Raw genomic sequence first — 114,203 nt, 5'->3', positions numbered from 1 at the left:
GTCCGCGGCGGGTCCAGTAGCCGCAGGCCGCTTCCAGCAGGGCGGGGGCGCCGCCGACGGGCAGGGCGTCGGCGCGGTGCGCGGCGGCGGCGAGGACGGCGGACAGTTCGGGGAGCACGGGCAGGCCGTCGCCGGGCAGGGGCGGGCCGTAGCGGACGGGGCCGTGGCCCTCGTGGTCCGTCCGCCGCATGTCCGCCTCCGCGCAGTCCGTGGTGCCGGGTGCCGTCCCGTCCGGGCCGTGGTGCCTTCGGGAACCGCTGTGTGCTGTCCGCCGTTGTGTGCTGTCCACCTGTGAGGTGCGGGGGCCCGCCGGCCGTGGTCCGCCGTCCCGCGGGGCTCCGTCGTCGCCGGTGCGGTGGTGCGTGTGGTGCCCGTGGGCCGGTGTGTCCTCGGGAGGGTGTGTACCCGCCGGACGGCGCTCCATGGCCGGTGCCCGGAGTTGTCCGGGTCACATCCCCGTGGGCCGGCCTCCCGCGGACCGTCTGCGGCCGTGGACCCGGTAGGCGGCCGCGCCGCAGGCGGCGGCGATGAGCACACCGCCGGCGACGAGGGCCGGGACCGAGTCGTTGAAGGTGCCTCCCACTCCGGCCTCCACTCCGTGCTGCACGGATGCCTGGGCGCATCCGTCGCTGCCGTGCGGCTCACGGCAGGTCTGTCCGTCCGGGCAGGACCCGCCGTGGGACTGCCCGCACCGGCCGCCGTCGTCGGGGCAGGAGCCGGTGCCGGTGCACTGCCGCCCGGCTCCCTGACACGGCTCGTCCTCGTCCTCGCCTTCGCCCTCGCCGTTGGCTCCGTCCTTGCCCTCGTCCTTCTGGCACGGGGAGGGGTCCGGGCAGGCCGCGTCCGGCCGGCAGCGCGCGTCGTCCTGGCAGGCACCGGCTTCCCGGCACCGGCCGTCGTCGGCGCACGGCGTGGCGTCCCGGCAGGCCTGGGTGTCGTCGCAGGGCTCCGGCCCGGCGCACGAAGAACCGACGCCGGCGCCGTCGTCGTCCTCTTCGCCGCCGTCGCCGTCGCCCCCTTCGCTGCTGCCGCCGCCGTCGACGGTGTAGGTCGCGCTCCACGGCTTGCCGGCTGCGCCGGTGGTGCCCGGGCAGGCCCCGTCGACGGTCCACGCAGCGTCCCGGCCGGTACCGGCGGGGTCGTCCTCGGTGCCCGCGCCGGCAGGGTCGGCGGCCTCCTCGGCGCCGACGGGAGCGCCTGTGGAATCGCCGGCGGGAGCGCCTATGAGATCGCCGGCGGAATCGCCTTGGGGATCGCCGGCGGGATCCACCACGGCCGTGTCGCCGGCGGCCACGCGGGCGGTGCCCCGGTAGGCGAGGCCGGTGGTGCCGGTGACCCGGGTCAGATGCGTGGTGCCGCCCTCGAAGCCCGGTGAGGTGGCCTCGAGGGTCCGCGGCACCGAGCCGGTGACGGCGTCGCAGGTCACGGACACGGTGACGGTGCCGCCGGGCCGGACGGTGCCGGGACTGGCGTCGGCGGCGGGATCCGCGAGGGCGGCGGGCCCGGCGAGGGCGAGCGCGGCACCGGCGACGAAGGCGACGGACAGGGCACGGACGGTGCGGCGCATGGGACGTGCTCCTCGGCGGCTGCGGCGTATGGGTCGGGCGGCGGCGGTACGCCGGGGCACCGGTACGGCGGTACGGCCGTGCGGGCCACGGGTCCGGGCACGGGTCGCGCCCTCGCTGCCATCACAGCCCGCGCCGCGTCGTACCGCGCGCGGCCGCAGCCCATTCGCGGGACACGAACGGCCGGCCGGGTGACGGAGGGACGCTCCGGCGTGCGGGTGGCGGCCGGCCGTGCCGACAGGGGGCTGACGGCGGCCCACGAGGTTTTCCGTCCCCCACCCAGGTGACTCGGTAGGGGCTGACCGGATCGTCCGCTTCGTACCGCACCGGGGAGGTCCCTCCATGAGCACCAAGGTCTCCGACCACATCCTCGAACGCCTGCGCGCCTGGGGCGTGGAGCAGGTCTTCGGCTATCCGGGCGACGGAATCAACGGGCTGCTCGCCGCCTGGGGCCGCGCCGACGACCGGCCGCGGTTCATCCAGTCCCGGCACGAGGAGATGTCGGCGTTCGAGGCCGTCGGGTACGCCAAGTTCAGCGGCAGGCTCGGCGTGTGCGCGGCGACCTCGGGACCTGGCGCGATCCACCTGCTCAACGGCCTGTACGACGCCAAGCTGGACCACGTGCCGGTGCTGGCGATCGTCGGTCAGACGAACCGGACCGCGATGGGCGGCTCCTACCAGCAGGAAGTGGACCTCCACTCGCTGTACAAGGACGTCGCCTCGGAGTTCGTGGAGACGGTGACGGTGCCCGAGCAGCTGCCGAACGTGCTGGACCGGGCGATCCGTACGGCGTACGCGCGCCGCTGCCCGACCGCGCTGATCATCCCCGGTGACGTGCAGGAGCTGGACTACTCGCCACCGACGCACGAGTTCAAGATGGTGCCCTCCAGCCTGGGCATGAGCGACTACACGGCGATCCCGACGGACGAGGCGCTGCGCCGGGCGGCGGACGTCCTGAACGCGGGCGACAAGGTGGCCGTCCTGGTCGGACAGGGTGCGGCGGGCGCGGTCGCAGAGGTGCGGGAGATCGCCGAGCTGCTCGGCGCGGGTGTCGCGAAGGCGCTGCTCGGCAAGGACGTCCTCAGCGACGAGCTGCCGTACGTCACCGGGCCGATCGGCCTGCTGGGCAGCAGGCCGTCGTACGAGCTGATGCGCGACTGCGACACGCTGCTGACGATCGGTTCGTCGTTCCCGTACACGCAGTTCATGCCGGACTTCGGCAAGGCACGGGGCGTGCAGATCGATCTCGATCCGCACATGATCGGTATGCGGTACCCGTACGAGGTGAATCTCGTCGGTGACGCCCGGGCGACGCTGCAGCGGCTCATCCCGCTGCTGACGAGCGACCGCGGCGGGCGTGAGTGGTACGACACGGTGTGCGCGAACGTGCGCCGCTGGCACGAGACGATGGAGCGGCGGGCGGGTCTGTCGGCCGATCCGATCAACCCGGAGTACGTGGCCCGCGCCCTGGATCCACTGCTGCCGGACAACGCGATCGTCACCTCCGACTCCGGGTCGGTCGCCAACTGGTACGCCCGGCACATCACCATGCGGCCGGGCATGCGGGGCTCGCTGTCCGGGACGCTGGCGACGATGGGGCCGGGTGTGCCGTACGCCATCGGCGCGAAGTTCGCGCATCCGGACCGGCCGGTGTTCGCGCTGGTCGGGGACGGAGCGATGCAGATGAACGGGCTGGCGGAGATGATCACCGCCGCGAAGTACCGGGACCGCTGGTCGGATCCGCGGCTGGTGGTGGGCGTGTGGAACAACCATGACCTGAACCAGGTGACGTGGGAGATGCGGGCCATGGAGGGCGCCCCGTCCTTCCTGCCGTCGCAGGCGATCCCGGACGTGCAGTACGCCGCGTTCGCCCGTTCGCTGGGGCTGACCGGCGTCCGGGTGGAGAAGCCGGAGGAGGTGGAGGCCGGCTGGCGGGCGGCCCTGGAGGCCGACGGGCCGGCCGTGATCGAGTTCCTCACCGACCCCGCCGTACCGCCGATCCCGCCGCACGCCACCTGGGAGCAGATGGAGGCGACGGCCGCGTCGATCCTCAAGGGCGACGCCGACCGGGGTTCGGTGATGAAGCACGGGCTGAAGGCGAAGATGCAGGAGTTCCTGCCGGGCCGGAGCAGGCGGTAGCCGGGACGTGCGGGAGTGGAACGGCCGGTTTCCGGCGGCCGGAGCGGGTGTCGGTCTCCGGCCGCCGGGTACGCGGTGCGGACCTTCGACCCTCTGGAGGGAGACATGCAGCGAGGCAGTGACCGGCTGAGCGTCCACCGGGACGACGAGATGAAGCACGAGCTGAAGGACCTGCTGAGGTCCGGGCATCCGACGCGCGTCGAGGAGTGGCACGATCCGGAGCCGGCCGCGGACGACGACCCGGAGGTCTGGAGCGGGCCGGTGGGCGGTCTGGGATCGCCCGCGTCGCTGGAGCGGCTGCGGCTGGAGCTGGCGCGCAACCTGAACCGGCACGCGTTTCCCGCGAAGGCGGGGGAGCTGGCGCGGGCACTGCGCCGGAGCAACGCGCCCGGCACTCTGGTCGACGCGGTGGCGAGGCTGTCGCACCAGGACCGCTACGACAACATCCAGCACCTGGCGAAGGCGCTGGCGGGCGGCGAATGAGCCGGAGCCGGGCGGCGGAGATCGCGCGCGACGCGACCGTCGACGTCGGGGACGTCACGACACGGTTCCCGCTGTACGGGCTGCTGCCCGGCTGGTTCGTGCCGGGGCTCGCCGACCGGGCGACGCACCGGCGCACCCGCATCGAGGACACGGCGGGGACGAAGGAGTCCCTGGGGCGACGGCGCTGTGGGACGTGCGCACGGCCGTCGACAGCGACCGTGCGGTCGAGCCCGTCGAGCAGCACATCCACAGCTTTCTGGAGTCGCTGCCGATCGGCGGGCCGACCTCGCTGATGTGTCTGCACGGGCGCGGGGACCCGGACGCGTGGCGGCTGGTGCCGCGCCGGCGTCCGTTGTCGGCGGGAGGTCTGGCGGGCATCGGCGTCGCGATCGGCGCGTGCGTGCTCCTGCCGTACGGCGAGGAGCTGCTGCGCTGCCGACGGGCGGCCCGGGACAGGAAGCGGCGCGCGCGGTCGGCGAAGGCGGCTGTGCGGGCCGGGAAAGGAAGCTGAGGATCATGCGTATCGCGTTTCTGGTGGCGCCCGAGGGCGTGGAGCAGGTCGAGCTGACCGAGCCGTGGAAGGCGGCCTCGGACGCCGGGCACGAGCCGGTGCTGGTGTCGACGGATTCCGGGAAGATCCAGGCGTTCAACCATCTCGACAAGGCGGACACGTTCCCCGTGGACGAGGTGGTGGGCGAGACATCGGCCGGTTCGTTCGGTGGTCTGGTGCTGCCGGGCGGGGTGGCCAATCCGGACTTCCTGCGAATGGACGAGAAGGCCGTCGCGTTCGTGCGGGAGTTCTTCGAGCAGGGCCGCCCGGTCGCGGCGATCTGCCATGCGCCGTGGACGCTGGTGGAGGCGGACGTCGTGCGGGGACGGGTGCTGACGTCCTGGCCCAGTCTGCGGACGGACATCCGCAATGCGGGCGGCACCTGGGTGGACGAGCAGGTGAAGATCTGCGACCACGGCTCCAACCAGCTGGTGACCAGTCGCAAGCCGGACGATCTGAAGGCCTTCTGCGACGCGTTCCTGCACGTGTTCGCCGGGGAGGCCGGCTGATCCGCCGTATCGGGGGGGGGGGGGGGGGGGGGGGGGGGGGGGGTTGGGTGGGGGGGGGGGGGGGGGGGGGGGGGGGGGGGGGGGGGGGTTTTGTCTCTTGCCTTCTGCGCCATCCCCCCCCCCCCCCCCCTGCGCCCCCCGCCCCCCCCCCCCCCCCCCCCCCCCCCCCCCCCCCCCCCCCCCCCCCCCCCCCGCGCGGGTGCCGAGCGCCGCTCTCGTGCCTGACGAGCGCCGCTCGGGTGCGTGCCGGGCGCCGCTCAGGTGCCGGACGTGTCCGGGGTCGCCGCCTCGCCGCAGCCGCGCTCACGGGCGCCCTCGCGGGTGCGGCCCGCGCTCACCAGGCGGCGCGGGTTGCGGCGCAGGTATTCGCCCTCCAGCTGCGCCATGCGCTCGTTGTGGGCCCGCAGCGCGTCGTTCGAGGCGTACAGGAGGGTGTCGTGGCGCGTGCGGTGGATCGTCTCCAGCTCCTTCATGAGCTGCTGGTCGTCCAGCCTGCTGGGGTCGACTCCGGTCATGGTGGTTCCCCGCTCGTCGTATGCGTGTCTGCGGTCCGGGTACCCGCCCCGGCATGCGCTGCACCCGGGGGGCTTCCGGGAGGAATCCATGGAGCTGGCGTGCCTGCATCCACTGTACGAACATCCGGGGCCGTGGGCCTCCGCGGGCGCCGGCCCGCCCCCGCCGGACGAGGAGCGGCGGGCGGCGTCCGCGCGCGGCTACCGGGCCCGCTCCACCCGGCGTTCGTCCCAGACCGGTTCCGGGGTCTCACGGACGCGACCGTCGCTGCCGAAGACGAGGAAGCGGTCGAAGGAGCGGGCGAACCAGCGGTCGTGGGTGACCGTGAGGACCGTGCCGTCGAAGGCCTCCAGGCCCTCCTGGAGGGCCTCCGCGGACTCCAGGTCGAGGTTGTCGGTCGGCTCGTCCAGCAGCAGCGCGGTGACGCCGGCGAGTTCCAGCAGCAGGATCTGGAAGCGGGCCTGCTGGCCGCCGGAGAGCCGGTCGAAGGACTGCTCGGCCTGCTGGGTCAGCTCGTAGCGGCGCAGCCGGGACATGGCCGCTCCCCGGTCCTGGGAGTGTTCCTTCCACAGGATGTCCAGCAGGGTGCGGCCCTGGAGTTCGGGGTGGGCGTGGGTCTGCGCGAAGTGGCCGGGCACGACCCGGGCGCCCAGCTTGAACGTGCCGGTGTGGGCCACGTCCTCGCCGGCCAGCAGCCGCAGGAAGTGTGACTTGCCCGATCCGTTGGAGCCGAGGACGGCGACCCGTTCGCCGTAGAAGACCTCCAGGTCGAAGGGCTGCATCAGGCCGGTCAGCTCGAGCCCCTCGCACGTGACGGCCCGTACGCCGGTGCGGCCGCCCTTGAGACGCATGGTGATGTCCTGCTCACGGGGCGGCTCCGGGGGCGGGCCGGCCTCCTCGAACTTGCGCAGGCGGGTCTGGGCGGCCGCGTACCGGGAGGCCATCTCGTGGCTGACGGAGGCCGCCTGGCGCAGGTTCAGAACCAGCTTCTTCAGCTGGGCGTGCTTCTCGTCCCAGCGGCGGCGCAGCTCCTCGAAGCGGGCGAAGCGCTCGCGGCGGGCCTCGTGGTAGGTGGCGAAGCCGCTGCCGTGCACCCAGGCGTCGGCGCCGGCCGGGCCCGGCTCGACGGAGACGATCTTCTCGGCGGCGCGGGCGAGGAGTTCCCGGTCGTGGGAGACGAAGAGGACCGTCTTGCGGGTCTCCTTGAGCTGCTCCTCCAGCCAGCGCTTGCCGGGCACGTCGAGGTAGTTGTCCGGCTCGTCCAGCAGCAGCACCTCGTCGGTGCCGCGCAGCAGTGCCTCCAGCACGAGGCGCTTCTGCTCGCCGCCGGAGAGGGTGCGCACCTGCCGCCACTGGGCGCGCTCGTAGGGCATGCCGAGGGCCGCGGTGGTGCACATGTCCCACAGGGTCTCGGCCTCGTAACCGCGCGCCTCGGCCCAGTCGGCGAGGGCCTGTGCGTACCGCAGCTGGGCGGCCTCGTCGTCGACGGTCATGAGGGCGTGCTCGGCCTCGTCGACCGCCTTCGCCGCCTCACGGATGCGGGGCGGGGCGACGGACACGAGCAGGTCCCGGACGGTCGTCTCGTCGCGTACGGAGCCCACGAACTGGCGCATCACACCGAGGCCGCCGCTGACGGTGACGGTGCCGCCGTGCGGTTTCAGCTCGCCGGAGATCAGCCGGAGCAGGGTGGTCTTGCCCGCGCCGTTGGGGCCGACCAGGGCGACGGCGGTGCCTTCGCCGACGCGGAAGGAGACATCGCCGAGCAGCGTCCTCCCGTCGGGGAGGTGGTACTCGAGGTGCGCGGCTTCCAGATGTCCCATGGGCAGGCATTCTCCGGGGCGGCCCCGGTCCGCGGCAAACTCTTATCCCGCGGTGCCCTCGAGCGGTTCCCCCGCCGGGCCGCCCTCCCCCGCCGGTTCCACCGTGTGCCCCTCCCAGGACAGCGCCTTCCACCCGTCGGACGGGGAGCCCTCCAGGACGACCACGCCGGTGTTCCGCAGGGGGCGGGCGGCGGCGAAGTCCACGTCGACGTTGTCGGCGCGGGCGGCGGTCCACACGCGGACGGCGGCGCCGTGGCTGATCATGGCGACGGTGCGGGCGCCGCTCGCGGCGGCCTCGGCGATCACGGCGTCGTACCGGGCGAGGGCCTCCTCGCCGCTCTCCCCGCCCGGGACGCGCAGGGCGGTGTCCCCGGCCGCCCACGCGAACACGGTGCGCAGGTACAGCTCGCCCTCGGGTGAGTGGCCGGGCCGCATCTCCAGATCGCCGGCGGACACCTCGCGGATGCCGTCACGGACGATCACCTCGAGGCCGCGGGCGGCGGCGAGCGGGGCGGCCGTGAGCTGGGTGCGGGTCAGGGTGGAGGCGTAGAGGGCCTCGATGTCCTCCCCGGTGAGCACACCCGGCAGGGCGGCGGCCTGTGCCTCGCCGAGCGGGGTCAGTCCGGAGCCCGGTACGGCCGTGTCCAGCAGGTGGTCCACGTTGGCGGGGGTCTGGCCGTGGCGGACCAGGAGCAGGCGCATCCGGGGGATCTCCTCACCGCACCGGCCGGGCGCACGGCGCACGGGGACACAAGAAACGGGCACTTCAGGGTAACCGCACCCCATGAGCCCAGACCTGGACCTGACCGCCGTCCCGACCAGCCGCAACGCCCTGTGCAAGCTGCTCGACCTCGACTCCCGGGTGTTCGAGGCGGCCGCCGCCTGGCACTGGCCCGGCGCCGAGCGGGTACTGCCCCGCCTCAGCCGCAGCGCGAACCACGGGGTGCTGTGGTTCGCCACGGCCGCCGCGATGGCCGCGAGCCGCACGCCCCGGGCCCGCCGGGCCGCCGTCAGGGGGCTCGCCTCCCTCGGCCTGGCCTCGCTGACGATCAACACCCTCGGCAAGCGGTCCGTGCGCCGGGAGCGGCCGGTGCTGGACCCGGTGCCGCTGACACGGCAGCTCAAGCGGCAGCCGATCACCACCTCGTTCCCGTCCGGGCACTCCGCGTCGGCGGCCGCGTTCGCGACCGGGGTCGCGCTGGAGTCTCCGGCGTGGGGCGCGGCGGTGGCGCCGGTGGCGTTCTCGGTGGCCGCCTCCCGGGTCTACACCGGGGTGCACTTCCCGATCGACGTGCTGGCCGGTGCGGCGCTCGGGGCGGGCGCCGCCTTCCTGGTACGGCGTCTGGTGCCGACCCGGGCGGAGGTCTGGCGGACCGCGCGGCCGCGTGCCGAGGCCCCGGCGCTGGACGACGGCGACGGTCTGGTGGTGGTCGCCAACCAGGCCTCGGGCACGGCGGACCGGGTGCGCGCGCTGCACGAGGCGCTGCCGAAGGCGGAGGTCGTCGAGTGCGCGCCGGAGGAGATCCGGGACGCGCTGGCGAAGGCGGCGGCCCGGGCGCGGGTGCTCGGGGTGTGCGGCGGCGACGGCACCGTGAACGCGGCCGCGGAGGTCGCTCTGCGCCACGGCCTGCCGCTCGCGGTGCTGCCCGGCGGCACCCTGAACCATTTCGCCTACGACCTGGGCGTGGAGGACGAAGGCGATCTGGCGCGCGCGATCCGGCAGGGCGAGGCGGTCCGGGTGGACGCGGGCCGGTTCGTCACCGCCGACGGCGCGGGCGTGTTCCTGAACACGCTGAGTCTGGGCGTCTATCCGGAGCTGGTGCGCGAGCGGGAACGCTGGTCGCACCGGATCGGCGGCTGGCCGGCCGGGGTGCTCGGCGCGTTGCGGGTGCTGCGCGCGGACGAGCATCCGCTGGAGGTGGAGGTGAGCGGTGAACGGCGGCCGCTGTGGCTGCTGTTCGTCGGCAACGGCGTCTACCACCGCATGGGGCTCGCGCCCGGCCGCCGTACCGACCTGGCGGACGGCCTGCTGGACGTGCGGGTGGTGCACGGCAGCCGGCGACCCGCGCTCAGGCTGCTCGCCGCGGCCGTCGCGGGCCCGCTGACCCGCTCCCCCGCGCATGCCGCGGTGCAGGTGAACCGGCTGCGGCTGACCGGCATCGCGCCCGGTACCCCGCTCGCCTACGACGGCGAGGTCACGGCGGTGTCGGGTGAGGTGACGCTGGAGAAGCTGCCGGAGGCGCTGACGGTCTACCGTCCACTGCGCGCAACGGCTTGACGCACCGTCAGTCCATTATGCAAAACGCGTATCTCATCATCCGGCATGCGGGCGTACCGTGACGCCTACCGTCGGCCCGATGCCGCAGGGCACCGGGCCGGTACGACCGGAAGGGGTACAGCCATGCCGAAAGCGCAGGAGACCGCCGTCTACACGCACGGGCACCACGAGTCGGTGCTGCGTTCGCACACCTGGCGCACCGCCGCCAACTCCGCGGCCTACCTGCTCGGTTCGCTGAAACCCCACATGAAGATCCTGGACATCGGCTGCGGTCCGGGAACCATCACCGCCGACCTGGCGGAGCTGGTCCCGGACGGCCATGTCACCGGCGTCGACCGGGCTCCCGGAGTGCTGGAGCAGGCCCGCGCCACCGCCGCCGCGCGCGGTCTGGGCAACGTCGACTTCGCGGTCGCGGACGTCCACGCCCTGGACTTCCCGGACGACACGTTCTGCGTGGTCCACGCCCACCAGGTCCTCCAGCACGTCGGCGACCCGGTGCAGGCGCTGCGCGAGATGCGCCGGGTGACCCGGCCGGGCGGGTTCATCGCCGTACGCGACGCGGACTACGCGGCGATGACCTGGTACCCGGCGCTGCCGGGCCTGGACGACTGGCTGGACCTGTACGAGCGGGTGGCCCGGGCCAACGGCGGCGAGCCCGACGCCGGGCGCCGGCTGAAGGCGTGGGCGCTGGCGGCCGGGCTGCGGGACGTCACGGCCGGCTCCGGCACCTGGACGTTCGCCACGCCCGAGGAGCGGGCCTGGTGGAGCGGGCTGTGGGCGGACCGCACCCTCGCCTCCGCCTACGCCGACCGGGCCACCCAGGGCGGTCACGCGACCACGGAGGAGCTGGGGGCGGTGTCGCAGGCCTGGCGGGAGTGGGGCCGGCGGGAGGACGGCTGGTTCGCGGTCCTGCACGGGGAGATCCTGTGCCGCAAGGAAGCCTGATCCGGCAGGGTGAACCGGGGGGTCCGCACCGGGGAACCCGGTGAGTGCGGTCCCCGCGCCCGGCTCATTCGCGGGGAAGCAGCGGTCCGAGCGGTCCGAGGTCCAGATTCAGGTCCTCGGGCCGCAGTCCGTACCGGTCCCTGAGTTCGGCCATCCGGTCCTCCAGCAGCATCAGGGTGAGCCCGATGCGCTCCTCCTGCTCCTCGGTCAGCTCGCCGGTGTCGAAGCGGCGCACCGCCTGCCGTTCCATGAGCTGGCGCAGCAGCTCCACCACGGTCAGGACGAGTTTCACCAGGTCGCGCTCGACCGTGTCGGGCTCCAGGTCGAGCCGTCCCCGCGGGTTGCGCGTGGTCATACCGGCTCCTCGAAGGGCGAGGGGACCTGTTCGTTGACGGAGCTGATCAGCGCGTTCAAGTCGATACGGACGAGATCCACGTCCGCGATGCGCAGCGTGAGGTCGCCGGTGATGACGACTCCGCCGGCCAGCAGCCGGTCCAGCAGGTCGACGAGTGCGATCTCGCGTCGTTCCACGACGGTCATCGTCCGGCCCCCCTCATGATTCCTCGCCCGTGAACGAGTAGGCGGCCCACGGACCGGTGAGTTCCACCCGGATTCCCGGGGCCTCGTCCTTCGTGCGGTCGACCAGTTCCACGAATTCCTCGGAATGCGCCCGGGGCACCAGGTAGGCCCCGTTGAGGATGTTCTGGCCCGGCGTCGTGGACAGCGCGGAATTCTGCGGGGCGTGCAGCCGGGAATCCTCGGCGAGCCGGGAGAGCCTCTCGTTCAGGGACTGCGCGAATTTCTCGGCCCGCTGCCACTTCTCCTCGTGCGCGTGGCTGTGCTCGCGCCGCCGGCGCAGATAGTCCCGCCCGGTGGCCGGCTTCGCCGGGGCGGGGGCGGGTTCGGCCGGCTCGGGCTCCAGGTACACCTTCACGCCCCATTCCACCCGGCCGTGCAGCCGGTCCAGGGTGCGCCGGAAGTCGTCCTCGCGGGCCTCGATCATCGTGCGGACGCCGCTGTCGTCCCGGAAGACGGTCGCGAGCCGCAGCGGCAGCGGGGTGGTGACCGTGGTGAGCGCGTCGATCACGCCCTGGTGGGCGCGGGCGGTCGCGGCCAGCCAGTCCAGGTCCTCCAGGTGGGCCTTGAGGGCGGTCTCGGAGAAGTCCGCCTCCGGGACGGTGCTGACGACCGCGATGAGGTCGTGGTGGTGCAGCAGCGCCGGCGGGGCGCCCCCGATGCCGGTGAGCTGGGACTGCAGGGGCGTCCCGAAGGGGCGGCAGACGGCGTAGACGTACCGCAGTCCGGTCATGGTGCCTCCTTCGGCGCGCGGCGCGGTTCGCGCGGTTCCAGTTCCAGCTCCTCCAGTCGGGCCAGCCGCTCCCTCAGCTCGGCGTTCTCCCGGGTCAGCTCGTCCCGGCGGGCCCGGGAGGAGAGGGCCGGGTCGCTCTCCCACCAGTCGATCCCCATCTCCTTGGCCTTGTCGACCGAGGCGATGATGAGCCTCAGTTTGACGGTCAGCAGTTCGATGTCGAGCAGGTTGATCCGGATGTCACCCGCGATGACGACACCCTTGTCGAGCACGCGTTCCAGGATGTCGGCAAGGTTGGCCCCCGAGCCCTGGCCATAGGGCTCGGGGAAGCGGCCGGGCGTCGTCATCGACGGCTCCCGCGCTCGGCGTACTCCGGTTCCTCTTCCTCCTCGTACTCCTGCTCGGGCTCCTCACCCTCCTCGGGCTCACCCTCTTCCTCTTCCTCTTCCTCGCCCTCGTACTCCTCGGCCTCGTCCTCGGGCTCGGCCTCTTCCTCGGGCTCGGCCTCTTCCTCGGGCTCGCCCTCTTCCTCAGGCTCGCCCTCTTCCTCGGGCTCCTCGCCCTCTTCCTCAGGCTCGCCCTCTTCCTCGGGCTCCTCGGCCTCGCCCTCCGGAGTCTCCTCCTCCTCGGAGCCTTCGGCCTCCTTCTCCTCCTCGGCCACGGCGTCCTCGTGGCTGCGGACCACCTCGCCGTCGCGGATCTCACCACGCCAGCCGTCGTCCGCCTCGCCCTTGAGGGTGATGAAGCGGACGAAGTGCTTCAGATCCAGCCTGGCCCTGCGGCCCTGGGCGCGCCAGATGTTGCCGGTCTTCTCGAACAGCCCGCTGGGGTAGTACTCCATGACCAGCAGCACCCGGGTGAGGTTCTCCCCCAGCTCGTGGAAGGAGACGACACCCTTGACGGTGCCCTTCGCACCCTCCGACGTCCACTGGATGCGGTAGTCGGGGATCTGCTCGGTGGTGTGCGCCTTCCAGCTGCGGCTGGACCAGAAGATCTTCGCCTGCCAGTCCGAGTCGGTGTCGCTGGCCCGGCTGGCGCTCTTGACGCCCTTGGCGAAGCCGGAGAAGTCCTTGTACTGGGTCCACTGGTCGTAGGCGGTGCGCAGCGGCACGCCGACGTCGACGGACTCCATGATGACGGTGGGCTTGTTGCCCCCGCCGCTCTTTCTCTTCCCCTTGCCGCCCCCGAGGTTCTTCAGCGCACCCATCACGTTCTCCTTGGCGCGGGAGGCGCCCAGCTCCAGAGCGGAGCGCAGCGGGCCCTTGCCTTCGGCGAGCTTGCGTCCGCCGTCGAGCGCGAGCTTGGCGAAGCCCGGGCTGTTGCCCTCGGCGATGTCGTTGAGTTTGCCGGTGGTCTCGCCGAGCTTGCGGCCGAGGCCGGTGAGCATCTTCGTGGCCTGCGCGGCCAGGAACTCCTGGGCCTCCGCCTTGAGCCGGTCGGCGGCTTCGCTGTGGGCGAGGTCCGTCAGCGGGTTCGCCTTGGCCGCACCCGTGGCCTTGCCGGCCGCGGAGCCGGCGGATCCGAGGGTCTCGGTCATCGGTCATCGCCCTTCGACTGCCGGGGCCCGGAGCCCCGGGCGGCACTGCCGGTCGAGGCCGTCTTCTTCGCGGCCGACCCGGCGGCGCCGGTCTTCTTGGCCGCCGCCTTCTTGGCGGGAGCCTTCTTCGCGGGCGCCGTCTTCTTCGCCACGGCCTTCTTCGCGGGAGCCTTCTTCGCCGGGGCCTTCTTCGCCGGCTTCTCGCCGCGCGCCTCGGTGCCCCGGTCTTCGCGGTCGCCGTCCTCCCGCTCGGCGGGCTCCTCGGCTTCCTCGGCTTCCTCGGCGGACTCCTCGTAGGCGTCCTCGTCGCCCTGCTCCTCGTCGGAGCCGGTGGGCGCCGCTCCGGAGAGCTGGTCGCGCACCTGGGCGGTACGGCCGTGCAGCCGGTCGGCGAGCGTGTTCATCTGCCGCTCGACCATCGCTCCGGTGGCGGCCTTCCCGACGCCCCGCATGTCCTGGCGCAGCTGGTCGCCCATCTCCTTGAACTGCGGGTTGTTCTTCAGTTGCTGCTGCGCCAGCTCCGCGAGTGCTCTCGGGGTGAGGTTCAGCTTCTTCCCGGCCACCAGGGAACCGACCGCCAGTGCCATTTTCAGCTTCTTGGTGCGTCCGAGGAGATATCCGGCCCCTACGGCGAGGCCCAGTGCCGTTCGGTTCATCTCACGTCCCGTTGCCTGTGGTGTCGCCGGAGCGCAGGGCGATCTCCAGCCGGTCGAGCAGTTCGTCCTCGCGCCGGTCGAACTCCTCCTCAGTGATCTCGCCCGTCTCCAGCTGCTCTTCGAGGCGGGCGAGTTCGGCCCGTACGGCGGAGGGGTCGTAGTAGATCCGTTCCGCCTCGCGGAGCACCTGTCTGAGCGCCCACGCACTGCCACGCACGGGGGCGAACGGCAGCATCAGCACTTCTCCGATCAGTCCCACGGTGTTCTCCTTCCGCTCGGGCCGGGAGCGCTACTGCGCGCCGGCGTCCGCGCCCGCCGTGCTGCCCGCGGGCGCCGCGGGACCGGGCTCGACGAAGCTGTACGGCGGCAGCGGCCCGTTGACCCGCAGGTCCAGGTGGGCGTGGCTCTTGCGGACCTGCTCGACGGTGGCCAGGAAACGCTCGGCCGTGTCCCGCGGGACCAGGAACGAGACGTTCACCAGCCAGCCGGTGGACTCGGGACCCACGCTGACCGCGGCGGCGCCCGGTGCCAGCAGGCCCTGCACCTCGTTCGCGTCCTCGGCCTCCTTGGCCTTGACGGCGGCGGCGACCATCTCGCCGAGACGGATCTTGTCGTCGTAGCCGCCTCCGCCGGAGCGGCGGTTGGCCTCGGCGAGGGCACGTATCTCCGCGTTCTCGGCCATCACGAGGTGGAGGACCGCGTCCTCGACGTGGGTGGCCTTGACGTTGTACTCGACCTTGCCGTCCAGCTCCCGCAGCCGCTCCTTGTAGTGCTCCGCCCGCTCGGTGAGCACCTGGGTGACGGCATCGTCGTCGGGAGCGACGCCGCCGAAGCGCATGGGCAGGATGCAGCCGGCCGCGCCGGACTCGGCGAGCACGTTCTGGTGCGCGAGCAGGTCCCTGCGCTTGGGACGCAGGTCCTCGGGGGCGTCACTGACCACGGCGGCCAGTTCGCCGGCCGTGAGGACACGCACCGGACGGGGCGGCTCGCCCACACCTGTCATGCCCTCGGGCAGCGCGGGGTGCGACCGTGCGGTGATCCCGTAGACGTAGGTGCTCACTCCTGCTCCTCCTTCCGGCGGGCCGTGGTCTTACGAGGGCGCTGCCGGGGCTCGGCCTCGGCTTCCCCGCGGGCCTGCTTGAAGGCGTCGGATATCGTCTCCGCGGCACCGGACAGCGCGCCCTTGGACTTGCCGCGGGCACCGGACTCGGTGACCTCGCCGACGATCTCGGGCAGGCCGGGGCTCTTGCGGGGTCCGGCTTCCAGGTCGAGGCGGTTGCACGCCTCGGCGAAGCGCAGATAGGTGTCGACGCTGGCCACCACGACCCGGACGTCGATCTTCAGGATCTCGATACCGACCAGGGAGACGCGTACGAAGGCGTCGATGACGAGCCCCCGGTCGAGAACCAGCTCGAGTACGTCGTAGAGGCCGCTGCTGCCGCCTCCGCCACCGGTCTGCTGTGCCGGGACAACGGTCATACCGGCTGTTCCTCCTCGTGAGTAGTCGGTTGCACGACGGGTGCCTGGACGTCGCGGGCGGGCGGGCGGCCTAGCGGCCGCCGGGCCGGCGCGCGTCCGAGCGCCCTCGTTCGTAGCGGCGGACACGCCGGTAGCCGGTGAGCTGGCCCTCGGGGTCGAGATCGACCTCGTAGCCGGCCATCAGGCTCATCGTGTCCGGCACCCGCGCCAGCTCGAGGACCTCCACCTCCAGCGACCATCCGTCGCCGGTCTGCTCGAAGGAGGAGATGGTCTCGGGTGCGAGTCCGGTGAGTTCGGCGAACTGGTTGCGCGCCTGGCGCAGCACTTCCATGGGGGTCGGCCGCCGCGCGTCCGTCTCGTTCTCTGTGCTTTTCTGTGCCTCGTGTGAGTTCTGAGTTTCCTGTGAATCCTGTGACTGCGAAGTGTTCTTTGTGTTCGTCATGGCCACCTCTCACTGCGGGTGGCCTCTCATCCCCTTGGCCAAACATTCAGGAGCGGATCTCCGTGAGGCGGCGCCGTGCCGGGCCCAGGACACGGCCACGGGCCGGCAGGCCCGCCCACGGGTCGGTGCGGGCCTGCTCGACGGCGTCGGCGATGGTCCAGCAGCGCGCGTCGAGCCCGGAGTCGTCCAGCTGCTCCCAGGCGAGAGGCACGGCGACGGGGGCGCCGGGGCGGGCCCGGACGGTGTAGGGGGCGACGGCGGTCTGCGCCTAGGCGTTGCGCTGCACGTCGAGGTAGAGGCGGCCGGCGCGCTCGTTCTTGCGGGCGGCGGTGGTGAGCCGGTCCGGGTGCCGGGACTCGGCCGACTCGGCCACCTCGTGGGCGAACTGCCGCACCTCGTCGAAGTCGTGACGGCCGTCGAGGGGGACGACGAGATGGAGGCCGCGCGAGCCGGTCGTCATGAGGGCGGCGTGCAGGCCCAGTTCGTCCAGCAGCTCCCGCAACCACCCGGCGGCCCGGCGCACTCGGGCGAAGTCGTCGCCCGGCGGATCGAGGTCGAGGACGAGCCGGTCGGGGTGGTCGGGGCCGCCTGCGCGATCGGTGCGCGAGAGCCAGCGGTGCAGGGTGAGGCAGGCCTGGTCGGCCAGGTACAGGAGGGTGGCGGTGTCGTCGCAGACGACGTGCGTGACCGTGCCGCCCTCCTTGGCGACCTCGGCGCGGGTGATCCAGTCCGGATAGTGGTCCGGGGTGTTCTTCTGCATGAACCGCGGGCCGTCGAGGCCGTCCGGATACCTCTCCAGCATCAGCGGACGGCCCCGCAGGTGCGGCAGCAGGTACGGCGCGACGGACCGGTAGTAGTCGGCGAGATCACCCTTGGTGTACTCCTCGGCACCGCCGCCGCCCGGGAAGAGCACCTTGCCGGGCCGCTGGATCTCCACCGTGCGGCGGCCCGCCCGTATGGTCCGCGCGTCGCCCGGGCTCATCGCACGACCGCCTCCTCCACCAGCAGCTTGGCGGCCGCGGCGATGCCCGCGGCGTCGATGCCGGCGGCGTGCAACTGCTCGTCGGGCGCCGCCGATCCCGGCATGGTGCGCACCGCGAGCCGGACCAGGCGGGGCGTGGGCCGGCCGTCGCCGAACGCCTCCGCGACGGCGTCCCCGAGGCCGCCCTCCGCGTGGTGGTCCTCGACGGTGAGCAGGCAGCCGGTCTCCTCGGCGGCCCGGCGCAGGGTCTCGGCGTCGACGGGCTTGACGGAGTACAGGTCGACGACCCGCACCGGGATGCCGTCCTCGGCGAGCCGGTCGGCGGCGGCCAGCGCCTCGTGCACGGTCACCCCGGCGGCCACCACGGTCAGCCGGTCGCCCTCACCGGAGCGCAGCGTCCTGCTGCCGCCCACCGGGAACTCCTCGTCGGGGCCGTAGATCACCGGGGACTTGCCGCGGGAGGTGCGCATGTAGCGGATGCCGTCGAGGCCGGCCATGGCCGCGACCAGCCTGGCGGTCTGGTTGGCGTCGCACGGGTAGAGCACGGTCGAGCCGTGCACGGCGCGGAACATCGCCAGGTCCTCCAGGCCCATCTGCGAGGGCCCGTCCTGCCCGATGGCGACCCCGGCGTGCGAGCCGACCAGGTTGAGTCCGGAGCCGCTGATGGACGCCATGCGCACGAAGTCGTAGGCACGGCTGAAGAACGCGGCGAACGTGGAGGCGTACGGCAGCCAGCCGCGCGCGGCCATGCCGACGGCCGAGGCGACCAGCTGCTGCTCGGCGATGTAGCACTCGAAGAACCGGTCGGGGTGGGCCTTGGCGAACTCCTCGGTCCGGGTGGAGTCGCCGACCTCGCCGTCCAGCGCGACGATGTCGCCGCGGGCGCTGCCGAGCGCGGCGAGCGCCTTGCCGAAGGCGTCCCGGGTGGCCACCTCGTCCCCCTGGTCGTAGCGCGGGAGCTGGAGGACCTCGGTGGTGACCGAGCGCAGCGCGGCGGCGGCCGGCGGCTCGCTGACGCGGACGCGCACCTCGCGCGGCCCGCCGAGTTCGGCGATCGCCTCGTCGGCGTCGGGCAGCGGCTTGCCGTGCAGTCCCTCGCGGTCCTCGACAGCGCCGACACCCTTGCCCTTGAGGGTGCGGGCGAGGATCACGGTGGGCTGCCCGGTGGTGGACAGCGCCTCCCCGTACGCCCGGTCGATCTTGTCGACGTCGTGGCCGTCGATCTCGATGGTGTGCCAGTCGAAGGCCTGGAAGCGGCGGGCATAGGCGTCCAGGTCGTGGCCGTGCCGGGTGGGTCCGCGCTGCCCGAGCCGGTTGACGTCGACGATCGCGATCAGGTTGTCCAGGTTCTCGTACCCGGCGTGTTCGGCGGCCTCCCACACCGATCCCTCCGCCAGCTCACTGTCGCCGCACAGCACCCACACCCGGTACCCGGTGCGGTCCAGCCGCTTCCCGGCGAGGGCCATGCCGGCCCCGACCGGCAGGCCCTGGCCGAGGGAGCCGGTGGCCGTCTCCACCCAGGGCAGGCGCCGGGGCGTCGGATGCCCTTCGAGCCGACTACCGAGCTTGCGGAACGTGAGCAGCTCGCCGTCCTCGATGACACCGGCCGCCTTGTAGGCGGCGTACAGCAGCGGCGAGGCGTGTCCCTTGGACAGCACGAAGCGGTCGTTGGCGGGGTGTTCGGGGCGTTCGAAGTCGTAGCGCAGATGGTTCGCCAGCAGGACGGCCATCAGATCGGCCGCGGACATCGAGGACGTGGGATGCCCGGACTCCGCGGCGGCGGCCGCCCGTACGCTGTCCACGCGCAGCTGCTGTCCCAGTTCGGCGAGTTCGGCGGTGTTCATGAGTCTCCTCGGTCTCCTTGCGCAGAGTCGGATGAATGCGGACGCTCGGCGGGGTCAGGGGGGTCGCTGCGCCTGACAGGGCCGGGCGCGGGGTGCCCGCGTGCGGGACGCTCCGGCCTCCCGAAGCCGGACCCTTCACCGGGCTGCCCCTTCCCCGGTGCCCCATGCGACCTCTTCGCCGCTTCGCCCCCGGACCGGCTCCTGGCGGGCTCGCCCCCGGGCTGATTCCTCGCAGGCTCACCGCCCGGCTGATTCCTCGCGGGCTCACCGCCCGGCTGGCTCTTCGCAGGCTCACCGCCCGGCTGATTCCTCGCGGGTTCACCGCCCGGCTGGCTTCCCGCGGACTCCCGGCCCTGCCGATGCCTCGGGTGCTGGTGGTCGTGCTGCTTCTTCATGGGCTCGCCTCCTTGCTGTCGGGACCGGCGCCGGACGCCGGGGGTGTCTCCGGGGCCGCGTCCTTGTCCGACCGGTCCGGGCCGCCCGGTACCCGTGCCAGTTCCGGAGAGGCCGTGTCCAGGGGCACCGACCACGCCCGTACGAGGCCCAACTGGACGCCCTGGCGCGGCAGGACGGCGTCCAGCAGCCAGTCGGCGGCGACCCGGACCCGGTTGCCGGGCAGCGCGGCCAGGTGGTAACCGCGGGTGACCGCGCCGGCCGCCGGGCCGGACAGCGGGACGCCGAGCGGGTTGGCGGCGGCCTGGACCCCGCCCAGGTCGACGGCGAAGCCCAGGTCGCGATGGCGGTACGGGCGCCGACGCCGGCCGAGGCCGAGCGAGGCGGCCACGTTCTCCCCGGCCACCCGCCCCTGCCGCCAGGCGTGCTGGGCCGTCATCGGGGTGAACTCCCCCGGACGCCGCAGGTCCGGTACGGCGGCCGCGTCCCCGCACGCGAACACCCCCGGGCCGCCCGGCAGCTGCAGAAACGGGTCGACGATCAGCCGGCCCCGCTCCAGCGGCTGCCCGACGGCCTCCACCAGGGGATCGGGCCGTACGCCCACGCACCACACCAGCGTCCGGGAGGCGACGAACTCCCCGTCGGTGAGCAGCACCCCGTCACGGGTGGCCTCCTTCACCGAGGTCCCCATCCGCACGTCCACGCCCCGCGCCCGCAGCACCCGGTCGGCCGTGCGGGACATCCGCTCGTCCATCTCCGGCAGCACGCGCGACGCCACGTCCAGCAGGATCCAGCGGGGCCGCCGGCCGCCGGGCAGCCGGCTCCGGCGCGCCAGCCGGTCGGTGAGCATCTGCAGGTGAGAGGCCACCTCGGTACCGGTGTAGCCGGCGCCCACCACGACGAAGGTGCAGCGGGCGGCACTCGTGCCCGGGTCGTCGTCCGCCGCAGCGAGTTCCACCTGCCGGATCACGTGGTCACGCAGGTACAGCGCCTCGGGCAGCCCACGGAACCCGTGCGCGTGCTCGACGACGCCGGGGACGGGCAGCAGCTTGTTGACGCTGCCCACGGCCAGCACCAGCCGGTCGTAGCCGAGGGTGCCCGTGCCGCCCTCGGGGTCGGTGTAGTGGACGGCGCGGCCGTCGAGGTCGACGTGGTCCGCCTCGCCGAGCACCAGCCGCACCCCGCGCAGGGTGCCGGGCAGCGACACGGTGACCCTCCGGGCCTCGAGGATGCCGGCGGCGACCTCGGGCAGCAGGGGCAGGTACAGGAAGTAGTCGGTGGGGTTCAGCAGCGTGATGTCGGCCTGGTTCCGGGTGAGACGGGCCAGCGTGCGGGCAGCCCGGTACCCGGCGAAACCGGCGCCGACGATCACGACGTGAGGTCGGCTCACGGTGCGCCTCCGGCGGTGTGGCTCGTCCGAGGCCTTCCGCGTAACCGGGGCCGGGGCACCCAAACGCCGGGCGGGTCACCCGTACGCCTGTCCCGGCACCCGGACGCCGCCCGCTCGGCGCACCGCCCGGAGCGGCGTTTCGCCCCGGTCGCCCCCGGTTACCCGGCCCCGGACCGGACCACAGCCGACCCAGCGGCCCCGCGGAGGTGCCTGCCATGCCCGAGTACGGCTATTTCCTGGCGAGCGAGGAACACAACCCCGCCTCCCTCGTCGAACAGGCCCGGATGGCGGAGCAGGCCGGCTTCCAGGCGCTGTGGATCTCCGACCACTTCCACCCGTGGAACGACGCGCAGGGCCAGAGCGCGTTCGTGTGGTCGGTGATCGGCGCGCTGTCGGAAGCGGTGTCGCTGCCCATCGAGACCGCGGTGACCTGCCCGACCGTACGGATGCACCCGGCGGTGGTGGCGCAGGCCGCGGCGACGAGCGCGGTGATGACCGAGGGCCGCTTCCGGCTCGGCGTGGGCACCGGCGAGGCGCTGAACGAGCACATCCTCGGCGACCGGTGGCCACCGCTGCACGTGCGCCTGGAGATGCTGGAGGAGTCGATCCAGGTGATGCGGAGGCTGTTCACCGGCGAGGAGGTCAGCCACCACGGCACGCACTACACCGTGGAGAACGCCCGCCTCTACACCGTCCCGGAGGAGCCGGTGCCGATCGACATCTCCGGTTTCGGCCCGAAGGCCACGGCGCTCGCCGCCCGCGTGGGCGACGGCTACATCACGATGATGCCGGAGGAGGAGATGGTCACCCGCTTCCGCAAGGGCGGCGGCGGAGCCAAGCCGGTCAGCGGCGGTACGAAGGTCTGTTACGGGACCGACCGCGAGGAGTGCGTCCGCACGGTGCACAGGCTCTGGTACAACGAGCTGCTGCCCGGCGAGATGGGCCAGGTGCTGCCCTCGCCGCGCCACTTCGAGCAGCTGCACGAGCTGGTCACCGAGGACATGGTGCGGGAGCAGTCGGTGTGCGGGGACGACGTGGACGAGCATGTGTCGGCGCTGAGGGCGTTCGCCGACGCGGGGTTCGACCGGGTGTACGTGAATCAGATCGGGGCCGACCAGCGGGGCTTCTTCGACTTCTACCGCACGAAGGTGCTGCCACAGCTCGCCTCGTGAGCCGGGCGAGCCGGAATCAAGCGTGCCCGGGCCCCGGGTGCCCCGGCCGCGTGGCTGCGTGGCCGGGGCAACCGGGGCCCGGAGGCCGGCGGCTCCCGGGCGTCAGGCCCTGTGGTGCGGGATGTCCGGGTCGATGTCCGGGCGGGGCGGGGCGCCGGAGGGCATCGGCGGGTACGGCATGCCGAGCCCGCTCGGCGGGGCGGCCGGCGGGGTGCCGCCGACGACGTGCCCCGGAGCCGACGGCCGGCTGTGTTTCGGGTGGGCTGCGCCGCGCAGCAGGTAGGCCACCGCGCCGAGGATCGCCGCGGTGATCAGCGCGGCTGCCCAGCCGGGCAGGCCGATGGCCAGGGCCAGGCCCACGGCGAGCGCCACCGCGCCGCCCGCGTAGAGGGCGGCGGCGCCGGAGGCGGCGTAGAGCATGGCGGTGCGGCGCTGCTTGCGGCTCTGCTCACGCAGTTCGTCGCGTACCGTCTCGCGTGCCACCTGTGCCAGCTCGTCGACGAGGTGCTTGTCCAGATGTTCCAGGTGATCCAAACGGTCCATACCCAGCGGGTACCCGCTGGACACAGCGGGTAACGCCCAGGCCGGTGCGCGGTCCCGGCTGCCCCAACTAGGCTCGGCCGTATGGAGATTCTGGGCGCCTCGCTGCGCATCTGCGTCGACGACCTCGAAGCCGCGGTCCCCTTCTACGAGGCTCTGGCGGGCGGCAGAGCGCTGCGCTTCGACCGCGGCGGGGTCCAGGTCGCCGCGGTCGGCTCCTTCCTGCTGATGAGCGGCCCGGAGACGGAACTGGAGATCCTGCGCAAGGTGGCGGCGACGATCGCCGTGAAGGACGTGGACGAGGCCCACCGGCTGCTGACGGAGCTGGGCGCCCGGATCATCGCGGGGCCGGTGCCGACGCCGGTGGGCCGCAATCTGCTGGCGATGCACCCGGACGGGTCGGTCTTCGAGTACGTGGACCAGCGCGGCTGAGCGCTCACAGCGGGTCCGGTCGCATCCGGAAGTCGTAGCGGGCGGGCAGGGGTCCGTCGCCGAGGCGGGCCCACAGCCGGCCGAGCGCGTCCGCGCCCTCCCGGAGGTCGGCGACCTCGAAGCCCTCCTCGAAGACGGCCCCGGCCTGCGCGGTGTGGCCCTCGGCGAGCAGCAGCTCGGCCTCGAGCAGCCGGAACCTGCCGCGCTGCCGGACTGCGGGCGGCAGCCGGTCCCACACCTCCCGTGCCCGCGCCGCGCGCCGGACGCGGAGCAGCGCTTCGAGCGTCTCCCGGCCGAGCGCGGCCACGGCGGCCGTCCAGGTCTCGCCGTCGTCGTCACCGGGGGCACCGTCCTCTCCGTTCAGGGAACCCTCGCCGTTCAGGGAACCCTCGCCGTTCAGGGCGTGGGGAAGTGCGCCGCACAGGTCGTCGAAGGCGTCCGCGTACCGTTCGGCGGCCCGCTCGTGGTGGCCGGCCTCCTGGTCGGAGACGGCCAGACAGCGCAGCAACGGCCACCGGGCGGGCGCGAGCGGGAGGGCGCGCTCCCAGCTGCGGACCGCCTGCGCGCGGTCACCGGCGTGCCACTGGGCGACCCCGAGGTGGTACTCGGTGTGCGGGGTGGCCGGCGCGGTCTCCAGCATGTCCCGCCAGTGCGGGGCGACCGGCGTCTCGCCGGGCGGCCGCAGTGGGTGCGGCCGGGGCAGGGAGCCGGTGCGCAGCAGCTCCCGCCAGGGCGTCTGCGCCTCGCCGAGGGTGGACTCGGCGAACGGTGTGCCCGGCAGCTTCCAGCCGGCGCTCAGCACTTCCAGCGCGCCCCAGCCGGAGCCGGCGGCCAGGGTCTCGCCGGGATCGGTGTCGGCGCTCGGCCGCCAGGCGGCGTACGCCTCCTCGACCCGGGCCCGGGGCAGCGCCGACGCCAGACGCTCCTCGGCTCCGCGGACGGCCTGGTGCCACTCCCCGTCGGGCGGCGCGTCGAGCGGCCCGTACGCCTCCATCCAGGACACCTCGCTCTCCGACTCCAGCCGGACGTGCTCCAGCTGGGTGGGGGCGAGCCCGGCCTGGATCTCGCAGTAGCCGCCGGTGCCGGGCTCGGTCAGCCACTCCTGCCAGCGCCGGCCGCCGGGGCCGGTGCCCCACACGAAGAGCTTGCGGCCGCGCAGCACGTCGGTGGAGGTCTGCGCGAGTCCGTGCCCGTCCACGTCCAGTGCGGCGATCCAGCGGCGGCGGCCGTCCGGGATCTCGTAGAAGTGGTCCGCTGCGTAGGCGCTGTTGAGCGGGTAGGTGTGGTCGATGCCGTCGTACGACGGGACGGGCACCCGGCGCAGCCGGCGTTCGTAGCCGAAGTGGAGGGCCTGTTCGGCGGGGACGAGGACCCGACGGTCCTCGGGGACGGCGATGTTGGACCACCAGTACGAGGGCACGGGCCGCTCGTGCGGGTTGCGGATCCGGACGCCGACGTAGAGGAAGTCGGAGCCCTCGGGCAGCCACAGGTCGATCTGGAAGGGCAGGTCGCGCAGCCGCTCCCACTCCCACAGGCGCAGCATCTCGCCGCCGTCCGGGGCGGGGACCCGGGCGGCGTGCAGCGGGGCGCAGGAGAGGGTGGTGTGGCCGGTGGCGCCGATGTTCCACTCGATGCCGCCGGAGTACCAGGCGCCGTTGAGGGCGAAGTTCGCGGGCTGGAACACCGGGTTGCGGTAGAGGAGTTCGCGTCCGGTGGGCAGGTGGAGCAGGGAGGCGATCCGGCCGCCGAGGCCGGGCAGGACGGTGGCGCGCAGCCGGTCGTTCTCGATCACCAGCGCTTCGAGGGGGCAGGGCTCGCGGGTTCGGCCGTACCCGTCACGGATCCGCACCGGCAGCAGGCTGCGCAGCGGCTCGTGATCGAGCCGGCGGAGCATGTCCCTGGGCAGCAGCTCCCGTTCCCGGTCGTCGACGCGGTGGACCTCGTCGAGCGGGCGCAGCGGGGGCAGCGGGTTGTCGGGTCCCAACTGCGCGGCGGGCAGCGTCAGTACCTCACGTCGGATCCTCGTCACGATGACCATGGAACCCGCCGCCGCGGGACTCGGCCAGGGGAGCTGCCGGTCAGGATTGCGCAAAGGCCGCCGCGACCGGGCCGGCCGGTCACGCGCCCGCCGTGAGGGCAGGGGTGCGCTCAGGCCCGGGCGGGTCGGCCGGCGTGGGTGAGGGACGACCGGCCCGCCCGGGAGTCGGAGCGTGCGGGTCCGCTACAGGCCCACGTCGCGGCCGCGGATGTCCTCCAGGGATTCCCGGCGGACGAGGAGGCGGGCGATGCCGTCGCGTACGGCGACCACGGGCGGGCGGCCGATCAGGTTGTAGGCGGAGGCCATGGAGAGGTGGTAGGCGCCGGCCACGGGTACGGCGAGCAGGTCGCCGGGGTGGACGTCGGCGGGGAGTTCGGCGTCGGCGGCCAGGATGTCGCCCGCCTCGCAGTGGCGGCCCACCACGGTCACCCGGGCCGGGTCCGCGCTGCTGTGCCGGCCGACCAGGCGAGGCGCGTACCGGACGCCGTACAGGGCGGGGCGGGGGTTGTCGCTCATACCGCCGTCCACGGCCACGAAGACGTGGTCGCCGGTGTGCTTCACGGACAGGACGCGGTACAGGGCGATTCCGGCGGGGCCCGCGATCGCGCGTCCCGGTTCGACGATCAGCCGGGGAACGGGGAGTCCGGCCGTGGCACAGGCGTCGGCGAGTTCCGTGCGGACCCTGCGGGCCAGCGCCGTGAGGTCCAGGGCCTCCTCGCCGGGACGGTAGGCGATGCCGTGGCCGCCGCCGAGGTCGAGTTCGCGCAGCACCAGAGCGTGCTGCTCGTACAGGCGGGTCATGAGGCCGACCATGCGCCGTACGGCGGCCAGGTACGGCTTGACGCTGGTGATCTGCGAGCCCAGGTGGCAGTGGAGTCCGGTGAGTTCGAGCTGCGGCTGGTCCAGGATGCGGGCGATGGCGTGCTGGGCGTAGCCGTCGGCGATCGACAGGCCGAACTTCTGGTCGTCGGTGCCGGTGCGGATCTTCTCGTGTCCGCCCGCGTTGATGCCGGGAACGACCCGGACCATGACCTTCTGGTGCCCTTCGGGGCCGACGGCGGCGGCCAGCCGGGCGATCTCCGAGGGGCTGTCGATGACGATGCGGCCCACGCCCAGCCGCAGGGCGGTGTCCAGGTCGCGCGGGGACTTGGCGTTGCCGTGCAGCACGATCCGTTCGGGCGGGAAGCCGGTGGTGACGGCGAGTTCCAGTTCGCCGGCGGAGCAGACGTCGAGGCCGAGGCCCTCCTCGTCGATCCAGTGGGCCATGGCCCGGCACAGGAACGCCTTGGCCGCGTAGAGGACTTCGGCGTCGGGGAAGGCATCGTGGTAGGTGCGGCAGCGGTCGCGGACCTCGGCCTCGTCGAGGACGTAGACGGGCGTGCCGAAGCGGTCGGCGACCTCGGCGAGCGAGACGCCGCCCACGGCGAGGCCGCCGTGCCGGGGTTCGGTGGTGGAGGCCGGCCACACCGACAGGCCGGCGACCGTGCCGGGGGCGGTGGGCTCGTGGAGCGTGGTCATCGTGGCTGCCCCTCTCAGGCGATCCGCAGCGCGGGAATCTCGGTGGTGACCGGTGTGACCGGGGCGGGAGCCGGGGCGGTGAACTGCGGGTCCACCGTGACGGTGGTGACGCCGAGCGGTGCGGTGAGCACGCGCAGGGCGGTCTCGGCGAGGCGGATCCACGCCTGGCCGGGGCCGAGCGTGGCGGTGAGCCGGCGTTCGGAGGTGAAGCCGACGGCCGTGCGCTCGCCGGGCGGTGTGCGGAAGAGCCGGGCCGCACAGCCGGAGGGTCCCGGCCGGACCGGAACGTACAGGGGTCCGGCCGGGAACCGATCGGCGGGCTCGGGGTCGTCGCCGTGCAGAAGCTCTGCCATGGGGTGCCTTCCGAAAGGGCAGGGAGCGAGTGGTCCGGGACGCCCCGGACGCGGGGAGGCGGACCGGGGCTCGCCCTCGACGTTATGCCCGCCCGCCCCCGCTTCCGGGCGGGCCCTGACGGGACGCTGACGGTGATCCGTGCGACCTTGACGGGACACTGACGCCCCGGCCGAGCACGGCGGCTTCTCGTCGGACGCCCGCCGGGCGGACGGGACCGGGATCGGCGGCGCGGCTCCCGCCCCGCAGATCCTTGATGACGTCGACGTGGTCCGTGTCGGGCGGGCCCAGGTCCAGCTGCGGCACCACCTCGGGCTGACGGACGGACGGCGGCGAGCCGGCGGCCGGACGCATCCGGCCGCCGGCTCCCGCTCGGTCCAGGTGACCCCGTCAGCCCTTGGCCACAAGGTCCTTGAGCGCGATGTTGAGTTCCAGGACGTTCACGCGGGGCTCACCCATGAAGCCGAGGGTGCGGCCCTCGGTGTGGTCCTCGACGAGCTTTCGCACCCGCGCGAGCGGCAGGCCGTTCTTCGCGGCGACCCGGTGGACCTGGAGTTCGGCGTAGGCCGGGGAGATGGCCGGGTCCAGACCGGAGCCGGAGGAGGTCACCGCGTCCGGGGGCACGTCCGAGGGCTTCACGGTGTAGCCGGGCACCGAGTTGTCCCTGACCACCGCCGCCTTGGCGGCCTCGACCTGCTTGATCAGGTCCTTGTTGGCGGCGGACAGGTTGGTCGCGCCGGACAGGATCAGCGTGTACCGGGTGTTGACCGAGTTCTCTCCCAGGCCGGCTGCGGGGCGGGGCTGGAAGTACTGGGGGCCGTAACCCTGTTGCCCGATCAGGGACGAGCCGACCACCTTGCCGTCCGCCTTGATCTCGGAGCCGTTCGCCTTGTCGTGGAACAGCCCCTGGGCGATGCCGGTGACGACCAGCGGGTAGATGACGCCCGTCACCAGGGTCAGCACGAGGAGGGCGCGCAGGCCCGCCCCGAGCAACCGGGCGGTGTTCGTGACGGAGTTGTTCATGGCGATCAGCCGATTCCGGGGATGAGGGAGATGAGCAGGTCGATGATCTTGATGCCGATGAACGGGGCGATCAGGCCGCCGATGCCGTAGATGCCGAGGTTGCGCCGCAGCATCCTGTCCGCGCTCATCGGCCGGTACCGCACGCCCTTCAGGGACAGCGGCACCAGCGCGATGATGATCAGCGCGTTGAAGACGACGGCCGACAGGATCGCGGAGTCGGGCGAGGACAGCCGCATGATGTTCAGCCTGTCCAGGCCCGGGTAGACCGCCGCGAACAGGGCCGGGATGATCGCGAAGTACTTCGCGACGTCGTTGGCGATGGAGAACGTCGTCAACGCCCCCCGCGTGATGAGGAGTTGCTTGCCGATCTCGACGATCTCGATCAGCTTGGTCGGGTCGGAGTCGAGGTCGACCATGTTGCCGGCCTCCTTCGCGGCCGACGTACCGGTGTTCATCGCCACGCCGACGTCCGCCTGGGCGAGGGCCGGGGCGTCGTTGGTGCCGTCACCGGTCATCGCGACCAGCTTGCCGCCCGCCTGCTCCCGCTTGATGAGGGCCATCTTGTCCTCGGGCGTGGCCTCGGCGAGGAAGTCGTCGACGCCCGCCTCCTCGGCGATCGCCTTCGCGGTCAACGGGTTGTCACCCGTGATCATGACCGTCTTGATGCCCATGCGGCGCAGCTCCTCGAACCGCTCCCGCATGCCCTTCTTGACGACGTCCTTCAGGTGGATCACACCCAGGACGCGGGCGCCCTGCCCGTCCGCGATCGCGACCAGCAGCGGGGTGCCGCCGGCCTCGGAGATGCGATGGGCCATGGCGTCCGCGTCCATGGCGACCGTGCCGCCCCGCTCCTCGACCCAGGAGATGACCGAGGCGGTGGCGCCCTTGCGGATCTTCCTGCCGTCGACGTCCACGCCCGACATGCGGGTCTGGGCGGTGAACTCGATCCATTCGGCTTGCCGCAGCTCGCCCTGGTGGCGTTCGCGCAGCCCGTACCTCTCCTTCGCCAGGACGACGATCGAGCGGCCCTCGGGCGTCTCGTCGGCCAGCGAGGACAGCTGGGCCGCGTCGGCGACCTCGGCCTCGGTGGCGCCCCTCACCGGCACGAACTCCGCCGCCTGGCGGTTGCCGAGGGTGATGGTGCCGGTCTTGTCGAGCAGCAGCGTGGAGACGTCACCGGCGGCCTCCACCGCACGGCCCGACATCGCCAGCACGTTGCGCTGCACCAGGCGGTCCATGCCCGCGATGCCGATCGCGGAGAGCAGCGCGCCGATGGTGGTGGGGATCAGGCAGACCAGCAGGGCGACCAGCACGACCATCGTCAGGTGGGTGCCCGCGTGGTCGGCGAACGGCGGCAGGGTCGCCACCGCGAGCAGGAAGACGATCGTCAGCGAGGCGAGCAGGATGTTCAGCGCGATCTCGTTGGGCGTCTTCTGCCGGGCCGCGCCCTCGACCAGGTTGATCATCCGGTCGATGAAGGTCTCGCCCGGCTTCGTCGTGATCTTGATGACGATCCGGTCGGAGAGGACCTTCGTACCGCCCGTGACCGCGGACCGGTCGCCGCCGGACTCGCGGATGACCGGGGCGGACTCGCCGGTGATCGCCGACTCGTCGACGGACGCGACGCCCTCGACGACGTCACCGTCGCCGGGGATGACGTCACCGGCTTCGCAGACCACGAGGTCACCGATCCGCAACGCGGTGCCGGGCACGCACTCTTGCGAACCGTCGGTGAGCAGCCGGCGGGCGACGGTGTCGGTCTTGGCCTTGCGCAGGGTGTCGGCCTGGGCCTTGCCGCGGCCCTCGGCGACCGCCTCCGCCAGGTTGGCGAAGACCACCGTCAGCCACAGCCAGGCACTGATCGTCCAGCCGAACCAGTCGGTCGGGTCCTTGAAGGAGAAGACGGTGGTCAGGACCGAGCCGATCCACACCACGAACATCACCGGCGACTTGACCATCACTCGCGGGTCGAGCTTGCGGAACGCCTCCGGCAGGGACGTGACCAGCTGCCCGGGATCGAAGAGGCCCGCTCCGACACGGCCCTCGGCGGGCTTGTGCCCGGTCGGCGCGTCCTGGTGGGGCACAAGGGTGGGAGTGGACATCGTGTCCTCGTGGTTCTCCGTTCGGGTGGTCGTCACGCCAGCCCCTCGGCGAGCGGGCCCAGCGCCAGGGCCGGGAAGTACGTGAGACCGGTGATGATCAGGATCGCGCCGACCAGCAGGCCGGTGAACAGCGGCTTCTCGGTGCGCAGGGTGCCCGCGGTGACCGGGACGGGCCGCTGCCCGGCGAGCGAGCCGGCCAGCGCCAGCACGAACACCATCGGCAGGAAGCGGCCCAGCAGCATCGCGAGTCCGGTCATGGTGTTGAACCAGTCGGTGTTCGCGTTCAGGCCCGCGAAGGCCGAACCGTTGTTGTTCGACGCGGAGGTGAAGGCGTAGAGGACTTCGGAGAAGCCGTGCGCGCCGGAGTTCAGCATCGAGTGCGGCGGGGTCGGCAGCGCCAGGGAGGCCGCGGTGAGGACCAGCACCAGCGCAGGGGTGACGAGGAGGTAGCAGGCGGCGAGTTTCATCTCCCGGCCACCGATCTTCTTGCCCAGGTACTCGGGCGTACGGCCCACCATCAGACCGGCGATGAACACCGCGATCACGGCCATGATCAGCATGCCGTAGAGGCCGGAGCCGGTGCCGCCGGGCGCGATCTCGCCCAGCATCATGCCGAGCAGGGTGATCCCGCCGCCCAGTCCGGTGAAGGAGGAGTGGAAGGAGTCCACGGCACCCGTCGACGTCAGGGTCGTGGACACCGCGAAGATCGAGGAGCCGCCGACGCCGAAGCGGACCTCCTTGCCCTCCATCGCCCCGCCCGCGGCCTGGAGCGCCGGGCCGTGGTGGGCGAACTCGGTCCACATCATCAGGGCGGTGAAGCCCAGCCAGATCGTGAACATCGTGGCGAGGATCGCGTAACCCTGCCTCACCGAACCGACCATCACGCCGAAGGTGCGGGTCATCGAGAACGGGATCACCAGGATCAGGAAGATCTCGAAGAGGTTGGTGAAGGGCGTCGGGTTCTCGAAGGGGTGGGCGGAGTTGGCGTTGAAGTAGCCGCCGCCGTTCGTGCCCAGCTCCTTGATGGCCTCCTGGGAGGCGACCGCGCCGCCGTTCCACTGCCGCGAGCCGCCCATGAACTGACCGACCTCGTGGATGCCGGAGAAGTTCTGGATCGCGCCGCGGGCGACCAGGATCACCGCCGCGACCGCGGCGATCGGCACCAGGACGCGCAGCGTGCCGCGTACCAGGTCGGTCCAGAAGTTGCCCAGTTCACCGGTGCGCGAGCGGGCGAATCCGCGCACCAGGGCCACCGCCACCGCCATGCCCACGGCGGCGGAGACGAAGTTCTGCACGGCCAGTCCGGCGGTCTGCACGACGTGCCCCATGGTCTGCTCGCCGTAGTACGACTGCCAGTTGGTGTTGGTCACGAACGAGACGGCCGTGTTGAACGACTGCGCCGGATTCACCGAGGAGAAGCCGAGCGAGCCGGGCAGGACGCCCTGGAGCCGCTGGAGCAGGTAGAGGAACAGGACGCTCACGGCCGAGAAGGCGAGGACGCCGCGCAGGTACGCGGGCCAGGTCATCTCGGTGTCGGGGTCGGCACCGATGCCCTTGTAGATCCACTTCTCCACCCGCAGGTGCTTCTCGGAGGAGTAGACCCGGGCCAGGTAGGTGCCGACGGGGATGTGGACGAGCGCCAGGGCGCCTATGAGGGCGAGCAGTTGGAGCACGCCGGCCGAAACGGGACCCATGGCGGCTCTCAGAACCTCTCCGGGAAGATCAGGGCGAGGACGAGATAGCCCAGCAGGGCGAAGGCCACGACGAGGCCGACGATGTTCTCGGCGGTCACAGCTTCGTCACCCCCCGGGCGACGAGAGCCACCAGCGCGAAACCCGCGAGCACGGTGACGACGAAGGCCAGATCGGCCATCGCGAACTCCTGGAGTGAGGTTCGGTGGAAACGGACGGTTCGAGGAAACCTCCTCGCCGGCCGGATCCGGTCACCGTTGACGGCTCTCTTACGGCGGACCGTGCGGCTTTGACGGGACTCTTACGGCCCCTGACACGTACCGGTGAGCAGGCCGCGGTGACGGCAGGTGGAGCCGAGGGGCGCGGGCTCCGGACCGGCCTCGCGGTCCTCCGGGGCAGGGGGGAGCGCACGGTGACGGCACGCGCCTCGTCACCGAGGGCGCATGTCCGAGCCGCGTCAGGGAACGGGGAACGCCGGCTTCAGCCGCCGGGCCTCATCTCGGCGGTGATCGCCCAGCGTTCGTGATCGCGCCAGGCTCCGTCGATGCAGATCATGTTCGGCGACAGACCCTCCAGCCGGAACCCGGCGCCCCGGGCGAGGGCGATGGAGGCCGTGTTCTCGGGCTGCGCGTTGATCTCCAGCCGGTGCAGGCCCAGCGGTCCGAAGGCGTACCCGATCACCAGGTCCAGGCCCTCGCGCATCAGCCCGCGCCCGGCGGCGTGCGCGAACGCTCCGTAGCCGAGGGCGCCGCACTGGAAGCCGCCCCGGACGATGTTGTTGATGTTGACGAACCCGGCGATGTCCCCGCTGTCCTTCTCGCACACCAGGAAGCCGGCCTTGGTCGGATCCTCGATCAGCCGGCCGGCGTAGGCGGCGTACGCCTCTTCGCTGTCCGGCGGGAAGAGCCACGGCCGGTGCAGGCCCTTGCTCTCCCGGACCCGCGCGGTGAACTCCGGGCCGTCCTCGGTGGTGAAGGGGCGGATGCCCACGCGGGGGCCTTCGGCGAGAAAGCGCGACGGGGTGTGCGGCATCCGGCCAGCCTACGGCGTCAGCGCAGCGCGGGCTCGTCGAGGGTCAAGGTGGCCGTGTCCGCGTCGAGTTCGGCCGCGACCCCGAAGGGGATCGTGAGCGCGCCCGCGCAGTGCCCGAACCCGAAGTCCTCCACCACCGGAACGCCGAGCGCACCGAGCCGGTCGGCCAGCAGGGGGCGCACCTCGGCGTAGTCGGGGCAGTCCTCCCAGGAGCCGAGCAGCACGCCGCGCACGCCGTCCAGCCAGCCCGCCCGCAGGAGCTGGGTGAGATACCGGTCCAGCCGGTACGTCTCCTCGCCCACGTCCTCCAGACACAGCAGTCCCCCGGCCGCCGAGGGGCGGGCGTGCGGAGCACCGCGTTCGGCGGCGAGCAGGCACAGACAGCCGCCGAGGGTGACGCCCCGGGCCCGGCCGGAGACCAGGGGCGCACCGCCGGAGGCGATGGTGCGGACCGTCTCCGGGGCGAACAACGTGGCCCGCAGATGCTCCTGGGCCCGCGCGTTCTTGACGAAGTCGAGGCCGGCGGCCATCGGACCGTGCAGCGTGGCGAGCCCGAGGCGGGTGGCGAAGGCCTCGTGCAGGGCGGTGATGTCGCTGAAGCCGACGAAGACCTTCGGCCCGGCCGCCCGCATCGCCTCCCAGTCGAGCAGGTCGACCATGCGCTGCACACCGTAGCCGCCGCGGGCGCACAGCACCGCGTCCACGGCCGGGTCGCACCAGGCGTTCTGGAGGTCGGCGGCGCGGTCGGCGTCCGTGCCGGCCAGGTAGTCGAACGCGCCGTGCCGGTCGAGGACATGGGGCCCGGTCACCGGGTCGAGGTCCCAGCCGCGCAGCACGTCGAGCCCCGCCTGCAGCCGCTCCTCGGGCACCGGACCGCTGGGGGCGACGACCGCCACCCTCGCCCCGGGGGCCAGCCGGGTCGGACGCACCAGTTCCTTCACGTCACCAACTCCACCTTCGGCACCTCCGGCGCCGGATTCAGCTCGAACACCTGAGCGTACAGGGACAGCTCCGCCTGCAGGGCGCGGACCATCGTCTCGGCCCGCCGGAATCCGTGCCCCTCCCCCGCGAAGGTGAGGTAGGCGTGCGGCACGCCCCGGCCGTCGATCCGGGCGAGGAAGCGTTCGCACTGGGCGGGCGGGCAGATGACGTCGTCCAGGCCCTGGAGCAGCAGGAAGGGCGCGGTGAGCCGGTCGGCGTGAGTGGTCGGCGACCGCTCGGCGTACCGGGCCGGCACCTCGGCGAGCGGCCCGATCAGCGACTCCAGGTAGCGGGACTCGAAGTCGTGGGTGTCCCCCGGGCCCCAGGTGGCCAGGTCCAGGACCGGGTAGATGATCGTGCCGCAGGCGTAGAGGTCGGTCGTGGTCAGGGAGGCGGCGGTGGTCCAACCGCCCGCGCTGCCGCCCCGGATCGCGAGCCGGGCGGGGTCGGCGGTGCCCTCGTCGGCGAGGGCACGGGCGACGGCCGCGCAGTCCTCGACGTCGACCACGCCCCACTGCTCGCGCAACCGCTCGCGGTAGGCCCGGCCGTATCCGGTGGAGCCGCCGTAGTCGACCTCGGCGACACCGATGCCCCGGGAGGTGAAGTAGGCGATCTCCAGGTCCAGTACGAGCGGCACCCGGCTGGTGGGACCGCCGTGCGCCCAGATGACGTACGGCGGCGACTCGCCGTCGGCCGCGGTCCGCCCGGGATGGTGCGGGGGGTAGACGTGGGCGTGCACCTCGCGGCCCTCGGGGCCGGTGAAGACCCGGATCTGCGGTTCGGGGTAGTAGGCCGGGTCGACGGGGTCGCGGTGCCGGGCGCCGATGGCGCGGGCGCGTCCGCCGCGGGTGTCCAGCTCGACCACCTCGTATGCGGTGCGCGGGCTGGCGCCGACGGCGACGACCCGTTCGCCGTGCGTCGCGAGCGTGGAAGCGAACTCGGTCCACGGCCCGGCGGCGTCGACGACCTCGCCGGACTCCGGGTCCAGTATGCCGAGCAGGGTCGAGCCCCGGCCGTGGACGACCGCGATCAGCCCGTTGTCCAGCGGCGCGAACCAGGACAGACCCAGCTTCCACAGCGGGCCGGCGAACTCCTCCTCGCGCGGGCACAGCGGGTGGCCGTCCCGGTACAGGTTCCACCAGCCGCTGCGGTCGCTCGCGTACAGCAGACGGCCGTCCGCGGACCATTCGGCCTGGGCCACGGACTCCTGCGGTCCGCCCGCCACCGTGCGGACCGTGTGCAGGACGCCGTCGGCACCGATCTCGCCGACGAGCAGCTCGGTACCGTCCCACGGCATCCGCGGATGGTCCCAGGCGAGCCAGGCGGCCCGGCGGCCGTCCGGTGAGAGCCGGGCGCCGGTGACGAAGCGGTGCCGGCCGTCGGTGAGTTCGCGGACGGCGGTGCGGTCCTCGGCGGCCGAGCCGTCCAGCGGTACGGCGGCCAGGACGCGCCGCACGTCGTCCGGACCGTCCCCGGTGAACTCCTCGAGCACGCACCACACCTCACCGCGCGCGAGGTCCACCCGGGGCTCCGCCCAGCGCAGTCCGCCGCCCACCGGTGACAGGGGGGTCAGCGGGCGGGGCTCGCCGCCGGGCTCGTACCGGTACAGCCGCTGGTCGGCGAAGTGCGTGAAGACCACCAGGGGCGTGCCGTCCCGCACCACCCCGGCCCAGGGCCGGCCGCCGTACTCGATGACCCGGCTGCGCACGTTCCACGGCGCGGGCAGCACCGACTCCTCGGTGCCGTCGGCCGTCCGGCGCACCAGCGCCCGCCGCCCGCCCTCGGCCGGCCGCGGCTCGGTCCACCACACCTCGTCACCGACGAACCCCACCCACTCGGGATGCCCGTCGTGCGCCGCGGCCAGCGCCGCGTCGATGGGCGAGGGCCAGGAACCGTACGCCGCCTTCAGCACCTCGTCCCCCATCGTCTAGGCCGTCCGCAGGAAGCGGTCGAGGACCCGTACGCCGAAGTGCAGGGCCTCCACCGGCACGCGCTCGTCCACGCCGTGGAACAGCGCCTGGTAGTCGAGTCCCTCGGGCAGCTTCAGCGGGGTGAAACCGTACCCGGTGATGCCGAGCCGGGAGAACTGCTTGGCGTCCGTGCCGCCCGACATGCAGTACGGCACGACGTGCCCCTCGGGCGCGAACTCCTGGACGGCGGCCCGCATCCTGGCATACGTGGGCGAGTCGAGAGGTGCCTGGAGGGCCACCTCGCGGTGCTCGAACTCCCAGGTCACGTCCGGGCCGGTCAGCTGGTCGAGGGTGGCGCGGAACTCCTCCTCGGCGCCCGCCAGATAGCGTCCGTCGACGAAGGCGACCGCCTCCGCGGGGATGACGTTCAGCTTGTAGCCGGCGTCCAGCATGGTCGGGTTGGCGCTGTTGCGGACGGTCGCCTCGACCAGCTTGGCGGCCGGGCCGAGCTTCTCCAGCAGCCGGTCCACGTCGCTGAGGTCGGCGTCGATGCCGTACAGGGCGGCGAGTTCGGTGAGCGCGGCCCGCACGGTCGGGGTGAGCCGGAGCGGCCACTCGTGCTCGCCGATGCGGGTGACGGCGGCGGCGAGCCGGGTCACCGCGTTCTCCTTGTTCACCTTGGAGCCGTGCCCGGCCCGGCCGCGCGCGGTGAGCTTCAGCCAGGCCGTGCCCCGCTCCCCCGCGGCGATCGGGTAGATCCGCCGGCCGGCGCCGTCGTGGAAGGTGAAGGCGCCGGACTCGCTGATGCCCTCGGTGCAGCCCTCGAACAGTTCGGGGTGGCGGTCGGCGAGGAAACCGGAGCCGTCCTCGGCGCTGGCCTCCTCGTCCGCGGTGAACGCGATGACGAGGTCCCGGCGGGGCCGTACGCCCTGCCGGGCCCAGGACCGGACGACGGCCAGGATCATCGCGTCCATGTTCTTCATGTCGACGGCGCCCCGCCCCCACACGACGCCGTCCCGGATCTCGCCGGAGAACGGGTGCACGCTCCAGTCGGCGGCCTCGGCGGGCACCACGTCCAGATGGCCGTGCACCAGCAGCGCGTCGGCGGACGGGTCGGTGCCCTCGATGCGGGCGACGACGTTGGTCCGGCCCGGTGTCCGCTCCAGCAGCAGGGGGTCGAGACCCGCCCCGGCGAGCCGCTCGGCCGCGTACTCCGCGGCGGGCCGCTCCCGGCAGTCCCCGCCGCCGCGGTTGGTGGTGTCGATCCGGATCAGACCGGAGGTGAACTCCACGACCTCGTCCAGGGCGTGCTGGTCAGCCATACTGCTCCTCCACGGCGGCAGAGACGATCGTGGTGACCGCCTTGAACGTCCTGATCCCCTCGTACATGCCGGCGCTGGTGTACGCCACCTTCCGCTCCCCGATCCGCGCGACCCCGGGGACGACGGTCGCGGCCATCGCCAGGTGCTCGGCGTCGAACTCCACGGCGAGCGTGAACGGCCCGGCCTGCACGGGTTCGTGGCGCACGGCCAGCCGTGCGGCCTCCTTGGCGGCGGCGCGGATGTCGGCCGCGGTGCGGGCCGGGGTGCGGCAGACCGCCGCGTACCGCGACACATGGTCCTTGACGGCGACCTTCAGCGCCTCGGGCGCATACCCCAGCGCGTCCTCGCAGGCCAGGTCGTCGCCGGTGACGAGCACGACGGGGACGCCGTACTCGGCGACGACGTGCGCGTTGAGCAGACCCTCGCTGGCGCGGACGTCGTTCAGCCAGACCCCGGTGATCTGGTTGGCCAGGTAGGTGTGGGCGAGGACGCCCTCCATGCCGGCGCCCGCGTGGTAGCCGATGAACGCGACGCCGTCGACGTCGCCGTGCTGCACGCCCTCCACCATGGACAGGGTCTTGTGCCGCCCGGTGATCATCTCGACCCGGTCGTCGAGCCGCTCCAGCAGCAGGTTGCGCATGCTCCAGTGGGCCTCGTTGACGAGCACCTGGTCGGCGCCGCCGTCGAAGAAGCCCTCCGCGGCGGCGTTGACGTCGGAGGTGAACATCGACCGGCACCGCTCCCACTGCGGCGTCCCCGGCAGCACGTCGGCCGGCCAGGTGACGCCGGTGGCCCCCTCCATGTCGGCACTGATGAGGATCTTCATGCTCCGTCACGTTACGCGTCGGCAAGCGGACAGGCTACGACCCCGACCTCGTGAAACGGCCCCCGCTACCGGCCGCTCTTCTGCCGGACCCAGATCTCGAAGTGCCCGCCGCCCGTGGACGTGCGGTAGGGCAGGGAGCTGGTGAGGCGGTAGCGGCCGGTGGTGCGCATCTCCTGGCGCACGGCCTCCTCGGCCGGGGGCAGGCCGCCGGAGTAGTCGAGCACCACCCCGTCGAAGTACCCCTCGCGGACGGCCGCGCGGTAGCCGGGGATGCCCGACAGGTGGCGGCCGTCGTGGGTCTTGTAGTCGATGAAGAAGAAGGACAGCCAGTCCTGGTAGGAGGTGCGGCGCTCGCGGCTGAGGTAGTACACCGGGCCCTCCTTGGGATCGCCCAGCCAGTGCTGGCCGGGGCGCACCGTGTAGGAGAGCTGCGGGACCAGGTAGCGGGTGTCGGGCCAGCTGCCGAAGTAGGCGGCGGACTGGCCGAGGCCCAGGGTGAGGGCCAGGACGCCGATGGCGATGGCCCACTGCGGGAACTTGAAGTGGGCTCCCATCAGCCGGGTCACCCCGACGCCGGCCATGGGCGCGGCGAAGAACAGCCCGAAGCCGATGTGCTTCTGCAGGGACGTCTCGGTCTGCAGATGGATCTGGTAGGCGGGCGCGAGCAGCGCGGTACCGGTGAGCAGGACGCCGAGGCAGGTGCGCCAGCGCCGGCCCGGGACGGCTCGCCGCCAGCCGGGGATCTCGCTGAGCCGGGCCGTGCGGGCGTAGGTGACCGTGCCGACGAGGGAGACGGCCAGGAGCAGGCCCGCCCAGCGGCCGGTGTCCTCGAGGATCTGCCAGGCGGGCGTGGTGCCGTGGGCGCGGGCCGTGGTGGTGCTCCGGATCGCGGTCAGATAGCCGCTGGCCAGGAGTCCGCCGACGAGCACACCGATGGTGGCCGCGGAGAAGAGCGCACCGCGCAGCAGGGCGCGGCGCACGTAGTGGTGGCGGTAGGCGGCCAGCACGTACAGCAGCACCAGGGTGGGCAGGAACAGCGCGGAGGCGTACTTGACGCCCACCGCGAGCGCGGCGACCAGGCCGACGGGCACGGCCCAGAGCCAGTGCCGGGGCGCGATGACGACGAGCAGCCAGGCGGTCAGGGCCAGCAGGCAGACGGCCATCGCGTCGTAGGTGGCGAAGTGGCCGAGGAAGAGGGTCGGCATGGAGACGGCGAACAGGGCGCTCGCGCACAGGCCGGCGCGCTCGTTGAACAGCCGCCGGGTGAGCCCGTACAGGCAGGCGGTGGCCGTCAGCATGAACAGCAGGCTCAGCGCGCGGACCCCGGCCAGCCCGAGGACGGAGTCCACGGCGGCGGCCAGCACCGGGTACAGGACGGGGGCGCCGGAGAAGTAGGTGTCGAAGCCGCCGTAGTTCGACGCCCCGTAGAAGAGGCTGCCGATCTCCACGTGCCCGGCCCACAGGTAGAGCGCCTCGTCCTCGAAGGCGGAGTTGGCGAGCCTGAGCGACAGCGCGGCCTGCACGAGCAGGATCACGGCGAGCAGCGCGCGGCCGACCATGCGGCGGCGCCGGCCGGTGTCGGCGGCCCAGCCCATCAGGGCGGGCGGCGGCAGCGTCCAGCCGGGCAGCGGCTGCTCGACGAAGGAGAAGCCGGGGTCGGCCTCCGGCGGGGGCGGCGGCAGGACCCGCAGCTGCATGGTCTGCTCGTGCACCGGCGGTGCGGCGTGGTCGTGGCCGCCGTCGTACCGGCCGTGGTCGTGGCCGCCGTCGCCGTACCAGCCGTGGTCGTAGCCGTGGCCGCCGGTGTTCCGCGCCTCGGGGGGCTGCGTGTGGGTCATCGTGGTGTCTCGTCTACTTCAGAGCGGCGAAGTCGAGGTCGTACCGGTGGTTCCGGGCGGCCTTCCTGAACGCGGCGAGCGTCTCGGGACTGCTGTCGACCCGCCAGTCCGTCTCCTTGTCGAGGTTGAACCAGATGAAGCCCACGATGTCGCCGCGGGTGGCGACGGTCTTCAGCAGTTCGGTGATCTGCGCGGTCTTGTTCGGGTTGGGCTGGGCGCCGGTCTCGGCGAGCAGGAACGGGCGCCGGGTGAAGGTGCGGATCTGCCGGAAGGTGGGTTCGAACAGGGTCTGGAAGTCCTGGGCGCCGGTGCGCGCGTAGTAGCCGACGACGCCGACCCAGTCGACGTAGCCGTCGCCGGGCCAGTACGGCTTGAGGGCCACCTGGGGCACGGGGTTGATGACGTTCGGGCTCCAGACCCAGATGACCGTGGAGACGCCCTCGTCCTGGAAGACATCGTGCACATGCCGCCAGGCCTTGACGAACTGGGCCGCGGTCGCCTTCTTGTAGCCCCACGGGTACCAGGCGCCGTTCATCTCGTGGGCGAGGCTGACGGCGACCGGCACGTTGAGGGCGCGCAGCGTGCGGGCGGTGTCGGTGATGTAGGCGTCCTGGCTGCCGTCGGCGATCTGCGCGAGGGTCGCCTTGTGCGGTTCCCAGGCGATGTACGGCAGCTGGCCGTTCTCCCAGACCGCGCGGGTCTGGTCGGTCTGGAGTTTGTCGCCCCAGCCGAGGTAGTACTCCAGCATCCTCGGGGTGCGCCCGACCTGGGAGGCGTAGGCCTGGACGGGCCCCAGGTCCTTGGGGACGCCGTCGAAGGTGGCGCCGAAGTACTTGGCCTTCGGCTGCAGCAGCGGGGTGACGTCGTACGGCTGTGCGGGCACGTAGGCCGTGCCGCCGCCCGGCATGGACGCGGCGGGCTGGGCGCCGTCGCCGCCCGCGCCGATGGGTGCCGGGCCGGTGCTCGCGCAGCCCGCGAGGCAGGCGACCACGGTCAGCAGGGCGGCCAGGAGGCGGATGGCCTTCACCGGGTTCACGCCGTGACCCCCTTCGGCTGGATCAGCACACGGGCGACGGCGACCGCGTAGAACAGGCCGGAGGCCAGCATCAGGGCGAAGTTCTCCGGGTGGGCGCCGCTCATCCGCCACACGGCGAGAGCGGGCCACAGCACAGCCGTCGGCGCGCTCCACAGCCACATCCCGCCCCAGAAGCGGCGGGTCTTGTTCTTCTTCGCACCGCTGGATCCGGTGGGCTGCCAGCCCATGGGGCGGCGGCGTACGACGTCCCAGATGGCGAAGACGTGCGCCCAGCCGTACATCACGCGGGTCGCCCAGGCCTCCAGCCGGTAGGGGTTGCGGTGCCACAGGGGGTAGACCACGGTCAGGTACAGGACGCTGGGCAGGACCATCCAGTAGTTGGTGGCCTGGAGCTGGTCGGGGTAGTGGATCAGCAGGGTCAGCGCGATGAGCGGCGTGGTGAAGGTGAGCAGGGCCGTCTCGATGTAGTAGATGAAGCCGGAGATGTAGCAGAGCCGGCTGGCGAAGCGCATGCGCACCTGCCAGAAGTCGCGCAGGCTGCCGAGCATGCTCATCGAGGCCATGCACCAGCGGTACTGCTGGTTGTAGTAGGCGCCGACGGTGTCCGGGCAGATGCCGGTGGACAGCGCGAGCGGCACGTAGCGCAGGTCCCAGCCGCGGGCGCGCAGGTCGAAGCCGGTGTGCATGTCCTCGGAGTGCTCGATGAGGCTGGTGCCGCCGATCTCGTCCAGGGCGGCGCGGCGGTAGACGGCGCAGGAGCCGACGCAGATCGAGCCGTCGCTGCGCTGCCGGGAGACCTGCACCGAGCGGTAGAACAGCTCCTGGACGGCGCCGCCGCCGCGTTCGATCCAGTTCTGCTGGTCCAGCACGCGGAAGAACTGCGGGGACTGGACGATGGCGCAGCGCGGGTCGACGTCGAGGTACGGCAGCAGTTCGTGCAGCAGGTCGGCGCGCGGGACGAAGTCGGCGTCGAGGATGAGGACGGCCTCGCCGGAGGAGTTCTCGAAGCCGTGCCGGAGGTTGCCGGCCTTCTTCATCCAGCCGCGGTTGGGGCGGACCAGATGACGGAAGCCGAAGTCGGCGGCCATGGCGGCCGCTTCCGCGCTGTCGCCGTCGTCCAGGACGAGGACGTCGACCTCGCCCGGGTAGCTGTCGGCGAGGACGCGCACATACCGCCAGGTGTTGTGGAGGACCTCGAGGGGCTCGCCGCAGACCGGCAGGAAGACGTCGACGCTCGGGTAGTGGCTCGGCTGCCAGCGGCGGACGATCCGGCGGTGTGCCCTGAGGTCGAAGCTGGGGGCGAACGCCTCCAGGCGCAGGGATATGACGAAGCCGACGACGGCGAGCAGCAGGGTGGGCGCGAACACCCAGATCCACGCGCTGTGCGTGGCGGTGTCCGTCTGGCTGAGCAGCACGCACGCGAAGCCGATGAAGGAGCTGGAGGTCAGCACCCAGGTATGGCGCTTGACGTAGCTGTACTTCTCCCGTTCGTCGGGCGGGGTGGGCAGCAGCCCCTCGGGGGCATGCGGGCGCCCGGAGCGCGGGGCACGCCGCCGCCCGCGGCTTCGTGCTTCCGCCGTACGGACGGTCACGGCTAAGGGTCCCCCTCTGCACCTTCGGGCGAATGAGCGAGGGGAATGCTATAGGAAGGAAGTTCACCGAACGCACACAGCTTCGGCAAATTCCGGTTACTCCGCACCCGTGGTGCTCGGAGCGGCGGGCGAGGGCGGGTCGGGCGGGTGGCCGTGGCGGCCACCCGGTCCCGTGGGCGCCGGTGCGCTCAGGCTCCGGTCACTTCTCGGCGGTCACTTCCCGGCGGTCACTTCCCGGCCAGGACGAACCAGCGCGCCGGCAGGTCGATGCGGGTGCCGTCGGCCAGGTTCTCGGTCTGCGGCAGGACCGTCTCGCCGTCGGCGAGTATCTTCAGGCCCGCCTCGGTGAGCAGGCGCGGGATCTCCTCGTCGTCGGCGTCGGCGGGTTTGAGCCCGTGGTGGAAGACGCGCTGGAGCTTGGGCCCCGGGCCGCCCGGCTCGGAGGCGGCGCGCTTGAGCACGTCCCGGGAGCCCGAGGTGAGTTCGACGACGAAGGCGCGGCCCTCGGCGCCGATGATCCGGGCGACGGCGGCGGCCACGACGGGGCGCGCGGCCGGTTCGCTCTGGTGGATGACGGCCCGCATGTAGACGTTGCTGTCGCCGAGCCGGTCGTGCAGGGCGCTCACGGCCTCGGCGTCGGTGAGGTCGAGCTGCTGGAACTCGACGGTGTCGCCGCTCGGGAGGCGGCGGGCGTGTTCGACGGCGGCGTGCGAGAGGTCGACGCCGACGGCGCGGGCGAACCGGGTGGCGAGGTAGCGGGTCTGGGTGCCGTTGCCGCAGCCGAGGTCGACGATGGTGCGGGCCGGGTCCGCATGCGGCAGGAGCAGCGCGGTGTGCGGTTCGGCGCTCAGGGAGGGATCGGCGTCCCAGATGGCCTCGCCCCGGGCGTCGGAGGTCTCGCTCCAGTAACTCTCCCAGGCGTTGCGGTAGTTGTCCGAGACGTTCATGCGATCTCCCCACGGTCGGTTCCGTGATCGGGATATCGCGGGAGCCCGGCGTGGGGCAAGGGGGCTGTCAGGTGATGGCCTGCTCGAACCAGACGGTCTTGCGGTGCCCGGCGGCGCTGGCTCCCCACTCCCGGGCCAGCCGGCTGACCACGCGCAGTCCGCGGCCCGACTCGTCGGAGGGCCCGGCGCCGAGCATGGCGGGCAGGGCGGGTTCGTCGTCGGTCACCTCGAACAGCAGGGCGTCGGTGCGCACCACGCGCAGTCCGATCCCGTCGCTCTCCGCATGCCGGACGGCGTTGGTGACGACCTCGCTGACCAGCAGTTCCGCCGTCTCCACCGCCTGCGGCAGACCCCACTGCAGAAGCCGTTCGCGCACCAGGCGGCGGGCCCGGGCGACCTCGCGCGGGTCGGCGTCGAGCCGCCACTCGGCGACGTGCTCGTCGGGGATGCCGTTGAGACGGGCCATGAGCAGGGCGACGTCGTCCTTGCGGCCGCCGCGGGTGTTGAGGGCACGGATGATGGTGTCGCAGGCGTCGTCCATCGAGGCGGCGGGGTGCGCCGCGGATTCGCAGAGCGCGGCGAGGCCCTCACCGATGTCGGAGCCGCGCACCTCGACCAGGCCGTCCGTGCACAGCACCAGCCGGTCGCCGGAGGCGACCTCGATGCGGGTCGCCTCGAAGGGAACGCCGCCGACGCCTATGGGGGCTCCGGTGGGCAGGTCGAGCAGTTCGCTGCTGCCGTCCGCGGCGCGGACCAGGACGGGCGGGATGTGTCCGGCGTTGGCCAGGGTCAGTTCGCCGCGGATGGGGTCGTAGACCGCGTAGAGGCAGGTGGCGAGGTAGTTGTCGCCGAGTCTGCGGGCCAGGTCGTCGAGGTTGCGCAGCAGCTGGGCGGGCGGGGTCTCCATGGTGGCCATGGTCTGCACGGCGGTGCGCAACTGGCCCATCATCGCAGCCGAGTTCAGGCCGTGGCCCATGACGTCGCCGACCACGAGGGCGGTGCGCGAGCCGGGCAGCTTGATGGTGTCGAACCAGTCGCCGCCGATCCGGCCGAGCCGGGTGCCGGGAAGATAGCGGGTGGCGACGTCGCACCCGGCCATCCGCGGGGTCACCTGCGGCAGCATGCTGTCCTGGAGGGTGTCGGCGACGTTCTCCTGGTAGGTGTACATACGGGCGTTGTCGAGCACGAGGCCCGCGCGGGCGGCGAGTTCGGCACCGGTGGTGCGGTCCATGTCGTCGAACGCCGGGCGGTCGGGGCGGCGCATCAGCACCATGAAGCCGAGGACGACGTTGCGCGCCTTGAGCGGGACGATCAGCAGGGACCGGCCGCCGATGAGCGGCCTGAGATCGCGCTTCTCGAACTCGCCGGAGATCCGTTCGGACAGCTCCTCGGTGACCCTCGGGACGACGACCGGTTCCCCGGTGACCATGCACTGGTAGAACGGGGTGTGCTCGGGGAAGGCGAAGGCCTCGCCGACGGGCACGGTGTCGTCCCAGCGGCCCGGTTCGTCGTTGTGCTCGACCCACACGCGGAACATCATGGTGCGGGCGTCCGGCGGGCCGTCCGGGAAGCCCTCGCCGGCCAGCACCGCGGCGCGCAGGTGGGTACCGGCGAAGTCCGCGAACCGGGGGACGGCGGCGCTGGTGACCTCGCGGATGGTCTCGCCGAGGTCGAGGGAGGAGCCGATGCGGGAGCTGACCTCGTTGAGGAATTCGAGCCGCTCGCGTACGGCGGCGTACTCGAGGTCCTGTTCGGCGCCGGCCGGGAGCAGGGCGGCCGCCGCCCGCTCGTGCGGTACGACGGCCTCGGTGCGGATGCGTCCCGGGCGGCGCGGCACCCCCCAGTACGGGGTCACGGGCACCCGGTCGAACTGGCTGAACTCCAGGACGGGGTAGCCCAGTTCGAGGACCTGGGAGACGATGCGGCCGCTGAGTCCCGGGCCCATGTTGGGCAGGATCTCGGGCAGGCGCCGTTCGAGTTCCTCGGAGGCGGGCAGCTCGGTGTGGCGGGCGAAGCCGGGCGAGATGCGTTCGGCGGCCTCGTCGTCGTAGCCGCGCTCCTCGCGCAGCTGGGCGGCATCGGCGGCCAGCACGAGCAGCCGGGAGGGGCCGGGGCCGACGAGCGGGTAGGCCCACCAGAGCACGTCGAGCCGCTCGTCGTCCGGCGCCTTCGGGTGCGGGAAGAGGCGGGCGCGGCCGGCCGTGGCGTAGGCGGTGTGACCGCCGAGCGAGGACTCCAGGTCGGGGCCGGGTCCGTCGTACTCCTCGTAGGCGTCCGGCATCGGGACGCCGTGCAGGTCCTCGGGAAGGGCGCCGGAGACCGGCAGCAGGTCCGCCGCGGGACGCCCCACGGCTTCGTCCCGGCCCACGCCGAACAGGCGCCGCGCGCCGCTGCTCCAGTGGGACACCAGGCCGTCGCGGTCGACGACGACCACGGCCAGCGGAATCCGGCCCGCCGCGGTGTCGCCGGCGCCGCGCCCGGGAGCTGTGTCCCGCTCGCTGCCACGGTCCATGGCCCAGGCCCTCTCTCCGCAAGGCTGTTCGCAAACGATCTGTGCCGCCGCCACTACGGTACGGCGGCGGCCGGTGGCGATGTGTGGCAATCCTGGAATTGGTTTCACCTGATCGCACCGGCGCGCGGCTCGCGCTCCGCGGGTGCCCCCGCCCGGCGCGTTCGTCAGTCCTCGTGCCCCAGTTGCAGGTCACGTTCGGTGCGGCCGCCGCCCGCGACCTGCAGCACCGTGGCGACCGGCGGGTAACCTGCGGCGATGACGGTGTACTCGCCGGAGGAGAGGTCCACGAACCGGAACGTTCCGTCGGCTCCGGTGGTGAGCGTGTCGACGACGTTGCCCGCGGCGTCCAGGAGCGTGACGCGGGCGTCCTCCACGGGGCGGCCGCCGTTCGCCCGGACGGTGCCCTTGAGCACGGCGCCGCCGGCGAGTTCGACGTCCTGCCGGGTCTCCCGTGAGGCCTGCACGGTGACGGGCAGCGCGGCGGGCCGGAAGGCGGGGGCGCTGGCGGCGAGCGTGTACTCGCCGGCGACCAGCTCGGTGATGACGTAGCCGCCCTCGCGGCCGCTGCGGGTGGCGGCGACGACCTCGCCGTGCACGTTGGTGAGGGTGACGGTGGCGTCCCGCACGGGGCTGCCGTCGGCGGTGAGGACGCTGCCCGCGAGACGTCCGGCGCCGCCGAGGACGACGTCGAGTTCGACGGGCCGTTCCCCGACGGTGACGGAGACGGCCTGCGGCTGGTGGCCGCCGGCCGCGGCGATGAGCACGTACGCCCCGGAGCCGGGCGTGCTGAGCGCGTACCGTCCGTCCTCGCCGCTCGCGCCCCGGCCGATCTGCTGTCCGGCGACGTCGATGAGGGTGAGCGCCGCCCGGGGCACCACGGTGCCGTCCGGGTGCTGCACCGTGCCGCAGACGGGGATCCCCGCGGGGTACGGCGAGCGGAGCGGGGTGGAGGTCCCCCCGGGCTGGGGGCGGGCCTGCGGAACGGTGGCGCCGGCCGGCGCGGTCTCCTGGTCGGCGGCGGGTGCGTTGTGGGACACCAGTGGTTTCTCCTTGAGGAAGAAGGCGATGAGCAGGCCGAGGACGAGCACCGGGACGAGGTAGAGGAAGATCCGGGGCATCGCGTCGGCGTAGGCGCGGATGTAGGCGTCGCGCAGCGCCGGAGGCAGCGCGTGGACGAGCTGCGGGGTGAGCGAGTCGGCGTCGGGCAGCCGGGGGCCGGCGCGCGGGGGCAGCTCCTCGCGCAGGGAGTCGGTGAGCCGGTCGGCGAAGAGGGTGCCGAAGACGGCGGCGCCGACGCTGCCGCCGATCTGCCGGAAGTAGTTGTTGGCGCTGGTGGCGGTGCCGAGGTCGGCGGGGCGTACGGAGTTCTGCACGGCGAGGACCAGCACCGGCATCACCAGGCCGATGCCGGCGCCGAGGACGGCCATCCAGATGCTGTAGTGCAGCCGGGGCGTGTCCTCCTCGAGCCGGGACAGCAGCCACATGCCGGCGGCGGAGACGGCGCCGCCGAGCACCGGGAAGATCCGGTAGCGGCCGGTGTGGCTGATGAGCTGTCCGGCGACGATCGAGGCGCCGACGATCCCCGCCATCATGGGCAGCATCAGCAGCCCGGACTCGGTGGCGCTGGCCCCGTCGACCATCTGCAGGAAGGTCGGCAGATAGCTGGCGGCGCCGAACAGGGCGACGCCGATCACGAGGCCCACCAGTGCGCTGACGTTGAAGACGGAGTCGCGGAACAGCCGCAGCGGGATGAGGGGTTCGGCGGCGAAGCGCTCGGCGACGAGGAAGAGGACGGTGGCGACGAGGGCGCCGGCGCCGAGGCCGAGGATCTGCCGGGAGTCCCACGCGTACTCGGTGCCGCCCCAACTGGTCAGCAGGACCAGGCAGGTGGATGCGGCGGCGAACAGCAGCGCGCCGAGCACGTCGAGACGCCCCCGGACCGTGGGCCTCGGGAGTTTCAGGACCACGGCGACGACGGCGAGGGTGAGCAGGCCGAAGGGGACGTTGACGTAGAAGCACCAGCGCCAGGAGAGATGGTCGGTGAAGTAGCCGCCGAGCAGGGGGCCCGCGACGGAGGCGAGGCCGAAGGCGGCGCCGATCAGGCCCATGTAGCGGCCGCGTTCGCGGGGCGGCACGATGTCGGCGATGATCGCCTGGACGCCGATCATGAGCCCGCCCGCGCCGACGCCCTGGACCGCGCGGTAGGCGATCAGCTGGTCCATGGACTGCGCCCGGCCGGCGAGCGCGGAGCCGACGACGAAGACGGCGATGGCGAACTGGAAGACGCTCTTGCGGCCGACCAGGTCGCCGAGCTTGCCGTACAGGGGCAGGCCGATGGTGGAGGTGAGCAGGTAGGCGGTGATCGCCCAGGACATCTTGTCCAGGCCGTGCAGCTCACCGACGATCTTCGGCAGCGCGGTGGCGACGATCATCTGGTCGAGCGCCGCCAGGAGCAGGGCGAGCATCAGCCCGAAGAACACCAGCCGTACGCGGCGCGGCCCGAGTTCGGCGGGGGGTGCGGGCGGCGGTGGCGCGGCGGCGGTCGCCCCGGCCGCCTCCCCGGCGGCCGGTGCCACGGCCTGCTCGTGCTTCACCAGAGTCGTCCCGCCCACGTACCGCTCCCCTCGTCGCACCTGTCACAATTCCCGCGTAAGGCGACAACTGTGAACAACTGCGGCGAGTTACGGCACCGCCAGGGTCGGGGCGGAGATCCACTCGAACCGGTGAAGGGGCACAACACCCCTTCACCGGCGGGGTCTTGGGCCTACTTCTCGACCTCGGCGGCGAGGCGCGCGAGCACGGCGTCGTAGATCCGGCCGAGCCCCTTGGGCGCGAAGGTCCTCTCGAAGAAGCCGCCGATGCCGCCGGCCCCCTTCCAGGTGGTGGTGACGACGACCCGGGACCTGCCCTCGCCGGCCGGGGTGACGCGCCAGGTGGTGACCATGGAGGAGTTGCGGTCCTTCTCGACCAGCTCGCCGTCGGTGGGCTCGCTGACCTCCAGGAGGCAGTCGCGCACCCGCTTGCTGGTGGCCTGGAGCTTCCAGTGCACGAGGGTGCCCTCGCCGTCGCCGCCCTCGCGCACCTCGTACTCGCTGAAGTGCTCGGGCAGCAGCTTCTGCCGTGTGCCGCGGTAGTCGGCGAGGGCGTCGAACACCTTCTCCGCGTCCGCCGTGACGACCCGCTCCGTAGTGGCCTCGACCTGCGCCATCGCGTTCCTCCAGGACCTGTCTGCTCGGGGTGGGAACAAGCCAACCACCCCGGCACCCGGCCGCCCAAATCGGGGCCCGCACGATCATGGGAACAGATGTTCTATTCTGTGCCGCAGTGCTACCGAGGAGGCGTCATGCGCTGGGAGAACCTCACCGTGGAGTCCGGGGAGCCCGCCGAGCACGGCCGGGCGGCCGATGCCGCGCTGTTCGGCGCGGACGCCGTGACCACCCGGACCTTCGACACACCCGAGTTCCGCGGGATCACCTTCCACGAGGTCCGGGCGCGCTCGGTGCTGAACCGGGTGCCGGGTGCCTCGCGCATGCCGTTCGAATGGACCGTCAATCCCTACCGGGGTTGCTCGCACGCGTGCGTGTACTGCTTCGCGAGGAAGACGCACAGCTATCTGGACCTCGACACCGGTATCGGCTTCGACACCCAGATCGTGGTCAAGGTGAACGCGCCGGAGGTGCTGCGCCGCCAGCTGGGCTCCCGCCGCTGGCCGGGCGACCACGTGGCGATGGGCACGAACGTCGACTGCTACCAGCGCGCGGAGGGCCGCTACCGGCTGATGCCGGGCATCATCTCCGCCCTCACCGACCACGCGAATCCCTTCTCGATCCTCACCAAGGGCACCCTGATCCTGCGCGACCTGGACCTGCTGACCCGGGCGGCCGAGGTGACGGACGTCGGCATCTCGGTCTCGGTCGGCTTCCTCGACACCGGGCTGTGGCGCACGGTGGAGCCGGGCACCCCGGCGCCCGAGCGCCGCCTGGACGTCGTACGGACCCTCGGCGAGCACGGCATCGGCTGCGGGGTGCTGATGGCGCCGGTGATCCCGTTCCTGAGCGACGACCCGGCCCAACTGCGGGCCACGGTACGGGCGATCGCGGCGGCCGGCGCCACCTCCGTCACGCCTCTGGTGCTGCATCTGCGGCCGGGCGCCCGGGAGTGGTTCACGGCCTGGCTCGGGCAGCACCACCCGCACCTGGTGCGCCGCTACGAGCGGCTGTACGCGGAGGGCGCCTACGCACCCAAGTGGTACCAGCGCCGGATCACCCGTCAGGTGCACGAACTGGCACAGGAGTACGGCATCGGGCCGACGCGCGCCGGCACGGCCCGCCGGATCCGCCCGGCCCGGCCGGAGGCCGAGGCCCCGTCCGAGCCGACCCAACTCACCCTCATCTGAGAGCGTTCGAGGGCATCCCGCGGCCCAATTGGGTCAAGTATCGGCGGAACGCGTTCTGCGGGTGCCCGTTGCCGGGACGATCCGGCGAGAACCGTGATCCTCGCGGTCCGTCGCAACCTCCGTCCCGGGAGGACCCATGAGAACACGCGCAGCCGTGCTGTGCGCAGCCGTAGCCGTGGTGGCGGGCTCGGTCACGGCCGTCCCCGCGCAGGCGACCGCCGCGGCCTCGTCGGCGCCGACCGCCCCGGCGGCGAAGGCCGTCTGGAAGAAGTGCGGCACGAGCGAGTACCCGACGCTCCAGTGCGCGTCCCTGAAGGTGCCGCTGGACCACGCGCACCCGTCGGGCCGGCAGATCACGCTCGCCCTGTCCCGGGTCCCGCACACCGCGCGGACGTCCCAGGGCCCGCTGCTGGTCAACCCCGGCGGCCCCGGGGGAAGCGGGCTGACGCTCGCCGGATTCGTCGCCTCGGCGCTGCCCAGGGAGGTGGCGGCCCAGTACGACGTCATCGGCTTCGACCCGCGCGGGGTGGGCAAGAGCACCCCCGCCCTGGACTGCGCGCCCGGCCACTTCGCACCGGGACGCCCGGACACCGTGCCGGCCACGCCCGCGCTGGAGCGGGCGAACCTGCAGCGGGCGCGGTCCTTCGCCGCCGCCTGCGGCCGCAAGTACGCCGACGTCCTGCCGTACATCGACACCGTCAGCGCGGTCCGCGACATGGACTCCGTCCGCCGGGCCCTCGGCGCGAGGAAGATCAGCTACTTCGGGTACTCCTACGGCACCTACCTCGGCGCCGTCTACGCCAAGCTGTACCCCGAGCGGGTGCGCCGGCTGGTGCTGGACTCGATCGTCGACCCGACCGGTGTCTGGTACGAGGACAACCTGGGCCAGGACTACGCCTTCGACACCCGCCACCGCGCGCTGATGGCGTGGATCGCCAAGTACGACGCCACGTACCGGCTCGGCAAGGACCCCGCGAAGATCGAGGCCGCGTGGTACACGATGCGGGCGTCCCTGGCGAGGAACCCGGCCGGGGGCAAGGTCGGCGCCCCCGAACTGGAGGAGACCTTCATCCCCGGCGGCTACTACAACGGCTACTGGCCCTACCTCGCCGAGGCGTTCTCGGCCTACGTCCGCCACAAGGACACCCGGCCGCTGGTGAAGGCGTACGAGAACTTCGCCGCCGTGGACACCGAGGGCGACAACGGCTACAGCGTCTACACGGCCGTGCAGTGCCGGGACACCTCCTGGCGGCGCACCTGGAGCCGGTGGAACTCGGACGCCTGGAAGGTGTACGCCAAGGCGCCCTTCATGGCCTGGAACAACACCTGGTACAACGCGCCCTGCGCGTTCTGGCCGACCGGCCCGCTGGAGCCGGTGGACATCACCAACCGCAAGCTGCCGCCGACGCTGCTCTTCCAGGCGACCGACGACGCTGCCACCCCCTATCCGGGCGGTGTCACGGCCCACCGGCTGCTGGCCGGCTCCAGCCTGGTGGTCGAGGAGGGCGGCGGCAACCACGGCATCTCGCTGAGCGGCAACGCCTGCCTGGACAAGCACCTTTCCGCGTACCTGTCCGACGGCAGGGTGCCGCGCGGCGCCGGTACGGCCGACGCGGTCTGCCAAAGGTCACCCGACCCGAAGCCGCTCACGGCGAAGGCGGCCTCGACGTCGTCCCGCGGCTCCACCCTGCACGAACTGCTGGGCTTCCGCCGGTAGCCGTCCCGGCCGGCGACGGGCGCCGAAGCTCCTGCCGGAGATCGAGGCGGTCGCGGTGGCGGGCGGATAATCACGGGCGCGCCCCGGAGCGGCTCCCTAGGCTGCCGTCATGGAGGACCCGTACACACTCATCCGTCCGATGGCCCTCGCCGACTGCGACCGCGTCTCGGAGATCCGCGTGCGCGGCTGGCGCCACGCCTACCGGGGGATCGTGCCCCAGGCCTACCTGGACGGACTCAGTGTCGCGGCGGACGCCGAGCGGCGGCGGGGCCGGTTCGCGCAGGGGGACGGCTCCGTGGTGAACCTGGTCGCGGAGCGGGGCGGTGAGATCCTCGGCTGGGCGGCGCACGGACCCTACCGGGACGGGGAGGCGCGCACCGGGGACGCCGAGCTGTACGCGATCTACGTCGACCCGGCCCACCTCGGCGGCGGGATCGGGCGGGCCCTGCTGGGCGAGGCGGTCCAGCGGTGCCGGTCGTGGCCGCGGATGCGTCTGTGGGTCCTGAAGGACAACGCCCCCGCCCGCCGTTTCTACGAGCGCGCCGGCTTCCGGCCGGACGGTGCCGAGGAGCCCTTCGAGGCGGACGGCGTGCCCGTGCCCGAGGTGCGGTACGTCAAGGACCTGCGGGGCTGACCGGGCGTCATCTCACCTCCGGCTGCTGCGGGATCCGCGCCAGCGCGTGCACCGCCGCCTCCGCGAGCGCCGGATGCGCCAGGGCCTCGTTCAGCACCCGCCGGGCGCGGTCGTCGCCGAGCGCGCCCAGGCCCTCCACGCAGGCGAGGGCGACTCGCCGGTAGGGGTCGTGCGGGCGCAGCCGCCGCTCCAGGGTGGTGATCAGCGCGGGCACGGACTCCGGGGCACGCAGGGCGGCCAGCAGCCGCACCGGGTGCAGGGCGTAGGCGACGCGCAGTTCGTTGGTGGCGAGGGCGGCGGCCGCCCGGGCCGTGCGCGGGTCGCCGAGCCGGGCCAGCGCGTGGGCGGCGGAGGCGCAGCGGGGCGGGTCGCGGTGGTTGAGCAGCAGCACCAGGGACTCGAAGGCACGCCGGTCGCCCGCGAGGCCGAGGCGGAAGGCGGCCAGCTCCCTGGCCCACAGCGGCTGTCCGGGAGCGGTGAGGACTTCCGCCAGTTCACTGTGGTCCGCGGTGCCCAGCAGGTGCTCGAAGCCCGCCGAACCGCGCGCCTCCCGCCGTAAGCGTTCCGTGAGCGATCGCAACTCTTCGTCCACGAGCACCAGCGTAGAGGGGTTGCGCCGGCAGAGGGAGCCACATCACAAAGTCCGGGGACTAGCGCGCTCGTTACCCGCCGGTTAAGCTCATACGAGCGAGGAACCCTCTCGCACTTCGCTGGCGACGGTTTGGTGACGCGGCCGTCGCGAGCGCTTGATCGGTTCGGTACACCCTATGTACCGCAGTACGACCCGGCTCCGGGACAGGGCCGGTCGGAGATCCGCCGCTCCCGGGCGTGTGCACGCCCGCGGCACCGGCAAGCACCGGGCGTGTGCGCTCGCAGCCCGGCCACACCCGCACTCCTTTCCGCACCGTGGTGCGCCCCTCGGGCGCACCCGGCGCGTTCCTCGTCGTCACCCTCATTTCTGGAGTCCCGCGATGGCCACTCCCCTGTCCCCCCAGTCCGGCACCCCGCTGTCCCCGCTCAAGACGATCGCCGTCGTCGGCCTCGGCACCATGGGCACCGGCATCACCGAGGTCCTCGCGAAGGCAGGCCGCGAGGTGATCGGCATCGACATCAGCGAGGCCCAGGCCGCGCGGTCGCTCGCGGCCCTGGAGGCCGCCACCGCCCGCGCCGTGGCACGCGGCCGGCTCACCGAGGAGGAGCGGACCGGGACGCTGGCCCGGGTCCGCACCTCCACCGACCTGCGCGCCGCCGCCGACGCCGACCTCGTCATCGAGGTGGTCCCGGAGTCGTACGAGATCAAGCAGCAGATCTTCCGCGAGCTGGACGGCATCGTCCGCCCGGAGACGATCCTCGCGACCGGCACCAACGCCCTGTCCGTGACCCGGCTGGCCGCCGACTCGGCCCGTCCCGAGCGCGTGCTCGGCCTGCACTTCTTCAACCCGGCGCCGGCGATGAAGCTGGTCGAGGTCGTCTCCTCGGTGCTGACCGCGCCGCAGGCCGTCGCGACGGTCACGGACCTGGCGCTCGAGCTGGGCAAGGAGCCGGTCGCGGTCGGCGACCGCCCCGGCTTCGTCGCCGACGGCCTGCTGTTCGGCTACCTCAACCAGGCCGCCGCGATGTACGAGGCCAGGTACGCCTCCCGCGAGGACATCGACGCGGCGATGCGGCTCGGCTGCGGTCTGCCGATGGGCCCGCTGGCCCTGCTGGACCTGATCGGCATCGACACCGCCCGCACGGTCCTGGACGCCATGTACGCCGAGTCCCGCGACCGGCTGCACGCCCCCGCCCCGATCCTCAAGCAGCTCAGCGAGGCGGGCCTGACCGGCCGCAAGTCCGGGCGCGGCTTCTACACCTACGAGGCTCCGGGCAGCGCCACGGTCGTGCCGGACGCGCTGACCCCGGCGGAGGGCGGCTCGCCCGTCGCCGGCCGCGAGGTCCGCTCGGTCGGCGTCGCGGGCTCGGGCACGATGGCCTCCGGCATCGTGGAGGTGTTCGCGAAGGCGGGCTACGAGGTCGTGGTGGCCGCCCGCAGCGAGGAGAAGGCGCAGGCCGCCAAGGCCCGGATCGGCAAGTCCCTGGCGCGCTCCGTCGACAAGGGCCGGCTGACCGCCGAGGCCGCCGCGCAGATCCTGGACCGGATCACCCCGGCCGGGTCCTACGACGCCTTCGCCGACGTCGACCTGGCCGTCGAGGCGGTCGCCGAGGACCTGGAGATCAAGCGGCAGCTGTTCCAGACGCTGGACAAGGTCTGCAAGCCCGGGGCGGTCCTGGCCACCACCACCTCCTCGCTGCCCGTCGTCGCCTGCGCCCGCGCCACCTCGCGCCCGCAGGACGTGATCGGCATGCACTTCTTCAACCCGGCGCCGGCGATGAAGCTGGTCGAGGTGGTCCGTACGGTGCTGACCGCGGACGACGTCCACGCGACGGTCCGCGAGGTCTGCGTCAGGATCAAGAAGCACGCCGTCGACTGCGGTGACCGCGCGGGCTTCATCGTGAACGCGTTGCTGTTCCCGTACCTCAACAACGCGATCAAGATGGTGCAGGAGCACTACGCGTCCCTCGACGACATCGACGCGGCGATGAAGCTCGGCGGCGGCTACCCGATGGGCCCCTTCGAGCTGCTGGACGTGGTCGGCCTGGACGTCTCGCTGGCCATCGAGAAGGTGCTGCACCGCGAGTTCCGCGACCCGGGCCTCGCTCCGGCCCCGCTGCTGGAGCACCTGGTGGCCGCGGGCTGCCTCGGCCGCAAGACGGGCCGCGGTTTCCGCGAGTATGCCCGCCGCTGACGGCGTCGGCGACTGGTTCGACGGCGCCCCCGAGGGCGCGGACTGGGGCGGACTGCTCGATCCGGTGGACGGTCCCCCGCCCTTCACGGGCGGGGGAAACCCGGCACCTGCGCATCGAGCTGGGCACATGCAGTACGTTCGGGTCATGTCCCAGCCCGCCAAGTCCTCACGTACACCAGCTACGCCCGACGCGCCGGAAAGTGCCGCAGGCAGTCGCGCCGCCGCCCAGCGGCTCAAGATGCGCCGAGAACTGGCGGCCGCAGCCATGGAGCTGTTCGCGACCAAGGGGTACGAAGCCACCACCGTCGACGAGATCGCGGCCGCGGCCGGCGTCGCCCGCCGCACGTTCTTCCGCCACTTCCGCTCCAAGGAAGAGGCGATCTTCCCGGACCACGACGACACACTGATCCGCGCCGAGGCGGTCCTCAACGCCGCCCCCGCGCACGAGCATCCACTCGACACCGTGTGCCGCGGCATCAAGGAAGTCATGAAGATGTACGCGGCCCGGCCGGAGATCTCGGTCGCCCGCTACAAGCTGACCCGGGAGGTGCCCACCCTGCGGGAGGCCGAGATCGCCTCGGTCGCCCGCTACGAGCGCCTGTTCACCCGGTATCTGCTCGGCCACTTCGACGAGCACGCACACGCCGACGACGCCAACGACGACCCGTTGCTGGCCGAGGTCGCCGCCTCCGCCGTCGTCACCGCCCACAACCACGTCCTGCGGCGCTGGCTGCGGGCGGGCGGCCAGGGGGACGTGGAGGCCCAGCTGGACCACGCCTTCGCGATCGTGCGGAAGACGTTCGGCACGGGGATCGGGGCCGGACGCGGGCCGGCGGGCAGGGCGGCCACCACCGTCCCGGCGGCGGTCTCCGCGCGCGGCGAGGTGCTCGTGACGGTCGCCCGCACCGACGCGCCGCTGGACGAGGTCATGCGGACCATCGAAGAGGCTCTGAGCGAGCGCTGACCGCTCTCCTCGCCCTGTGATGACGGCCACCCTTCGGGGTGGCCGTTTTGCCATGTCAGGGGCCATTTTCGAGCGGATTTCACGGGCCGTTCGATCGATCATCGCTCATTTGTTCCGTAAAGATTTCATCTGAGGCGAACTCCTGGCACTCAGTGCCTTGCCACCTGACACGCGGTGTCATACGTTGAAGGTGTCCGGGCGGCCGGCGAGCAGAGACCATTCGTTCGCCGGCTGTCCCCGCAAGCCAATGGCCTGCGCGCCCGGACGCCTGCGTCACAGGCACCCTCCCGCGCCACAAAGCGCTGCCGAAGCACCACCGAGCCGAACCGACGGCACTCTTCCCCAAACCCTCAGCAGCACTCATCGCAGCACCGACGAACCCTCAGCGCCCCTCCCTCAGGGCGCTCACCGCCGGAGGCAACACCGTGACCGTGAAGGACATCCTGGACGCGATCCAGTCGAAGGACGCCACGTCCGCCGATTTCGCCGCCCTGCAGCTCCCCGAGTCGTACCGCGCGATCACCGTGCACAAGGACGAGACGGAGATGTTCGCGGGCCTGGAGACCCGCGACAAGGACCCGCGCAAGTCGATCCACCTCGACGAGGTGCCCCTGCCCGAACTCGGCCCGGGCGAGGCCCTGGTGGCCGTCATGGCCTCCTCGGTCAACTACAACTCGGTGTGGACCTCGATCTTCGAGCCGCTGTCCACGTTCGGGTTCCTGGAGCGCTACGGCAAGGTCAGTGAGCTGACCAAGCGCCACGACCTGCCGTACCACATCATCGGCTCCGACCTCGCGGGCGTCGTCCTGCGCACCGGCCCGGGCGTGAACGCCTGGAAGCCCGGCGACGAGGTCGTCGCCCACTGCCTGTCCGTCGAGCTGGAGTCCTCCGACGGCCACAACGACACGATGCTCGACCCCGAACAGCGCATCTGGGGCTTCGAGACCAACTTCGGCGGCCTGGCGGAGATCGCCCTGGTCAAGTCGAACCAGCTGATGCCGAAGCCGGACCACCTCAGCTGGGAGGAGGCCGCCGCCCCCGGCCTGGTGAACTCCACCGCCTACCGCCAGCTGGTCTCCCGCAACGGCGCCGCCATGAAGCAGGGCGACAACGTCCTCATCTGGGGCGCGAGCGGCGGTCTCGGCTCCTACGCCACCCAGTTCGCGCTGGCCGGTGGCGCCAACCCGATCTGTGTCGTCTCCAGCGACCAGAAGGCGGACATCTGCCGCTCGATGGGCGCCGAGGCGATCATCGACCGCAACGCCGAGGGCTACAAGTTCTGGAAGGACGAGAACACCCAGGACCCGAAGGAGTGGAAGCGCTTCGGCAAGCGCATCCGCGAGCTGACCGGCGGCGAGGACATCGACATCGTCTTCGAGCACCCCGGCCGCGAGACCTTCGGCGCCTCGGTCTTCGTCACCCGCAAGGGCGGCACCATCACCACCTGCGCCTCGACCTCGGGCTACATGCACGAGTACGACAACCGCTACCTGTGGATGTCGCTGAAGCGGATCATCGGCTCGCACTTCGCCAACTACCGCGAGGCCTGGGAGGCCAACCGCCTCATCGCCAAGGGCAAGATCCACCCGACCCTGTCGAAGACGTACTCCCTGGAGGACACCGGCCAGGCGGCCTACGACGTCCACCGCAACCTGCACCAGGGCAAGGTCGGCGTGCTGTGCCTCGCCCCCGAGGAGGGCCTGGGCGTGCGCGACGAGGAGATGCGCGCCAAGCACATCGACGCCATCAACCGCTTCCGGAACATCTGAGGGCCTTAGATGACAGAGCGTCAGAAGGACCGTCCGTGGCTCATGCGGACGTACGCCGGCCACTCGACGGCCGAGGCGTCCAACGAGCTGTACCGGCGCAACCTCGCCAAGGGCCAGACCGGCCTGTCGGTGGCCTTCGACCTGCCGACGCAGACCGGCTACGACCCCGACCACATCCTCGCCCGCGGCGAGGTCGGCCGGGTCGGCGTGCCCGTCTCGCACCTCGGTGACATGCGCCGGCTGTTCCAGGACATCCCCCTGGAGCAGATGAACACCTCGATGACGATCAACGCCACCGCCATGTGGCTGCTGGCGCTCTACCAGGTCGTCGCCGAGGAGCAGGGCGCGGACATCACCAAGCTCCAGGGCACGACCCAGAACGACATCGTCAAGGAGTACCTGTCCCGCGGGACGCACGTCTTCCCGCCGGGGCCGAGCCTCCGCCTGACGACGGACATGATCGCGTACACGGTCTCCCACATCCCGAAGTGGAACCCGATCAACATCTGCAGCTACCACCTGCAGGAGGCCGGGGCCACACCGGTGCAGGAGATCGCGTACGCGATGTCCACCGCCATCGCCGTCCTCGACGCCGTGCGCGACTCCGGCCAGGTTCCGCAGGAGCGCATGGGCGACGTCGTCGCCCGCATCTCCTTCTTCGTGAACGCGGGAGTCCGCTTCGTCGAGGAGATGTGCAAGATGCGGGCGTTCGGCCGCATCTGGGACAAGGTCACCCGCGAGCGGTACGGCATCGAGAACCCCAAGCAGCGCCGCTTCCGCTACGGCGTCCAGGTCAACTCCCTCGGGCTGACGGAGGCGCAGCCGGAGAACAACGTCCAGCGGATCGTGCTCGAGATGCTGGCCGTGACCCTCTCCAAGGACGCACGCGCGCGTGCCGTGCAGCTGCCGGCCTGGAACGAGGCCCTCGGCCTGCCCCGGCCCTGGGACCAGCAGTGGTCGCTGCGCATCCAGCAGGTCCTCGCGCACGAGAGCGACCTGCTCGAGTACGAGGACATCTTCGCGGGCTCGCACGTCATCGAGGCGAAGGTGAACGCCCTCGTCGAGGAGTCCCTCGCCGAGATCGACCGGATCCAGGAGATGGGCGGCGCGATGGCGGCCGTCGAGTCCGGCTACCTCAAGGCGCAGCTGGTCTCCTCGCACGCCGAGCGGCGGGCCCGGATCGAGTCCGGCGAGGAGAAGATCGTCGGCGTCAACATCTTCGAGACGACCGAGCCGAACCCGCTCACGGCCGACCTGGACACCGCGATCCAGACGGTCGACCCGGCGGTCGAGGCCCGCGTCGTGGAGGCGATCGGGACCTGGCGCGACACCCGCTACCAGCCGCCCTTCAACCACCCGCGCCCGTGCAAGGCGCTGGAGCGGCTGAAGGAGGCCGCCAAGGGCACCGGCAACCTCATGGAGGCCACCCTGGAGTGCGCCCGTGCCGGGGTCACGACCGGCGAGTGGGCGGGGGCCCTGCGCGAGGTGTTCGGCGAGTACCGGGCACCCACCGGGGTGTCCTCCGCGCCGGTGGCCGTCGCCGCCGATCCCGGCTCGGCCATGGCCGAGGTCCGCGCCAAGGTGGACGCCACCGCGCGCGAGCTGGGCGTCGGCAAGCTGCGCTTCCTGGTCGGCAAGCCGGGCCTGGACGGGCACTCCAACGGCGCCGAGCAGATCGCCGTACGCGCCCGTGACGCCGGCTTCGAGGTGGTCTACCAGGGCATCCGGCTCACCCCGGAGCAGATCGTGGACGCGGCCCTGGCGGAGGACGTCCACGCCGTGGGCCTGTCGATCCTGTCCGGCTCGCACGCCCAGCTGGTCCCTGACGTGCTGGAGCGGCTGCGTGTGGCCGGTGCCACAGATATACCGGTGATCGCAGGTGGCATCATCCCGAACGGTGACGCCGAACAGCTCAGGGCCGCCGGCGTGGCCGCGGTATTCACCCCGAAGGACTTCGACATCACCGGAATCATCGGCCGCATCGTCGACGAGATCCGGAAAGCGAACAAGCTCGACCCCCTGGAGGTCCCCGCATGACGACCGTCAACCGCCTTCGCCCGCGGCGCTCCTGCCTGGCCGTGCCCGGCTCGAACCCGCGCTTCCTCGAGAAGGCGCAGGGCCTCCCGGCGGACCAGGTCTTCCTGGACCTGGAGGACGCGTGCGCGCCGCTCGCCAAGCCCGAGGCACGGCACACCATCGTCAAGTTCCTCAACGAGGGCGACTGGACGGGCAAGACGCGGGTCGTGCGCGTCAACGACTGGACGACCGAGTGGACGTACCGGGACGTGGTCACGGTCGTCGAGGGCGCCGGCCAGAACCTCGACTGCATCATGCTGCCGAAGGTCCAGAGTGCCGAGCAGATCGTCGCCCTGGACCTGCTGCTGACGCAGATCGAGAAGACCATGGGCTTCGAGGTCGGCAAGATCGGCATCGAGGCGCAGATCGAGAACGCGCAGGGCCTCAACAACGTCAACGCGATCGCGCAGGCCTCCCCGCGCGTCGAGACCATCATCTTCGGCCCGGCCGACTTCATGGCCTCCATCAACATGAAGTCGCTGGTCGTGGGCGAGCAGCCGCCCGGCTACCCGGCGGACGCCTACCACTACATCCTGATGAAGATCCTGATGGCCGCCCGCGCCAACAACCTCCAGGCGATCGACGGCCCCTACCTCCAGATCCGCAACATCGACGGCTACCGCGAGGTCGCCCGGCGCGCCGCCGCCCTCGGCTTCGACGGCAAGTGGGTGCTGCACCCGGGCCAGGTCGAGGCGTCCAACGAGATCTTCTCGCCCTCCCAGGAGGACTACGACCACGCCGAGCTGATCCTGGACGCGTACGACTACTACACGTCCGAGGCGGGCGGCAAGAAGGGCTCCGCGATGCTCGGCGACGAGATGATCGACGAGGCCAGCCGCAAGATGGCCCTGGTCATCTCCGGCAAGGGACGCGCAGCCGGCATGCAGCGCACGTCGAAGTTCGAGATCCCGGAGGCCTGAGCGCGATGCAGTTCGGACGCACGTACGAGGAGTTCGAGGTCGGGGCGACGTACAAGCACTGGCCGGGCAAGACGGTCACGGAGTACGACGACCACCTGTTCTGTCTCCTCACCATGAACCACCACCCGCTCCACATGGACACCAACTATGCGGAGAAGACGACGGACTTCGGCAAGAACGTCGTCGTGGGCAACTACATCTACTCCCTCCTGCTCGGCATGTCCGTCCCGGACATCTCCGGCAAGGCGATCGCGAACCTGGAGATCGAGTCGCTCAAGCACGTGGCGCCGACCTTCCACGGCGACACGATCTACGGCCAGACGACCGTGCTCGACAAGTGGCCGTCGAAGTCGAAGGACGACCGCGGGATCGTCTACGTCGAGACCAAGGGCTACAAGCAGGACGGCACCCTGGTGTGCGTCTTCCGCCGCAAGGTCATGGTGCCCACCGAGACGTACATCAAGGAGCGCGGCGGCGAGCAGCCGGGCCGCCCGGAACTGAAGCAGCAGGAGAAGTAGGCATGGCCCGTCTCGCCCAGACCGCCGGTCTGACCGACGTCCAGCAGGAGATCCTCTCCACGGTTCGGGACTTCGTCGACAAGGAGATCATCCCTGTCGCGACCGAGCTGGAGCACCGCGACGAGTACCCGCAGCAGATCGTGGACGGCCTGAAGGAACTCGGCCTCTTCGGTCTGATGATCCCCGAGGAGTACGGGGGGCTGGGCGAGTCGCTCCTCACCTACGCGCTGTGCGTGGAGGAGATCGCCCGCGGCTGGATGTCGGTGTCCGGCATCATCAACACGCACTTCATCGTGGCGTACATGCTCAAGCAGCACGGCACGCAGGAGCAGAAGGACCACTTCCTGCCCCGGATGGCGGCCGGCGACATCCGCGGCGCCTTCTCGATGTCCGAGCCGGGCCTCGGCTCCGATGTGTCGGCGATCACGTCGAAGGCGGTCAAGGACGGCGACGAGTACGTCCTGAACGGTCAGAAGATGTGGCTGACGAACGGCGGTACGTCCTCGCTCGTGGCCGTCCTGGTCCGAAGTGACGAAGGACACCCCGAGGGCACGGCCCCCCACAAGTCGATGACCACCTTCCTGATCGAGAAGGAGCCGGGCTTCGGCGAGGTCCGCCCGGGACTGACGATCCCCGGCAAGATCGACAAGATGGGCTACAAGGGCGTCGACACCACCGAGCTGATCATGGACGGCCTGCGCATTCCGGCCGACCGGGTGCTCGGCGGGGTCACCGGCCGAGGTTTTTACCAAATGATGGACGGCGTCGAGGTCGGCCGCGTCAATGTGGCGGCGCGTGGCTGTGGCGTCGCTCAGCGTGCGTTCGAACTGGGTGTCCAGTACGCCCAGCAGCGGCACACTTTCGGCAAGCCGATCGCCCAGCACCAGGCCATCCAGTTCAAGCTGGCGGAGATGGGCACCAAGGTCGAGGCCGCGCATGCAATGATGGTCAACGCAGCACGCAAAAAGGACTCCGGGGAACGAAACGACCTCGAAGCAGGCATGGCGAAGTACCTCGCCTCCGAGTACTGCAAGGAGGTCGTGGAGGATGCCTTCCGGATCCACGGCGGCTACGGCTTCTCCAAGGAGTACGAGATCGAGCGCCTCTACCGGGAGGCCCCGATGCTGCTCATCGGTGAAGGTACCGCCGAGATCCAGAAAATGATCATCGGGCGCAGGCTGCTCGAAGAGTATCGATTCCAGGGCTGAATGTCCGGATACGGGGTGTTTTCTTCGAGAAGAAGATCACACCCCGTAGACACTCTTCCGCCGCCGACTCGGCTTCCTGGCTTGCCCAGTTGTAGCCCGCGACCGGTACGATCCCGGAAAGCCGCCGTCCCCCGTCATAGCGCGGCATCATCCGCTACGAAGGTCATCCATGCCCCACAGCCAAACCTCTGCACACCGCGACAGCCTGGTAGGCGCACGCCTCGCGCGCGGAGCATCGCCGTGGCTTCTCCCGACCGTCGCCACCGCAGCCCTCAGCCTGGCCCGCGCTCGCCGCTCGGGCGCCGCCAAGGCCGTTGCCGTGCCCGCCACCGCGCTGGCGGCGGGCATGCTGTGGTTCTTCCGCGACCCCGAGCGTGAGATCGCCACGGGCACGGTCATCTCGCCCGCCGACGGTGTGGTGCAGAGCATCATGCCGTGGAAGGACGGCCGCACCCGCGTCGCGATCTTCATGAGCCCGCTCAACGTCCACGTCAACCGCGCGCCCCTCGCGGGCACGGTGACGTCGGTCGAGCACATCCCCGGCGGCTTTGTTCCGGCTTTCAACAAGGAGAGCGAGAACAACGAGCGCGTAGTCTGGCATTTCGACACCGAACTCGGCGACATCGAGATGATCCAGATCGCCGGCGCGGTGGCCCGCCGCATCGTGCCCTACATCCCCGAGGGCACGAAGGTCGAGCAGGGCGACCGTATCGGTCTGATCCGCTTCGGCTCGCGTGTCGACCTCTACCTGCCCGAGGGCGTGGAGGTCGCGGTCGAGGTCGGCCAGAAGACCGTGGCTGGGGTGACTCGCATTGACCGTGATTGATCCGGAGACCCAGGCGGGCTGGGTGCCCGAGGCCGACGAGGTGGACGAAGAGGAGGAGATGCCCCTCTCTCTCCGCCTGTCGATAGCGGACACCCTCACGCTCGGCAACGCCACGTGCGGCTTCATGGCGGTGTACTTCACCACCACCGGCATCCTGATCCCGCACCTCACCGGCAGCCAGGAGTCCGGCATGGCCCGCCACAGTGCGGCCACGGCGGTCATCCTGATGCTGTGCGCGGCGGTCTTCGACCTGTTCGACGGCCTGGTGGCGAGGAAGCTTCGCTCCTCCCCCATGGGCGCGGAGCTGGACAACCTCTCCGACCTGATCAGCTTCGGCCTGGCGCCCGCGTACTTCGTCCTCGTCTACGGCATGGTCGCGGACGACGCGCACCAGAGAGTGGCCGCGCTCGGGGCAATCGTGGTGCTCCTGGCCGTGGTCCTGCGCCTTGCGCGCTTCTCGTGCGTGACGATGAAGGACGGCATGTTCCAGGGCATGCCCTCGCCGTTCGGCGCGCTGACGGTCGTCTCGATCGTGCTGCTGGAGCTGCCCTTCGTGGCGACGCTGCTGGCGATCCTGGGCACGGCGTGGCTGATGGTGAGCCGGGTGGAGTACCCGAAGCCGCGGGGCCGCCTGGCCGGCGCGATGCTCTCCTGGATCGTCCTGTCCATGGGGCTCCTGGCGGCCTGGGCCTTCGAGGCCCCGAGCGGCCAGCTGCTGCTCCAGACGGGCTGCGCGCTGCAGCTGGTCATGGGCGCGGTGATCCCGCTGTTCGCCACGGCTCGCCGGGTGAACAACTTCCGCGACAACCGGCGTGAGGCCAGGGCCGCGCAGCTGCCGTAGGAATGAACGCCGAGGGCCCCGAACCCAGGGTTGGGTTCGGGGCCCTTCGCCGTCCGGGTGCGGAGCCCCGGCCTCCGGCCTGTGCCCACCCCCTCGACTCGGCCGGCCGGGACGGTGCCTGTTCGGCCCACCGAGTCGGGTGGGTGAATGGGAAACGGGGATCCGGGGCGGAGCCCCCGGGGCCTCAGGCCAGGTGGTCCTCGGCGATCCGGGCGGCGACGCGCTCCAGGATCGGGCCCGCCTCCGCGATGCACTCGGCCACGTCGGGCTCGACGGACGTCAGGGGGTACGCCTGTTCGATCCCCGCCCGCAGCAGCGCCTCCTCCGGCAGGGCGAGCCGGCCGCACACCGCGACGACCCCCTTGCCCGCGGCACGCGCCGCCGCGGCCACCCCCGCCGGGGCCTTCCCGTGCAGCGTCTGCTCGTCCAGGGACCCCTCCCCGGTGATCACCAGGGAGGCCCGCTCCAGGGCGGGCGCGAAGCCCAGGACGTCCAGCATGACCTCGATGCCGGGGCGGAAGCGCGCGCCCAGGAGCAGGGCGCCGTAGCCGATGCCGCCCGCCGCGCCCGCCCCCGCGGCCGCCGCGTGCTCCGCCGCCCGCGGCCCGACCTCGGCCTCCAGGACCTTCGCGAAGTGGGCGAGGGCCGCGTCCAGGGTCGCCACGTCGTCCGGCGAGGCCCCCTTCTGCGGGCCGTACACCGCGGGCGCGCCCTTCGGCCCGGTCAGCGGGTTGTCGACATCGCTGGCCAGCACCAAATCGACCGAGGACAGCCGGGGGTCGAGACCGGAGAGGTCGGCGCGGGCCAGGCCGGCCAGCCCGCCGCCACCCGGGTACACCGGCTCGCCGTTCTCGTCCAGGAAGCGCGCGCCGAGCGCCGCCAGCATGCCCGCGCCGCCGTCCGTCGTGGCACTGCCACCGACGCCGAACACGATCGTCCGCGCGCCCGCGTCCAGCGCGGCCCGCAGCAGTTCCCCGGAGCCGTACGTGGAGGCCGTCAGCGGTGCGAAGACACCGGCCGGAAGACGCTGCAGTCCGCTCGCCTCGGCCATCTCCACCACCGCCGTGCCCTCGCGCAGCGCGAACGCGGCGGTGACCTCCTGGCCGAGCGGTCCTGCGACCCGGATCTCCCGGCGTTCGAAACCGGCCGCGACCGCCGCGTCCACGGTCCCGTCGCCGCCGTCGGCCACGGGCAGCGCCTCGACCCGAAGATCCGGCACGACCCGGCGCAGCCCGGCCGTCACCCGCTCGGCGACCTGTACGGCCGTCAGCGAGCCCTTGAACTTGTCCGCGGCGATGAGCACCCGACGGGTCTCGTTCACTGCAGCGTCCGCCACCTTGCTTTCCCCTTGCTCTCCGGGCCCCGCGCACGTCAGGGCCAGTCGCGCCGCTGTGACCATAACCTCAGGACGCCCTCCCCGTCATGCCCCGACCGAACCCTGGGAAAGCCCCTGGGACGGGGCCGGGGAAAACGGGTAGACCCCAGCCATGACCACCCGGCCCCTGACCACCCGGCGCACCGAGCCCGGCCTCGCCGACCGCATCCACGGCGGCTGGCTCGGCCGGATCGCGGGCAACATGCTCGGCAAGCCGGTCGAACTGGGCGAGGTGTGGACCCGCGACCGCATCGACCGCTATCTGCGGCGGGCCGCCGCCCTGCCGCTCACCGACTACCTGCCCGAGCCCGCCGACGCGGCCGAGGCCGCCGTGCTGCGCCCTGAGTGGCGTGAGTGCGTGCGCGGCCGCATCCACGGCAGCTGCCGGGACGACGACGTGGACTACGCGATCCTCGGCCTGCACCTGCTGGAGACCCACGGCTTCGGCTTCAGCACCGAGCAGGTCGGCGATCTGTGGCTGCTCCGTCTGCCGTACCTGCAGACCTTCACCGCGGAGCGGGCGGCGTACCGCAACCTCGCGAACGGGCTGAAGCCGCCGCTGACGGCGACGTACGACAATCCCTGCCAGGAGTGGATCGGCGCCCTCATCCGCGCCGACGTCTACGGCTGGACCTGTCCCGGCGACCCGCCGCGCGCCGCCGGCCTCGCCCGCCGGGACGCGGTGCTGTCGCACACCGGCAACGGTGTCTACGGCGCGATGTTCGCGGCGGGACTGATCTCGGCGGCCTTCACCGCCGCGACCGTGCGTCAGGCGCTGGAGCGGGCGCTCGGACTGATTCCGGCGAGCAGCCGCCTGGCCCGTACCGTGCGGCGGGTCGCGACGCTGCACGAGGCACGGCTGCCGTGGGAGGAGACCCTGGCCACGCTGTCGGAGGAGACCGCCGGGCTCGGCTGGATCCACACCGTGCCGAACGCCGCCGTGCTCACCGCCGGGCTGCTGTACGGCGACGGCGACTTCACCCGGACCATCGCCCTGACCGTGCGCGGCGGCCTGGACACCGACTCCAACGGGGCGACGGCCGGCTCGGTGGCCGGGGTCCTCACCGGCGCGGCCGCGATCCCGGACCAGTGGAAGGACCCGCTGGAGGACACCGTCCGCAGCGCGGTGTTCGGCTTCGACGGCGTACGGATCAGCGAGCTGGCGGCGCGCACCCTGCGGCTGGCGGACGAGCGGCGGGAGAAGGACGGGGCCGGCGGCTCGAATCCGTCGTAAGCACCGTCACGAGGGTGCGCCGGTCGGCACAATGAGCCCATGCCGGAGTACTTGGAACTCGACCTGGCCGGAGCCGCGGTGCGTGTGGAACTCGCCGATGTCGGCGAGCCGTTGGCGGACGACGGCCTGCCCGCGGAGTTCGGCGTGCCGAGCCCCGTCTCGCGCGGCGGGAGCCGGGTCGCGTCCGCGGCCGCGGACGCGCTGCGGGCCACCCTGCGCCCGCTGGGCCCGCTCCTGGACGAGGTGCACGACGCGGTCCGCGGTGCCGCCAACCCGCCGGAGTCGTTCACCGTCGAGTTCGGCATCGAGGTCGGCAAGGACCTCAAACTGGGCGTCGTGGGTGTGAAGGGCGCGGCCACGATGACCGTTTCGGCCACCTGGCGGCATGAGGTGCGCGGAGCCTAGGACGTGAGCTGGTTCCGCAGGCCCGCGGGCGAGCCGCCTGTGGTCTCCGTGCTGCGCCGGGACGGCGGCCCGGCCGTCGGCGCGGCGGCGCTGCTCTCCCCCGACCGGGTACTGACCTGTGCGCACGTCGTCAACGACGCCCTCGGCCGGGCGCCCCGCAGCACCGGGCGGCCCGACGACGAGATGGTGGAGGTCGCCTTCTGCCAGGGCGAGCGGCGCGTCAAGGCGCACGTCGAGGTCTGGGTGCCCGAGCGGCCGCGGCCGGGCGGGACCTGGCACGGCGACCTATGCGTCCTCCTGCTGGCCGAGCCCGCGCCGCCCGACAGCGAGCCGGTCGTCTGGGCCGACATGGCCGAGGGCGACGGCCTGCGGGTCTGGCACGGCAGCGGGTACCAGGTGACCTTCGCGGACGTCGAGGCGAAGCGGCTCGACGACGGACTGGGCCTCGTGGACGGCTCGTTGTCGGGCGCGGCCATCGGCCCCGGGCACAGCGGGGGGCCGCTGCTGCGGCGCGCCGACCACCGGGCGGTGGGCCTGGTGACGGGCGAACTGCGCCTGCCCGCAGGACCGTTGCAGGCCGGACACGTGGTGCGGCGCGCCTGGGGACTGCCCTGGCAGTCGATCCGCGCCGAGCTGACGGCGGCGGGGGCCGGTGAGGCGCTGGCCGCCTGCCACACCGACCGGTGCGAGCCGGCCGACGCCCTGGTCGGGGACGAACTGCTGACCGTGCTGCGGGAGTTGATGCCGCTGCCCACCGAACGGGCCGAGCACGCCCGGCAGCTCGCGGCCGACCTCGGGCTCGACACCCCGCAGGACGACAGCGCGCCGCGGCCGGAGGAACTGGCCGAGCTGCTGCTGGGCACCGCCCGGGCGCTGCCCACGCTCAGCGAGTCCCTCGCGACCCGCAACCGGTCCCGCCCCGGCCGCCTCGACGCCCTGCTGCGCCTCGGCACGGCCATCCCGGCCGCGGGCCTGCTCTCCCGGCACGAGTACGCCGTACTCGCCGAGCGGCTGCGCACGGTCGTCGCCCGGGACGCGGGCCTGCCCGGCCGGGCGGCGCAGGCCGCCCTGCGCTTCACCCCGCTGCCCCCGGTGCTGTGCACGGCCGCGCTCCGGCCGGACCGGCTCGACGAGGCGGTCACCGCACTGGAGGCCTGCGCGTACGAGCCCGGTCCGGACGGCATCACGCGGATGCCGCCGCTGCTGCACTGGGCCGAGTTCGTCGCGGCCGGCCTCCCGGAGGCCGAGCGGGATCTGCGGGACTGGAGCGACCGCGTCTGCGCCCGGCTCGGGGTGCACCGGGCGGCGCTGGCCGAGCGACGGGCCGACGCCGAGCGCTGGGCGCGGTCCGCCACGCCCCCGGTGTCCCGGCTGCTGGTGCGGCTCACCCCGGAGAGCGGCTCGCCCGAGCTGTTGCGCTGCCGGCTGTGGCAGCGCACCTCCGGCGGCTCGGTACGGCGCCTCGACACCGCGGCCGGGGACACGCCGATGACCGCCGCCGAGGCGGCCGAGCTGATCCGGGTGGGCGCGGAGCGCTCCTACGACCCCGCCCGGTCGGCACCGCCCGCCGTGGACGTCGAGGTGACGCGGGCGTGGCTGCATCTGCCGGTGGACCAGTGGGACGGCGGCAGCCCCAACGAGTACCTGCCCAGCCAGCCGCTCGGCGTCTCCTTCCAGCTGACCCTGCTCTGCCCGGAGATGAGCAGGCGTGTCCCCGACCGTGACGCGCACCGGCGGCGGCGCTGGGGGGACGGGCACCGGCGCTCGCTCGTCGTCGACGCGTCGTGCGCGGACGGGGCACGGCTGGCCCGGCTGCTGGCCGGGGGCCGGCACTACACCACCAACCACGTGGTGGTGCACGGTTCCCCGGAGCAGCGCGAGCAACTGCTCAACGTGTGCCTGGCGCTCGGGGTGCCGGTGGTGCTCTGGGACCGGGACGCCGTGGGCCACGAGCACGCGGACCGGCTCGCCCCGCTGGCGCCGGCCGGTGCGCTGACCGACCTCCCGGAGCGGGTACGGGAGTTCCGGTCCGCGACGGAGCGGCCGCCGGCCAGTCCGGCGCTCGTCTTCGACGTCGGCACCTGGGACGGCCTCGCCGCCGAGGGCCACGGTCCGCAGCAGATCGACCCCGACGAAGGAGTCTGCGCACCATGACCGCAGCACACGCGCGCACCGGCGAGGACGGAACGCCGCCGACCGACGACTGGCGCCTGTTCCGTGGTGACGGGCGGACCCGGCCGGTGGACTTCCCCGAGCCTCCCCCGTGGCGTCGTTTCTCGGGCGGCCCCGAGGACGCGCCGCGCCCGCGCCCGTATCTGATCGGCCCCGAGGAGGCGGACGTGGTCAACGCGGCGCTGTTGCTGCGCCGCCCGCTGCTGGTGACCGGACATCCCGGGACGGGCAAGTCCTCACTGGCGTACGCCGTCGCGCACGAGCTGTCGCTGGGCCGGGTGCTGGCCTGGCCGGTCAACAGCCGTTCCACGCTCCAGGACGCGCTCTACCGGTACGACGCGATCGGCCGGCTCCGGGAGGCGAACCTGCGCCGGGAGCGGACCGAGAGGGGTGCCGAGCCGTTGCCCGAGGGCCCCGGTATCGGCTCCTATGTGCGGCTGGGCCCGCTGGGCACCGCGCTCGTCCCCGGGGAGCGGCCCCGGGTGCTGCTCGTCGACGAGCTGGACAAGGGTGATGTGGACCTGCCCAACGACCTGCTGACGGTGTTCGAGGAGGGCGAGTTCGAGATCCCGGAGCTGGCGCGGCTGCCCGAGGATGAGGGCACGATCGAGGTGCTGACGGCGGATCCCCGGCGCACGGTGCCGGTGACCCGGGGGCGGCTGCGCTGTTCCCAGTTCCCGGTCGTCGTCATCACCAGCAACGGCGAACGCGAGTTCCCGCCCGCCTTCCTGCGCCGCTGCGTCCGGCTCGACCTTCCCGAACCGGACGAGACGCGGTTGCGTGACATCGTCCGGGCCCATCTCGGCGATGCCGCGCTGGACGGCGTGGACGACCTGCTGCGCGCCTTCCTCGACCGGCGGGCCCGCGGCGAACTGGCCACCGACCAGCTGCTCAACGCCGTGTTCCTGCGCAAGGGCGGGGTGGAGCTGCCGGCCGACGGTCTGCTCACCGCCGTACTGCACCGCCTCGGCGGGACGGTGTAGCCGGCGTGCGACCCGAGCCGGAGGCGCACGCCGGCGCCGAGCGGACCCCCGCAGGGGTGCGTGGCCCCGCCGAAGGGCCCGACGGTCACGGCCGCGACGGGGGCGACGGCGGGCAGCCCGGCGGGCAGCCCGGCGGCGAGCTGGTCGGCCGGGTGGCGCGGGTGCTGGCCGGCAGTGGGGTGGACCTCTCGCCGGACGAGTTCCTCGACGTGCTGTGGCTGGCCCGGCGGCTCCCGGCCGGGCAGGGGGCGCTGACGGCCTCGGCCGTCGTCGCGCCGCAGGCCGAGGCCGCCGGGGCCGGCACGACCGAGGTCCCGGCGACCTGTCCGGAGCCGGTGCCGCCCGCGCCCTCCGCCCCCGGCGAGGATCCCCCGGCACCGCGCCCGGCCGCACCGGAGCAGGCGGACGCCCTCGCGGCGGCGGTGGAGCGGCTCGTCGCCCTGCACGCCGCTCCCGCGGCGGCGTACGACCGGCCCCGCGACACCCTGCCCGCGCGGCCTCTGCGCACGCCGTCCGCCGGCCCCGCGCGCGCCGGTGAGCTGCAGCTGAGCCGGTCCCTGCGCCCGTTGAAGTTACGGGTGCGCGACCCGCACGGCTGGGAGCTGGACGAGACCGCGACCGCCGAGGCGATGGCCGAGGCCGGGCTGACGGACGCCGTCCTGCGACCGTCCCGGGTCCGCTGGCTCGACGTCGTCCTGCTCGTCGACGACGGCACGTCGATGCTGCTGTGGCAGCGGCTGGTCTCCCGGGTGAAGGGGCTCGTGGAACGCGCGGGCGCCTTCCGCACCGTACGCGTCCTGGGGCTGCAGACCCGCGCCGGGCAGGCGCCGTGGCTCACCCACCGTCCGTTCCTGCCCGGTGCCGCGCCGCTGCCGCCGTCCACGGTCACCGATCCGGCCGGGCACACCCTGCTCCTGGTGATCAGCGACGGGGCGGGCGCCGCCTGGCGGGACGGCCGGATGGCCCGGCAACTGGAACTGTGGGCGCGCAGTGGTCCCACGGCGGTGCTGCACGCCCTGCCGCCGCGGCTGTGGGACGGCTCCGGTATCCGGGCGGAGCCCTGGCAGGTGACCACCCGGCGGCGGGGCGCGCCCAACGCCGCCTGGGAGGTGGCCGATCCGCTGCTGCCGCCCCAGCTGGCCGCGTTCGGCCGCCGGGTCCCGGTGCCCGTGCTGGCCGCGGAGCCGGTGGCGCTGGCCCGCTGGGCCGGTCTGGTGGCCTCGCCGGGCGCCAGCGCGGTGCTGCCCCTGCTGGCCGAGCCGCACCCGGTCACACCCGGGGGCGGAACCGGGTCCGACGCCGCCGGCACGGTCCTGCGCTTCCGGGAGACGGCCTCCGCCGAGGCCTACCGGCTGGCCGCCCATCTGGCCGCCGTCGCCCCGGTGTCCGTCCCGGTGATGCGTCTGGTGCAGCGGGCCCTCGGGCCGGACATCACGACCGGTCACCTGGCCGAGGTGTTCCTGGGCGGGCTGCTGCGGCGCACGGCCGAGGACACGCTCACCCCGCAGCACCGGGGCTACGACTTCTCCGACGCGGTCCGCGCCGTCCTGCTGGGCACCGCACCGGCCGCCGACCTGCTCCGCACCAGCCGACGGGTCGCCGACGGGCTCGGCCGTCTCGCCGACGGCCCTCGGAACCTCCCGGCCTGGCTGGCCCACCCGGAGGGGGTGGAACGCGTCGCGGCCGACAGTCACCCGTTCACCTGGCTGAGCCGGCGACTGCTGCGCAGGCTGGGCATCGGGGAGCCTCGGGCGGACGCACCGGGCGGGACGGATCCCGGCGCACGGCCCCTCCCCGACGCGGGCGGCGCGCAGGACCCGGACGCGCAGGCCGGTCCGACGGCGACCGACGCCCCGGCCGACGAGCCGCCGTTGCCCGACTACGTCGGCGCCCCCGGCTCGGAGTGGCTCCCGCTGGCCCCCGGCAACCCGCGCGCGGCCGGTTCCTGGCGGCTGTTCGCCCGGCACGCCCTGGCCCGCACCGAGTCCGGGCTGTTCCTGGGCCGCGCCGAGGACGGCGCGGTCGCCGTGCTCCGGCTGACCCGGGCGAAGTCCCGGGCCCGCGCGACGCTGCCGCGGCAGGCCGCGGCGCTGCGGGCGCTCGAGGGCAGGCAGGCCCCCCGGCTGCTGGAGGAGGGGGACACGTGGCTGGCGACCGAGGTCTTCCCGGGTGGCCGCTCGCCCCGGCCCGCCACGAGCCTGGCCGCCGGGCTGGGGACGAGCGACCGGTTGTTCCGGAACGTGTTCGCCCAGGTCGCCCGGGAGACGGCCACCGTCCTCGCCCGCGCCCACGCCCTGGGGGTCGTCCACGGCGGGCTGTCGGCGGGGCGGATCCTGATGACGGACCGGCTCGTGTGCGTCACCGGGTGGGCGGTGGACGAGCACCCCGACGGGACCGCGCACGACGTGCAGCGCCTGGGCACGTTGCTGCTCGACGTCGGCGAACCCTGGCTGTCCGAACCGCTGCGCTCGCTGCTCCGGCGCTGCTCCAGCCCCATCCTCGCCGACCGGCCCGATGCGACCCAACTGGCTTTGGCCTTCCGCGACTTCGCCCGGGACGCCGGGCTCCCGCCGGCACGGCTGCCCGAGGTGCCGCCCGAGGTGACCGTCGGAAGCGGTGCCGACGGGGGCCGGGTGGTGCTCGACCTGGCCACCATGGGACCGCACGGCCGGATCCACGGCCCGTTCAACGTCCGGGCCGCGTTGCTGCGAGCGATCGTGAACGGCATGCTCCGGCGCCGGTACACCCCCGACGAGACCCGGTTCGTGCTGCTCGCGGGCGCCCGTGTGTACCTGGACGGCCCGGCACTGAACCTGCGCCAGATCGACCACTACGACGATGTCCCCACCCTGGCCGGGGAGCTGCGAGGGGAGATCCGCCGGCGCCGCCTGTTGCTGGGCGAGGCGCAGGCCGCCGGGAAGGCTCCCCCTGTGACGGCCGCGATCGTGGTCGTCGCCGAGGAGCCGGACCACGCGGCGGTCCGGGCCTGGCTGGACCCGCTGCCCGCCGGGCTCGGCCTGTACGTCGTGGTCCTGGACACGGCGGTGTCCACGCCGCCCGGACCGGGCTACGTCATCGAGATGGCTCCCGGAGGAGAGGGACGGCTGCGCCACCCCGGCGCTCCCGGCCGCGGCAGCCGCTTCCGTCCGCTGTCCCCCGTACCCCCCACCGACGATGCGGACCGGCTGCGGGAGGAGCAGCGGTACGCGGTCTCCCTCGGGCGTTCCGGGCGGGTCGAGGAGGCGCTGCAGGCCCTGCGCGACATCGCCGCCCGGCAGCAGGCGCTGCTCGGCACGGGGCACCGGGACACGCTCACCAGTCGCTACGAACTCGGGTACCTGTGTCTGCGCTCCGGGCGTCTGGAGGAAGCGCTGGATCTGTACCAGGACACGGCCGACGGGCGCATGTTCCTGCTCGGGGCCGACCATCACGAGACGCTCGCCGCCCGCCAGCAGTGCGCGTACACGCTCGGCCGGATGGGCCGCCTCGAGGAGGCCTGCGCGATGTACCGCACGGTCCTGCAGTCCTGGCAGCGGGCCGTGGGCCCGGACGACCACACCACGCTGCACTGCCGGCACAGTCTGGCCGCCGCGCTGAACGCCCTGGGCCGGCATGCCGAGGCGGTGCCCGAGGCGCGGGCGGTGGCGGAGAGCCGGGGCAGGAGGCTCGGCCCGGAGGCCGAGGACACCCTGGCGAGCGCCTACCAACTGGTCGTCGCCCTGCACGGTTCGGGCGCGGCGGGCGAGGCCGCGGCTCTCGCCGAGGAACTGCGCGCGCGGCAGCTGCGCGTCCTGGGTCCCGGCCACCCGGAGACGGCGGAGGTCCGGCGGTTCCTGGAGGGCCGCCGAGGCCCGTTACCCTCGGCAGAGTGACCACTGCTGACTTCGCCGCGTACATCGCGAGCCTGCCCCGTGTCCTCGCCGGTGCCGCCGCGCTCTTCCGGGACGCCGAGGGGCGGGTGCTGCTCGTCGAGCCCAACTACCGTGAGGGCTGGGCGCTTCCGGGCGGGACCGTCGAGTCCGACGACGGGGAGACCCCGCGCCAGGGCGCCCGCAGGGAGACGCTGGAGGAGATCGGGCTCGACCGGGAACTCGGCCGGCTGCTGGCCGTGGACTGGGTGCACGGCGCGGGGCGGCCGCCGCTGGTGGCGTACCTGTACGACGGCGGTGTCCTGCCGGAGGCCGACTTCAAGGCCATCCGGCTGCAGGAGGAGGAACTGCTGTCCTGGCGTCTGGTCCCCCGCGAGGAGATCGGAGCCCATCTGCCCGGCGCGCTCGGCCGCCGTGTCCTGGCCGCCCTGGACGTCCTCGCGAGCGGCTCCGGCACGGCGGAGCTGGAGAACGGCCACCGGGTGGCGTGACCGGTCAGCCCTCCGGGTCCCGCGGCTTGGCGTCCACCTCGCGCAGCGCCTCGTCGCGGGCGGCGGTCCGCGCCTCCGTGCGGTGTCCGCGCTCGATGTAGTCGCGGACGACGAGTTCGACGGCGTCCTGGGGGTTGCCCACACCGGCGAGCACCATGACTTCCACGACGAGCTGGGCGTCGAGCGAGACAGTCACCTTGGCCATGCCGGGACGCTAGCACCGGCGGCTCCCCGCCGTGACCGGCCGGGCGATATCCGTTCGCGGCGGCCGGGACGTCCCGCCTACCCTCGGCTGCATGACCAAGCCTCTCGTGGCCGTGCTCAGCGGTGCCGGTATCTCCACCGACTCCGGGATCCCCGACTACCGCGGGCCGGACGGGCTGTGGCGGCGGGACCCGGAGGCCCAGAAGCTCGTGACGTACGAGTACTACATGGGGGACCCGGAGATCCGGCGGCGCTCCTGGCAGATGCGGCGCGCGAACCGGACGCTGCAGGCCGAGCCGAACGCCGCGCACCGGGCCGTCGCCGAGCTGGAGCGGTCCGGTGTCCCGGTCCGGGTGATCACGCAGAACGTGGACGGGCTGCACCAGCTGGCGGGGATGCCCGCGCGCAAGGTGCTCGAACTGCACGGGAGCGCGCGGGGCGTGGTGTGCACGGGATGCGGGGCGCGCGGGCCGATGGAGGACGCCCTCGCCCGGGTCGAGGCGGGCGAGGAGGATCCGGCGTGCCGGGTGTGCGGCGGCATCCTGAAGTCGGCGACGGTGATGTTCGGCGAGCGGCTGGACCCGGTGGTCCTCGGCGACGCACTGTCGATCAGCAAGGCCTGCACCGTGTTCATCGCGGTCGGCAGCAGTCTTCAGGTGCAGCCCGCGGCGGGCCTGGCCGGGGTCGCCGCCGACCACGGCGCTCGCCTGATCATCGTCAACGCCGAGCCGACCCCGTACGACGAGCTGGCCCAAGAGGTGATCCGCGAGCCCATCGGCACCGCCCTGCCCGAACTTCTGCGCAGCCTGGGCGCCCAGGGCGACTGAGGGGTGCGCGGTGCCCGTCGGCGTTCTCGCGGCTTCGCCCTTACGCGCGCGTCGCCGCCAGGCCCCAGATCGTCAGCGCGACGGCCGCGCTCGTGAGCAGGGTGTAGGCGGTCACCCGGCCACCGCCCAGCGGGCGGGGGTCTTCGGCGGTCCGTGACCACAGCGGTCGCGGTTCGCACCACAGGTACGTCAGGAATCCGGCGCCCGTGAGGAGGGTCGAGAGGTACCAGTGCCCCGGGTTGGCCCGGGGTCTGTCACGGAACGCGATGGCGGCGAGTACGGCCAGGCCGCAGGCGAGTACGGTCCAGCGCAGCCAGTCCTGCGGGATGAAGCGCCAGTAGAGGACGGGGACGAACGCCGACAGGCCGCCCAGTTCCGACAGCGGGTCGTCCTCGGCGAAGGTGACGGTCTTCCCCTGGGCGCGGGCCTCGCGCCGCACCGTGTCCTCGAAGATCTGGACGCCGCCGGGGCTGAGCGGGAGTTCGCCGAAGCGGTGGGTGACCTCCTTGTCGCCGAGGAAGCCGGTCGACCAGCTCGCCCGGACCTCCAGGAGATCCGTCTGCCGGACGTGCACGACGGGTGATCCGTCGCGTCCGGCGTCCCGCACCAGGTCGGACACGCCGACCTGGGCGGGCAGCAGGTGCGACATCCCGCTGAGCATTCCGGCCAGCAGGACCAGCAGGGCCGCCGCTCGCAGGGGGCGGTCCGGTATGCGCCGGACCGCCCGGCTCGGCAGGGATGTCGCCTTCACTTGTCTCGGTTCTCCTTATTCACGGATGGTCATCGTGTAGTAGTAGGTCTGGTGCACACTGGCCATCTGGTGGCCCTGGCCTCGCTCCATGCCGATTCCCGTCCAGTCCGGGAGGTGGAACAGGGACTTGGTGCCCGTGTTGTTGAAGGCCGCGACAGCTACGGTGAACTCCCGCTTCTTCTTGTTGATGTTCACCACCTGGAAGACCTCGTTGTAGGACCCGAGGAAGGCGTCGGGTGTCCCGGTGCCCCCCTGACCGTCCGTCTTCATCCCCCAGAGGTCCTTGAAGATGTTGGTCTTGGGGTCACTATACGAAGCGTCACCACCGAGCATGGACGGCGGCAGGTCCCAGTCCGCGTCGACGGACCTGGTCAGGTACTTCAGCAGTTCCCGGTTGTGCGGGCCGGTCGCCAGCTGCTGTGTGATCTTGGCTCCCGCACCGAAGGTGAGGGCGCCGCCCTTGCCGTCGAGCCACCGCTGCAGCACGTCCTGCCAGACGACGTCCGAGGTCTGGCCCTGCAGGTCGGCGCAGCCGGCGGCGACACCGGAGCTGACTTCGGCTCCCTCGATGCACGGCTTCATGTTGCCGCCGAGGACGTACACGTAGTTGCGCAGCTCGATGGCCAGCCTCTTGTTCAGTCCCTTCTGTGTGTTCACGAGGGCGTTGAGCGCGTTCTGGCAGGCCTGGTCGCACCCGGGTGCGGGGGCCGTCGCCGGGCCGCGCGGGGTGTTGGGGATGCCGCCGCTCGTGTGCTGGCCGCTCGGCTTGCCGTTCACCACCAGCGGCGGACGGTGTCCGCAGCGGCAGGCCCGGTCGAGGCCGGTGGGGTCGCTGTAGTTGACGGGATCGTTCGCGGAGTAGCTGTAGGAGCTGAGCTTCTGCGGTTCGTACGGCGACTGCATCGGGTCCGTGGACAGGAACCGCCCCAGCTGGGGATCGTAGACACGCGCGCCCAGCAGCGAGAAGCCCGTCGAGTCGTCCTCGGCCTTGCCGAGGAAGCCACGGTCGCTGCCGCCGGCCAGACCGGTGGCCCCGCGCTGCGCCCCGAACGGCGTGTACCGGCGCCGGGTGACGACCCCGGCCACACTCACGGCGAGCTGGGTGGAGGCCTGCCCGTCGCCGAGCAGCCAGGTCAGCACGCCGTTTGCGGAGCCGTCCGCGGTGCGCATGGCGAGACTGGCGTCACCCGCGCTGTAGTAGCGGGTCGCCTTGGCCGCCGCGGTGCCCGACTTGTGCAGCTCGTGGCCGTCCAGGTAGAGGACGTTCTCCTGCTTCGAGGTGCGCAGGAGGACGTCGCCGTCCGCGTCGTAGACGTACCGGGTGGTCTCGTCGCCGCCGGTCTTCTTCTGGGTGATGGAGGCCAGCCGGCGCTCCGGGGTCCAGGCGAGGGTGGAGGCGACCCCGCCGAGGGTGCGGCTCTTCAGCTGGCCCGCGGCGTCGTAGCCGTAGGTGTCCGTGCCCGAGGGCGAGGTCACCGAGGCGACGGCGTGCGGGTGCGGCTGGTCCGGGGTGTAGGTGGACTCGTCGGCGCTGTAACCGGCGTAGGCGTAGTCCTTCTTCACCGATCCGCTCTGGGTGGTGTCGACGACGGCCTGGATGTTGCCCATCCGGTCGTAGGCGTACTTCGTCTGGTACGGCGCCGGTCCCGCGAAGTCGGACTGCGGTGTGCTGCCGCAGGTCGTCGCCGCGGTGGTCCAGGCGTCCGTGAGCCGGTTCAGGTCGTCGTAGCGGTAGCACTCCTGCTGGTTGTCGACCGAGGCACGCAGTGCGGTGACCGCGCCGGCGTCGTCCCGGGTGTAGGTGTCGTCCTGGACCTTGGTGCCGGTGCCGTCCTTCACGGTGGTGGTGACGATGTTCTTCAGCCAGCCGGTGCCGTTGGCGTCGTCGTAGGCGAAGGTCCGGGTGAGGGACGTGCCCGTGCCCGTGGTGCCGAAGCCACGCGAGGTGAGCCGGCCCAGGCCGTCATAGCCGGTCCCGGACAGATAGGTGGTCAGGGCGCTGGAGACCTTGGAGAGCCTGCCCTGTGTGGTGTAGTCCGTGGTGACGGTCTCCTGGGGCAGGCCGCCGATCGCCGGGTAGTTCACCGAGGTGACGTGGTCGACGGAGTCGTAGCCGTACCCGAAGGTGTACGAGCCCGCGAGACCGGCGCCGTCGTCCGGCACGGTGACCGTCTTCGACGTCGGGCGTCCGCCGGCGTCGTAGGTGTTCACCTTGGCGGTGTAGGCCTGCCCGCCGGAGTAGGTGGTGGACGCGGCCGGCAGGCCCTTGCCGCCGGTGGCGGAGTCGTACGTCCGGCTGGTGAGCACGGTGGTGCCCTGCTTGGTCTTCGTGGACCGCATCAGGTTGTCGTACTCGTACGTGAGGACGGTGTTGTTGGCGTCCTTGGTGGTCAGCACCTGGCCGTTGGCGTCGTACGTCGTCGAACTCGCGCCGGCGTCGGGGTCCTCGGTGGTGAGCCGGTCGCCCGCCCAGTTGTAGGTGTAGTGGGTGGTGTTGCCGCGCGAGTCGTGGATGTACTTCAGTTTGCCGCTGCGCGTGTACTCGTACGAGGTGGTGTACGACTCGGCGCCGATGTGCTCGACCACCTTCTCGGTCCGGCCGTAGACGTCCGTGTAGGTGTCGACGGGGCCTCCGGTGGGCGGGAAGACCGTCGTCAGGTCGGCGCCGCCGTAGCGGGTGACGGTCTTGTTGACCGGCTGGACCACACCGTTGACCTGGATCTGGCTCAGGGTGGTGCGTCCGGCCCAGTCGACCTCCGCGTCGGTGTACGACGACAGGTCGGCGACGGCCGCGTTCACCGGGCCCGAGCCGGTCGCCCCGGAGTTGTAGAACGGCGCCGAGGTGCCGGCCACGTTGCCCGAGGAGTCGTAGCGGGTCACGGTCACGGTGCGGCCCGTGCCCGTGGCCGACGGCTCCTGCTTCTCGCGCTCCCGGCCGAGCCCGTCGCTGTAGACGACCGACTTGGCGTAGGTCGCGCCCTTCTGGAGGGTCTCGGTGGTGGTCCTCATGTCGGCACCGGTGGCCACGTCGGGCACGCCCGTCTCGGAGGCGGCGACCGGGACGTCGTAGGCGAACTTCATCGAGGGGTTGCCGTCGGGGTAGTTCGCGGACTCGGTCGGCTTGAAGACCTGGGCGAGACGGCCCACGGCGTCGTAGACGACATGGGTGGTGTTGCCGTTGGCGTCCACGGTCTTCCAGGGGCGGCCGAAGAACCGGGAGTCGTACTCCGTGTTCGTCATCGCCGTGCCCGGGCCGGTGGTGCCGTCCGGGTCCGGAGTCGTCGTGGTGATGCCGTCGAGCGGCCAGGACGTCGGCGGGTTGTAGGCCGTCGTGGTCAGGTTGTTCTTGCCGTCCCACGCCTTGATCCGGCGTCCGGCGTCGTCGTAGTCGCTCTTCGCGGCACGGTAGGTGGCGGCGTCGGTGTAGACGCGCACCTCCGTGGCGTTGCCGTCGGTCAGATTCGTGTCGTTCTCGGTGAACGAGGCCGCGTGGTCGTAGAACGTGACGGTCCGCTTGTCCTGGTGCAGGGTGTCCTGCCCGGCCGCCTGGTCCTCCGCCTGGGTGGTGCAGGAGACGCTGTAGTGCCGTTCGTCGTCCTGGTACACCATCCAGCGCTTGGTGCCGGTCCCGTCGAGGGTGTCGGTGTTGTAGGTGCGGCCGTACTCGGTGCAGGTGTTGTCGGAGACGCCTGTCGCACCCCAGTCGTCGATCCGCATCGGCAGGCCGAACGTGGTCGAGGCCGCCTCGTTGTCGTCGTACTCGTTCTCGACGATGTGCTCACGCCAGGTGGCCGGGTCGTCGGAGGACGTCGCCAGCTTCTCCAGGCTCCGGGTCCGGTCCTCGCGGACGAACCGCGCGTCCGGAAGGCCCGTGTACTGCGCGGTGTTGTGCGTCCAGTACTCGTGCCACTGGCGGGACTGCGCCTTGTCCTCGTGGTCGCGGCTCGACGTCTCCAGCGTTCTGCCCGCGAGCCACGGCGAGTCCGTCCACTCCTTGCCGTCGGAGTCGGCGATCTTCACCGTCCGGGTCTGCGCCGGGTCCGTCTTGGACGTCCGGTCCCCGTCGAGGCCCCGGTACAGCCAGTAGTACGTGGAGTGCTTGTTGCCGCCGGCGCCCGTGGTCACCAGCACCTTGCCGTAGCCACGCCACTCCGACCAGGACTCGTCCTCGTCCTTGCCGATCGGGTCGGCCGTGAAGCGCCACCCCGGAGCACCGTCGTACTCGTAGGTCGTGGTCATCGAGGGGTCGCCGTCGGCCAGGTCGCCCGGGTCGACGACCATCCTGGTCACGACGAACTTCTTGAACCAGCCGGACTTCTCGGTCTCCGAACCCTCGGGGGTCCACTTCTGCCAGAAGCACTCGTAGTGGTTGTCCGACTGGGACGGCAGGTTGTTCGCGTCGCACTGGCGGTCGATCGCGCCGCCGTCGTCCGTGGCGTGCCCGTAGGTGGCGCTGATCACCGCACCGGTGTCGGTGAACACCTTGTTCACGCGGCGGAAGTTCAGCTCGCCGTCGCCGACCTTGTTGTCCTGCCACTCCCCGTTGAAGTTCAGCGTCGGCAGGGTGATGTCGTCGCCCGCGTAGCCGCGGCGCTGGATGTAGTCGAGCCACAGCTGGTCGCCGACCGCTCCGGACGGGTCCATCAGCGCGTACTTCATCTGGTACTGCCGCACGGTGTCCCAGTCGGCGGCGTTGGTGTCGCGGACCTTGACCAGGATGTCCCACAGCATGCCGCGCTGGAAGAACGTGGGGAAGTACGTCTTGCCCGTGCAGCTCTCCCCGTCCTCCGGGCCGTCGCAGATCAGGTCGACGGGCACGTCCGGGTACGACGACGGCTTGGCGTCGATCGTCGGGCAGTCCGGGGTGACGTTGTCCAGCGGGTCCTGCTCACTCATCCGCTCGACGCACCGGTTGACGTGCTGGAAGTCGACCTGCCCGGGCAGCTGTGCGCCCGGGATCTGGGAGGACCAGCCGTAGTCGATGCGCTCGAGGTAGGAGGCGGAGTCGTACGAGCGGGCCTTGTCGGCCGCCGCCACCGACCGGTAGAAGTTCGTCTCCCTCTTGTAGAAGTAGGAGTTCTCCACCTCGTTCGGCGTCACCACACGGTCGAGGTTCCACCGGTAGGCCTGCTTGCACGGGCTCGGGTACGAGGCATGGCACGGCTCGCCCTCGTCGTCACCTACCACGGGCACGGTCAGGACGGAGTTCGTCTTCTCGTGCTCGCTCTGGGAGTTGAGGCGCTCGGTGCGGCCCCAGCCGAAGTAGTAGCGCGTGCCGTCCTGGTGGGTGATGACCCAGAACTCGTCGGTGTTGTCGCTGCCGTAGCCGCCGTTGAGCTTCTGGACCCGCCAGCCCTCGTCGTCCTTCAGGTGGAAGGAGCCGGTGCCGGTGTTGTCCTGGACCAGCTCCGAGGTGGTGCCGCCGAGGTTGATGACGTAGTTGGCGCCGTTGGGGTCGGCGCCGGAGTTCGGGGAGTCCCAGCACAGGTCGCCGAAGGTCGGGTGGCCGTCCTGGGTGCAGTTCTTGTAGCGCCGCTCGATGTAGCCGACGTCGAGGTCCCAGCCCATGCCGACCCAGGAGGCCTGGTTGTTCGAGGCCGACGTACGGCCGTCGATGGCCTGGGAGTTGTAGTTGAGGGAGACCTCGGGGGCCTGGCCCATCGGGGGGTCGGGTATCTCGATCGGCACCGAGTAGGTGAAGGCGCCGGAGCCGAGCGAGACGTCCCACTTGCCGGTGGGCGACAGGGTGCTCGCGCGGTAGTCGCCCTTGTCGGACGAGGAGCCCGAGGTCAGCGTGTACACGGCCGGATCGGACACGGCATACATGCCGGACATCTGCTGGGTCTGCGGAGCCGCCTGGACCGTCGCGGTCAGGGTCTGCCGGCCGCTGTCGTTGTGTGCCGGGACGTACTGCGCCTTCTGGCACGCCTTGGCCTCGGGGGTGGTCGCGGCGCAGGCCGGCAGCTTGACCATCCGCAGCCGGTTCGCGAAGTCACCGCCGTAGGCGTGGGCGAAGCCCGAGTAGTCGATGGACACGTCGACCGCGCCCGTCGTGGCGCCGCCGTCCTTGCGGGCCACCCGCACCGCGAGGCCGAGGCCGCCGGCCGCCTCGGCCTTCTTGCGGTCCAGTACCTGCAGTTCGACCTTGGCCGGGGCACGGCCCGTCGGCTTCGCGGCGGCCTTCGCGGCCTTCGCGGCCGCCGGCCGTACGGTCACCACGGACGCCTTGGCCGGCCCGCTCCCTGCCCGAAGGTCCAGCGTGGCCTTCACGGGCTCGGGCCAGGACGCCTTGGGCGCCTTCTTCAGGGTCGGCTCGGTGGCTTGCGGAACCGGCGCGTCCAACGCCCTCGCCCGCACACTCGGTTCGTCACCCTTGGGCAGCGCGACCGCCGTCGTCACCGGTGCGAGCACCAGTGCGGACAGCAGACCGGCCATCAGCCCGTTGCCGACCAGCGCGGCCATGCCGCGCGAGCGCAATCGTCTCACAGAGTTCAGCTCAGCTTTCTTCGGAGAGCCGACGCACGTCGGCCACTCGCGCCCGCTGGCGGCTGCTGTGCCCGGCTGTGTGTTCGCTGTACACCGATTGCGACAGCGGCACGGACCCTAAGCGTCATGGGAATGTCCTGTCCAGTTCAAGGGAGGGTCAAGTTCCGGGCACTGTCGCAATCGTGGAACTTCTGACAAGATCCGTGCCCGTCACCTGTGAGGAATCGCAACAGTGGACGTACGCCCAGGTCAGGGCCATCGGTCCACCTGGGGAGGGAAATTCGATGCGACGCGCATCCCGTTTCGGGGCGTCGAGGATCGCCGCTGTGCTCAGTGCCGTCCTGCTCGCCGCCGGGCTCCAGTTGGGCACCGCCCCCGAGGCCGCGGCCGCCGTGGCCGAGGGCCCGGTCTTCAACAAGCCCACCGGCACCGTGGCCGAGCAGCAGGCGATCCGCACGCAGTTGCTGACGTTCGTCGACACCGCGGCGCCCGGGTCCGACATCAAGGTGGCGATGTACCACCTGTGGGACGAGGAGGTGGCCCAGGCCCTCGCCGACGCGCACACCGTCCGCGGCGTCAACGTCCAGGTGATGCTGGACTACTCGAGTTCGACGTCGGCCACGGACGCCTCGTACGGCATCCTCACGACCGCGCTGGGCACCGACCGGTCCCAGGGGTCCTTCGTCGGCACCTGCCCGGCCAAGCAGTCCTGCCTCGGCGATCCCGACGTCCTGCCCAGCAACGGCCTGAACCACAACAAGTTCTGGCTGTTCTCCCAGGTCGACGGGGCCTCCGACCTCGTGGTGCAGAGTTCCTCGAACATGTCCCCCTCGGCGTACAGCCGCATGTGGAACAACGCGTTCGTGCTGCCGTTCAACGTGCCGATGTACACGGCGTACACGAACTACTTCGCCAAGCTGAAGGCGATGGACTGGCAGAACTGGGCCTACACCTCGACCACTTCGAGCCCGTTCAAGGTGTACTTCTTCCCCTACCCGGGCTCGGGGAACACCCAGGACACCATCTGGAACATCCTCGACAACGTGACCTGCAAGTACACCTCGGGCGGCGTCGCCAAGCAGACCAAGGTCCGCGTCGCCGTGCTCCGGCTCACCCGGCAGGGCGTCGCCGAGAAGCTGACGGCTCTGCAGAAGGCCGGCTGCTCCGTCGACGTCGTGTACGCCGAGACCGACAGCGCCGCGGGCACCGGCACGCCGGGCACCTGGGAGGCGCTGCACGCCTCCGGCGGTCCCGCCGTCCGCTGCTACAACTGGGACGAGGACGGTGACCCCGCCACCACCAACTCGGTCATCCACTCCAAGTACCTGCTGATCGACGGCATGTACGACGGAGCGGTCAACAAGGTGCTGTGGACCGGGAGCCACAACTACTCCGGCCCCTCGCTCCGGGAGAACGACGAGGCGCTGCTCAAGGTGGACAACTCGGCGTACCACGACGCCTACGTCACCAACTTCAACGCGGTGAAGGCCGCCGCGGTCCCCGGCACCGCCGACGGCACCGACGCCTGCAAGGGCGTCACCAAGACGTCCGACTGAGCGTCACGGGGAGCCCGGCGGAGTCCTGTTCCGCCGGGCTCCGGGTGCGTCAGAAGAGGGCCGTTCCCCGCTCGAAGTCGAGCAGTCGCCGCTTGCGGTCGAGTCCGCCGCCGTAGCCGGTGAGGCTGCCGTCAGAGCCGATCACCCGGTGGCAGGGGACGATGATGCCGACGGGGTTGCGGCCGTTGGCGAGGCCGACCGCACGCGAGGCCCCGCGGTTGCCGAGGGCGTCGGCGAGTTCGCCGTAGGTGCGGGTCTGGCCGTAGGGGATGCGGGTGAGCTGCTCCCAGACGAGGCGCTGGAACGGCGTCCCGCGCAGGACGAGTCCGACGGTGAACTCCGTCAGCTCGCCCGAGAAGTACGCCGTCAGCTGCTCCTTTGCCTCGGCGAAGCAGCGCAGTCCGTCCTCGTTCGGACCGAAGTTCTCCGCGGGCGGACGGTGCCGCTGGCCGACCATGTACAGGCCGCACAGGGCGCCGTCCTCATCGGCGACGAGGGTGAGCGGGCCGTACGGGCTGTCGATCACGGTGTGGCGTTTCACTGCTGGGCCCTCTCAGACGGGGAGGAAGTTGATCGGGTGGCTGTCGGTCGCCCACAGGTACTGCACCGCGTACGCCCGCCAGGGCCGCCAGGCCTCGGCGCGCGCGGTGAGCGCGGCCGGGGTGGCCGGCAGGCCCAACTCCCCTGCCGCGCGGCGGATTCCGAGGTCGGTGGGGAGGAAGGCGTCGGGGTCGCCGAGGGCGCGCATGGCGATGACGTCGACCGTCCAGGGTCCGAAGCCGGGCAGCGCGAGCAGCCGGGTACGGGCCTCCGCCCAGTCCGACTCGACGCCCAGGTGCAGGGTGCCGTCGGCGAGGTGCCGGACGAGGGTGGTGAGGGTCGTGCGCCGGGTGCGGGGCATGGCCAGGGTCTCGGGGTCCACGGCGGCCAGCGCCTCGGGTGACGGGAAGAGGTGGGTGAGCCCGCCCTCGGGGTCGTCGAGGGGCTTGCCGTGGGCGGTGACCAGGCGGGCCGCGTGGGTGCGGGCGGCGGCCGTGGACACCTGCTGGCCGAGGACGGCACGGACGGCGAACTCGGCCTCGTCGACCGTACGGGGCACCCGGCGGCCCGGGGCCCGGTCGACCAGGGGCGCGAGCAGCGGGTCGGTGCGCAGCCGGCCGTCGACGGCGACCGGGTCGGCGTCCAGGTCGAGCATGCGGCGGCAGCGGCTGATGGCCACGGTCAGGTCACGCAGGTCGCTGAGGGTGAGACGGCACGCGATGTGGTCGTGCCGAGGGGTGAGGGCGACGATGCCGTGCCCGTAGGGCAGCCGGAGCGTGCGCCGGTAGGCGCCGTCGCGCCACTCCTCCACGCCGGGTACGGCCGTGGCGGCGAGGTGGCCGAAGAGGTTGTCGGGGTTGAGCGGGGCGCGGAACGGCAGGCGCAGGGCGAGGGTGCCCGGGGCGGCCGGGGCGCGGCTGCCGGGGACGCGGGCGCGCAGCTCGCTCGGGGACAGGGCGAAGACCTCGCGGACGGTGTCGTTGAAAGTGCGGATGGAGGAGAAACCGGCCGCGAAGGCGATCTCCGCCATGGGCAGCGGGGTGGTCTCGATGAGCAGGCGCGCGGTCTGGGCGCGCTGGGCGCGGGCGAGCGCGAGCGGTCCCGCGCCCAGCTCGGCGAGGAGCTGCCGCTCCACCTGCCGGGTGCTGTAGCCGAGGCGGGTGGCGAGTCCGGGCACGCCCTCGCGGTCCACGACGCCGTCGGCGATGAGCCGCATGGCGCGGGCTACCAGGTCGGCGCGCTGGTTCCACTCCGGGGAGCCGGGGCTGGTGTCGGGGCGGCAGCGCTTGCAGGCCCGGAAGCCGGCCTGCTGGCAGGCGGCGGCACTCGGGTAGAACGTCATGTTCTCGGGCTTGGGCGGCACCCCCGGGCAGCTGGGCCGGCAGTAGATCCGGGTGGTCAGGACCGCCGTGAAGAACCACCCGTCGAACCGCGCGTCCTTGGACTGCACAGCGCGCACGCAGTGCTCCCGGTCGAAGTGCATCCCTGTCTGCATGCGTCCAGCATCGACCACCGCCGGGCCCGGTCGCTGGCGGAAATCCGACACCTACGTGGGCGTGACCAGGGGCGGGCCCCTGCTCCGTCGCGGCCGCTCAGGGCCGGTTCTCCTGGCGGAACCGGGCGACCCACTCGGCGGTGGTCCGCAGCCCGCCGAAGGTGTAGAAGTGCACCTTCACCTGGCCGTGCCGCGCGGGGTCGTACCGGTGGGCCAGAGTGCGCAGGAAGCGGTCCGGGCCGGTCGTCCCCATCAGGTTGGTCAGCGAGAAGCCGTACTTGCGGGCGACGGAGGCGCTGGTGGCGACGCCGAACCGGGTGGCGTAGCCGAGCAGCCGGCGCACGCCCGCCGGACCGGGGACGCCGATGCGGACCGGCAGGTGGACGCCGCGGTCGCGGACGGCCTCCAGCCAGGTGAGCACCGGGTCGACGTCGAAGCCGAACTGGGTGATGACGTCGCCGCCGAACCGGTCGGCGGCGATGGCCGCCGCCTTGTCGGTGAGCGCCGACCACAGTGCGGGGCCGGTTATCGCCGGGTGGCCCTCCGGGTAGCCGCTGATGCCGATGTGGCGGACGCCGTGGCGCCGTAGCAGACCGGTGCGCAGGAGGGCGAGGGAGTCCTCGTACGGGCCCTCGGGGCGGGCGGGGTCGCCGCCGACGACGAAGACGTTCTCGGCGGTGCCGTCCGCCGCCAGCCCGGACAGGAACTCCTCCAGCGCGGAGCGGGAGGGCAGGCGGCGCGCGGAGATGTGCGGTACGGGGACGAAGCCGAGCCGTTTGACCGCGCGTGCCGCCGTGAGCCGCGTGCCGAGGTCCTCGCCGGCGAGGAAGGTGATGTTGATCCGGGTGCCGGGCGGGATGCCGTCGCGGGCCTCCTCCAGCCGGGGCACGTCCTTGCCGGTCATCTCCAGGGAGAAGTCGTCCAGCAGGGAGAGGCCGTCCCGCTGCGAGAGGTCGTCCGGCAGGCCGGTGACCCGCCTCGGGCTCTCGGCTCCGTTCTGGCCGGGGACGCCCCCGTCGGGCGGGGCGGTGAGAGCGGGGTTCATCGTGCTCCTCGTACGGCGGCGGTCCTGACCTCGGCCGATGATGCCACGCGGACCTCCGCCGCCTCGGGCCAGGGGCCGCACGGCGCCCGCCCCGCACAGCTCCGCGATCGCACCGTCGCCGTCGGTGAGCGGCACCGAAAGCGCCGCCCTACGCCGGGGCCGCGTGACACGTGCCGGCCCACCCGGACGCGACACGACGCGCCCCCACCGAAAGCCGACGCCGACCTGCGTGCCTGCGACCGGGAGCAGCCGACCCACGCGCCCACACCCGGGGACCACCGACCCGGATGCCTCCGCCCGAGCATCGCCGGCTCACGCGCCTCCGCCCGGGGACATGGCCCGCACCCCCGCACCCGAGACCACCGACCCACGCACCCACGCCCGGCGATCACCGACCCGCGCACCCAGGCCCGCGAATACCGCCTCGCATGCCCACGGCCGGAGACCACCAGCCCGCACGCCTCCGCCCGGGGACATGGCCCGCACCCCCGCACCCGAGACCACCGACCCACGCACCCACGCCCGGCGATCACCGACCCGCATACCTAGGCCCGCGAATGCCGCCTCGCATGCCCACGGCCGGAGACCACCAGCCCGCACGCCTCCGCCAGAGACCACCGAACCGCGCACCTATATTCGGCGGCTACCGGCCCGTACGCCTCCGCCCGGGACTCGGCTCGCACCCCCGCACCCGGAACCACCCGCCCGCGCGCCTGCCGAGGGGCCACCCTCACAGCAGGTCCTCGATGGTGATCGGTATCTTGCGGACACGGCGGCCGGTGGCGTGGTGGACTGCGTTCGCGATGGCGGCGGCGGCACCTACCTGGCCGATCTCGCCGACCCCCTTGACGCCCAGCGGGTTCACGACGTCGTCCTCGACCTCGACCAGTTCCACGTCGACGTCGGGGGCGTCGGCGTTGACCGGGACCAGGTACTCCCCGAGGCTCGCGCTCGCCCAGTGCCCGGTGCGCGGATGGGTGTGGTTGGCCTCCAGCAGTGCCTGTCCCAGGCCCCAGAGCATGCCGCCCATCAGCTGGCTCCGGGCCGTCTTGGGGTTGAGCACCCGGCCGGGAGCGAAGGCCCCGGTCATGCGCCGCACCCGGACCAGCCCCAGCTCCGGGTCCACGGCCACCTCGGCGAACTGCGCCCCGAAGGTCATCATCGCGAACTCCGCGTCCGGGCCCGGGCCCGGCGGAGTCCAGGCGCCGGACGCCTCGGCGTCGGGCTGGAAGTTGCGCTGCAGCAGATCTGCGTACGAGTCCGAGGCGGTCCCGGCGGTCATCACCCCGTCCCGCACGACCACGTCGATCGGGTCGGCGCCGTGCAGCGGGGAGTGCGCGTCCGCGACGGACCGGCCGATCAGCTGGTTGCGCAGAGCGGTCCCGGCACTGTGCACGGCGGCGCTGATCATGCCCGCGCCCGCGGAGCCCACCGCGGCCGCGATGTTCGGCAGGTCCGTGTCGCCGTCCTCGAACCGGCAGCGGTCCACCGGCATGCCGAGGGCGTCGGCGGCGACCTGGGTCATGACCGTGGCGACACCTGTGCCGAAGTCGGGAGTGGCGGCCTGGACGACGGCGGTGCCGTCGGCGTAGACGCGGGCACGCGCGCGCTGCGGGTTGGCGGGCGGGGCGACCGGGTAACCGGCGCTGGCCATGCCCGTGCCGATCAGCCAGTTCCCGTCGCGCCGCAGGCCCGGCCGAGGATCACGGTCCGCCCAGCCGAAGCGCGCGGCACCGCGCCGGTAGCACTCCCGAAGTCCGCTGCTGGACCACGGCAGGCCGGACGAGGGGCTCACGTCCGTGACGTTGCGCAGCCTCAACTCGAGCGGGTCCAGAGCGAGTTCACCGGCCAGTTCGTCCATCGCGCACTCGAGCGCGAGCATGCCGCTCGCCTCGCCGGGCGCGCGCATGAACGTGGGTGTCATCGTGTTGGCCCGGAAGACGCGGTAGATCCCCTCGAAGTTCGGGCAGGCGTAGATCTCCGAGGAGACACCGATCGAGGGCTCGGCCCAGTCGTCGAAGTGCGAGGTGGGCGACAGTTTGTGATGCCTGATCCCGGTCAGCCGGCCGTCCCGTGTCGCGCCCACCACGATGGTCTGCTCCTGCTCCTCGCGGTGCCCGACCGACGTGAACATCTGCTCGCGGGTCAGCACCAGTTTGACGGGCCTGCCGACCTCCCGCGCGGCCATCGCGGCCAGCGCCGCATGGCTGTGGATCATGGCCTTGGAGCCGAAGCTGCCCCCTACGAAGTGGCTGATGACCCGGACCTTCGACAGCGGGAGACCGAGCAGCCGGGCCACGGTGATCTGCGTGGCGTTGACCCCCTGGGTCGAGTCGTGGAGCACCAGTTCGTCGCCGTCCCATGCGGCGGTGGTGCTCGAAGCCTCAAGGGGGTTGTGGTTGTTCGCGGCGTACGTCAGGGTCGTCTCCACCCGGGCGTCCGCTTCGGCGAGGCCCGCGTCGACGTCCCCGCGCCGGACCCGGCCCGGCAGCCAGCCGCCGAAGATGCGATCGGGCACGTACGCCCGGTCGCGGCCCTGGTCCAGGGTGGTGAGCGGGGGCTCCTCCGCGTAGTGGACGCGCAGCACGCTCGCCGCGTGCTGGGCCCGCTCCCAGGTGTCGGCCACGACGATCGCGATGTGCTGGCCCGCGTAGTGGATCACGTCGTCCTGCATGGGGAAGAAGGTCTGCCCGGGTGCCGCGGTGCCGGCCAGCGAGGGGATCAGCGGTGGCTGCTCGGCGATCCTCGGCAGGTTCTGGTGGGTGAGGACGGCGAGCACGCCCGCCTCCTCCCGTGCGGTGGCCGTGTCGATCCCGGTGACGCGACCGCTCGCGACCCGGGACCCGACCAGGCAGGCGTAGGCCGTGCCGGGGACCGGTATCTCGGCGGAGTAGCGGGCGGCGCCGGTGACCTTGGCGCGGCCGTCGACGCGGTCGAGAGGCTGTCCGATTGCCGTCGCGGTCGTCATGCCGGGCTCCCGCTGCCGTCGCTGACGAGGGTTTCCAGGGCGCGCACGACGGCGCGCTGGACGAGTTCGACCTTGAAGGCGTTCATGCGGGTCGGCCGGGCGGCCGCCAGTTCCACCCGGGCCGCCTGCTCGAAGTTGACCCGGTTCGCCGGGGCCCCGATCATGAAGTCCTCGACCCGCCGGGCCCGCCAGGGTTTCGTGGCCACTCCTCCGAGTGCCACGCGGATGTCCGCGACGGTGCCGTCCACGACGGAGACCGCGGCCGCCACCGAGGCCAGCGCGAACTCGTAGCTCTCGCGGTCCCGCGTCTTGAGGTAGAGCGAGTGGCGGGCCAGTGGCATGGCGGGCACCTCGATCGCGGTGATCAGTTCGCCGTGTTCCATGGGGTGCTCGCGGTGCGGGGAGTCTCCGGGCAGCAGGAAGAAGTCGTCGAACGCGTAGGCCCGCTCGCCCCGGGGGCCCAGCGTGTGCACCCGGGCGTCGAGGGCCATCAGCGCCACGGCCACGTCCGAGGGGTGGGTCGCGATGCAGTGCTCACTGGTCCCGAGGACGGCGTGGCCGCGGCTGAACCCCTCGACGGCCGAGCAGCCGGAGCCCGGATCGCGCTTGTTGCAGGGTGACACCGCGTCCCGGTAGTACGAACACCGCACCCGTTGCAGCAGGTTGCCGCCCATGGACGCCATGTGCCGCAACTGTGCCGAGGCGCCCAGTTCCAGCGCCTGGCAGATCACCGGGAATCGCTCGCGCACCACGGGCGACGCGGCGACCTCGCTCATCCGGGCGAGGGCCCCGATGCGCAGCCCTCCCTCCCGGGTCGTCTCGATGCCCGTCAGCGGAAGGCCGTTGATGTCGACGAGCCTTCGCGGGTGGAGGACGTTCTGGCGGAGCAGATCGATCTCGGTGGTGCCGCCCGCGAGGAAGTCGCTGGTGGGATCCGCGCTGACGGCGGCGACCGCGGTGGCGGTGTCCGTGGCCCGGGAGTAGGTGATCGGCCGCACGGCAGGACTCCTAGGATCCGTTGTCGCGGACCGCGCGGATCGCGGCCCGTATGTTCGGGTAGGCGGCGCAGCGGCAGACGTTGCCGCTCATCCATTCCTTGATCTCGGCGTCGTCGTCCGCGTGGCCCTCTTCGAGCAGTGCCACGGCCGACATGATCTGGCCGGGTGTGCAGTAGCCGCACTGGAAGGCGTCCTCGGCGATGAACGCCCGCTGCATGGCGTGCAGTTCGTCGCCCTCCGCGAGCCCCTCGACGGTGGTCACCTCGCGCCCCTCGCAGGTCAGGGCGAGCGTCAGACAGGCCAGCACACGACTGCCGTCCACCCAGACGGTGCAGGCGCCGCACGTGCCCTGGTCGCAGCCCTTTTTCGCGCCGGTGAGGAAGAGGTGTTCGCGCAGTGCGTCGAGCAGGCTGACCCGTGGCTCGATCTCCACAGAGTGTTCGGTTCCGTTGACCGTCAAGGTGACCCTGACCGGGCCTGGGCCTCGTTCCTCCAGTGTCTGCCCCTGTGCGGTGAGGGCCGGGCCGTGTACAGACATGGGTCACCTCCAGCAACCGACAGTTTCATCCTCGTACCGCCACATATGTGCTGCAACCGTAGGATTCCGGTATGAGCGACGTCGCGCGGGAGGCCCCTGAGGCGGTGACCGTGGTCTTCACCTGGGAGGTGAGGCCCGGAAAGGAGGCCGAGTTCGAGCGCTGGGCCCACGGGATCGAGGCGGAGGCGGCCGCGTTCACCGGGGGGTGACCTGGCTGCGCCCCGAGGGCGAGAGCAGGAACTGGTACGCGGTCGTCCGGTTCGCGGACACCGCCGCCCTCGACCGCTGGCTGGCCTCACCGGGGCGAGCCGCGTGGGAGGACCGCGTCGGACCGATCGGCCGCTCCGTGCGGCCGAAGCTGACCACCACCGGCCTGGAGACCTGGTTCAGCGTCCCCGGAGCCCCCGCGCACCCGCCCGCGCGCTGGAAGATGTCCCTCGTCACGATCCTCGCGGTCTACCCGTTCGCCCTGCTGTACGACGGGCTGGTCGCCGAGTACTTCCACGGCTGGCCGCTTCCCTTGCGGACCCTGGTGTTCCCCGTCTTCCTCGCGCCTGTGCTGACGTACGCGGTCATGCCCTGGCTCAGCAGGGCCCTGCGGCGCTGGCTCTACCCGAGGGGCTGAAGGACGACGAGGGCCCGCGGCCGGGGCAGGGCCCCGCGGGATCTGGAGCGGTTCAAGGGCCCCGCGGGATATGGACCGGTCACTCAGGCCCGGTTTGGCCCTGGCTGCCGGACCACTGCCCCGGCAAGGTGGTGTTCCCGAACGTCGAGGAGGTCCTGTTGAGCGTCTCGTTCCCGCTGGTCACCCCGGTTCCGCCGGTCCCTTGCCGCCGCACCGCGGCACCTGTGGGCCCCGGTGCGCGAGCGGCGGTGTCGTGATCATGCGATTCCGGCATGCGGAGACCACCTGGGCCGCGTTTCCCGAACTGTCCTCCGGCGCGCTGTACGCCACCGGCATCGACGCCTCGGCGGACACCGGGCCGCGCGCCGCCGCGTACACCGCCCGGGCCGCGGCGCGGCTGGCCAAAGCCACCGAGGGCGAGTTCCCCGAAGTACTGGCGTGGCGGCGGGCGTTCACCCGGATGGGAGTGAAGCCGACGCAGTACCGGTGCGCGTCGGAGTCGCTGCTGCGGCGGCTGCGGAGAGAGGGGGCGCTGCCGCGCATCCACCCGCTGGTGGACCTGTGCAACGCCCTTTCGGTGGCGTACGCGGTGCCGGTGGCGGTCCTCGACGCCGACCGCATCGCCGGGCCGCTGCTGGAGGTGCGCCCGGCCCACGGGGACGAGACGTACACGACGTTCGGCGGCGGCGTCGAGCGTCCCGTGCCCGGCGAGGTGACCTTCGTGGACTCCGCCGGACGGGCGCACGCCCGCCGCTGGACGCACCGGCAGAGCGGTCACTCGGCGGTCGGCGAGCGGACCGGCCGGGTGCTGGTGGTGGCGGAGGCCATGCACGACGGCGGCGCCGAGATGCTGCCCGAGCTGCTGAAGGCGGTCGAGGAGGAGGTGGCGGCGCACTGGGACGCCGTCACCACGACGGGGCTGCTGACGCCGGACGCACCGGAGTTCGCCCTCGGTCTCTGAGCCGGGCGTGTGGGGGCGGCGACAGGACGTGACAGCATGAGCCCGGTGGACGAGGGGCGGGCGGTGCCGACGAGGGGAGAACTCCCGGACCACGGTTCCGACTTCCTGCAGCTGGCCGTCGGTGACGTGCCCGCCGGCGGGAAGGCGGAGTGGCTGGCCGGCCGGCTGCGGCAGGCGATCGCCGACGGCCGGCTGGCGGTGGGCGGCCGGCTGCCGCCCACCCGGGTGCTGGCGGCGGAGCTGCGGGTCTCGCGCGGGGTGGTGACCGAGGCGTACCGGAGGCTCGCCGAGGACGGCCAGGTGGAGGGCCGGCGGCGCGGTGGCACGGTGGTGGTCGCGGCACCGTTCGCGACCCCGGCGGCGGCCCCCGACTGCGCGGCCGCGCCCGGCACGGTGTTCACCGGCGCACCGGGCGTGGACGTCTTCGACGCGCTGCGGGCCGCCCCCGCCGCCGTCGACTTCACCCCCGGGCGTCCCGACCTCGCCACCTTTCCGCGCGCGGCCTGGCTGCGCGCCGAACGCGCCGTCCTCGCCGAGCTGTCGGCCGGCCATCTCGGCTACGGCGATCCGCGCGGCGCCCCTCGGCTGCGGCGGGCCGTCGCCGACTGGCTCGCCCGGATGCGGGGCGTACGGGTGGCGCCGGACGAGGTGCTGATCGTCGCGGGCACCGCGCAGGCGCTGACGCTGCTGCACCCGGTGCTGCGGGCGGACGGCGTCGACGGTGTGGCGGTGGAGGACCCCGGCTCGCTCGGGGCCCGCCAGCACCTGCGCAACGGGGGCCTCGCCACCCCGCCGGTGCCGGTCGACGAGGACGGCGTGCGGGTGGACGCGCTGCGTGCCACGGGAGCCCGAGCGGTGCTCCTCACCCCGGCCCACCAGTTCCCCACCGGGGTGGTGACCAGCGGCGAGCGCCGACGTGAGCTGCTGGGCTGGGCGCGTGAGGGCGGACTGATCCTGGAGGACGACTACGACGCCGAGCACCGCTACGACCGGCCGCCGGTGCCCGCGCTGCGCGCGCTGCTGGCCGACCGGGTGTGCTACATGGGCAGCGTGTCGAAGCTGCTCGCTCCGGCGCTGCGCATCGGCTGGCTGGTGGCGCCGCCCCGCCACCGCGCCGGGCTGATCGACGCCAAACGCTTCAACGACCTGGGCAACGCGGTGCTGCCCCAGCTGGTGCTGGCCCGGCTCATGGAGTCCGGTGAACTGGAGCGCCATCTACGGCTGTTGCGCGGCCGCCATCGCAGGCGCCGGGACGCGATGATCGCCGCCCTCGCCGAGCACCTGCCCGGCGGGGTCGTGCACGGCGCCGCGGCCGGCCTGCATCTGACGGTCACCTACACCGCGGACGTGCCCGACACCGAGGTCGCCGCGGCCGCGCTCGCGCGCGGTGTGAAGTGCCAACCGCTGTCCTGGCACCGGCAGTCGCCCGGCCGTCCCGGCCTCGTCCTCGGTTACGCGGCCACCCCGCCGGGGGTCGTCGCCGAGGGCGTGGCGCTGCTCGGCCGGACGCTGCGCGAGCTGAGCTGACCCGCCGGCGTTCTCGGGCCCGGCACAGGCTCCCTGCGCCTGCCGTCAGCCGGCCTGCCGGGCGAACGCCTCGTACGCCCGGTCGTCGAAGAGGACGAAGCGCACCTCCTCGACGGCTGTCGGCGTGCCGCGGACCGTGGCCACGGCGATGCGCGCCGCGTCGTCCATCGGCCAGCGGTACACACCGGTGGAGACGGCCGGGAACGCGACCGTGCGGGCGCCCAGCTCGTCGGCGACGCGCAGGGACTCGCGGTAGCAGGAGGCGAGCAGGTCGGAGCGGTCCTCGGTGGCGGACCAGACCGGGCCCACCGTGTGGATGACCCACCGGGCGTCCAGTTCTCCCGCGGTGGTGGCGACCGCCTGGCCGGTGGGCAGGCCCTTGCCGTACCGGGAGGCGCGCAGCGCGCGGCACTCCTCCAGGACTGCGGGGCCGCCGCGCCGGTGGATCGCGCCGTCCACTCCCCCGCCGCCGAGGAGGGAGGAGTTGGCCGCGTTGACGATCGCGTCGGCACTCTGCCGGGTGATGTCGCCCTGTACGAGGGTGAGGATGGTCATTGCTGTCTCAGCCTCCGCCATACGGCCTTGGCCGCGTTGTGCCCCGACATGCCGTGCACGCCCGGTCCCGGCGGGGTCGCCGAGGAGCAGATGAACACCGCCGGGTGGGGGGTGTGGTACGGGAACAGGGACAGTCTGGGGCGCAGCAGCAGCTGGAGTCCGGAGGCCGCGCCGCAGGCGATGTCGCCGCCGACGTAGTTGGCGTTGCGGGCGGCCATCTCGGCGGGGCCGGCGACCGCGCGGGCGAGCACGCGGTCGCGGAAGCCGGGGGCGAAGCGCTCCAGTTGGCGTTCCATGGCGTCAGTGAGGTCGCCGGACCAGCCGTTCGGGACGTGACCGTACGCCCAGAAGACCTGCTTGCCCTCGGGGGCACGGGTGGGGTCGACCACGCTGGGCTGCACGGTGATCATGAAGGGCCGGTCGGGGGCGCGGCCCTCGCGGGAGGCGGCACGCAGGGCCGTGCCGATCTCGGCGCTGCTCGCGCCGATCTGGACGGTTCCGGCGACGCGGGCCTGCGGTGCGGTCCAGGGCACCGGGCCGTCCAGCGCGTAGTCGATCTTGAAGACGCTGGGCCCGTACCGGTAGTTCGCGTAGTGGTCGCCGAAGCCGGCGATGCGGGCGAGCGCCGTGGGCGAGGTGTCGAAGACGTACGCGCGCGCGGGCGGCAGGTCGTCCAGGCGCTTGACCTCGTAGTCGGTGTGTACGGCGCCGCCGAGGTCCTTCAGGTAGGCGGCGAGGGCGTCGGAGAGGGCCTGGGAGCCGCCGCGGGCCACCGGCCAGCCGCGGGCGTGGGCGGACAGCGCGAAGACCAGGCCGATGGCCCCGGTGGCCAGTCCGCCGAGCGGGGCCATCACATGGGCGACCAGGCCCGCGAAGAGGGTCTTGGCGCGCTCGTCCTTGAAGCGGCGCATCAGCCAGGTGGACGGGGGCAGGCCGGCCAGCCCGAAGCGGGCCAGGGTGACGGGATCGCGCGGGAGCGCGGTCAGCGGCAGGGACATGAAGTCCCGTACGAGGGTGTCCCAGTGGGCGAGGAACGGCTCGACCAGTCTGCGGTAGGCGCCCGCGTCGCGGGCCCCGAAGGAGGCGGCGGTCTCGGCGACCGACCGGGACAGCACGGCGGCGCTGCCGTCGAGGAAGGGATGCGCCATCGGCAGGTCGGCGTGCAGCCATTCCAGGCCGTAGCGGTCGAGGGGCAGGGCACGGAACGCGGGCGAGTTGATGCCGAGGGGGTGGGCGGCCGAGCAGGGGTCGTGGCGGAAGCCGGGGAGGGTCAGCTCCTCGGTACGGGCGCCGCCGCCCAGGGTGGGCTGTGCCTCGAACAGGGCGACGGAGAAACCGCGGCGGGCCAGCTCCACGGCAGCGGTCAGTCCGTTCGGTCCCGCACCCACCACGACCGCATCGAGCATCGACGGCACCTTCGGACCCCTTCGTCAGCCGATGGCCACTCGACATCAGGATATGCCGGGGGGCCGACATGCCCGGGCCGGGGTGGCCCGCGCGAGCACCCCCGCCGTCAGGCGGCCGCGCGCAGCAGGCCGGCCAGCCGGGCGGCGGTGGCGGCGTCGCGGGCGGCGATGAACGGCAGGGCGTTGCCGCCGGTCACGCGGAACGGCTCGCCGCTGAGGGTGACGTGAGCACCGCCCGCCTCCTCGACCAGGAGCAGACCGGCCGCGTGGTCCCAGGCGGCCTCCCAGGAGAACGCCACGGCGTCCGACTCGCCCCGGGCGACAGCGAGATACTCCAGTCCCGCGGAGCCGCAGGGGCGGGGTGCGACGCCGTCGGTCCACAGGGCCCGCAGGGCGCGCTTCTGCTCCTCGGTGGTGTAGTCGGGGTGGGAGGTGGCGACGACGAGGTCCCGGCCGGGCGCGGGCGGGCCCGCGACCAGCCGCTCGCCGTCGAGGAAGGCGCCCTGGCCGCGGACGGCGGTGGCGAACTGGTCGCGTGCCGCGGCATAGGTCCAGGAGGCGATGACGACGCCGTGCCGGGCGAGTGCGACCAGCGTGCAGAAGCCGTCGTCGCCGTTCACGAACTGGCGGGTGCCGTCGACCGGGTCGACGATCCACACCGGCGCGTCGCCCCGGAGCGCGTCGTACGTGGCCGGGTCGGCGTGCACCGCCTCCTCGCCGACCACCACGGAGCCAGGCAGCAGGGCACCGAGGTCCGCGGTGAGCCGCAGCTCGGCGAGGCGGTCGGCGTCCGTCACCAGGTCGTGCGGCCCGCTCTTCTGGGCCACCTCGTGCTCGGCGAGGTGCCGGAAGCGGGGCAGGATCTCGGCCGCGGCCGCCTTGCGGACCGCCTCCTCCACGTCGGCCGAGCAGCGGGCGAGAAACTCCTCGATGGTTTCCGTCTCTTCGATCATGCCTCCATGAGAGCACGCCCCACTGACAATCCCCGCCCGTCCGGTGCACGCCGGGTGGAATCGGGGTGAAGAACAGGAGTCGGACGGAGCCGCCGCCGGCCGGCGCCGGGTCACCGGCCCACCGCGTACCCCTGCATCCCGCGGGGGTTCGCCGCCGCCGACAGCACGCCGGTCTCCGGGTCGCGGGCGACCGCGCACAGGCGGCCCTCGGACCAGGCCGGTCCGACGGTGACGTCGTGGCCGCGCCGCCGCAGCTCCTCGATCACCGCGGCGTCCGTGCGGGACTCCACGGTCACGCTGCCGGGACGGCGGCCGCGCGGGTAGAAGGAGCTGGGAAAGCTGTCGTTGTGCCAGTTCGGGGCATCGATGGCGCCCTGGAGGTCGAGTGCGCCGCGGATGGGCGCGCGCAGGGCGGCGGCGAGGAAGAAGTGCAGCTGCCACTGGTCCTGCTGGTCGCCGCCGGGCGTGCCGAACGCCAGGACCGGCACCCCGTCGCGCAGCGCGAGGGAAGGGGTGAGGGTGGTGCGCGGGCGGCGGCCCGGGGTGAGGGTGTTCGGCAGGCCCTCCTCCAGCCAGGCCATCTGCAGGCGGGTGCCCAGCGGGAAGCCCAGCTCGGGCACGACGGGGTTGGACTGGAGCCAGCCCCCGCTGGGCGTGGCCGCGATCATGTTGCCCCAGCGGTCGGCCACGTCCAGGTGGCAGGTGTCGCCCCGGGTGGTGCCGTCGACGGCGACGTGCGGCTCGCCGGGGATCTCGGCCACGGTCGGCTCCCCCGCGCCCATCGGGTCGAACCCGCGGCCGCCGGCCTCCACGCGCGCGTAGGCCTGTGCGGGCAGGCGCGGGGTGCGCCCGCCGGGGCTGCCGGGACGCAGCTCGTACGAGGCCTTCGCGCCGACGAGGGCGCGCCGCCCGGCGTTGTAGTCGTCCGACAGCAGCTCGGCGACCGGGACGTCGGCGGCGTCGCCGTACCAGGCCTCGCGGTCGGCCATGGCTAGCTTGCAGCCCTCGATCAGCAGGTGGACGTAGTCGGCGGAGCCGTAGGCGGGCAGCTCGGCCGGGAGCAGGGCGAGCTGCTGGAGCAGGGCGGGGCCCTGGCTCCAGGGGCCGGCCTTGCACACGGTCCAGCCGTTCCAGTCGTACGTCACCGGGGTCTCGTAGGCGGCCGACCAGCCGGCCAGGTCGGCCTCGGAGAGCGTGCCGGTGTGCCGTGCGCCGCTGGTGTCGAGGGTGGGCCGCCGGGACTGCCGCACCAGGGCCTCGGCGATGAAGCCGGAGCGCCACACCTCGCGCGCGGCGTCGATGCGGGCCTCCCGGTCGCCGGCACCGGCGGTCTCGGCGAGCAGCCGCTTCCAGGTGGCCGCGAGGACGGGGTTGCGCAGCAGCCGGCCGGGCCGGGGTGCGCTGCCGCCGGGCAGGTAGACCTCCGCCGACGACGTCCACTCCGTCTCGAACAGCTCCCGTACCGTCTCCACGGTCGCGCCGAGCTTCTCCACGGGCGCGTGCCCGTCCTCGGCGTATCCGACGGCGTACTTCAGGACGTCGTCGAGGGACTTCGTGCCGTGGTCGCGCAGGAGCAGCAGCCAGGCGTCGAAGGCTCCGGGCACGGCGGCCGCGAGGGGTCCGGTGCCGGGGACGAGATCGAGCCCGAGCCCCCGGTAGTGCGCGGCCGTGGCGCCCGCCGGCGCCACGCCCTGCCCGCACAGCACGCGCACCTCACCGCCCGCGGGGGCCAGCAGGATCGGTACCTCGCCGGCGGGCCCGTTCAGGTGCGGCTCCACCACGTGCAGCACGAACGCGCCGGCGACGGCGGCGTCGAAGGCGTTGCCACCGTCCTCCAGGACCGCCATCGCCGACTGCGAGGCGAGCCAGTGGGTGGAGGAGACCATGCCGAAGGTCCCCTGGAGAGTCGGCCGGGTGGTGAACTGCATCTCTCACCTCGCTGTCGGCGTTCGGATCGTCCGATCAGCGAGCAGGCTATCGAGCGCGGGCCGAGGTGATCGGACCCGCGCACTCCCGCACCGCCGCCGTGGGCCGTCCTGCCGTGCGTCGCCCCGGCCCGGGCGGCGGATCCGGTGGAGCGCGCGGCCGGCACGGACTCCTCGGGCGCTTATCGAGCCGATCGGCCGCGAGGTCGAACTGATGCGTGCGGCCGGCCTCTCACCGCTCGACGCGATCCGCACCGCGACGACCGGCGCCGCGCGTCTGCTCGGGCTGGACGGCACGGCGGGCCGCCTGACCCGCGGCCACGCGGGCGATGTCCTGGTCGTCTCCGGCGATCCCCTCGCCGACGTCACGGTCCTGAAGTCCCCCAGCCGTGTGGTGCGTTCCGGCGTCGCCGTCGCGCTCTGACGGGTCCGCTCCCGACCGCTCGGCCTCTTCCCGAAGGAGAACAGGTATGACTCCCCCGCCCCTGTCCCGCCGTGGTGTCCTCGCGGGCGCCGCCTCGCTCGGCGCGGCACTCACCCCGGCAACCGCGCAGGCCGCCGGGCACCACGGCGAGCCCGCGGCACACCGTCCGAAGAAGGCGGTGGTCTTCCGCGACGTACGCCCCTTCGGTGCCCCGGACCCCGTGGATCTCACCGTCGTCGACGGCCTCGTCACGGACGGCCCGGCGCCGAAGGGCGCGAAGACCGTCGACGGCGGCGGACGCATCGCGCTCCCGGCGCTCGTCGACGCCCACATACACCCCGACAAGACGAGCTGGGGCGGCAGCTGGGTGACGCGCAGGCCCGCGAGCACCATCGCGGACTTCTGCGAGCAGGACGTGGAACTGTTCCGTTCGCAAAAGCGCCCGGTCGGCGAGCGCGCCTACGGCCTGATGGCACACGCCGTGACCCGCGGCACCCGGGCCATGCGAGCGCACGCGGACGTGGCGCCGGCGTACGGCCTCGCAGGCGTCGAGGGCATCGCCGAGGCCAGGGAACGCCTCGCGGACGCGCTCGACGTGCAGATCGTCGCTTTCCCCCAGCACGGCGTGGTCCGCACCCCCGGAACGGCCGAACTCCTGAAGGAGGCCGCGCGCGGCGGCCTCGTCGACATGATCGGCGGCATCGACCCGATCAGCTTCGACCACGCGCTCGACGAACAGCTCGACCTCGTCTTCGACCTCGCCGACCGCTACGGCGTCGGCGTCGACATCCACCTCCACGACCGGGACGAGAAAGGCACCAGGGTGCTGCGCGGCATCATCGAGCGCACCCGGGCGCTGTCGCTGCGCGGCAAGGTGACGGTGAGCCACGTGTTCTGTCTGCCGTTCCTGCCCGAGGCCGCACTGGACACGATGGCGGAAGACCTGGCCGACCTGGACATCGCACTGACGACGGTCGCCCCGAACGAGTCCCTGGTGCTGCCGATCACGAGACTCCGGCAGCACGGGGTGCGTGTCGGCCTCGGTTCGGACGGTGTGCGCGATGCGTGGAGCCCGTTCGGGGACGCCGACATGCTGCACCGGGCGCACATCCTCGGCTGGGTCACGGACGTCCGTCTCGACGACGAGCTGACCTCCTGCTACACCGTGGGCGCGCACGGCGGCGCCGATGTGATGGGCCTGCCTCGGGCCGACCTCACGCCGGGCTCGCCGGCGGACTTCGTCCTCGTACGCGCAGAGTGCGTGCCGCAGGTCGTGGTCGACATGCCGCAGCGCGACATGGTGGTCCACGGGGGACAGGTGGTCGCCCGCAACGGCGAGTTGGTGTAGCGCGCCGGGACGGGGGCGCGCGGCAGGCGGGAGCGCCGGGTTGCCACGGACGAGGGGCCGGGAACACCCCGGTCCCGCCCCGCGTTGGTCTCCTACGGCAGAACGGAGGCCCAGGCAGTGCACGGTGAGTACAAGGTGCCCGGTGGCAAGCTGGTCGTCGTGGACGTGGACGCCGAGGACGGCGTGCTGCGGCAGGTGCGCGTGGCGGGCGACTTCTTCCTGGAGCCGGACGAGGCGCTGGACGCGGTGAACCGCGCGCTGGAGGGTGCCCCCGCGGACACCGACGCGGCGGGGCTGGCCGCGCGGATCGACGCGGCGCTGCCCGCCGGGACCGTGATGTACGGCCTGACCTCGGAGGGCGTGGGGATCGCGGTGCGCCGGGCGCTGGCCCACGCCACGGACTGGACGGACTACGACTGGCAGCTGATCCACGAGGGTCCGCAGCCGCCCGCCCTGCACATGGCGCTGGACGAGGTCCTGACCGCGGAGGTGGCCGCGGGCCGGCGGCCGCCGACGCTGCGGATATGGGAGTGGGGCGCCCCGTCGGTGATCATCGGCAGCTTCCAGTCGCTGCGCAACGAGGTGGACCCGGAGGGCGCCGCGCGGCACGGCATCGAGGTGGTCCGGCGGATCTCCGGCGGCGGCGCGATGTTCGTGGAGCCCGGCAACACGATCACCTACTCGCTGTCGGTGCCCGAGTCCCTGGTGCAGGGCCTGTCGTTCCAGGACAGCTACGCCTATCTCGACGACTGGGTGCTCGGCGCCCTCGGCGACATGGGCATCCGGGCCTGGTACCAGCCGCTGAACGACATCGCGACCGACCAGGGCAAGATCGCGGGGGCGGCGCAGAAGCGGATCGTCGGCCCCGGCGGCGGACCGGGCGCCGTGCTGCACCACGTGACGATGTCGTACGACATCGACGCCGACAAGATGGTCGAGGTGCTGCGGATCGGGCGGGAGAAGCTGTCCGACAAGGGCACGAGAAGCGCGAAGAAGCGGGTCGATCCGCTGCGGCGGCAGACGGGACTGCCGCGCGAGGCGGTCATCGGCCGGATGATCGACTCGTTCCGCGCGCGCTACGGCCTGGTGGACGGCAAGGTCACCGACGGGGAACTGGCCCGGGCGCGGGAGCTGGCCCGCACCAAGTTCACGTCCCCGGAGTGGACGGCGAGAGTGCCGTAGGCCCGGGCGGCGGTCCTGGCCCGGGCGGCGACGGGCGGAGGGATCGTCGGCGGGCGCGAGGACTCGTCGGCGGGCGGACGGCTCGTCGGCGGGCGGACGGAAGGTCCACTCCCGCCCCGGTGAAGCCGGCACCCGCCGTCGACGCGAGGCGCATAACGGGCAGAGCGGCACGTCGTGCACGCGCTGCCGTGACCGGCCGGGCACGCAGCGAGTTTTCCCTTCCGCCCCACAGGCAGTCATGTGACACTGTCGTCCCCGTCCACCATGCGGACCCCCCTTCCGCACCCTCCCCCACGAGAAGTGCGCCGTGCGTTCTCTGCCTCTGCCGCTCGCCCTCACCGCGCGTCTGTCGCCGGTCGCGGTCCTCGCCTGCGCCGGGTGGGCGCTGACGTCCGGTCCGGCCGCGCCGCCCGCCGCCGCGCACCGGCCGGCGGCCCAGCAGGCGCCCGCCGAGTCCTCCTCCGCCCCGTCGTCCACCGCGGCGTCGAAGACGTACGACACCGCGCCCGCACCCTGCTCCAGCGTGCCCGTGGCCACCGTCACCGCGCTGGTGCCCGGGGCGAAGACGGCGGGCAAGGAGATCCCGTCGACGGACACCGCGCTGCGCCGCACGTGTTCCTGGAACGCGCTCAAGGGCTACGACTACCGCTGGCTCGACGTGTCCTTCGAGATCAGCGAGTCGGACCAGGAGGCGAAGCAGGAGTACCAGCAGCGGGTCGGCGAGAAGAGCGGCGGCGGGGCCGTTCCGGGGCTCGGGGACTCCGCCTACTCCGTCGTGAACCTCACCACCGAGGACAAGCAGCAGACCCGCGAGGGCGTGGTGCTGGCCCGGGTCTCCAACGCCCTGGTGATCGTCACCTACAACGGCAGCGACTTCGAGTCGAAGAAGGCCCCCGGCACCGACGAGATCAACAAGGGAGCCATCAAGGCGGCGAAGGCCGCGGTGGCCGCCCTGGCGGGCGGCCGGGGCTGAGCCCGTCCGCCGGGACGACGAGGCCGGCCCGCGGGCCGAGTTCGACCCGGTCGCCGTTTACGCGGACGGACCCGGCGGCCCGGCACCGGAACCTGGTCGCTCCGGGCCGCGGCGGGGCGCACCCCGTTCACGGTGGTACGCCCCGCCCAGGGCAGCGGCCGGTCGGTCGGTCAGACCGCGCGTCGGCCCCGGCCCGTGCTGAACATCAGGGCGAGGTACAGCACCAGGGAGGTGCCTAGGCCCACCGCCCAGCCGTAGTCGGCCAGCGGGGACAGGGCGGGGAGGGGGCGGCCGTCGATCAGCGGCTTGAAGTCCGCGCCGCCGATCGCGAGGACACCGCCCGTCAGGAAGGCGACGACCGCCCGCCAGTTCCAGCCGGCCGCGTACCAGTAGCGGCCGCCCCTGCGGTACAGGTCGGCGAGGTCGAGGCGGGTGCGGCGCAGCAGCCAGTAATCGGCGACGAGGATGCCCGCGACCGTGCCGAGCAGGCCGCCCACCAGGCCGAGCCAGGTGAAGATGTAGCCCTGCGGGTCGGAGTACAGCTTCCACGGGAAGATGACCACGGCGAGGACGGCGGTGATGAGCGCACCGGTGCGGAAACTCACCTTCCGGGGCGCGACGTTGGAGAAGTCGAAGGCCGGGGAGACCAGATTGGCCGCGATGTTCACGGACAGGGTGGCCACCAGCACGGTCACCAGGGCGTAGAGCAGCCCGACCACGTTGTCCGTCTTGGCGGCGAGCTGGACCGGGTCCCAGACCGGCTTGCCGTACACCGCCTGCGAACCGGAGGTGACCAGGACGGAGAGGAACGCGAAGAGGGTCATCGTGGTGGGCAGGCCCAGGGCCTGGCCCCAGGTCTGCGCCTTCTGGCTCTTTCCGTAGCGGGTGAAGTCGGGGATGTTCAGCGACAGCGTGGACCAGAAGCCGATCATGCCCATGAGGGAGGGCCAGAACAGCTTCCAGAAGTCGCCGTCCCAGCCGAGCGTCGACGGCTGGTCGAAGAGCGGGCCCAGTCCGCCGGCCTTGCTGCTCATCCACCACAGCATCACCAGCGCGCCGACGATCACGAACGGCGCCGCCCAGTTCTCGAAGCGGCGGATGGTCTCCATGCCCCGGTAGATGATGGCGACCTGGATGGCCCAGAAGATGGCGAAGGACAGCCACATGGTCCAGGCGTGGCCGCCGATGTGCGAGGCGTCGGACCAGCTGTCGCCGATCAGCTTGCCGGCGAGGAAGTAGATGGCCTCGCCGCCGATCCAGGTCTGGATGCCGAACCAGCCACAGGCCACCAACGCCCGTACGACGGCGGGAAGGTTGGCGCCGCGCACGCCGAAGGAGGCGCGGGCGAAGACCGGGAAGGGGATGCCGTACTTGGGCCCGGCGTGCCCGGTCAGCAGCATCGGCACCAGCACGACGAGGTTGGCGAGGGCGATGGTGAACACGGCCTGCTTCCAGTCCATGCCCACCGCGATCAGCCCGGAGGCGAGTGTCCAGGAGGCGGTGTTGTGGGCCATGCCGACCCACAGGGCCGAGAAGTTGTACGTCGTCCACGTGCGCTTCGCCGTGGGGACCGGGAGCAGGTCCTCGTTGGCGTAGGGGCCGCTGGGCGGCGGCGCGCCGGGGGCGAGTTCCACGCGCCCGTCGGGGAGGGTGACTTGGCCGGACGTCGGTATGGCCGTGGGAGCGGTGTCGGTCATGGGCTGGCCAATCGGGGAGAGAGGGGTCGGGAAAGGCCGTGCGGGCACCAGCCCCCTCCCCGGGACGGCGGGGAGGGGAGACCAAGAGGGGCGTGGGGGGACTCGGAGCGGGAAGGGGGGTCAGGCGTTGACCGCGGGGATGACCTGGCGGCCGTAGGCGTCGATCGTGGCCTCCTGTGCGTCGTGCATGTCGTACACCGCGAACTGGTCGACGCCCAGCGCGCGGAGCGCGTGCAGTTTCTCGATGTGCTTCTCGGCGGGGCCGACGAGGCAGAACCGGTCCACGATCTCGTCGGGCACGAACCGGGTGTCGGGGTTGTCGCTGCGGCCGTGGTGTGAGTAGTCGTAGCCCTGCCGCGCCTTGATGTAGTCGGTGAGTTCCTCGGGGACCTGGGAGGAGTGTTCGCCGTACTTGGCGACCAGGTCGGCGACGTGGTTGCCGACCATGCCGCCGAACCAGCGGCACTGCTCGCGGGCGTGGGCGAGGGCCTCGGGCGAGTCGTCCTCGGTGACGTACGCGGGGGCGGCCACGCAGATCGTGATCTCGGACGGGTCGCGGCCGGCGGCGACGGCCGCGTCCTTGACGGCCTTCACCATGTACTCGGTCAGGTACAGGTCGGCCAGCTGGAGGATGAAGCCGTCGGCCTCCTCGCCGGTCATCTTCAGCGCCTTCGGGCCGTACGCGGCCATCCAGACGGGAAGCGCGGCGCCCTCCTTGATCCACGGGAACCGGATCTTCGTGCCGCCGAGGTCGGCCTCCCCGCCGCTGCCGAGGGCGCGGATGACCTTCATGGCCTCGCTGATCCGGGCGAGGGTGTTGGGTTTGCGGCCGGCCACGCGCATCGCGGAGTCGCCGCGGCCGATGCCGCAGACGGTGCGGTTGCCGAACATGTCGTTGAGGGTGGCGAAGGTGGAGGCGGTGACCTCCCAGGTGCGGGTGCCCGGGTTGGTGACCATCGGGCCGACCGTCAGCTTCTGGGTGTTCGCCAGGATCTGGCTGTAGATCACGAACGGCTCCTGCCAGAGCACGGCGGAGTCGAAGGTCCAGCCGTAGGTGAAGCCGTTGCGCTCGGCCCGCTTCATCAGGCTGATGACACGGGAGGCGGGCGGATCGGTCTGCAGGACGAGTCCGAAGTCCATGGGCGCCACTCCTAGTTGAGGTACTGACAGGTGGAGCGCGGGGTGTAGACGCCGTGGCCGGCGCGTCCGGTGTACTCCCGCTGGTCGATGACGGGCTCGCCGCGCGAGAGCACGGTCTCGACCCGGCCGGTGACGCGCTTGCCCTCGTAGGCCGAGTAGTCGACGTTCATGTGGTGCGTCTCGGCGGAGATCACCTGCTCGGCGTGCGGGTCGTAGATGACGATGTCCGCGTCGGCGCCCGGGGTGATGGTGCCCTTCTTCGGGTACAGGCCGAACATGCGGGCCGGGGTGGCGCAGGCGATCTCGATCCAGCGGCGCCGCGAGATGTGCCCGTCCACGACCGCCTGGTGGAGCAGGTCCATGCGGTTCTCCACGCCCGGCAGACCGTTGGGGATCTTGGAGAAGTCGCCGCGGCCCAGTTCCTTCTGGCCGGTGAAGCAGAAGGGGCAGTGGTCGGTGGAGACGACCTGGAGGTCGTTCGTGCGCAGGCCCTTCCACAGGGCGGCCTGGTGCTCCTTCGGCCTGAGGGGCGTGCTGCACACGTACTTGGCGCCCTGGAAGTCGGGCTCGGCGAGGTTGTCGGTGGACAGGAACAGGTACTGCGGGCAGGTCTCGCCGAAGACGGGCAGTCCGTCGTCACGGGCCCGCGTCAGCTCGGCCACGGCTTCCGCGGCAGAGACGTGCACGACGTACAGGGGGGCGCCCGCGACCTGGGCGAGCCGGATGGCCCGGTGGGTGGCCTCGGCCTCGAGCAGGGCCTTGCGGACCTCGCCGTGGTAGCGGGGGTCGGTCTCGCCGCGGGCCAGCGCCTGCTCGACCAGGACGTCGATCGCGATGCCGTTCTCGGCGTGCATCATGATCAGGCCGCCGTTCTCGGCGGAGCGCTGCATGGCGCGCAGGATCTGGCCGTCGTCGCTGTAGAAGACGCCCGGGTAGGCCATGAACTGCTTGAACGAGGTGACGCCCTCCTCGATCAGCAGGTCCATCTCCTTCAGCGTCTCCTGGTTCACATCGGAGACGATCATGTGGAAGCCGTAGTCGATCGCGCAGTTGCCCTCGGCCTTGCCGTGCCAGGCGTCCAGACCTTCGCGCAGGGTGTGGCCGACGCTCTGCACCGCGAAGTCGACGATCGTCGTCGTACCGCCCCAGGCGGCCGCGCGGGTGCCGGTCTCGAAGGTGTCGGAGGCGAAGGTGCCGCCGAACGGCAGCTCCATGTGGGTGTGGGCGTCGACGCCGCCCGGGATCACGTACTTCCCGGTGGCGTCGATGACCCTCCCCCACCCTCCGGACGGGGGTCCCCCCGTCTCGCTCAGCTCGGCGGTGAACGCCTCGGCCGCGGGCGTGCCGGAGGCGGCGAGGGCGGCGATGCGGCCGTCCTCGATCAGGACGTCGGCGTGGATCTCGTCGGACGCGGTGATGACGAGACCGCCGCGGATGACAGTACGGCCGGTCATGGGTTCACTCCCTCGTTGGTCATGTGCGGGTCCGTCCGATGTGGCTGGTCGCGCCCGCGCGGCGGCAGCCGCGTGCCGAGCACGGCCCCGCGCCCCTTCGGGCGCTTACGGCGCCGTCAACGGCTCGTACGCCCCCGGCGCCCGGTCGCGGTAGAACTGCCAGCGGTCGCGGACCTCGCGGAGCTTGGCCAGGTCGAGGTCGCGGACGACGAGTTCGGTCTCCTTGTCGCTCGCCACCTCCCCGACGAACTGGGCCTCCGGGTCCACGAAGTAGGTGGTGCCGTAGAAGTCGTTGTCGCCCAGGTCCTCCACGCCGACCCGGTTGATCGCGCCGACGAAGTACTCGTTGGCCACGGCCGCCGCCGGCTGCTCCAGCTGCCACAGATAGCGGGACAGGCCGCGCGAGGTGGCCGAGGGGTTGAAGACGATCTCGGCACCGGCGAGGCCGAGCGCCCGCCAGCCTTCGGGGAAGTGGCGGTCGTAGCAGATGTAGACGCCGATCCTGCCCACGGCCGTGTCGAAGACGGGCCAGCCGCTGTTGCCCGGGCGGAAGTAGAACTTCTCCCAGAATCCCTGCACTTGCGGAATGTGGGTCTTGCGGTACTTGCCGAGGTAGGAGCCGTCCGCGTCGATCACGGCGGCGGTGTTGTACAGGACGCCCGGCTGCTCCTCCTCGTACATCGGCAGGACCAGGACGATGCCCAGCTCGCGGGCGAGGGCCTGGAAGCGCTGGACGGTCGGGCCCTCGGGGATCCGCTCGGCGTACTCGTAGAACGCCTTGTCCTGGACCTGGCAGAAGTACGGGCCGTAGAACAGCTCCTGGAAGCAGAGGACTTGGGCACCCTGAGCGGCGGCGTCGCGGGCCGCCTGCTCGTGCACCTGGATCATGGATTCCTTGTCGCCGGTCCAGGCGGTCTGGAAGAGGGCGGCACGGATCACTCGGCTCATCGGGACCTCCGGTCGCTCGGTGTGCCGTGAGCCTAGAAAGCCCGCCGGGGCCGTTTGAGTGGCAGCGTGTCACGTCTGCGGGCCGTGGGCGTGTCACCGTGTCACGTGTGCGTGGGCCCATGTTTCACCGCCGTTTTCCCAGGTCGTCGCATGTTTCAGCCCTGTTGCGCGTCGTGCGCGAGGAGCGCGATGTGCACGGAGGCCGCCTGTTCGAAGTCGTCCAGGTCGACACCGAGGCGGGCCTGTATGGCCTCCAGGCGGCGGTAGAGGGCGGGCCGGGAGACATGGTGGAGCTGGGCGGTGCGGGACTTGTTGCGTCCGGTCGCGAGATACGTGCGCAGGACGTTCAGCAGCTCGGGTTCGGCCTCGCACAGCAGCCCGTCCAGCTCCCGCTCGGCGAAGGACTGCACGTGCGGGTCGTCGCGCAGCAGCCGGACCAGCCCGCGCAGGTGGACGTCCCTGAGCCGTACGACGGCCGGCAGGTCGAGGGCGGCGGAGGAGTCGGCGACGGCGTCGGCGACATGCCGGGCCTCGCGCAGCCCGGCGGGCACGTCGTCCCAGGCGGTACGCGGATCGGCGGCGGCGACCACCGTGGCCGGCGCCCCGGTCTCGGTGCGCAGCCGGGCCGCGAAGTGCGCGGTCAGCGCCTCGGCGTGCTGGTCGCGGGGGAGGCTGAGCAGGACGGCGGTGGCTTCGCCGGACAGCTCCGCCACCAGCCCGGGCAGCCCCAGCATCCGCAGGACGCGGCCGAGCCGGACCGGATCCGCGCCGGGCACGACGAGCGGGACGAAGGTCCGCCGGTTGACCGGCAGCCCGGCGGCCCGTGCCCGCGGCAGCAGCTGCCGGGCCGGTACGACACCGGAGACCAGGTCGGTCAGCAGGCTCTGCGCGGACTGTTCCTCCCAGGTGTGCGCGGAGCCGCCGCCGAGCATGCGGTGCAGGACCAGCGCCTCGGCGGCCCGGTCGGCGAGCAGCCGCCCGGTGGCCACGTCCCCCCGGTAGCCGCACAGCAGCAGCCGGCCCCACCGCTCCCCGCGCCCGCCCAGCTCGGCGTGGATCCAGCCCTCGCCCGCGCTTGCGCCGGCCTGCCGGGCGATCCGCTCCCAGTCGCGCAGTACGTCGTCCACCGCGGGCCGCTCCCCCGCGGTGGCGAGGACGCGGTGGGCGAGGTTGGTGACGACGACCGGGCAGCCGCTGTGCTGGGCGATTTCGTCCAGCAGCCGCTGCAGCGGGGCACCGGCCGTGATCAGCCCGGTGAGGGCGGTCCGTACGGTCTCGGACAGGCTGACGGCGGCGAACTTCCGCCGCACCAGCCGGCACTGCACCTCCTCCGTCAGCTCGGCGAAGGGGAAGGGCCGGTGCAGGACGACCATGGGCAGCCCGCACCGCTCGGCGGCCCGCCGCATCACCTCGGGCGGCGCGGGGAAGGCCCGCCCGAGGCCGAGCACGACGGCCGCGGCCTCGGCCCGGTGCAGGGACTGGATGTACTCGGCCTGCTTGGCCTCGTCCCCGGCGAGGAGCACTCCGGTGGTGAGCACCATCTCGCCGCCGCTGAGCATCACGCCGACGTCGGCGGCCTCGGCGACGTGCACCCAGCGCACCGGCCGGTCCAGCTGTCCGGCCCCGGCCACCACCTCGGGCTCCCCGGCCAGCACCCGCTCCAGGGTGAGCACCTGCCGCACCGAGAGGACGGGCTCCGGCGGCTGCCGGGCGGGGTAGCGGATGTCGGAGTCGGATGCCATGGCCGTATCCCTCACTCGGACGGTGGCGCCCCGAAGGGGCGCGGGACTGTGTCGACGTGCGGCTGCGCCGCGCGGGCCCGGCCGGCCGCGGCGGGCCCGCGGACGGCCGGCGGCCCGTCACGGCATCTGTCGCGGAGCGTTCAGTACGAACTCCTCAGGGCGTGTTCGAGGATGGCGGCGCCCTCCTCGGCCTCCGCGACGGTGAGCGACAGCGGGGGTGCGATGCGCAGGGCGCTGGTGTTGTGGCCGCCGCCCTTGCCGATGAGCAGCCCGCCCTCGCGAGCCCTCTCCAGCACGGCGGCGGCCGCCTGCGGATCGGCCTCGTCCGTGCCCGGTCTCACCAGCTCGACGCCGATCATCAGGCCCCGCCCGCGCACCTCGCGTACGCCGGGCAGCTGGGCGGCGACGGCCCGCAGGCGCTCGATGAGCAGACCGCCGACCCGGCGGGCGTTGCCCTGGAGGTCGTGTTCGAGGAGGTAGGTCAGGTTGGCGAGGCCGGCGGCCATGGTGATCTGGGTGCCGCCGAACGTCGAGATGCTGTTGGCGTCCAGGCAGTTCATGATCTCGGCGCGGGCGATCACCCCGCCGATGGACATGCCGTTGCCGATGCCCTTGGCGAACGTGACGAGGTCCGGCGGGCCGCTGCGGGCGTGCGCCTGCCAGCCCCAGAAGTGATCGCCGGTGCGGCCCCAGCCGGTCTGCACCTCGTCGGCGATCCACAGGATGCCGTGCTCGTCGAGGACCTCGCGGAAGGCGGCGTAGAGACCGTCGGGCGGGGAGGTGAACCCGCCGACGCCCTGGACGGGTTCGGCGATCAGTGCGGCGGGCGGCCGGGTGTGCCCGAGGAGGTCCTTCAGGTCGGCGACACAGGCGTCGATGAACGCGCGGTCGTCCAGTGCGGCGTACGGGCCCCGGGTGCGGACGCCGCCGTGGACGTACAGCGTCTGCAGCGGGGACAGGGAGGTCGGGGACCAGCTGCGGTTGCCGGTGATGCCGACCGCGCTGAAGGAGCGGCCGTGGTAGCTGTTGCGCATGGCCAGGACGGTGTTGCTGCGCCGGTACGCGGTCGCCAGCAGCAGGGCGGTGTCGTTGGCCTCGGTGCCGGAGGTGGTGAAGAACACCCGGGCGTCCGGGATGCCGCTCACCTGGGCGACGCGCTCGGCGAGTTCGACCATCGGCCGGTTGAGGTAGAGGGTCGAGGAGTGGATGATCCGGCCGGCCTGCTCGCCGACCGCCTTGGTCACCTCGGGCAGCGCGTGCGCGGTCATCGTGGTCAGGATGCCGCCGAAGAAGTCCAGGTACTTGTTGCCGGCGGAGTCCCAGACGTGCCGCCCTTCGCCGTGGGTGATCTCCAGCGGCTCGTCGTAGTAGAGCGCGAGCCAGTCGGGCAGGACGTTCCGGTGCCGGGAGTAGAGGTCGTTCACGGCTGTACCAGCCCTTCGTAGGCGTCGGGGCGGCGGTCGCGGTAGAAGGCCCACTGCTGCCGCACTTCCTCGATGAGGTCGAAGTCGAGGTCGCGGACGAGGAGTTCCTCGCTCTTGTCGCTCGCCGGCTCGCCGACGAACTGCCCGCGGGGGTCCACGAAGTAGCTCGTGCCGTAGAAGTCGTTGTCGCCGTACTCCTCCTGCCCCACCCGGTTGATGGCGGCGATGAAGTACTCGTTGGCGACGGCCGCGGCGGGCTGCTCCAGCTGCCAGAGATGCGCCGACAGTCCGCGGTGCGTGGCGGAGGGGTTGTAGACCAGCTGGGCCCCCCGCAGCCCCAGTTGCCGCCAGCCCTCCGGGAAGTGCCGGTCGTAGCAGATGTAGACGCCGACCCTGCCGACGGCGGTGTCGAAGACGGGCCAGCCCAGGTTGCCGGGTTTGAAGTAGTACTTCTCCCAGAAGCCCTTCACCTGCGGGATGTGATGCTTGCGGTACTTGCCGAGGTAGCTGCCGTCGGCGTCGATCACGGCGGCGGTGTTGTAGTAGAAGCCGGACTGCTCGATCTCGAAGACGGGGACGACGATCACCATGCCGGTCTCGCGCGCGAGGTCCTGCATCCGGCGGACGGTCGGGCCCTCGGGCACGGGTTCGGCCCAGCGGTAGTGCTCCGGCTCCTGGACCTGACAGAAGTAGGGGGCGTTGAAGACTTCCTGGAATCCGATGATCTTCGCGCCCCGGCGGGCCGCCTCGCGGGCGTGCTCCTCGTGTTTCGCCACCATGGACTCGGTGTCGCCGGTCCAGGTGGCCTGGACCAGAGCGGCGCGGACGACGTTGGCCATGAGCTGCTCCTTCGACGCGACGTCAGAGCCTCTACGCCCGTAGAGCAGGCCGTAGAGGGACGAAAGTAAGCCTCCGGACGGCCCTTGCCAAGACCATCGTCGTCAACCCGCTGAGTCGATCACGTTTCACACTCCTGTGGGTGAGCGGAGGAGCGGGCCGGGGGGCGGACCGGGGCACATCGGGACGAGAACGCCGGGCCGGGCCACGGAGCGTGTCTCCGCCGCCACCGTCGCCCCTGCCATCACCGTCGCCACCCCGGTCACGTCGTATGACCGGCGACGCGCAGGGCGTGGACAAGATCCCAGTACCGTTCGCCGGAGGCGGCTTGCGCGGCCTCCAGCAGCAGGGGGACGAGGCGGCCCGGGTCGGCCGCGACGCTGCGGGCGGCCTCTTCCGGGGTGCGGACCCGCACGTAGGCGTCCAGCAGCGCCCGCACTTCGCGTCCGCGGCCCTCGTCGTCCAGCCGCAGCACGGCCGCGCCGATCTGCTCCGCCGGCCGGGCCACGCCCTGCCGCAGCATCTGCCGCCCGTCGGCGTCCCGGCCCGCCGCGGCCAGTGCGTCGGCGGCGGCGACCAGCTGCTCGGCGGGCAGCGCGGCGGCCTCCCACAGCAGCGTCGCCCAGTCGGCTGCGAGCCCGGCCCGGTGCAGGGCGTCCGCGAGCGACGGGAAGCGGGCGGCGGGCCACCATGTGGCCTCCACCAGCAGCACGTGCGCCTCGCCGCTGCGTCCCTCGGCCCGCAGCCGCATCAGCCGCTCGACGACGTCGCCGACCGCCTCCCCCGCCCCGTC

At 72.5% G+C, this 114,203-nt stretch carries 95 protein-coding genes and 2 pseudogenes (2 of these 97 cut by a window edge); 36 read left to right on the top strand and 61 right to left on the bottom strand.

Going from position 1 to position 114,203, the window contains the following annotated elements:
* Positions 1–190, bottom strand: partial view of an aminotransferase class I/II-fold pyridoxal phosphate-dependent enzyme gene (locus ACZ5CW_RS16875; RefSeq protein ID WP_468601877.1) — the start only. 1,067 nt of this gene lie to the left of the window's left edge; 190 of the gene's 1,257 nt are visible here — the first part of the coding sequence; the start codon lies at positions 188–190; the stop codon falls past the left edge of the window.
* 258 nt (positions 191–448) lie between these two features.
* Positions 449–1,567, bottom strand: coding sequence for a hypothetical protein (locus ACZ5CW_RS16870; protein WP_468601875.1), 1,119 nt, complete (start codon positions 1,565–1,567; stop codon positions 449–451).
* A gap of 340 nt (positions 1,568–1,907) precedes the next feature.
* Between ACZ5CW_RS16870 and ACZ5CW_RS16865 the strand changes: the two genes are divergently transcribed.
* The 4 genes from ACZ5CW_RS16865 to ACZ5CW_RS16850 all read left to right on the top strand — a co-directional run bounded on the left by ACZ5CW_RS16865 (position 1,908) and on the right by ACZ5CW_RS16850 (position 5,246).
* Complete coding sequence (locus tag ACZ5CW_RS16865; protein WP_468601873.1) at positions 1,908–3,704, top strand: thiamine pyrophosphate-requiring protein; 1,797 nt, start codon at positions 1,908–1,910, stop codon at positions 3,702–3,704.
* A 105-nt stretch (positions 3,705–3,809) separates the two neighbouring features.
* Positions 3,810–4,187, top strand: coding sequence for a DUF2795 domain-containing protein (locus ACZ5CW_RS16860; RefSeq protein WP_468601871.1), 378 nt, complete (start codon positions 3,810–3,812; stop codon positions 4,185–4,187).
* A 193-nt stretch (positions 4,188–4,380) separates the two neighbouring features.
* Complete coding sequence (locus tag ACZ5CW_RS16855; RefSeq protein ID WP_468601869.1) at positions 4,381–4,698, top strand: hypothetical protein; 318 nt, start codon at positions 4,381–4,383, stop codon at positions 4,696–4,698.
* Between the two features lie 5 nt (positions 4,699–4,703).
* Positions 4,704–5,246 (top strand): type 1 glutamine amidotransferase domain-containing protein, encoded by a 543-nt coding sequence (locus tag ACZ5CW_RS16850; RefSeq protein WP_468601868.1) that lies wholly within the window; start codon positions 4,704–4,706, stop codon positions 5,244–5,246.
* Positions 5,247–5,503: 257 nt separating this feature from the next.
* Here ACZ5CW_RS16850 and ACZ5CW_RS16845 read toward each other — a convergent pair whose 3' ends face one another.
* The 3 genes from ACZ5CW_RS16845 to ACZ5CW_RS16835 form a co-directional block, all read right to left on the bottom strand.
* Complete coding sequence (locus ACZ5CW_RS16845) at positions 5,504–5,761, bottom strand: DUF6158 family protein (RefSeq protein ID WP_468601866.1); 258 nt, start codon at positions 5,759–5,761, stop codon at positions 5,504–5,506.
* Between the two features lie 198 nt (positions 5,762–5,959).
* Positions 5,960–7,579 (bottom strand): ABC-F family ATP-binding cassette domain-containing protein, encoded by a 1,620-nt coding sequence (locus ACZ5CW_RS16840; protein ID WP_468601864.1) that lies wholly within the window; start codon positions 7,577–7,579, stop codon positions 5,960–5,962.
* A gap of 42 nt (positions 7,580–7,621) precedes the next feature.
* Positions 7,622–8,281, bottom strand: coding sequence for a histidine phosphatase family protein (locus ACZ5CW_RS16835; RefSeq protein WP_468601862.1), 660 nt, complete (start codon positions 8,279–8,281; stop codon positions 7,622–7,624).
* A gap of 82 nt (positions 8,282–8,363) precedes the next feature.
* Here ACZ5CW_RS16835 and ACZ5CW_RS16830 point away from each other — a divergent pair, with 82 nt between their 5' ends.
* Together ACZ5CW_RS16830 and ACZ5CW_RS16825 are read left to right on the top strand one after the other, a co-directional pair.
* The gene (locus ACZ5CW_RS16830) at positions 8,364–9,857 is read left to right on the top strand and encodes a phosphatase PAP2 family protein (RefSeq protein WP_468601860.1); all 1,494 of its coding nucleotides are present in this window, start codon (positions 8,364–8,366) and stop codon (positions 9,855–9,857) included.
* A gap of 123 nt (positions 9,858–9,980) precedes the next feature.
* On the top strand, positions 9,981–10,802 hold the full coding sequence (locus ACZ5CW_RS16825) for a class I SAM-dependent methyltransferase (protein WP_468601858.1): 822 nt from the start codon (positions 9,981–9,983) through the stop codon (positions 10,800–10,802).
* Positions 10,803–10,866: 64 nt separating this feature from the next.
* Here the strand turns inward: ACZ5CW_RS16825 and ACZ5CW_RS16820 are convergent, their stop codons facing one another.
* The 13 genes and pseudogenes from ACZ5CW_RS16820 to ACZ5CW_RS16760 form a co-directional block, all read right to left on the bottom strand.
* A complete protein-coding gene (locus tag ACZ5CW_RS16820) occupies positions 10,867–11,157 on the bottom strand; it encodes a gas vesicle protein K (protein WP_468601856.1) in 291 nt (96 codons plus the stop codon).
* The gene (locus ACZ5CW_RS16815) at positions 11,154–11,342 is read right to left on the bottom strand and encodes a gas vesicle protein (protein ID WP_468601854.1); all 189 of its coding nucleotides are present in this window, start codon (positions 11,340–11,342) and stop codon (positions 11,154–11,156) included. The genes ACZ5CW_RS16820 and ACZ5CW_RS16815 overlap by 4 nt, the downstream gene beginning before the upstream one ends.
* Before the next feature lie 13 nt (positions 11,343–11,355).
* Positions 11,356–12,111: a GvpL/GvpF family gas vesicle protein gene (locus ACZ5CW_RS16810; RefSeq protein ID WP_468601852.1), complete on the bottom strand. Its 756-nt coding sequence runs from the start codon at positions 12,109–12,111 to the stop codon at positions 11,356–11,358.
* Positions 12,108–12,458: a gas vesicle protein gene (locus ACZ5CW_RS16805; protein WP_468601850.1), complete on the bottom strand. Its 351-nt coding sequence runs from the start codon at positions 12,456–12,458 to the stop codon at positions 12,108–12,110. Before ACZ5CW_RS16805 ends, ACZ5CW_RS16810 begins: the two co-directional genes overlap by 4 nt.
* Positions 12,455–13,648, bottom strand: a complete 1,194-nt coding sequence (locus ACZ5CW_RS16800) for an SRPBCC family protein (protein ID WP_468601848.1) — start codon at positions 13,646–13,648, stop codon at positions 12,455–12,457. The genes ACZ5CW_RS16805 and ACZ5CW_RS16800 overlap by 4 nt, the downstream gene beginning before the upstream one ends.
* Positions 13,645–14,304 (bottom strand): DNA primase, encoded by a 660-nt coding sequence (locus ACZ5CW_RS16795; RefSeq protein WP_468601846.1) that lies wholly within the window; start codon positions 14,302–14,304, stop codon positions 13,645–13,647. Before ACZ5CW_RS16795 ends, ACZ5CW_RS16800 begins: the two co-directional genes overlap by 4 nt.
* A 1-nt stretch (position 14,305) precedes the next feature.
* Positions 14,306–14,563 carry a gas vesicle protein GvpG gene (locus tag ACZ5CW_RS16790; RefSeq protein ID WP_468601844.1) on the bottom strand — a complete coding sequence of 86 codons (258 nt, stop codon included), beginning with the start codon at positions 14,561–14,563 and terminating at the stop codon, positions 14,306–14,308.
* A gap of 30 nt (positions 14,564–14,593) precedes the next feature.
* A complete protein-coding gene (locus ACZ5CW_RS16785; protein ID WP_468601842.1) occupies positions 14,594–15,364 on the bottom strand; it encodes a GvpL/GvpF family gas vesicle protein in 771 nt (256 codons plus the stop codon).
* Positions 15,361–15,783 (bottom strand): gas vesicle structural protein GvpA, encoded by a 423-nt coding sequence (locus ACZ5CW_RS16780; protein WP_468601840.1) that lies wholly within the window; start codon positions 15,781–15,783, stop codon positions 15,361–15,363. The genes ACZ5CW_RS16785 and ACZ5CW_RS16780 overlap by 4 nt, the downstream gene beginning before the upstream one ends.
* 70 nt (positions 15,784–15,853) lie before the next feature.
* On the bottom strand, positions 15,854–16,225 hold the full coding sequence (locus ACZ5CW_RS16775) for a gas vesicle protein GvpO (RefSeq protein WP_468602074.1): 372 nt from the start codon (positions 16,223–16,225) through the stop codon (positions 15,854–15,856).
* Between the two features lie 46 nt (positions 16,226–16,271).
* Positions 16,272–17,207 (bottom strand): annotated as a pseudogene (gene ligD / locus ACZ5CW_RS16770) (non-homologous end-joining DNA ligase).
* A complete protein-coding gene (locus ACZ5CW_RS16765; RefSeq protein WP_468601838.1) occupies positions 17,204–19,051 on the bottom strand; it encodes a transketolase in 1,848 nt (615 codons plus the stop codon). The pseudogene ligD and the gene ACZ5CW_RS16765 overlap by 4 nt, the downstream one beginning before the upstream one ends.
* Before the next feature lie 391 nt (positions 19,052–19,442).
* Positions 19,443–20,834, bottom strand: a complete 1,392-nt coding sequence (locus ACZ5CW_RS16760) for an NAD(P)/FAD-dependent oxidoreductase (RefSeq protein WP_468601836.1) — start codon at positions 20,832–20,834, stop codon at positions 19,443–19,445.
* A gap of 215 nt (positions 20,835–21,049) precedes the next feature.
* On the opposite strand from ACZ5CW_RS16760, the gene ACZ5CW_RS16755 reads away from it, so the two are divergent.
* Positions 21,050–22,006, top strand: a complete 957-nt coding sequence (locus ACZ5CW_RS16755; protein WP_468601834.1) for an LLM class F420-dependent oxidoreductase — start codon at positions 21,050–21,052, stop codon at positions 22,004–22,006.
* A gap of 102 nt (positions 22,007–22,108) precedes the next feature.
* On the opposite strand, the gene ACZ5CW_RS16750 is transcribed toward ACZ5CW_RS16755, so the two are convergent.
* On the bottom strand, positions 22,109–22,549 hold the full coding sequence (locus tag ACZ5CW_RS16750; RefSeq protein WP_468601832.1) for a phage holin family protein: 441 nt from the start codon (positions 22,547–22,549) through the stop codon (positions 22,109–22,111).
* An 81-nt stretch (positions 22,550–22,630) separates the two neighbouring features.
* Between ACZ5CW_RS16750 and ACZ5CW_RS16745 the strand changes: the two genes are divergently transcribed.
* A complete protein-coding gene (locus tag ACZ5CW_RS16745; protein ID WP_468601830.1) occupies positions 22,631–22,978 on the top strand; it encodes a VOC family protein in 348 nt (115 codons plus the stop codon).
* 4 nt (positions 22,979–22,982) lie between these two features.
* Here ACZ5CW_RS16745 and ACZ5CW_RS16740 read toward each other — a convergent pair whose 3' ends face one another.
* The 19 genes from ACZ5CW_RS16740 to ACZ5CW_RS16650 form a co-directional block, all read right to left on the bottom strand.
* Positions 22,983–25,016, bottom strand: a complete 2,034-nt coding sequence (locus ACZ5CW_RS16740; RefSeq protein WP_468601828.1) for a DUF5107 domain-containing protein — start codon at positions 25,014–25,016, stop codon at positions 22,983–22,985.
* 183 nt (positions 25,017–25,199) lie between these two features.
* Positions 25,200–26,534 carry a diaminopimelate decarboxylase gene (gene lysA / locus ACZ5CW_RS16735; protein WP_468601826.1) on the bottom strand — a complete coding sequence of 445 codons (1,335 nt, stop codon included), beginning with the start codon at positions 26,532–26,534 and terminating at the stop codon, positions 25,200–25,202.
* A gap of 14 nt (positions 26,535–26,548) precedes the next feature.
* Complete coding sequence (locus ACZ5CW_RS16730; RefSeq protein WP_468601824.1) at positions 26,549–26,887, bottom strand: SAV_915 family protein; 339 nt, start codon at positions 26,885–26,887, stop codon at positions 26,549–26,551.
* Positions 26,888–27,275: 388 nt separating this feature from the next.
* Positions 27,276–27,908, bottom strand: coding sequence for a potassium-transporting ATPase subunit C (locus ACZ5CW_RS16725; protein WP_468601822.1), 633 nt, complete (start codon positions 27,906–27,908; stop codon positions 27,276–27,278).
* 5 nt (positions 27,909–27,913) lie between these two features.
* Entirely contained in the window at positions 27,914–30,010 is a 2,097-nt protein-coding gene (gene kdpB / locus ACZ5CW_RS16720) for a potassium-transporting ATPase subunit KdpB (RefSeq protein ID WP_468602072.1), read from the bottom strand.
* Positions 30,011–30,042: 32 nt separating this feature from the next.
* Positions 30,043–31,704 (bottom strand): potassium-transporting ATPase subunit KdpA, encoded by a 1,662-nt coding sequence (gene kdpA, locus ACZ5CW_RS16715; protein WP_468601820.1) that lies wholly within the window; start codon positions 31,702–31,704, stop codon positions 30,043–30,045.
* 8 nt (positions 31,705–31,712) lie between these two features.
* Positions 31,713–31,802: a K(+)-transporting ATPase subunit F gene (kdpF, locus tag ACZ5CW_RS16710; RefSeq protein ID WP_468601818.1), complete on the bottom strand. Its 90-nt coding sequence runs from the start codon at positions 31,800–31,802 to the stop codon at positions 31,713–31,715.
* Positions 31,803–32,181: 379 nt separating this feature from the next.
* Positions 32,182–32,733 carry a GNAT family N-acetyltransferase gene (locus tag ACZ5CW_RS16705; protein WP_468601816.1) on the bottom strand — a complete coding sequence of 184 codons (552 nt, stop codon included), beginning with the start codon at positions 32,731–32,733 and terminating at the stop codon, positions 32,182–32,184.
* Positions 32,734–32,750: 17 nt separating this feature from the next.
* On the bottom strand, positions 32,751–33,674 hold the full coding sequence (locus ACZ5CW_RS16700; RefSeq protein ID WP_468601814.1) for a S66 peptidase family protein: 924 nt from the start codon (positions 33,672–33,674) through the stop codon (positions 32,751–32,753).
* The gene (locus ACZ5CW_RS16695; protein ID WP_468601812.1) at positions 33,671–35,638 is read right to left on the bottom strand and encodes a prolyl oligopeptidase family serine peptidase; all 1,968 of its coding nucleotides are present in this window, start codon (positions 35,636–35,638) and stop codon (positions 33,671–33,673) included. Before ACZ5CW_RS16695 ends, ACZ5CW_RS16700 begins: the two co-directional genes overlap by 4 nt.
* 3 nt (positions 35,639–35,641) lie before the next feature.
* Positions 35,642–36,946, bottom strand: coding sequence for a M20/M25/M40 family metallo-hydrolase (locus tag ACZ5CW_RS16690; protein WP_468601810.1), 1,305 nt, complete (start codon positions 36,944–36,946; stop codon positions 35,642–35,644).
* The gene (locus ACZ5CW_RS16685) at positions 36,939–37,772 is read right to left on the bottom strand and encodes a M55 family metallopeptidase (RefSeq protein WP_468601808.1); all 834 of its coding nucleotides are present in this window, start codon (positions 37,770–37,772) and stop codon (positions 36,939–36,941) included. The genes ACZ5CW_RS16690 and ACZ5CW_RS16685 overlap by 8 nt, the downstream gene beginning before the upstream one ends.
* A 65-nt stretch (positions 37,773–37,837) precedes the next feature.
* Positions 37,838–39,610, bottom strand: coding sequence for an ArnT family glycosyltransferase (locus tag ACZ5CW_RS16680; protein ID WP_468601806.1), 1,773 nt, complete (start codon positions 39,608–39,610; stop codon positions 37,838–37,840).
* Positions 39,611–39,623: 13 nt separating this feature from the next.
* Complete coding sequence (locus ACZ5CW_RS16675; protein ID WP_468601804.1) at positions 39,624–40,646, bottom strand: glycoside hydrolase family 26 protein; 1,023 nt, start codon at positions 40,644–40,646, stop codon at positions 39,624–39,626.
* Positions 40,643–42,238 carry a glycosyltransferase family 2 protein gene (locus tag ACZ5CW_RS16670; RefSeq protein ID WP_468601802.1) on the bottom strand — a complete coding sequence of 532 codons (1,596 nt, stop codon included), beginning with the start codon at positions 42,236–42,238 and terminating at the stop codon, positions 40,643–40,645. The genes ACZ5CW_RS16675 and ACZ5CW_RS16670 overlap by 4 nt, the downstream gene beginning before the upstream one ends.
* Before the next feature lie 227 nt (positions 42,239–42,465).
* Positions 42,466–43,185 carry a class I SAM-dependent methyltransferase gene (locus ACZ5CW_RS16665; RefSeq protein WP_468601800.1) on the bottom strand — a complete coding sequence of 240 codons (720 nt, stop codon included), beginning with the start codon at positions 43,183–43,185 and terminating at the stop codon, positions 42,466–42,468.
* A 67-nt stretch (positions 43,186–43,252) separates the two neighbouring features.
* Entirely contained in the window at positions 43,253–45,697 is a 2,445-nt protein-coding gene (locus tag ACZ5CW_RS16660; RefSeq protein WP_468601798.1) for an ATP-binding SpoIIE family protein phosphatase, read from the bottom strand.
* A gap of 164 nt (positions 45,698–45,861) precedes the next feature.
* Positions 45,862–48,309, bottom strand: a complete 2,448-nt coding sequence (locus ACZ5CW_RS16655; RefSeq protein WP_468601795.1) for an MFS transporter — start codon at positions 48,307–48,309, stop codon at positions 45,862–45,864.
* Between the two features lie 152 nt (positions 48,310–48,461).
* Positions 48,462–48,905: an SRPBCC family protein gene (locus ACZ5CW_RS16650; protein WP_468601793.1), complete on the bottom strand. Its 444-nt coding sequence runs from the start codon at positions 48,903–48,905 to the stop codon at positions 48,462–48,464.
* 135 nt (positions 48,906–49,040) lie between these two features.
* Between ACZ5CW_RS16650 and ACZ5CW_RS16645 the strand changes: the two genes are divergently transcribed.
* From ACZ5CW_RS16645 to ACZ5CW_RS16635, 3 genes are all read left to right on the top strand, one after another.
* Positions 49,041–50,093: an Rv2578c family radical SAM protein gene (locus tag ACZ5CW_RS16645; RefSeq protein ID WP_468601791.1), complete on the top strand. Its 1,053-nt coding sequence runs from the start codon at positions 49,041–49,043 to the stop codon at positions 50,091–50,093.
* A gap of 136 nt (positions 50,094–50,229) precedes the next feature.
* Positions 50,230–51,810 carry an alpha/beta hydrolase gene (locus ACZ5CW_RS16640; RefSeq protein WP_468601789.1) on the top strand — a complete coding sequence of 527 codons (1,581 nt, stop codon included), beginning with the start codon at positions 50,230–50,232 and terminating at the stop codon, positions 51,808–51,810.
* A 109-nt stretch (positions 51,811–51,919) separates the two neighbouring features.
* A complete protein-coding gene (locus ACZ5CW_RS16635; protein WP_468601787.1) occupies positions 51,920–52,444 on the top strand; it encodes a GNAT family N-acetyltransferase in 525 nt (174 codons plus the stop codon).
* A 7-nt stretch (positions 52,445–52,451) separates the two neighbouring features.
* On the opposite strand, the gene ACZ5CW_RS16630 is transcribed toward ACZ5CW_RS16635, so the two are convergent.
* Entirely contained in the window at positions 52,452–53,036 is a 585-nt protein-coding gene (locus tag ACZ5CW_RS16630) for an adenylosuccinate lyase (protein ID WP_468601785.1), read from the bottom strand.
* Positions 53,037–53,415: 379 nt separating this feature from the next.
* On the opposite strand from ACZ5CW_RS16630, the gene ACZ5CW_RS16625 reads away from it, so the two are divergent.
* The 9 genes from ACZ5CW_RS16625 to pssA all read left to right on the top strand — a co-directional run bounded on the left by ACZ5CW_RS16625 (position 53,416) and on the right by pssA (position 64,352).
* The gene (locus tag ACZ5CW_RS16625) at positions 53,416–55,230 is read left to right on the top strand and encodes a 3-hydroxyacyl-CoA dehydrogenase family protein (RefSeq protein ID WP_468601783.1); all 1,815 of its coding nucleotides are present in this window, start codon (positions 53,416–53,418) and stop codon (positions 55,228–55,230) included.
* 145 nt (positions 55,231–55,375) lie between these two features.
* Entirely contained in the window at positions 55,376–56,194 is an 819-nt protein-coding gene (locus tag ACZ5CW_RS16620; RefSeq protein WP_468601780.1) for a TetR family transcriptional regulator, read from the top strand.
* A gap of 431 nt (positions 56,195–56,625) precedes the next feature.
* Positions 56,626–57,963 carry a crotonyl-CoA carboxylase/reductase gene (ccrA, locus tag ACZ5CW_RS16615; protein ID WP_468602070.1) on the top strand — a complete coding sequence of 446 codons (1,338 nt, stop codon included), beginning with the start codon at positions 56,626–56,628 and terminating at the stop codon, positions 57,961–57,963.
* Between the two features lie 9 nt (positions 57,964–57,972).
* A complete protein-coding gene (locus ACZ5CW_RS16610) occupies positions 57,973–60,000 on the top strand; it encodes a protein meaA (RefSeq protein WP_468601778.1) in 2,028 nt (675 codons plus the stop codon).
* Positions 59,997–60,959: an HpcH/HpaI aldolase/citrate lyase family protein gene (locus ACZ5CW_RS16605; protein ID WP_468601776.1), complete on the top strand. Its 963-nt coding sequence runs from the start codon at positions 59,997–59,999 to the stop codon at positions 60,957–60,959. The genes ACZ5CW_RS16610 and ACZ5CW_RS16605 overlap by 4 nt, the downstream gene beginning before the upstream one ends.
* Positions 60,960–60,964: 5 nt before the next feature.
* A complete protein-coding gene (locus ACZ5CW_RS16600; protein ID WP_145884642.1) occupies positions 60,965–61,477 on the top strand; it encodes a MaoC family dehydratase in 513 nt (170 codons plus the stop codon).
* Positions 61,478–61,479: 2 nt separating this feature from the next.
* Positions 61,480–62,685: an acyl-CoA dehydrogenase family protein gene (locus tag ACZ5CW_RS16595; protein WP_386576085.1), complete on the top strand. Its 1,206-nt coding sequence runs from the start codon at positions 61,480–61,482 to the stop codon at positions 62,683–62,685.
* A 169-nt stretch (positions 62,686–62,854) separates the two neighbouring features.
* A complete protein-coding gene (locus ACZ5CW_RS16590; RefSeq protein WP_468601773.1) occupies positions 62,855–63,511 on the top strand; it encodes a phosphatidylserine decarboxylase in 657 nt (218 codons plus the stop codon).
* A gap of 22 nt (positions 63,512–63,533) precedes the next feature.
* Positions 63,534–64,352, top strand: coding sequence for a CDP-diacylglycerol--serine O-phosphatidyltransferase (gene pssA / locus ACZ5CW_RS16585; RefSeq protein ID WP_468602068.1), 819 nt, complete (start codon positions 63,534–63,536; stop codon positions 64,350–64,352).
* Positions 64,353–64,536: 184 nt separating this feature from the next.
* On the opposite strand, the gene ACZ5CW_RS16580 is transcribed toward pssA, so the two are convergent.
* A complete protein-coding gene (locus tag ACZ5CW_RS16580; RefSeq protein WP_468601771.1) occupies positions 64,537–65,673 on the bottom strand; it encodes a glycerate kinase in 1,137 nt (378 codons plus the stop codon).
* 166 nt (positions 65,674–65,839) lie between these two features.
* Here ACZ5CW_RS16580 and ACZ5CW_RS16575 point away from each other — a divergent pair, with 166 nt between their 5' ends.
* The 6 genes from ACZ5CW_RS16575 to ACZ5CW_RS16550 are packed head-to-tail and all read left to right on the top strand — an operon-like array spanning position 65,840 to position 74,881.
* The gene (locus tag ACZ5CW_RS16575) at positions 65,840–66,961 is read left to right on the top strand and encodes an ADP-ribosylglycohydrolase family protein (RefSeq protein ID WP_468601769.1); all 1,122 of its coding nucleotides are present in this window, start codon (positions 65,840–65,842) and stop codon (positions 66,959–66,961) included.
* A 39-nt stretch (positions 66,962–67,000) separates the two neighbouring features.
* The gene (locus ACZ5CW_RS16570; RefSeq protein ID WP_468601767.1) at positions 67,001–67,366 is read left to right on the top strand and encodes a CU044_2847 family protein; all 366 of its coding nucleotides are present in this window, start codon (positions 67,001–67,003) and stop codon (positions 67,364–67,366) included.
* 3 nt (positions 67,367–67,369) lie between these two features.
* Positions 67,370–69,520 carry a VMAP-C domain-containing protein gene (locus ACZ5CW_RS16565; protein WP_468601765.1) on the top strand — a complete coding sequence of 717 codons (2,151 nt, stop codon included), beginning with the start codon at positions 67,370–67,372 and terminating at the stop codon, positions 69,518–69,520.
* The gene (locus ACZ5CW_RS16560) at positions 69,517–70,521 is read left to right on the top strand and encodes an AAA family ATPase (RefSeq protein ID WP_468601763.1); all 1,005 of its coding nucleotides are present in this window, start codon (positions 69,517–69,519) and stop codon (positions 70,519–70,521) included. The genes ACZ5CW_RS16565 and ACZ5CW_RS16560 overlap by 4 nt, the downstream gene beginning before the upstream one ends.
* 5 nt (positions 70,522–70,526) lie before the next feature.
* Complete coding sequence (locus tag ACZ5CW_RS16555; RefSeq protein WP_468601761.1) at positions 70,527–74,393, top strand: SAV_2336 N-terminal domain-related protein; 3,867 nt, start codon at positions 70,527–70,529, stop codon at positions 74,391–74,393.
* A complete protein-coding gene (locus ACZ5CW_RS16550) occupies positions 74,390–74,881 on the top strand; it encodes an NUDIX domain-containing protein (protein WP_468601759.1) in 492 nt (163 codons plus the stop codon). Before ACZ5CW_RS16555 ends, ACZ5CW_RS16550 begins: the two co-directional genes overlap by 4 nt.
* A 4-nt stretch (positions 74,882–74,885) precedes the next feature.
* Here the strand turns inward: ACZ5CW_RS16550 and ACZ5CW_RS16545 are convergent, their stop codons facing one another.
* Complete coding sequence (locus tag ACZ5CW_RS16545; RefSeq protein ID WP_468601757.1) at positions 74,886–75,086, bottom strand: DUF2191 domain-containing protein; 201 nt, start codon at positions 75,084–75,086, stop codon at positions 74,886–74,888.
* A 91-nt stretch (positions 75,087–75,177) separates the two neighbouring features.
* On the opposite strand from ACZ5CW_RS16545, the gene ACZ5CW_RS16540 reads away from it, so the two are divergent.
* Positions 75,178–75,912 carry an SIR2 family NAD-dependent protein deacylase gene (locus ACZ5CW_RS16540; protein WP_468601755.1) on the top strand — a complete coding sequence of 245 codons (735 nt, stop codon included), beginning with the start codon at positions 75,178–75,180 and terminating at the stop codon, positions 75,910–75,912.
* A gap of 40 nt (positions 75,913–75,952) precedes the next feature.
* Here ACZ5CW_RS16540 and ACZ5CW_RS16535 read toward each other — a convergent pair whose 3' ends face one another.
* Positions 75,953–76,663, bottom strand: a complete 711-nt coding sequence (locus ACZ5CW_RS16535) for a hypothetical protein (RefSeq protein WP_468601753.1) — start codon at positions 76,661–76,663, stop codon at positions 75,953–75,955.
* A gap of 15 nt (positions 76,664–76,678) precedes the next feature.
* Positions 76,679–83,149, bottom strand: coding sequence for an RHS repeat-associated core domain-containing protein (locus ACZ5CW_RS16530; RefSeq protein WP_468601751.1), 6,471 nt, complete (start codon positions 83,147–83,149; stop codon positions 76,679–76,681).
* 284 nt (positions 83,150–83,433) lie between these two features.
* Between ACZ5CW_RS16530 and ACZ5CW_RS16525 the strand changes: the two genes are divergently transcribed.
* Positions 83,434–84,705 (top strand): phospholipase D-like domain-containing protein, encoded by a 1,272-nt coding sequence (locus ACZ5CW_RS16525; RefSeq protein WP_468601750.1) that lies wholly within the window; start codon positions 83,434–83,436, stop codon positions 84,703–84,705.
* A 49-nt stretch (positions 84,706–84,754) separates the two neighbouring features.
* On the opposite strand, the gene ACZ5CW_RS16520 is transcribed toward ACZ5CW_RS16525, so the two are convergent.
* The 6 genes from ACZ5CW_RS16520 to ACZ5CW_RS16495 form a co-directional block, all read right to left on the bottom strand.
* Positions 84,755–85,246 (bottom strand): methylated-DNA--[protein]-cysteine S-methyltransferase, encoded by a 492-nt coding sequence (locus ACZ5CW_RS16520; protein ID WP_468601748.1) that lies wholly within the window; start codon positions 85,244–85,246, stop codon positions 84,755–84,757.
* A gap of 12 nt (positions 85,247–85,258) precedes the next feature.
* Positions 85,259–86,740 carry an AlkA N-terminal domain-containing protein gene (locus tag ACZ5CW_RS16515; protein WP_468601746.1) on the bottom strand — a complete coding sequence of 494 codons (1,482 nt, stop codon included), beginning with the start codon at positions 86,738–86,740 and terminating at the stop codon, positions 85,259–85,261.
* A 97-nt stretch (positions 86,741–86,837) separates the two neighbouring features.
* Positions 86,838–87,644 (bottom strand): methylenetetrahydrofolate reductase, encoded by an 807-nt coding sequence (locus tag ACZ5CW_RS16510; protein WP_468602066.1) that lies wholly within the window; start codon positions 87,642–87,644, stop codon positions 86,838–86,840.
* 871 nt (positions 87,645–88,515) lie between these two features.
* Positions 88,516–90,753: a xanthine dehydrogenase family protein molybdopterin-binding subunit gene (locus tag ACZ5CW_RS16505; protein WP_468601744.1), complete on the bottom strand. Its 2,238-nt coding sequence runs from the start codon at positions 90,751–90,753 to the stop codon at positions 88,516–88,518.
* Positions 90,750–91,751, bottom strand: a complete 1,002-nt coding sequence (locus tag ACZ5CW_RS16500) for an FAD binding domain-containing protein (protein ID WP_468601742.1) — start codon at positions 91,749–91,751, stop codon at positions 90,750–90,752. Before ACZ5CW_RS16500 ends, ACZ5CW_RS16505 begins: the two co-directional genes overlap by 4 nt.
* Before the next feature lie 10 nt (positions 91,752–91,761).
* Positions 91,762–92,289 (bottom strand): (2Fe-2S)-binding protein, encoded by a 528-nt coding sequence (locus ACZ5CW_RS16495; RefSeq protein WP_468601740.1) that lies wholly within the window; start codon positions 92,287–92,289, stop codon positions 91,762–91,764.
* A 71-nt stretch (positions 92,290–92,360) separates the two neighbouring features.
* Here ACZ5CW_RS16495 and ACZ5CW_RS16490 point away from each other — a divergent pair, with 71 nt between their 5' ends.
* The 4 genes from ACZ5CW_RS16490 (at position 92,361) to pdxR (ending at position 95,402) form a co-directional block, all read left to right on the top strand.
* Positions 92,361–92,498: a hypothetical protein gene (locus ACZ5CW_RS16490; RefSeq protein WP_468601738.1), complete on the top strand. Its 138-nt coding sequence runs from the start codon at positions 92,361–92,363 to the stop codon at positions 92,496–92,498.
* Entirely contained in the window at positions 92,495–92,914 is a 420-nt protein-coding gene (locus tag ACZ5CW_RS16485) for an antibiotic biosynthesis monooxygenase (RefSeq protein ID WP_468601736.1), read from the top strand. The genes ACZ5CW_RS16490 and ACZ5CW_RS16485 overlap by 4 nt, the downstream gene beginning before the upstream one ends.
* A 259-nt stretch (positions 92,915–93,173) precedes the next feature.
* On the top strand, positions 93,174–93,875 hold the full coding sequence (locus ACZ5CW_RS16480) for a B3/B4 domain-containing protein (RefSeq protein WP_468601734.1): 702 nt from the start codon (positions 93,174–93,176) through the stop codon (positions 93,873–93,875).
* Between the two features lie 36 nt (positions 93,876–93,911).
* Positions 93,912–95,402 carry a MocR-like pyridoxine biosynthesis transcription factor PdxR gene (gene pdxR / locus ACZ5CW_RS16475; RefSeq protein WP_468601732.1) on the top strand — a complete coding sequence of 497 codons (1,491 nt, stop codon included), beginning with the start codon at positions 93,912–93,914 and terminating at the stop codon, positions 95,400–95,402.
* Between the two features lie 45 nt (positions 95,403–95,447).
* Here the strand turns inward: pdxR and ACZ5CW_RS16470 are convergent, their stop codons facing one another.
* The 4 genes from ACZ5CW_RS16470 to ACZ5CW_RS16455 form a co-directional block, all read right to left on the bottom strand.
* A complete protein-coding gene (locus ACZ5CW_RS16470; protein WP_468601730.1) occupies positions 95,448–95,957 on the bottom strand; it encodes an O-acetyl-ADP-ribose deacetylase in 510 nt (169 codons plus the stop codon).
* Positions 95,954–97,363: a phytoene desaturase family protein gene (locus tag ACZ5CW_RS16465; RefSeq protein ID WP_468601728.1), complete on the bottom strand. Its 1,410-nt coding sequence runs from the start codon at positions 97,361–97,363 to the stop codon at positions 95,954–95,956. Before ACZ5CW_RS16465 ends, ACZ5CW_RS16470 begins: the two co-directional genes overlap by 4 nt.
* A 107-nt stretch (positions 97,364–97,470) precedes the next feature.
* Complete coding sequence (locus tag ACZ5CW_RS16460; RefSeq protein ID WP_468601726.1) at positions 97,471–98,316, bottom strand: inositol monophosphatase family protein; 846 nt, start codon at positions 98,314–98,316, stop codon at positions 97,471–97,473.
* 110 nt (positions 98,317–98,426) lie between these two features.
* The gene (locus ACZ5CW_RS16455) at positions 98,427–100,244 is read right to left on the bottom strand and encodes a gamma-glutamyltransferase family protein (RefSeq protein ID WP_468601724.1); all 1,818 of its coding nucleotides are present in this window, start codon (positions 100,242–100,244) and stop codon (positions 98,427–98,429) included.
* Positions 100,245–100,388: 144 nt separating this feature from the next.
* Here ACZ5CW_RS16455 and ACZ5CW_RS16450 point away from each other — a divergent pair.
* From ACZ5CW_RS16450 to ACZ5CW_RS16435, 4 genes and pseudogenes are all read left to right on the top strand, one after another.
* Positions 100,389–100,665, top strand: a pseudogene (locus ACZ5CW_RS16450) (amidohydrolase family protein); the annotation flags it as partial.
* A 46-nt stretch (positions 100,666–100,711) separates the two neighbouring features.
* Positions 100,712–102,013 (top strand): amidohydrolase, encoded by a 1,302-nt coding sequence (locus ACZ5CW_RS16445; protein ID WP_468601722.1) that lies wholly within the window; start codon positions 100,712–100,714, stop codon positions 102,011–102,013.
* 117 nt (positions 102,014–102,130) lie between these two features.
* Positions 102,131–103,195, top strand: a complete 1,065-nt coding sequence (locus tag ACZ5CW_RS16440; RefSeq protein WP_468601720.1) for a lipoate--protein ligase family protein — start codon at positions 102,131–102,133, stop codon at positions 103,193–103,195.
* Between the two features lie 307 nt (positions 103,196–103,502).
* Positions 103,503–104,168 carry a hypothetical protein gene (locus ACZ5CW_RS16435; RefSeq protein ID WP_468601718.1) on the top strand — a complete coding sequence of 222 codons (666 nt, stop codon included), beginning with the start codon at positions 103,503–103,505 and terminating at the stop codon, positions 104,166–104,168.
* Positions 104,169–104,338: 170 nt separating this feature from the next.
* Here ACZ5CW_RS16435 and ACZ5CW_RS16430 read toward each other — a convergent pair whose 3' ends face one another.
* The 8 genes from ACZ5CW_RS16430 to ACZ5CW_RS16395 all read right to left on the bottom strand — a co-directional run.
* The gene (locus ACZ5CW_RS16430) at positions 104,339–105,865 is read right to left on the bottom strand and encodes an NCS1 family nucleobase:cation symporter-1 (protein WP_468601716.1); all 1,527 of its coding nucleotides are present in this window, start codon (positions 105,863–105,865) and stop codon (positions 104,339–104,341) included.
* A gap of 120 nt (positions 105,866–105,985) precedes the next feature.
* Entirely contained in the window at positions 105,986–107,005 is a 1,020-nt protein-coding gene (locus ACZ5CW_RS16425; protein ID WP_468601714.1) for a TIGR03842 family LLM class F420-dependent oxidoreductase, read from the bottom strand.
* An 11-nt stretch (positions 107,006–107,016) separates the two neighbouring features.
* Entirely contained in the window at positions 107,017–108,459 is a 1,443-nt protein-coding gene (hydA, locus tag ACZ5CW_RS16420; RefSeq protein ID WP_468601712.1) for a dihydropyrimidinase, read from the bottom strand.
* A 105-nt stretch (positions 108,460–108,564) separates the two neighbouring features.
* Positions 108,565–109,407 carry a nitrilase-related carbon-nitrogen hydrolase gene (locus tag ACZ5CW_RS16415; protein ID WP_468601710.1) on the bottom strand — a complete coding sequence of 281 codons (843 nt, stop codon included), beginning with the start codon at positions 109,405–109,407 and terminating at the stop codon, positions 108,565–108,567.
* Between the two features lie 155 nt (positions 109,408–109,562).
* A complete protein-coding gene (locus ACZ5CW_RS16410; protein WP_468601708.1) occupies positions 109,563–111,149 on the bottom strand; it encodes a PucR family transcriptional regulator in 1,587 nt (528 codons plus the stop codon).
* A gap of 140 nt (positions 111,150–111,289) precedes the next feature.
* On the bottom strand, positions 111,290–112,573 hold the full coding sequence (locus tag ACZ5CW_RS16405) for an aspartate aminotransferase family protein (protein WP_468601706.1): 1,284 nt from the start codon (positions 112,571–112,573) through the stop codon (positions 111,290–111,292).
* Complete coding sequence (locus ACZ5CW_RS16400) at positions 112,570–113,412, bottom strand: nitrilase-related carbon-nitrogen hydrolase (RefSeq protein ID WP_468601704.1); 843 nt, start codon at positions 113,410–113,412, stop codon at positions 112,570–112,572. The genes ACZ5CW_RS16405 and ACZ5CW_RS16400 overlap by 4 nt, the downstream gene beginning before the upstream one ends.
* 260 nt (positions 113,413–113,672) lie before the next feature.
* Positions 113,673–114,203, bottom strand: the final stretch of a protein-coding gene (locus ACZ5CW_RS16395) for a hypothetical protein (RefSeq protein ID WP_468601702.1). Its footprint extends 1,182 nt past the window's final position; the window shows 531 of its 1,713 coding nt (coding positions 1,183–1,713); the start codon falls outside the window, past its right edge — the gene reads right to left on this strand; its stop codon occupies positions 113,673–113,675.

The organism is Streptomyces sp. NPDC031379 (assembly GCF_055569615.1).
This window is presented reverse-complemented; position numbering and strand designations above follow the sequence as displayed.

Coding starts and splice junctions, on each gene's coding strand:
- ACZ5CW_RS16870 (WP_468601875.1), bottom strand. CDS start 1,567: ATGCGCCGCACCGTCCGTGCCCTGTCCGTCGCCTTCGTCGCCGGTGCC.
- ACZ5CW_RS16665 (WP_468601800.1), bottom strand. CDS start 43,185: ATGAACGTCTCGGACAACTACCGCAACGCCTGGGAGAGTTACTGGAGC.
- ACZ5CW_RS16775 (WP_468602074.1), bottom strand. CDS start 16,225: ATGACGAACACAAAGAACACTTCGCAGTCACAGGATTCACAGGAAACT.
- ACZ5CW_RS16645 (WP_468601791.1), top strand. CDS start 49,041: ATGCGCTGGGAGAACCTCACCGTGGAGTCCGGGGAGCCCGCCGAGCAC.
- ACZ5CW_RS16680 (WP_468601806.1), bottom strand. CDS start 39,610: ATGACCCACACGCAGCCCCCCGAGGCGCGGAACACCGGCGGCCACGGC.
- ACZ5CW_RS16620 (WP_468601780.1), top strand. CDS start 55,376: ATGTCCCAGCCCGCCAAGTCCTCACGTACACCAGCTACGCCCGACGCG.
- ACZ5CW_RS16635 (WP_468601787.1), top strand. CDS start 51,920: ATGGAGGACCCGTACACACTCATCCGTCCGATGGCCCTCGCCGACTGC.
- ACZ5CW_RS16575 (WP_468601769.1), top strand. CDS start 65,840: ATGACCACCCGGCCCCTGACCACCCGGCGCACCGAGCCCGGCCTCGCC.
- ACZ5CW_RS16810 (WP_468601852.1), bottom strand. CDS start 12,111: ATGACCGGACTGCGGTACGTCTACGCCGTCTGCCGCCCCTTCGGGACG.
- ACZ5CW_RS16605 (WP_468601776.1), top strand. CDS start 59,997: ATGACGACCGTCAACCGCCTTCGCCCGCGGCGCTCCTGCCTGGCCGTG.
- ACZ5CW_RS16850 (WP_468601868.1), top strand. CDS start 4,704: ATGCGTATCGCGTTTCTGGTGGCGCCCGAGGGCGTGGAGCAGGTCGAG.
- ACZ5CW_RS16465 (WP_468601728.1), bottom strand. CDS start 97,363: ATGCTCGATGCGGTCGTGGTGGGTGCGGGACCGAACGGACTGACCGCT.
- ACZ5CW_RS16685 (WP_468601808.1), bottom strand. CDS start 37,772: ATGAAGATCCTCATCAGTGCCGACATGGAGGGGGCCACCGGCGTCACC.
- ACZ5CW_RS16835 (WP_468601862.1), bottom strand. CDS start 8,281: ATGCGCCTGCTCCTGGTCCGCCACGGCCAGACCCCCGCCAACGTGGAC.
- ACZ5CW_RS16730 (WP_468601824.1), bottom strand. CDS start 26,887: ATGGCAGAGCTTCTGCACGGCGACGACCCCGAGCCCGCCGATCGGTTC.
- ACZ5CW_RS16505 (WP_468601744.1), bottom strand. CDS start 90,753: ATGACGACCGCGACGGCAATCGGACAGCCTCTCGACCGCGTCGACGGC.
- ACZ5CW_RS16560 (WP_468601763.1), top strand. CDS start 69,517: ATGACCGCAGCACACGCGCGCACCGGCGAGGACGGAACGCCGCCGACC.
- ACZ5CW_RS16725 (WP_468601822.1), bottom strand. CDS start 27,908: ATGAACAACTCCGTCACGAACACCGCCCGGTTGCTCGGGGCGGGCCTG.
- ACZ5CW_RS16540 (WP_468601755.1), top strand. CDS start 75,178: ATGACCAAGCCTCTCGTGGCCGTGCTCAGCGGTGCCGGTATCTCCACC.
- ACZ5CW_RS16795 (WP_468601846.1), bottom strand. CDS start 14,304: ATGAACCGAACGGCACTGGGCCTCGCCGTAGGGGCCGGATATCTCCTC.
- lysA (WP_468601826.1), bottom strand. CDS start 26,534: ATGACCACGCTCCACGAGCCCACCGCCCCCGGCACGGTCGCCGGCCTG.
- ACZ5CW_RS16415 (WP_468601710.1), bottom strand. CDS start 109,407: ATGAGCCGAGTGATCCGTGCCGCCCTCTTCCAGACCGCCTGGACCGGC.
- ACZ5CW_RS16595 (WP_386576085.1), top strand. CDS start 61,480: ATGGCCCGTCTCGCCCAGACCGCCGGTCTGACCGACGTCCAGCAGGAG.
- ACZ5CW_RS16545 (WP_468601757.1), bottom strand. CDS start 75,086: ATGGCCAAGGTGACTGTCTCGCTCGACGCCCAGCTCGTCGTGGAAGTC.
- ACZ5CW_RS16840 (WP_468601864.1), bottom strand. CDS start 7,579: ATGGGACATCTGGAAGCCGCGCACCTCGAGTACCACCTCCCCGACGGG.
- ACZ5CW_RS16860 (WP_468601871.1), top strand. CDS start 3,810: ATGCAGCGAGGCAGTGACCGGCTGAGCGTCCACCGGGACGACGAGATG.
- ACZ5CW_RS16845 (WP_468601866.1), bottom strand. CDS start 5,761: ATGACCGGAGTCGACCCCAGCAGGCTGGACGACCAGCAGCTCATGAAG.
- ACZ5CW_RS16425 (WP_468601714.1), bottom strand. CDS start 107,005: ATGGACTTCGGACTCGTCCTGCAGACCGATCCGCCCGCCTCCCGTGTC.
- kdpA (WP_468601820.1), bottom strand. CDS start 31,704: ATGGGTCCCGTTTCGGCCGGCGTGCTCCAACTGCTCGCCCTCATAGGC.
- ACZ5CW_RS16830 (WP_468601860.1), top strand. CDS start 8,364: ATGAGCCCAGACCTGGACCTGACCGCCGTCCCGACCAGCCGCAACGCC.
- ACZ5CW_RS16525 (WP_468601750.1), top strand. CDS start 83,434: ATGCGACGCGCATCCCGTTTCGGGGCGTCGAGGATCGCCGCTGTGCTC.
- ACZ5CW_RS16780 (WP_468601840.1), bottom strand. CDS start 15,783: ATGACCGTTGTCCCGGCACAGCAGACCGGTGGCGGAGGCGGCAGCAGC.
- ACZ5CW_RS16660 (WP_468601798.1), bottom strand. CDS start 45,697: ATGGACCGTGGCAGCGAGCGGGACACAGCTCCCGGGCGCGGCGCCGGC.
- ACZ5CW_RS16765 (WP_468601838.1), bottom strand. CDS start 19,051: ATGAACACCGCCGAACTCGCCGAACTGGGACAGCAGCTGCGCGTGGAC.
- ACZ5CW_RS16455 (WP_468601724.1), bottom strand. CDS start 100,244: ATGCAGTTCACCACCCGGCCGACTCTCCAGGGGACCTTCGGCATGGTC.
- ACZ5CW_RS16745 (WP_468601830.1), top strand. CDS start 22,631: ATGGAGATTCTGGGCGCCTCGCTGCGCATCTGCGTCGACGACCTCGAA.
- ACZ5CW_RS16460 (WP_468601726.1), bottom strand. CDS start 98,316: ATGATCGAAGAGACGGAAACCATCGAGGAGTTTCTCGCCCGCTGCTCG.
- ACZ5CW_RS16400 (WP_468601704.1), bottom strand. CDS start 113,412: ATGGCCAACGTCGTCCGCGCCGCTCTGGTCCAGGCCACCTGGACCGGC.
- ACZ5CW_RS16490 (WP_468601738.1), top strand. CDS start 92,361: ATGAGCGACGTCGCGCGGGAGGCCCCTGAGGCGGTGACCGTGGTCTTC.
- ACZ5CW_RS16430 (WP_468601716.1), bottom strand. CDS start 105,865: ATGACCGACACCGCTCCCACGGCCATACCGACGTCCGGCCAAGTCACC.
- pdxR (WP_468601732.1), top strand. CDS start 93,912: ATGAGCCCGGTGGACGAGGGGCGGGCGGTGCCGACGAGGGGAGAACTC.
- ACZ5CW_RS16610 (WP_468601778.1), top strand. CDS start 57,973: ATGACAGAGCGTCAGAAGGACCGTCCGTGGCTCATGCGGACGTACGCC.
- ACZ5CW_RS16825 (WP_468601858.1), top strand. CDS start 9,981: ATGCCGAAAGCGCAGGAGACCGCCGTCTACACGCACGGGCACCACGAG.
- ACZ5CW_RS16600 (WP_145884642.1), top strand. CDS start 60,965: ATGCAGTTCGGACGCACGTACGAGGAGTTCGAGGTCGGGGCGACGTAC.
- ACZ5CW_RS16495 (WP_468601740.1), bottom strand. CDS start 92,289: ATGTCTGTACACGGCCCGGCCCTCACCGCACAGGGGCAGACACTGGAG.
- ACZ5CW_RS16640 (WP_468601789.1), top strand. CDS start 50,230: ATGAGAACACGCGCAGCCGTGCTGTGCGCAGCCGTAGCCGTGGTGGCG.
- ACZ5CW_RS16445 (WP_468601722.1), top strand. CDS start 100,712: ATGACTCCCCCGCCCCTGTCCCGCCGTGGTGTCCTCGCGGGCGCCGCC.
- ACZ5CW_RS16625 (WP_468601783.1), top strand. CDS start 53,416: ATGGCCACTCCCCTGTCCCCCCAGTCCGGCACCCCGCTGTCCCCGCTC.
- ACZ5CW_RS16510 (WP_468602066.1), bottom strand. CDS start 87,644: ATGACCGGCAAGGACGTGCCCCGGCTGGAGGAGGCCCGCGACGGCATC.
- ACZ5CW_RS16410 (WP_468601708.1), bottom strand. CDS start 111,149: ATGGCATCCGACTCCGACATCCGCTACCCCGCCCGGCAGCCGCCGGAG.
- ACZ5CW_RS16800 (WP_468601848.1), bottom strand. CDS start 13,648: ATGACCGAGACCCTCGGATCCGCCGGCTCCGCGGCCGGCAAGGCCACG.
- ACZ5CW_RS16690 (WP_468601810.1), bottom strand. CDS start 36,946: ATGGCTGACCAGCACGCCCTGGACGAGGTCGTGGAGTTCACCTCCGGT.
- ACZ5CW_RS16650 (WP_468601793.1), bottom strand. CDS start 48,905: ATGGCGCAGGTCGAGGCCACTACGGAGCGGGTCGTCACGGCGGACGCG.
- ACZ5CW_RS16515 (WP_468601746.1), bottom strand. CDS start 86,740: ATGCAGACAGGGATGCACTTCGACCGGGAGCACTGCGTGCGCGCTGTG.
- ACZ5CW_RS16865 (WP_468601873.1), top strand. CDS start 1,908: ATGAGCACCAAGGTCTCCGACCACATCCTCGAACGCCTGCGCGCCTGG.
- ACZ5CW_RS16755 (WP_468601834.1), top strand. CDS start 21,050: ATGCCCGAGTACGGCTATTTCCTGGCGAGCGAGGAACACAACCCCGCC.
- ACZ5CW_RS16805 (WP_468601850.1), bottom strand. CDS start 12,458: ATGACGACGCCCGGCCGCTTCCCCGAGCCCTATGGCCAGGGCTCGGGG.
- ACZ5CW_RS16570 (WP_468601767.1), top strand. CDS start 67,001: ATGCCGGAGTACTTGGAACTCGACCTGGCCGGAGCCGCGGTGCGTGTG.
- ACZ5CW_RS16750 (WP_468601832.1), bottom strand. CDS start 22,549: ATGGACCGTTTGGATCACCTGGAACATCTGGACAAGCACCTCGTCGAC.
- ACZ5CW_RS16480 (WP_468601734.1), top strand. CDS start 93,174: ATGCGATTCCGGCATGCGGAGACCACCTGGGCCGCGTTTCCCGAACTG.
- ACZ5CW_RS16590 (WP_468601773.1), top strand. CDS start 62,855: ATGCCCCACAGCCAAACCTCTGCACACCGCGACAGCCTGGTAGGCGCA.
- kdpB (WP_468602072.1), bottom strand. CDS start 30,010: ATGTCCACTCCCACCCTTGTGCCCCACCAGGACGCGCCGACCGGGCAC.
- ACZ5CW_RS16695 (WP_468601812.1), bottom strand. CDS start 35,638: ATGGGGGACGAGGTGCTGAAGGCGGCGTACGGTTCCTGGCCCTCGCCC.
- ACZ5CW_RS16820 (WP_468601856.1), bottom strand. CDS start 11,157: ATGACCACGCGCAACCCGCGGGGACGGCTCGACCTGGAGCCCGACACG.
- ACZ5CW_RS16815 (WP_468601854.1), bottom strand. CDS start 11,342: ATGACCGTCGTGGAACGACGCGAGATCGCACTCGTCGACCTGCTGGAC.
- ACZ5CW_RS16740 (WP_468601828.1), bottom strand. CDS start 25,016: ATGGTCATCGTGACGAGGATCCGACGTGAGGTACTGACGCTGCCCGCC.
- ACZ5CW_RS16705 (WP_468601816.1), bottom strand. CDS start 32,733: ATGCCGCACACCCCGTCGCGCTTTCTCGCCGAAGGCCCCCGCGTGGGC.
- ACZ5CW_RS16470 (WP_468601730.1), bottom strand. CDS start 95,957: ATGACCATCCTCACCCTCGTACAGGGCGACATCACCCGGCAGAGTGCC.
- hydA (WP_468601712.1), bottom strand. CDS start 108,459: ATGACCGGCCGTACTGTCATCCGCGGCGGTCTCGTCATCACCGCGTCC.